Source organism: Streptomyces viridiviolaceus (assembly GCF_014650995.1).
Taxonomy (GTDB): Bacteria; Actinomycetota; Actinomycetes; order Streptomycetales; family Streptomycetaceae; genus Streptomyces; species Streptomyces viridiviolaceus.
In genome coordinates, this window is the sequence record NZ_BMWA01000009.1 from 165281 (window position 1) to 279551 (window position 114271).

Consider the following 114271-nt stretch of genomic DNA (forward strand, 5'->3'; position numbering starts at 1 on the left):
GCATGTGGCCCGCATCGGGGTCCGTGCCCGGGACTACGCCTTCACGGCCCACGGCCTCACCCCGCCCGCCGAGCAGTTCCGCGTCGAGCTCACCGGTCCGAACGGTGACCTGTGGGCGTACGGACCCGAGGACGCCGCCCAGCGGGTCACCGGCCCCGCCCTCGACTTCTGCCTCCTCGCCACCCGGCGCGCCCACCGCGCCGACCTCGCCCTCACCGCCGTCGGTCCCGAGGCCGACCGCTGGCTCGACATCGCCCAGGCGTTCGCGGGACCGCCCGGCACCGGCCGCCCGCCGAAGGGGGACGCCCGGTGACCGTGCTCCGCATCGGCAACGCCTCCGGCTTCTACGGCGACCGCTTCGACGCCATGCGCGAGATGCTCACCGGCGGCCCGCTGGACGTCCTCACCGGCGACTACCTCGCCGAGCTGACCATGCTCATCCTCGGCCGCGACCGGCTCAAGGACCCCGGTGCCGGGTACGCCCGCACGTTCCTGCGGCAGCTGGAGGAGTGCCTGGGCCTCGCCCACGAGCGGGGCGTGAAGATCGTCAGCAACGCCGGCGGGCTCAACCCCGCCGGGCTCGCCGACGCCGTACGCGCGCTCGCCGACCGGCTCGGCATCCCCGTCCGCGTCGCGCACGTCGAGGGCGACGACCTCACCGCCGGCCACCCGGGCAGCCTCGCCGCGCACGCCTACCTCGGCGGTTTCGGCATCGCGGAGTGCCTGCGCGCGGGCGCCGACGTGGTGGTCACCGGGCGGGTCACCGACGCCGCCCTGGTCACCGGGCCCGCCGCCGCGCACTTCGGCTGGGCGCCGACGGAGTACGACCGGCTCGCGGGCGCGGTCGTCGCCGGACACGTGCTGGAGTGCGGGACGCAGGCCACCGGCGGCAACTACGCCTTCTTCCGCGACGGGGACGTGCGGCGGCCCGGCTTCCCCCTCGCCGAACTGCACGCCGACGGCACCTGCGTCATCACCAAGCACGACGGCACCGGCGGCCTCGTCGACACCGGCACGGTGACGGCCCAGCTGCTGTACGAGACGGCCGGCGCCCGGTACGCGGGGCCGGACGTCACCGCCCGGCTGGACACCGTACGGCTCACGCAGGACGGACCCGACCGCGTGCGGATCGACGGCGTGCGCGGCGAGGCCCCGCCGCCCACGCTCAAGGTCGGCCGCAACCGGCTCGGCGGCTTCCGGGGCGAGGTCACCTTCGTGCTCACCGGCCTCGACATCGAGGAGAAGGCCGCCCTCGTGCGGGAGCAGATGACGGACGCGCTCGCCAAGTCGCCGCCCGCCGAGGTGCGCTGGGACCTCGTCCGCACCGACCGCCCGGACGCCCCCACCGAGGAGACGGCGAGCGCCCTGCTGCGGCTCGTCGTCCGGGACGCCGACCAGCGGGCCGTCGGGCGGGCGCTGAGCGGGGCCGCCGTCGAACTCGCCCTCGCGAGCTACCCCGGCTTCCACGTGACGGCGCCCCCCGGAAAGGGCGCCCCCTACGGGGTCTTCGAGGACGTGTACGTCCCCCAGGGCACCGTGGACCACGTGGCCGTCCTCCACGACGGACGCCGGGTCCCTGTGGCGCCGGCCCAGGACACCGCCGTACTCGACGCCGTACCGGAACCACCGCTGCCGGAGCCGCTGCCGCGCGGGCCGCGCACAAGCGCCCCGCTCGGTCTCGTCGCCGGGGCCCGCAGCGGCGACAAGGGCGGGAACGCCAACGTCGGCGTGTGGGCGCGGACGGACGACGCCTGGCGGTGGCTCGCGCACGAGCTGACCGCCGACCGGTTCCGCGAGCTGATCCCCGAGGCCCGCGACCTGCCCGTCACCCGGCACACACTCCCCAACCTGCGCGCCCTCAACTTCGTCGTCGAGGGCATCCTCGGCGAGGGCGTCGCCGCCCAGGCCCGTTTCGACCCGCAGGCCAAGGCGCTCGGCGAATGGCTGCGCGCCCGGCACGTGGACATCCCGGAGGTTCTCCTGTGACCGTCCTCGCCTCCGCCCTCGACCCCACCGCCCCCGACCACCGGGCCAACCGCGAGGCCATGCTCGCCAAACTCGCCGACCTCGACGCCGAGCACGCCAAGGCCCTTGCGGGCGGCGGCGACAAGTACGTCGCCCGGCACCGGGGGCGCGGCAAACTCCTCGCCCGCGAGCGCATCGAACTGCTCCTCGACCCCGACACGCCCTTCCTGGAGCTGTCGCCGCTGGCGGCCTGGGGGAGCGAGTACGCGGTCGGCGGCTCCCTCGTCACCGGCATCGGCGTCGTCGAGGGCGTCGAGTGCCTGATCACCGCCAACGACCCGACCGTGCGCGGCGGCGCCAGCAACCCGTGGAGCCTGAAGAAGGCCCTGCGCGCCAACGACATCGCGCTCGCCAACCGGCTGCCCTGCATCAGCCTCGTGGAGTCCGGGGGCGCCGACCTGCCCTCCCAGAAGGAGATCTTCATCCCGGGCGGCGCGATCTTCCGCGACCTGACCCGGCTGTCGGCGGCCGGCATCCCCACGATCGCCGTCGTCTTCGGCAACTCCACGGCCGGGGGCGCCTACGTCCCCGGCATGTCCGACCACGTGATCATGGTCAAGGAACGCGCCAAGGTGTTCCTCGGCGGGCCGCCGCTGGTGAAGATGGCCACCGGCGAGGAGAGCGACGACGAGTCCCTCGGCGGCGCCGAGATGCACGCGCGCGTGTCGGGCCTCGCCGACCACTTCGCCGTCGACGAACCGGACGCGCTCCGGCAGGCCCGGCGGGTCGTGGCCCGCCTGGGCCATCGCAAGGCGTACCCCGATCCCGGCCCCGCCGAGCCGCCCAAGTACGACCCGGAGGAGCTGCTGGGCATCGTCCCGGGCGACCTCAAAACCCCCTTCGACCCGCGCGAGGTGATCGCCCGGATCGTCGACGCCTCCGACTTCGACGAGTTCAAGCCGCTGTACGGGACGAGCCTGACCACCGGCTGGGCGACCCTGCACGGCTACCCGGTCGGCATCCTGGCCAACGCCCGAGGGGTCCTCTTCAGCGAGGAGTCGCAGAAGGCCGCCCAGTTCATCCAGCTCGCCAACCAGCGCGACATCCCGCTGGTGTTCCTGCACAACACCACCGGCTACATGGTCGGCAAGGAGTACGAGCAGGGCGGCATCATCAAGCACGGCGCGATGATGATCAACGCGGTGAGCAACTCGAAGGTCCCCCACCTGTCGGTCCTCATCGGCGCCTCCTACGGCGCCGGCCACTACGGCATGTGCGGCAGGGCCTACGACCCGCGCTTCCTGTTCGCCTGGCCCAGCGCCAAGTCCGCCGTCATGGGCCCGCAGCAGCTCGCGGGCGTGCTCTCCATCGTCGCCCGCCAGTCGGCCGCCGCGAAGGGGCAGCCGTACGACGCGGAGGGCGACGCGGCGCTGCGCGCCATGGTGGAGCAGCAGATCGAGTCCGAGTCGCTGCCGATGTTCCTGTCCGGGCGGCTGTACGACGACGGCGTCATCGACCCGCGCGACACCCGCACCGTCCTCGGCCTGTGCCTGTCAGCCGTCCACACCGCGCCCTACGAGGGCGTGCGCGGTGGCTTCGGCGTCTTCCGGATGTGAGGGGATCACCTTGATCAGCACTGTCCTCGTCGCCAACCGGGGCGAGATCGCCTGCCGGATCTTCCGCACCTGCCGCGAGCTGGGCGTCCGCACGGTCGCGGTGCACTCGGACGCCGACGAGAACGCCCTCCACACGCGCGTGGCCGACGCGGCGGTACGGCTGCCGGGGGCGGCGTCCGCCGAGACGTACCTGCGCGGCGAGACGATCGTGAAGGCGGCCGTCGCCGCGGGTGCCGACGCCGTGCACCCCGGCTACGGCTTCCTCTCCGAGAACGCCGACTTCGCACGTGCCGTCGTCGACGCGGGCCTGACCTGGATCGGGCCGCCGCCGGAGGCGATCGAGGCCATGGCCTCCAAGACGCGCGCCAAGGAACTGATGGGCGTCGCGCCCCTGAAGCAGGTCACCGAGGCCGACCTGCCCGTGCTGGTGAAGGCCGCCGCGGGCGGCGGCGGACGCGGCATGCGCGTGGTCCGGCGGCTCGCGGACCTCGACGCCGAACTCGCCGCCGCCCGCGCGGAGGCCGCGAGCGCCTTCGGCGACGGCGAGGTGTTCACCGAGCCCTATGTGGAGCGCGGCCGGCACGTCGAGGTGCAGATCCTCGCCGACACCCACGGCACGGTCTGGGCGCTCGGCACCCGCGACTGCTCCCTCCAGCGCCGCCACCAGAAGGTGATCGAGGAGGCCCCGGCACCGGGACTGACCGAGGCGCTCACCCAGGACCTGTACGAGCAGGCGGTGCGCGCCGCCCGCGCCGTCAACTACGTCGGCGCCGGGACCGTCGAGTTCCTCGTCGCCGGCGGCACGGCGCACTTCCTGGAGATGAACACCCGCCTCCAGGTCGAACACCCCGTCACGGAAGCGGTGTTCGGCGTCGACCTGGTCGCCCTCCAGCTCCGGATCGCCGAGGGCCACGCCCTGGAGACCGACCCTCCGCGCGCGCGTGGCCACGCCGTGGAGGCCCGCATCTACGCCGAGGACCCGGCGAACGGCTGGGCCCCGCAGACCGGCCGTCTGCACCGCCTCGCCGTCCCCGACGGCGTCCGCCTCGACACCGGCTACACCGACGGCGACGACATCGGCGTCCACTACGACCCGATGATCGCCAAGGCCGTCGCCCACGCCCCCACACGCGCGGAGGCGGTGCGGCGGCTCGCCGGTGCACTGGAGCGGGCGGCCATCCACGGCCCGGTCACCAACCGGGACCTGCTCGTGCGCTCCCTGCGGCACGAGGAGTTCACCGCCGGCCGCATGGACACCGGTTTCTACGACCGCCACCTGCCCGGACTGACCGAGCCGGCACCCGACCCCCTCGCCCCCCTGGCCGCCGCCCTCGCCGACGCCTGCCGCCCGGCCCGCTCCCGGTTCGGCGGCTGGCGCAACCTGCCCTCGCAGCCGCAGGTCAAGCGGTACGCCATGGCGGGCGAGGAGCACGAGGTCCGCTACCACCACACCCGTACCGGCCTCACCGCCGACGGCGTACGCGTCGTGCACGCCGACGCCGGCCTCGTCGTCCTCGAGGCCGACGGCGTCCGGCGCCGCTACGAGGTCGCCCGCTACGGCGACCGGGTCCACGTGGGTGCCACGGCCCTCACCGCCCTGCCCCGTTTCCCCGACCCCACCGCCCAGCACGCCCCCGGCTCCCTGCTCGCCCCCATGCCGGGCACGGTCGTCCGCGTCGCGGAGGGCCTGACCGAGGGGACCGCCGTCCAGGCGGGCCAGCCCCTCCTCTGGCTGGAGGCGATGAAGATGGAACACAAGATCACCGCCCCGGTCACCGGGAAACTGGCCGCTCTGCAGGTGGCTCCCGGGCGGCAAGTGGAGATGGGCACGCTCTTGGCGGTGGTCGAGAGCAACTGACCCGGGGGCGCGGGGGCTGCATCGAATATGCGGCTCCGCCGCGTGGGCGCGACCAGCCACCGACCACTCGTACCCGAAGGAGCACAGTGACCACCGTCATCGAATCCCAAGAGCACCAAGCCCTCCGCGCAGCGGTGTCCTCCTTCGCCCGGAGCCACACCACGGGCGACAACAGGGCCTTCTGGCAGGAGGCCGCCAAGCTCGGCTACATCGGCGTCAACCTGCCGGAGGCATACGGCGGTGGCGGCGGCGGCATCACCGAACTCTGCCTCGTCCTCGAAGAGATGGGCGCCGCCGGCAACCCCCTGCTGATGATGATCGTCTCCCCGGCGATCTGCGGCACGGTGATCGCCCGCTTCGGCACCGGGGCCCAGAAGCGCGAATGGCTCCCCGCCCTGGCCGACGGCAGCCGCCTGATGGCCTTCGGCATCACCGAGCCCGACGCCGGCTCCAACAGCCACCGCATCACCACCACCGCCCGCCGGGACGGCACCGACTGGCTCCTCACCGGCCGCAAGGTCTTCGTCAGCGGTGTCGACATGGCCGACGCCACCCTCGTCGTCGGCCGCACCGAGGACGCCCGCACCGGCAGGCTCAAGCCCTGCCTGTTCATCGTCCCCCGCGACACCCCCGGCTTCGAGCGCCGGCAGATCGACATGGAACTCGACGCCGCCGAGAAGCAGTTCGAGCTGACCCTCGACGACGTACGGCTCCCCGCCGAAGCCCTCGTCGGCGAGGAGGACGCCGGCCTCCTCCAGCTCTTCGCCGGCCTCAACCCCGAGCGCATCATGACCGCCGCCTTCGCGATCGGCATGGGCCGTCACGCGCTCTCCCGCGCCGTCGAGTACGCCCGCGACCGAACCGTCTGGAAGACCCCCATCGGCGCCCACCAGGCCATCGCCCACCCCCTGGCACAGGCCCACATCGACCTCGAACTCGCCCGCCTGATGATGCAGAAGGCGGCGCACCTGTACGACGCCGGCGACGACATCGGGGCGGGCGAGGCCGCCAACATGGCCAAGTACGCGGCCGGGGAGGCCTGTGTGAAGGCCGTCGACCAGGCGGTGCACACCCTCGGCGGAAACGGCCTCACGCGCGAGTTCGGGCTCGCTCGGCTGATAACGGCCGCGCGCGTGGCTCGTATCGCCCCGGTGAGCCGGGAGATGATTCTCAACTACGTCTCCCACCAGACCCTGGGTCTGCCCAAGTCGTACTGATCCGGCACAGCGTCGTGCGAGGAGGAACCATGTTCCGCAGCGAGTACGCAAGTGTCCCGCCCGTCGACCTGCCCATCCACGAAGCCGTCCTCGGCCGGGCCGCCGAGTTCGGCAGCACCCCGGCGCTGATCGACGGCACCGACGGCACCACCCTCACGTACGAGCAGGTGGACCGGTTCCACCGGCGCGTCGCCGCCGCCCTCGCCGAGGCCGGCGTGACCAAGGGCGACGTGCTCGCCCTGCACAGCCCCAACACCGTCGCCTTCCCCGTGGCCTTCTACGCCGCCACGCGCGCGGGTGCCTCGGTCACGACCGTGCACCCGCTCGCCACGGCCGAGGAGTTCGCCAAACAGCTCGGCGACTGCCGGGCCCGCTGGATCGTCACCGTCTCCCCCCTGCTGGACGTCGCGCGCCGGGCCGCCGAGCTCGCCGGCGGAGTCCAGGAGATCTTCGTGTGCGACAGCGCCCCCGGCCACCGCTCCCTCATCGACATGCTGGCCTCGACCGCGCCCGAACCCCGGGTCGCGGTCGACCCGGCCGAGGACGTCGCCGCGCTGCCGTACTCCTCGGGCACCACCGGCATCCCCAAGGGCGTGATGCTCACCCACCGGCAGATCGCCACCAACCTCGCCCAGCTCCACCCCTCGATGCCCGCCGCGCCCGGCGACCGCGTCCTGGCCGTGCTGCCGTTCTTCCACATCTACGGCCTGACCGCCCTGATGAACGCCCCGCTCAGGCTCGGCGCCACCGTCGTCGTCCTGCCCCGCTTCGACCTGGATCAGTTCCTCGCGGCGATCCAGACCCACCGCATCACCGGCCTGTACGTCGCCCCGCCGATCGTCCTCGCCCTCGCCAAGCACCCGCTGGTCGCCCAGTACGACCTGTCGTCGCTGGAGTACATCGTCAGCGCTGCCGCCCCACTGGACGCGAAGCTCGCCGCCGCCTGCTCCGAGCGGCTCGGCCTGCCGCCCGTCGGCCAGGCCTACGGCATGACCGAGCTCTCCCCGGGCACCCACGTGGTCCCCCTGGACGCCATGGCCGAGGCGCCCCCCGGAACGGTCGGCAAGCTGATCGCCGGCACCGAGATGCGCATCGTCTCCCTCGACGACCCCGGCAAGGACCTCGGGGCCGGGGAGGCCGGCGAGATCCTCATCCGCGGACCGCAGGTGATGAAGGGCTACCTGGGCCGCCCCGACGCCACCGCCGCGATGATCGACGGCGACGGCTGGCTGCACACCGGGGACGTCGGACACGTCGACGAGGACGGCTGGCTGTTCGTCGTCGACCGCGTCAAGGAGCTGATCAAGTACAAGGGCTTCCAGGTGGCCCCCGCCGAACTGGAGGCCCTCCTCCTCACCCACCCCGGCATCGCCGACGCGGCCGTCATCGGCGCCCACGACGACGACGGCAACGAGGTGCCCCACGCGTACGTCGTGCGCCGGCCGGCCGCGGGCGACCTGTCCGAAGGAGAGGTCATGATGTACGTCGCCGAACGCGTCGCCCCCTACAAACGGATACGCCGGGTCACCTTCATCGACGGCGTCCCACGGGCGGCCAGCGGCAAGATCCTCCGCCGTGAACTGAGGGACCGCTCGTGACCCTGATCGCCCATCCGCGCTCGCGGGGCGTCAGGACCCTCACCCTCGACTCCCCGCACAACCGGAACGCCCTGTCCGCCGCCCTCGTCGGCGAACTGGCCGACGCGCTCACGGAGGCGGGGAAGGACGACGGCGTCCGCGCCGTCCTCCTGACCCACTCCGGCAACACCTTCTGCGCCGGCGCCGACCTGCGCGATCCGCCCGACCCGGACGCGCTGGTGGCCCTGCTCCGGCAGATCGTGGAGCTGCCCAAGCCGGTCGTCGCCCGGGTGACCGGACACGTCCGCGCGGGCGGCCTGGGCCTGCTGGCCGCCTGCGACATCGCGGTGGCGTCGACCGGCGCCGGCTTCGCCTTCACGGAGGTACGCATCGGCGTCGCGCCCGCCGTCATCTCCCTCCCCCTCCTGCCCCGCACCGACCCGCGCGCCCTGGCCCGCTACTACCTCACCGGCGAGCGCTTCGACGCCGCCGAGGCCGTCCGGATCGGCCTGGTCACGGCGGCGGGCGACGACGTGGACGCCGTACTGGAACCCGTCCTGGACGGTGTGCGCCGTGCCTCACCCCAGGGTCTGGCCGAGACGAAACGGCTGCTCACGGCTAGGGTGCTGGAGGCCTTCGACCGGGACGCGGCCGACCTGACCGCGCTCTCGGCCCGGCTGTTCTCCTCCCCGCAGGCCCGCGAGGGGATGACGGCCTTCCTCGAACGACGGGATCCGGAATGGGTGGTGTGAGCACGGCCGACCGTGCGGAACGAGTCCCCAAGCAGGACCGCAGCCGGGCCACCCGGCAGCGGCTCCTGGAGGCCGCCGTGGCCTGCCTCGCCGAACACGGCTGGGCGGGCTCCACGGTCTCCGTCGTCGCCGAACGGGCCGGGGTGTCCCGGGGCGCCGCCCAGCACCACTTCCCGACCCGCGAGGACCTGTTCACCGCGGCCGTCGAGTACGTCGCCGAGGAACGCTCCGTCGCCCTGCGCGCCCTCTTCCCCGAGGGCGCCGCGGCCGGCGACCGCCACGCGGTGGTGTCGGCCCTCGTCGACCTCTACACCGGGCCGCTGTTCCGGGCCGCGCTCCATCTGTGGGTGGCCGCCTCCAACGAGGACCAGCTGCGCGGACGCGTGACCGAGCTGGAGGCCCGCGTCGGCCGCGAGACCCACCGCATAGCGGTCGACCTCCTCGGCGCCGACGAGACCCGCCCCGGCGTGCGCGAGACCGTCCAGGGCCTGCTGGACATGGCCCGCGGCCTCGGTCTCGCCAACCTCCTGACCGACGACACCGCCCGCCGGGAGCGGGTGGTCGAGCAGTGGGCCGGAGTGCTGGACGAGGCGCTGGGCTGATCCATGGGCGACCGTTTCCAGGTCATCGTCGACCTCGACGCGAGCGAGGCGGACGCCGGGCGGCTCGGCCGACGGGTGGTGGACCGGCTCGTGGCCGAGGGCATCGTCCTCGCCGAACGCACGAAGTGCGTCCTCGGGCAGCCCCTGGGACATCCGCCGGGCCCGCACTGGGAGCGTGCGGTGACCGACGACTGGGATTTCGAGCCCTGGGACGGACTCGCCGTCCACACCCGCCGCACCGGCTTCACCAGCGGCGCGGACAAGCCCGGTGCGGCCCTCTGCCCGCACTGCGGAGCGTCCACTCCCTTGGAGGACGTCCACTGGCAGCGCTTCGGCACCGCCATACGGACCTGGCACGACACGGGCGCCGCGACCGTCGACTGCCCCACCTGCGCCCACCCGGTCCCCGTCCCCGACTGGACCTGGGACGAGGCCCCGCTCGCCTTCGGCACCCTGGGCTTCGAGTTCTGGAACTGGCCCGAACTCAGTGACGACTTCCGCGCCCGGCTGGCCGCGCTGCTCGACGGCCATCGAACGGCGTACGTCTGGGGAAAGATCTGAGGGGCCCGCTGGCCGCCCTCAGGGGCTGAGCCGCTCCACCCGCCATCCCCCGTCCGCCTGAGCCACGTACCGCAGCCGGTCGTGCAGCCGGTTCTCCCGCCCCTGCCAGAACTCCACCGCCTGCGGCACCACCCGGAACCCGCCCCAGTGCGGCGGCACCGGAACCTGCTCGCCCTCCGGATAACGCGCGGCCAGCTCCGCGTACGCGGCGTCGAGGTCGTCACGCGAGCCGACCACCGACGACTGGGCGCTGGCCCAGGCGCCCAGCTGGGAGCCGTGCGGCCGGGACCGGAAGTACGCGACCGTCTCGTCCCGCCCGGTCCGCCGGGCGACCCCTGTGACGACGACCTGCCGGGCCATCGGGTGCCAGGGGAACAGCAGCGACACGTACGGGTTCCCGGCCAGGTCGCGGGCCTTGCGGGAGTCGTAGTTGGTGTAGAAGACGAACCCCTGCTCGTCGAAGTGCTTCAACAGCACCGTGCGGGAGCTCGGCCGGCCCTCGGCGTCGGCCGTGGAGACGACCATGGCGTTCGGCTCGAACAGCCCGCCCTCCGTCGCGGCCTGCTTGAACCAGCGCGCGAACTGCTCCAGGGGAGTGGCGGCCAGCTCGGTCTCGGAGAGCCCCTCGGCCCGGTACTGCTTGCGCATCGAGGCGAGATCGAAGGGCACGGCTTCTCGGTCTGTCACGTCGGTCATCCTGCCGTATGGCGGTGTTCCTTGGGCAATGGGTGGCACTCAGTGCCGCAAGGACTCCCCAAGTGTGGCACTCGGAGATATCGTGATGCTTCCGTCCCGGTTGGATGACCGCCGGCCGGACGGGGCATCACAGGGGTGACGCGAGGACCGCGAGTCGACGGACGGACCGTGGATCCATCAAGCGCCGACCACACCGCACCGCCGGCAGCCGCATTCCGCCACACATCACGACACGACCACGACCACGATCACGACCACGAGGAGCCGCCTGATGTCCGACTTCGTACCCGGGCTCGAAGGAGTCGTCGCGTTCGAGACGGAGATCGCCGAACCCGACAAGGAAGGCGGCGCCCTCCGCTACCGCGGCGTCGACATCGAGGACCTCGTCGGGCACGTCTCCTTCGGCAACGTCTGGGGCCTGCTCGTCGACGGCGCGTTCAACCCCGGACTGCCGCCCGCGGAGCCGTTCCCCATCCCCGTGCATTCCGGCGACATCCGGGTGGACGTCCAGTCGGCCCTGGCGATGCTCGCCCCCGTGTGGGGTCTGAAACCGCTCCTGGACATCGACGCCGAGCAGGCCCGCGCGGACCTCGCCCGCGCCGCCGTCATGGCCCTGTCCTACGTCGCCCAGTCCGCTCGCGGGCAGGGCCTGCCCATGGTGCCGCAGCGCGAGATCGACAGGGCGCAGTCCGTCGTGGAGCGCTTCATGATCCGCTGGCGGGGCGAGCCGGACCCCAAGCACGTGGCGGCGGTGGACGCCTACTGGACGAGCGCCGCCGAGCACGGCATGAACGCCTCCACCTTCACCGCCCGTGTCATCGCCTCCACCGGCGCGGACGTGGCGGCGGCCCTCTCCGGAGCCGTGGGAGCCATGTCCGGCCCCCTGCACGGCGGCGCCCCCTCGCGCGTGCTCGGCATGATCGAGGAGATCGAACGCACGGGCGACGCCGAGGCGTATGTGAAGCAGGCCCTCGACCAGGGCGAACGCCTCATGGGCTTCGGCCACCGCGTCTACCGCGCCGAGGACCCGCGCGCCCGCGTCCTGCGCCGCACGGCCCGCGAACTGGGTGCCCCCCGCTTCGAGGTCGCCGAGGCGCTGGAGAAGGCGGCCCTCGAAGAGCTGCACGACCGCCGCCCCGACCGCGTCCTGGCGACCAACGTCGAGTTCTGGGCGGCCATCGTCCTGGACTTCGCCGAGGTCCCGGCGCACATGTTCACCTCGATGTTCACCTGCGCCCGCACGGCCGGCTGGTCGGCCCACATCCTGGAACAGAAGCGCACCGGCCGCCTGGTCCGCCCCTCGGCCCGTTACGTGGGCCCGGGCCCCCGCGACCCGCGTCAGATCGAGGGCTACGACACCATCGCGACCTGACCGACCCGGAAAACGCAGACGACCCGCGAGTCTGGTTCCTCCGTGGAGGAGCCGGCCGGACGTACCGGCGACTCGCGGGTCGGGTGACTGCGTGGAATTGGCCGGCTGCGTGTTTCTCGCACACGCTGGTCCGGCACCGCACTGGATGTGGTGGCGGACCGCTAGCCCGCAGCCACCTCTTCCGTCCGGTATGCATACATCTGCCGAACCACCTCCTTTCCGAAGTACCAGCAACCTTAGGAAGCCGATTCGGCCCGTTCAACTCTTTTTCCGGGACCTTGACGTTCCACGCCGGCCGCGGGCGCCCGGACGACGGCCGGATCAGCCTTCGCGGAGGCTCTCCAGGAACGGCTCGATGGCCGCCCGCCACGCCTCGGGCTGGTCGTAGTGGACGAGGTGGCCGGCGTCGGCGACCTCCGCGTACTGGCCGCGCGGCAGCACGCGGACCATCTCCTGGGCCTCGGCGCGGCCCAGCTCGCCGTCGAGGCCGCGGACGACCAGGGTCGGGCACCGCACCTGGGCCAGTTCCTCCCAGTGGGCGTCGTAGACCCAGGTCTCGCGGGACTTGAGCATCTGCTCGGGCTCGAAGACGGGCCGCCAGCCGTCCGGGGACTCGGCCATCACCTCGGCGTAGAACTCGCCCCGTGCCGGGTTCGGGCGCTCCACCCACGGGTCGTCCTCGCCGAACCACTTGCGCACGTCGGCGAGCGTGGCGAAGGGGACGGGCCAGGCACGGAACCATTCGGTCCATTCGCGCTGCGAGGCGGCGCCCAGGGCGGAGGCCCGCATGTCGCAGACGATCAGGCCCCGGACCAGGTCGGGACGCTTGGCGGCCAGCTGCCAGGCGGTCAGCGCTCCCATGGCGTGACCGATGAGGACGGCCGGGCCCAGGCCCAGCTGTTCGACGGCGGCCTCGGCGTCCTCGACGTACGCCTCCCGGGTGAAGGACGCCCGCGGGGGCTTCTCACTGCGGCCGTGGCCGCGCTGGTCGAGCGCGACGGCGCGGTGCCGCCCGGAGAGCCAGCGGGCCGTGGGGGCCCAGTGCGAGGCGCGGCCCATCAGGCCGTGCAATAACAGCACGCCGGAGAAGCCGCGGTCCCCCTGCCCGGCGGCCGCGTCCCGTACCGGGTCGCCGTGGTCGGTCTTGGGAGGGTCGCCGAACTCCCAGGCCGCGAGGCGTACGCCGCCCGCGCCGGTCACGTCGATACGTCGCGCCATAGGTCCTGGCACCCCCAAGCTCCGCTCGGACCGCCCGTCCCGCCCGGTCCTGTGAACCGTGTCCTGCCGTGCCTGCCGTGGTGTCCGCGGCCGTCCGGCGCCCGCAGACTATCGAATGCCCATTCGAAAAAGCCGTCCCGGTGGACAACAACCCTCATTCGAGTGACACCCTCCGGGGATTGACCGGCGCTGCCCAGGGGAGATCTTCAACGGGAGGCGGACCGCTCGGGGAAAACGGTCCGAGGGGAATGACCCTGAGAGCTCGGGGCTCCGGGTCAGCACAGGGGAGGACAGGCCCCGGCGCCGCACGGCGCCGGGGCCCTCTCCGTCTCTCCGCACGTCCTCCCCCTCTCCGGCCGGGCGACATCGCTGTCAGGCCACGGCCAAGAGCCCGTACGTCATATGCCTCACGCGACAGCCTGGCACGCGATTCGTCCGGGCGCTGCGATTCGGCTCACTGAGTCCCGGATTCGACGCGATCGACTCGGCGGCGCGAACCACCGGCGCCGCACGGCAGTCGACGGTGAGACGATCAGCGCTTGGCGACGAACACGTGGGAGGCGACGTCCGCCTCCAGCTCCGCCGCCTCGCCGCCGCTGCCCACCAGCACGCCGCCCGCCGACTCCGTCACGCTCACCACCGAGCCGGGCTGCACGCCCGCCCGGCGCAGCGTGTACATCAGCTGCGCGTCCGTCTGGATCGGCTCGCCGATGCGGCGCACCACGACCGTCTTGCCCTCCAGGCCGGGGTCGAGGTCGGCGAGCGACACCATGCCCTCGTCCAGGAACGGGTCGGCGCCGTCCTTCTCGCCCAGCTCCTCCAGGCCCGGGATGGGGTTGCCGTAGGGCGACTCGGTCGGGTGCCGCAGCAGCTCCAGCACGCGGCGCTCGACCGCCTCGCTCATCACGTGCTCCCAGCGACATGCCTCGGCGTGCACCTGCTCCCACTCCAGGCCGATCACGTCGACGAGCAGGCACTCCGCGAGCCGGTGCTTGCGCATCACGCGCGTGGCCAGCCGACGGCCCTCGTCGGTCAGCTCCAGGTGGCGGTCGGCCGCCACGGACACCAGACCGTCGCGCTCCATCCGCGCCACCGTCTGGCTGACCGTCGGCCCGCTCTGGTCGAGCCGCTCGGCGATCCGGGCGCGCATGGGGACCACACCTTCCTCCTCCAGCTCGAGGATGGTGCGGAGATACATCTCCGTGGTGTCGATCAGTCCGGACATACGTGCCCCTCGATGAGATCTGCCGGAGGCCACGGCCCCGGCGCGTGCGCTGGCCCTGCATTCAATTCTGACGCATACCACTGACAACCGTGCCGTGCCGGCAAGAGGACGGGCCGTGCGAGGACCCGGGCGTCCCGGCCCGCGGATTTCGCGGGTCGGATCCCGTGCGTCGGCGCGGCTCCCGCACGCCGCCCGGCCGTATTGACACCGTACTGGTCCAGACCGCACCGTGATCCGCGACGCAGCCACACCGAAGGGGTCCCGCATGAGCGACCGCAAGCTGGCCGGCCAGTTCCTCGACGCGGCGATCGACCTGCTGCAACGCATCCGCGACGAGGAGGCCGGCACCATCGAGGCGGCCGGCACCCTGCTCGCCGACACGGTGGAGAGCGGCGGCCGTCTCTTCGCCTTCGGCGCCGGTCACTCCTCCCTCGCCGCGCAGGACGTCGTCTACCGCGCCGGCGGGCTCGCCCTGATGAACCTGCTCGCCGTGCCCGGCGTCGTCGGCGTCGACGTGATGCCGGCCACGCTCGGCTCCGCCCTGGAACGCGTCGACGGACTCGCGAGCGCCGTGCTGGACTCCTCCCCCGTCCGCGCGGGCGACGCCCTCGTGATCATCTCGCTCTCCGGGCGCAACGCGCTCCCCGTGGAGATGGCCATGAACGCCCGCGCGCTCGGCGTGAAGGTCATCGGCGTGACATCGGTGGCGTACGCCACCGAGACGAAGTCCCGGCACTCCTCGGGCACGTTCCTGAAGGACCACTGCGACATCGTCCTGGACTCCCGGATCGCGGTCGGTGACGCGGAACTCACCCTCGACACCGTCCCGGCGCCCTTCGGCCCCGCCTCCACCGTCGTCACCACGGCCCTGCTCCAGGCGGTGACCGCCACAGCGGCCGGGGCGCTCGCCGACCGCGGCATCGAGCCGCCGTTCCTGCGCTCGGGCAACGTGGACGGCGGCCACGAGTGGAACGGCCGGGTCATGGAGCAGTACCGGGACCGGATCTTCTACCGGTACTGAGCGGGCGCCGGCCGGGGCGGCACCGTCACCGCCGCTCCCCGATCGCCCCGGCCAGATCCAGCGCCGTCGCGATCCGCACCGCCACGTCCTCCGCGTACATCGCGTCCGGCCGTTCGAAGGCGCTCCGGCCGCTTCCCCGCAGAAACGTCACGACACCCAGCGTCCGCCCCCTGCTGCGCAGCACCGCGCACAGGGCGTGCACGGTGTCGGACGGCCACTGCCGGGCCAGCGCCCACTCGCGCGCCCGCTCGGCCGACACCGCCTTGGCACCCGCGCTCGCCCGCACCGACCCGGCCCGCTCCACGCACTGCAGCGCCGGATGCCCCTCCGCGTACCGCACCGGCATCCCGGCGGCCCCGCTCGGCACGCTCGGCCCCGGCGCGCCGGACGGCGTCGCCGCGACCCGGACCAGCCGCACCGGCCCCGCCGCCTCCCCGTCCACCGGCGCCCCGCCGGCCACGCGGTCGAGCAGCGCGTGGTCGGCGAACCCGGCGAGCGCGAAGTCCAGGTGGACGGTCGCCGCTTCCGCCGGGTCCTCGCAGTCGGCCGCCGCGCGCGCCGCCCGGTGCAGCTGGTTGGCCCGGAACCGCAGCAGCGCCGCCTCCTGCTCGCCCTGCTTCGCCTCGGTGACGTCCTGGAACAGCCAGCCCACGCCCAACGGCACCGGCTCCTCCGCCAGCGGCGACGCCAGCCGCACGAACCCGCTCCGCCAGCACCGCCGCCGCTCGCCCTCCGGGGTGCGCACGCTCACCCACAGCTCGGCGGGCGCGGGCGGGGCGCCCTCCGCCAGCACGTGCGTGAGCGCGTTCTCCAGCTCCTCCACGCCCTGCGCCAGCAGCTCGCCCAGCGGCCGGCCCAGCACGGACGTACGCCCGGCGCCCAGTGCCTGGGCCGCGTGGGCGTTGACGACGGCGGGACGCAGATCGGCGTCGACCAGGACGACACCCCAGCTCGCGTCCTCCAGCAGGGCCTCGCTCAGCGCGATGGACCGCTCCAGGTCGATCTGCGCGTGCACCTCGCTGAAGGCGCAGTACACCCCCGCGGGCCTGCCGTCGGGGCCGCGTACGGCAGCGGACTGCGTACGCACCAGCACCCGCCCGCCGTCCTTGGTCAGCAGCGCGAACTCGTGCACCTGCCGTCCCGGTGCCCGCATCACGGACAGCAGCCGCTCCGCGACCTCCTCGGCGTCCGCGCTGCGCACGGCCCATCCGGCGAACCCCTGCCGTCCCACGGCCTCGGCCGCGGTCCAGCCCAGGATCCGCTCCGCCTCGCGGTTCCAGTGCGTGACGACACCGTCCGCGTCGAAGGCGCACAGGGCCGCGTCCATCCCGTCGAGGAGCGCGGCCAACAGGTCCGCGCCGTCCCGCTCGGGCTGCTCCGGCTCCTCCGGCCCCAGCTCGTCGGTGGTCCCACTACGCCGGGAAGCACTCACCTGGACCCCCTGCAGGCTGCGTCCGCCGTACGGTACGTCGGTTCACTCAATGGCCTTCATTCAACTCGAACGTGACGCAGCACACATCAATTTCCCGCAAGATTGCAGGAATCGTTGCACGCCGGCAATCCGGCATACGCCCCTGTCACCGGCCCTGCGGCACAGCGCCGGGGCCCACCCGGCACCGGTCCCGGCCTCCCCGGCGGCAGTCCCCGCGCGTCCCCCGCCGTCACCCCTTGCTGACCGCGGTGAGGATCTCCGGCAGTCGCCGTGCCGTCTGCGGCGCGGCCAGGCGCAGGCCGGCCACCGTCAGCGCGGCCCCGTAGGCCGTGCCCACCGGAAGCAGCAGCCAGTCCCACGCGTCGCCGCCCGCGCTCAGGTTCAGCCAGATCGTCAGCGCGATGACGGGCGCGCACAGCAGGGCGGCGCCGACCATGCCCCCGAAGATGGAGATCCAGGCGAGGCCGACCTGACCCGGGGCGACGTTCTTGTGGCCCTCCTGCGGGATGGAGTAGGGGAAGCGCGCGGATGTCCACGCGCCGGTCGCCAGCATCGCGCCCAGCAGCGCGAAGGACAGCCCCAGCGCCTCCGGAAGCGTCTGCCAGTCGCCGAGCATCGCCGTGGTCAGCACCGTGACGAGGGTGGCGTACGGCAGGGTCACCAGCAGCAGGGCCAGCGCGCGGGCGCGCAGCTCGACGTAGGCGTCCCTCGTCGAGGAGATCGTCATCGCGACCATCCAGAACGCGGACGTGTCCTGTCCGAACTGGTTGTACATCTGGATGCCGAGCATCCCGGCGGCGAAGCAGGCGAAGTAGACCGAGCCGGTGCCCTGCCAGGCGTTGAACACCGGGACGATCAGGCCGATGGCCAGCGACGTCACCCAGGCCGCCTTGGTCTTGGGATCGCGCCACACGTACCGCAGGGTGCGCTCCATGGTGGTACCGGTGCGGCCCGCCGGCAGCAGCCGGGCGAGCCCCGTCGCGGTGCGCTCGCGGGCGGGGCTGCCGTCGGTCTGGAGGGTCGACCCGTCGGGCGCGGTCATCAGCCGGGTGAGATGGCGCGCCCACACCGACAGCAGCAGGACCAGGGCCGCCGCGGTCAGGGCCAGCTGAGCGACGGCGATCCCGTACGCCCCGTCGCTCGCCGCGTCCACCGCGCCGATCGCCGAGGCGGGCGGCACCCAGCGCAGCACGCCGGCCGCCGGGTCGAGCTGCTCCAGGCCGGACGAGCCCAGCCGCTGCGCGCCGAAGTTGACCAACTGCGCCCCGACCGCGACGACCAGCCCGCTCAGCACCGCCAGGTCCCGGCCCTTGCGGCTGGTCAGCAGCCGCACGTTGGCGGCCGCGACGGCCCGCGCGAGGGTCACGCACACCAGCAGCGCGAGGACGACGGCGACGACACCGACGGCGTACGCCGCCCCGCCGTGCGCGACCGCGATCACGGAACCGGTGAACATGCACAGCGTGAACAGCGGCCCGATGCCGACCAGCGACGCCGCGAGCAGGGCCCGTACCAGCGGGCGGGGCCGCAGCGGCAGCATCACCAGCCGGGTCGGATCGAGGGTCTCGTCACCGCCGGGGAAGAACAGCGGCATCACCGCCCAGCCCAGGCCCAGGACCGCCACCAGCAGCACGACCAGCGAGTCGGCGTGCGCGAACCCGCGCAGGGCGATCAGGCCGATCAGCTGGAGCGCGGCGAACAGCAGGACGACGACGGCGGAGGCGATGTAGGCGGCCCGCCGCCCGCCCGACTGCCGCAGCCCGTTGCGCAGCAGGGACAGCTTCAGCCGTACGAAGACGGACGTGACCGACGTGACGGCCGTGACGGAAGTGACGAGGGTGACCTCCGTGCTCATCGGGCCCCGCCGCCCAGCCAGTCGAGGTCGGTCCCGGCGTCCCGGCCGCCCGCACCGACGAGTTCGAGGAACGCCTGCTGCAGCGACGCCGCCTCACCCCGCACCTCGGCGAGCGGGCCGGTGGCGCGGATCCGGCCGGCGGCCATGACGGCCACCCAGTCGCACAGCGACTCCACCAGCTCCATCACGTGGGAGGAGAAGACGACGGTGGCTCCGGAGGCGGTGTAGCGCTCCAGCACTCCCCGGATGGTCTGGGCCGACACCGGGTCGACGCCCTCGAACGGTTCGTCCAGGAACAGCACTTCGGGGTTGTGCAGCAGAGCGGCCGCGAGCCCGATCTTCTTGCGCATACCGGTCGAGTAGTCGACGACCAGCTTGTGCTGGGCGCCGGCCAGGTCGAGCACGTCGAGGAGCTGGGTGGCCCGCTTGTCGACCTCGGCACCGGGCAGACCGCGCAACCGCCCCGAGTACGCGAGCAGTTCCCGCCCGGACAGCCGCTCGAACAGCCGCAGCCCCTCCGGCAGGACTCCGATCCGGGCCTTCACCTCGACCGGATCGCGCCACACGTCGTGCCCGACGACCTCGACCGACCCCTGATCCGGCCGCAGCAGCCCGGTCACCATCGACAGCGTGGTGGTCTTCCCGGCCCCGTTCGGCCCGACGAGCCCGATGAACTTGCCCGCGGGCAGCTCCAGATCGATCCCGCCCACCGCGACCTGCTGCCCGAACCGCTTCCAAAGCCCCCGCACGAGAACGGCACTTGAGCCCACCACGATCTCCCTCCGTCAGAGAGAACCCTACGGGGGACCAGCCGGCCTCGAAGGGGCGCGGGACCGTACCCGCACGCGCACCGCCGCGGGCGCGTGACCAGCCACGCACCATTCGCGGCGGCGACGGACGACCACCAGGCGGGCGGGAGGGCGCGCCTATCGGTCCCTGCCGCACGCGTACGCCAACGGCGAGATCAACTCCTCCACGTCCGGCAGCCACCGATTCGCCGGCGTGGGCCGGCAGGCCCACTGCACGGCCCCCCGCGTCCCGTACCGGGTCGGCGGTGCGGCGACGTAGGAGCCCTCCCCGAGCGCGGTGAGATCGAGGGACACGGGGGACCAGCCCAGCTTGCGCACGAGCTCCGGCACCTTGACGGCGGCTCCCGGAAGAACGAAGAACCGCATCCGCCGGTCCGGCGCCAGCGTCACCGGCCCCAGCGTCAGCTCCATCCGCTGCATCCGGGCCAGCGCCAGGAACCCCGCGGTCTCCGGCACGTCGATCGCGTCGAAGGTGCGCCCCGTGGGCAGCAGGATCGACGCCGCCGGCTGCTTCTGCCACATCCGGCGGGCGACGGTCGCACTGCCCGTCGCCTGTGTCGCCCAGTCCGCGCGCGCCGGGTGCGCGCCCGGGGCGGCGCACGACGCCTCCCCGCAGGAGCAGCGCTGCACCCCGTCGGCGGCGTCCAGCCAGGTGCCGGGGAACACGTCCCAGTGGCGCTCCTCGGCGTAGCGGACGGCGGTCTCCAGCAGCGACGCCCCGCGCTGCTGCGGAATCTGGGCGACTTGGGTGTCCGGGATGGTCTCTTCCACGTGGAACTCAACTCCCGCGCCCACCTCGGGTTACGGCCCTTCCGCGCGCGGGGGAGGAGCATCGGTTCCGCATTCGGGGCGCATGGGTGCACGTGTGGGGGCGCGCGGGAGGATCCGCGGCGGGAGCTGGGTAGCCACGTCTGGGGCCGGCACCAGCCGTCACCCCGGCAATCCTCGCAAGCCTCGCATTGTCGGCAGAACGGCGGGGCATTGATCTTCACGGCCGGGATCTCTTCGTTCCGCCGAGACAGCAGGGGGTACGCCATGGCCGCAAGGCCTCTCGTCGCGCGGCAGCCGAACGAACGGCTGCAGGCGCTCATCCAGGAAGCGGGCTGCTCGAACGCAGGGCTCGCCCGCAGGGTCAACATGTGCGGCGCCGAACACGGCCTCGACCTGCGGTACGACAAGACGTCCGTGGCCCGCTGGCTGCGCGGACAGCAGCCGCGGGGCAGGGCACCGGCGATCATCGCCGAGGCGCTCGGACGCAAACTCGGCCGTACGGTCACGATCGACGAGATCGGCATGGCCAACGGCAAGAACCTCGCGTCGGGCGTCGGCCTCCAGTTCTCGCCGACGGTACTGGGAGCCATCGAGCAGGTCTGCGAGTTGTGGCGCAGCGACGTGGGGCGGCGGGACTTCCTGTCCGGCTCCTCCGTCGCCGCGTCCGCGCTGGTCGAGCCCAGCCGGGACTGGCTGATCTCCGCGCCCGACTCGCAGGTGTCGCGCTCGGCCGGACCGCGGGTGGGCCAGTCCGACGTGGCCGCCGTCCGCGCGATGACGCAGGCGCTGGTGGAACTGGACCACCAGTACGGCAGCGGGCATGTGCGCCCGGTGGTCGTGCACTACCTCAACAGCGTCGTCTCCGGGCTGCTCGCGGGCTCCTACCGGGAGGCGGTGGGGCGCGAACTGTTCGCCGCCGTCGCCCGCTTGACCGAGCTCGCCGGGTACATGGCCGTCGACACCGGCCAACCGGGCCTCGCCCAGCGCTACTACATCCAGTCGCTGCGGCTCGCGCAGGCGGCCGGCGACCGCGGCTACGGCGGCTACGTGCTCGCCGCGTCCATGAGCCACCTGGCCGCGCAGCTCGGGAACCCGCGGGAGATCGCACAGTTGGCGCGCGCGGCCCAGGAAGGGGCGCGCGGGCGGGTGACACCGCGTGCGGAGGCGATGTTCCACGCGGCCGAGGCGCGCGGCCACGCGCTGCTCGGCGACGCCCGGGCCGCCCAGACGGCCGCCGGGCGCGCGGTCGACGCCCTGGAGGCCGCCGATCCGGCCACCGGGGACGATCCGGCGTGGATCGCGCACTTCGACGGGGCGTACCTCGCCGACGAGTTGGCGCACTGTCACCGCGACCTCGGGCAGGCCGACGCGGCGGCGCGGTACGCGCAGGAGTCCCTGGACGGCCACCCCGAGTCACGGGCGCGCCGGCGGGCCATCGGCTACGTGCTGCTGGCCACCGCGCAGGTGCAGCAGCGCGAGATCGAACAGGCCTGCAGTACCGGGCTGAAGGCCGTGGAACTCCTGGAGACCCTGCGTTCCAACCGCGGCGCCGAGTACCTGGAGGACTTCCAGCAACGCCTGGAGCCGTACCGGGAGGAGGCGGTGGTCAGGGAGTTCGGGGCGCGGATCGACCTGCAGGCGGCCGCGTGAACGGACGGGCCGCCGACGCGTGAACGTGCGGGAAACTCCCGCGCGCGGAGCGGAAAGGGACGTCAACAGCGCTTGGCGGCCAGGTTTTGTTACTGCGGTCACAGGGAAAAAGATCATGCCCGGTGCGGCGTGGCAGCGGGATCAGGGGACCCGGTAGCGTGAGCCGACGATTCCGAAGGTCCCCCATTCGTAGGAGTCCCGGTGACGCAGAGTGGACAGGGCGAGGAGCCCTCGCCGCGCCCCGCGCGCGAAGGCATCGTGCTGCCCTCCGACGGCAGCGCGCCCCTGCTGCCGGGCGCCCCGGCCGCCCCGCAGGCCGGCGGTCCCGCGCCCGCCTCGGCCCCGGCCGGCGGCCAGGCATGGGACCGGCCCTGGGGCCCCGAGCAGCAGCAGAGCCCGCCGCCCGGACAGGGATGGCCCGCCGCGCCCGGCCAGTCCTGGGGGTCTGCCGGGCCCTCCGCGCCGGCCGCCCCGCACGCCTGGCCCGCGACGGGCGAGGCGCCCGGCGGCATGCCGCCCCAGGCCGGTCCGGGTCCGCTGCCCCCGGAGGGCGCGCAGGCCCCGGCGTACGGCGCACCGGACCCCGCCTACGGCGCGCAGCCGGTGTACGGGCCGAACGGCCAGGTGTCCGCCCCCCTTCCGCCGGCCGACGAGGGAGCCACCCAGTACCTGCCGCCCGTGGGGACTTCCGCCCACGAGGGGGCGACGCAGTACATACCCCCCGTCGCGCCCGGTGCGCTGCCGCCCGAGAGACCCGTCGAGACCCCCTCCGAGCAGACGCGTTTCCTGGGCCGGGCACCCCAGCACGCCCCGCATCCCGGTGCCGGGCCGATGCCGTCCGGCCCCGGCCCCGCCCCCGTCCCGAACCCGGACGCCGAGGCCACGCAGTACATCGCGCCCGTGCCCGGGGGGCCCACCGCGGCGCCGTACGGTGCCGCGCCGGGCGGTGACGAGAGCCGGCAGCCGCCGGCCGAGTTCGACAACCTCTTCCGCAGCGCGCCGGGCGGCGACAGCCCGGCCTCCGCCACGCAGCAGCTGCCCCGCTTCGACGAGCCGCAGCCCCCGCAGCCCGCCGGCCGGTCCGGATACGCCCCGCAGGGCCCCGGCTCCGGCCGCCGGCGCGGCGGCCACGACGGTGACGGCGGCCGGGGCGGCCGCGGCGGGCGGACGGGTTCGCGTCTGCCGCTGCTCGCGGCCGTCGGCGTCGGCATCGCGGTCGTCGGCATCGGTGCCGGCGCGCTGCTGGCCGGCGGGGGCGGCGAGGAGGACGAGGGCGGCAACCAGACCGTGTCCGCCACGGCTCCCGCGACGTCGGAGTCGGCGTCCGCGTCGCCGTCCGCCGACCCGGTGCGGCAGCAGGCCGTGGAGCTGGACAAGCTGCTGGCCGACAGCGGCAGCAGCCGGACCGCGGTGATCAACGCCGTGGAGGACGTGAAGTCCTGCGACAACCTCGCCCAGGCGGCCAAGGACCTGCGCGACGCGGCCGAGCAGCGCACCGGACTGGTCACCAGCCTGTCCCAGCTGTCCGTGGACAAGCTGCCCGACCACGCCGAGCTGACGGCGGCGCTGACCAAGGCGTGGCAGGCGTCGGCGTCGGCCGACAACCACTACGCGGCGTGGGCCGACCAGGTCGCCGGCGACAAGGGCTGCAAGAAGGGCAAGGCCCGCGTGACCGGCCAGGCCCAGGCCGGCAACCGGGCGAGCGGCACCGCCAGCACCGAGAAGACCAAGGCCGCCAAGCTCTGGAACGCGATCGCCCAGCGGTACGGCCTGACCGAGCGCCGGCCCACCCAGCTGTGAGGCGCGCGGGCGGGCCCCCGGCCCGCCCGTACCGGCTCAGGCCACGTCGGCGTTCTGCAGAGCCTGCGTGGTGTCGACCGAACCCCTGCTGGCGGACACCAGCCGCCCCTGCCGTACCACCTGCAGCGTGACCTCGGTGTTGACCAGGCGCGGGAAGCCGACCGAGGCCAGCTTGTCCTGGAACTTCCACTGGAGCGTCGGCGTGAGCCCGCCCGTGCCGACCTTCAGGCCGCCGTCCAGGGCGCCGGTGATGCTGTCGGCCGTGACCTCGCCGTCGCCGAGCGACTCGACGACCTCCTTGAAGACGGTGTACGCGATCCAGGTGGTCTGCACCCCGGCGTCCGCCGGATCGATGCTGTTGTCGCCGAACGCCTGCTCCTGGATCACCTTCTTCATCCCGTCCCAGCGCTCGTCGCTCGCCGCCGGGTACCAGCCGGTGACGTACGCCCCCTCGTACGGGCCCGACTCCCCGCCGGTCGCGTTGATCGTCGTCTGGTCGACGCTGCCGAGCACGGAGCCGGTCCGCACCTCGGGATAGTCCTGGCGGGCCCGCCGGAAGGAGTCCATGAAGGTGTTGGTGCGGTCCCCGAGCGCCGGCACCACGCAGCCCTGCTCCACCGGGTCGGTGGTCGTGCGCTGCAGCGCCTGCTCGGACTGGCCGTCGTACTCGGTGGCGTCCTCCTCGGCCCGCTGGTCGAGGGCCGGCGCGTGCCCGCCCGAGGTCAGCCCGGAGTCGAGCAGCGCGGGCAGCTGGTCGCCCGCGATGGTGTCGGGGCGGATGAGCGCGACCGGACCGCAGTTCTCGGCGAGCGCGTTGCCGAGGCCGGCCAGCAGCGCGGGCTGGCCCCCGTTGACCGGGTAGGACAGCGGACTGGTGAACTCGGTGTTGGTGATGCCGTAGCCGCCGATGTACGGGATCCCGGCGCCCTCCAGCGGCGGGAAGAACGCGTCGGCGTACTGGCTGTAGGAGCCGACGACCGCGACCGCCTTCTCCTTGACGGCCTGCCGGGCGCACTTCGCGGCGGCCACGCTGTCGTTGTGGTCGTTGCAGGTCAGGACCCTCAGCTCGCGCCCGTTGATGCCCCCGTGGGCGTTGATCCAGCGGGCGTAGGCGCGGGCGAAGGCGGGCATGCCCGGCTTGTTGGTCGCGGCCGTCTCCTGCGGCGCCCAGGTCATGACGGTGATCGGATCGTCCCCGGAGCCCCCCGTGCCACCGGGGACGATCCCGCAGCCGACGGCGAGCGACGCACACGCCACCAGCGCACCCGCGCCCAGCGCGGTCCGGGTGGTCCGGGAGCGGCCGGGGAGGCCGCTGAGGGAAGTGCTGCGGTTGCGTCGCCTGCCGGTCATGTACCCGCACGATTCCCTCACACGGCTAACCCGGGAGTGATCTTCGGTCAACGCATGGTGACGCGGAGGTGAATAGCGGGGGCCTGTCGGGCGCGGTCGGGGCGGAACGTACGATCGATGACCGTGCAAGGTTCGGAGAAAGCTTCCCGTCGCGGCCGTCGCTCCTCCACCATGGGCGGCATGCCACTCAACGACATGCCGTGGTGGCGCTGGCGCAGCCAGGTGCGCTCCGCGCTGCACATGCTCTCCGCCCCCGCCTTCCAGCGGGACGTCTGGCTGGCCGGCGTGGACGGCTACGGAGACGTCACCGACGCGGTGTACCGGCTGGTGGAGGACACCTGGCTGGACCACTGGTCCGCCGAGAAGTACGTGGGCACCATATTCCGCGACTCACAAGAGGCGGCCCTCGTCGACACGGCCGTCCTGCGCGTGCTGCGGATCATGCACCAGGTGGGGCCGGACGCGCCGGTTCACGCCTACCTCGACCACCCGGACTGGCCGGAGGCGGTGCGCGCGGCCCGTGACGCGCATGTGCGCCTGGCCACCGGCGACGGGGACGAGCCGGACGAGGCTCCTCGCAGCCTGGAGGTCCTGCGGATCATGACCCGGTCCGCCTGACCCGTTCCGTCCGGCGGGACGGCCGGGCGTGACGGTGGCCGGATATGGGACCCTGTCCTGCATGAACGAGCAGTCCAGCGCCGCCGCCGCCCCGGCCGACCAGTACGTCCTCACCCTGTCCTGCCCCGACAAGCAGGGCATCGTGCACGCCGTGTCGAGCTACCTGTTCATGACCGGCTGCAACATCGAGGACAGCCAGCAGTTCGGCGACCACGACACGGGACTGTTCTTCATGCGCGTCCACTTCTCGGCCGAGGCGCCGGTGACCGTGGACAAGCTGCGCGCCAGCTTCGCGGCGATCGGTGACTCCTTCCACATGGACTGGCAGATCCACCGGGCCGAGGACAAGATGCGCATCGTGCTGATGGTCAGCAAGTTCGGGCACTGCCTGAACGACCTGCTCTTCCGCGCCCGGATCGGCGCGCTGCCGGTGGAGATCGCCGCAGTGGTGTCCAATCACACCGACTTCGCCGAACTGGTGGGGTCGTACGACATCCCCTTCCACCACATCCCCGTGACGAGGGAAAGCAAGCCGGAGGCCGAGGCACGGCTGCTGGAGATCGTCCGCGAGGAGAACGTGGAACTGGTCGTGCTGGCCCGTTACATGCAGGTCCTCTCGGACGACCTGTGCAAGGCGCTCAGCGGCCGGATCATCAACATCCACCACTCCTTCCTGCCGAGCTTCAAGGGCGCCAAGCCCTACCACCAGGCGCACGCCCGGGGCGTGAAGCTGATCGGCGCGACCGCGCACTACGTGACCGCCGACCTCGACGAGGGGCCGATCATCGAGCAGGAGGTCGAGCGGGTCGGCCACGACGCCACGCCGGACCAGCTGGTCGCCGTCGGACGGGACGTGGAGTGCCAGGCGCTGGCCCGGGCCGTGAAGTGGCACGCCGAACGCCGGATCCTGCTGAACGGGCGGCGGACGGTGGTGTTCGCCTAGGAGTTGGGGGTTCTGTTTCGAGGGCGGCTGCGGGCGGTCGGTGGCTGGTCGCGCTCCCCGCGCCCCTTCAGGTACGTCCACTGCACGTACTCAGGGGGGAACCGCGCGGGCAACCACGGCTCAGCCGCAGCCGCCGGTGAACCTCTGCACACCCCTACATCCTGCTCAAGCTCGCCGCGGCGAACAGCACGTCCCTGATCGCCTCCCGGTCCCCGACCTGACCCGCTGCCGCTTCCACAGGAGACACGTGGCCCGCGGCCAGCCGGCAGAACTCCACGCCGTCCAGGGCGACGTGCGCCACCTCGTGGTCGGCGGAGCCCACCGCGCCGGGGGAGTCCAGCGGAATGAGCCACTCGCCGCCGCCCGAGCCCTCGATCTCCAGCCGCAGACTGCGCCCCGGCTCACCCGCGGCGACCAGATGCCGGCGGGTGCCGCCCGGGGACAGCCCGGCCAGACGCCGTGCCGCCAGCACGTCCGGCAGCAGCCGGGCCGCGAGGTCGATCATGCGGTTCAGATGGCGCGGGGCGGGCGGCTCGTACGGGTAGTCCACGGCTTCGGCGATGTCCTCGGCGTGCACCCAGCACTCGAACGCCCGGTCCAGCATCGCGTCGTGCAACGGCAGCTCGAAGTCGCCGTACGAGACGGGCATCCGGCCCGAGCGGCTGCCGGTGAACGACGCGGTCCGGACGATGCCGTGGCTCTGCTCACGCCAGGGCCCCCGCACCGCGCGGGTGGGCGGGTAGTGCGAGGCACGCCAGTACGCCTCGGTGCGGCTCGCCGGTGCCGGCGTCGGCGCCGTGATCTCGCCCAGCGGGTCGGCGAGTCCGAGGGCGACGGCGACCAGCCCGTCGACCGTCAGCAGATGTGCGATGACCCCGGCGACGGTCGTACGGCGGCTCGCGGTGCCGTCGGCCTCGAACCAGCGCAGCCGCACCGGCGCATGCCACTCGGAGTCCCCGAAGTCCTGCAGCAGCGCGTCCAGCCGCGCGGTCTCCGCGTCGTACGGGGCGGCCCACTCGGGCACCGGGATGCGCGGCGGACGCCGCTCCAGGCAGCCCTCCAGGACTCGGGTGCGCAGGGCGGGATCCAGGTCCAGGCTCTCGGGGCGCTGGAGCAGCACGACGGCCTCGCGCAGGCGCAGCGCCTCGTCGGCGCAGGCTCCGCACTCGCCGAGGTGCTCATCGACGGCCGCCGACTCCTCCGGGGAGCAGGCGGCCAGCGCCCAGGCACCGAGGAGCGACTTCAGCACGGGGTGCTCCAGCACGAGCGGCACGGTACGCCCCGGGGAGGGCAACGGGTCCTCGCCGTCCTCCACGGAGGCCCGTGGCAGCGGTATGCGGGGTGCCGGCTTGGCGCCATCGAGCGGAACGGGCCCGTCCGGCGCCTCGGGGCCGCCCGGGTCCGCCGATCCGCCGACCACGTCCGGCTCATCCGGCTTCCCGAGCGTTTCCGGCTCCCCCGGGCCGGGGGCCGCGGCGTCGCCGCCGTTCCCGTCGGTGCGGTCGAACCCCTCGTTCTCTTCGTACGCGCCGCTCACGCCGCACCTCCGTATCCGGGCGGGGCCCCGGGAGAGCCGGCGTCGTGGGCGGTGGCGAGCAGCTGCAGGCCCAGGCGCAGGCGGCGGCGGGCCTCGTCCTCGGTGACGCCGAGGTCGGTGGCGGTCTGGCGGTAGTCGCGGCGCTGGAAGTAGGCCAGCTCCAGGGCGGCCCGCAGCGGGGCCGGCATGGACTGGACGATGTAGTCGGCGCGGGCCGCGACCGAGGCGTGGCGCACCTTGCGCTCCAGTTCTTCGGCGGTGCCGGGGCCGCCGCGCGCGAGGGCGGCCGTCTCGGTGACGCGCAGCCGCTGTACGGCCAGGCGGTGGGTGAGCGTGGCGATCCAGCTGCGCAGCGGGCCCTGCTTGGGGTCGTAGGCGTCCGGATGCTCCCAGACGTGCGCGAAGACGTCGCGTGTGATGCCGTCGGCGGCCCGCTCGTCCCCCAGGACGCGGTGCGCGAGGCCGTGCACCAGCGAGGCGAACCGGTCGTAGAGCTCGCCGAGGGCGGCGGCCTCGCCGCGTGCGAGCCGCTGCTGCATCTTGCGGTCCCAGCGGAGCGGTACGTCCTTCTTCGCCATGCGACCCCTCACCCCCTGTTCGTACCCGACGGCCGGGCCGGTCCCGTTCCGCGTCCAGCGTGCTGCCACCGTCTCCTCGAATGTAGTCGGCACGCCCGACGGCGCACGCCCCTTTGTGCCATTGCGCGCCCCGGAGGGACCGCTGGTGGTAGGGGCTCCTTCCGCTTCCTCCCGGCGCGTCTACCCTTCATCTTGCGACCGGATTCGATCGAACAGGATCGAAACCGTCTGAAACAAGCCGTTTCTGGTCGGCTCTCGTTTTCCACAGGGTGTTTGCGGGCACGGCCGGTGGGCAGGCGCGCGCCCAAGAAGCGTAGGCGTGGCTTCCGTTTCAGGTGATTGCAGAACGTACCGGCGAATGAAGGGCATGGTGGTGACGTTCAACGTGACCGGCGGTGAGCAGGGCCAGTGGGCCGTGCTCCAGGTGTCGGGCGAACTGGACCTGGTGACGTCACCGGTGCTGCGCCAGCGCGTGCACGACGTGGTGGCCGAGGGGCAGCACAGTCTCGTCCTCGACCTCTCGGAGGTCCTGTTCTGCGACTCCAGCGGAGTCGGCGTCCTCATCGCCTCCCGGCGGCTGATCCGCTCCTGCCAGGGCCGGCTCCGCCTGATCCTGCCGGCCCGGGGAGCGGTCGACGGCTCGCACGTCAACCGGGTCCTCGGCGCACTGGGCGTGCGCCGGCTCTTCGACGTCCACCCCGACCTCGCCTCGGCGACCGGCGACGAACAGCGCCCGCTGTCCGCCTAGGCCGTACCCCCGCGGGGCCGGACGTGTGCCGTCTTCGCCACACCCTTGTCCCGGAATTCACCCGGTCCTGGCACAGGCGTCGCTTTCCGGCTCCCGGACGGCCTCCGGCGTCGTACGCTCCGTCCGAGACGCACCCACCGACGTACACGTAAGGCGGCCAGAAAAGAGATGGTCAGCAGCGAGAACGAGCGCAGGATCGCCGCCCGGTTCGCCACCTTCGACCAGGACGGCAACGGCTACATCGACCGCGAGGACTTCAGCGGAGCGGCCAAGGCGCTGCTCGCCGAGTTCGGTACACCGGCCCGCTCGGACAAGGGCCAGGCCCTGTACGGCGGTGCCGAGGCCTTCTGGCAGGGCATGGCCGGCATCGCGGACCGGGACGGCGATCAGCGCATCACACGCGAGGAGTTCGTCACCGGCGCGGTCAAGCGCCTGCGTGACAACCCCGACCGGTTCGCGGAGATCGCCCGTCCGTTCCTGCACGCGGCCCTGGACGTCGCCGACGCCGACGGTGACGGGGCCGCCACCGTCGCGGACGCCGCGCGGGTGCTCACCGTGCTCGGCGTGCCCGAGGACGTCGCGCTGACCGCCGCCGCCGCGCTCGACATCGACGGCGACGGCAAGGTGGGGGAGGCGGAGGTCGTTCCCGCCTTCGCCCGCTACTTCACCGTGCCCGAGTGACGTTGACGTCACCGCACCGGAACGACGCCTCGGCGGCTCGCACTTGAGTGCCCGCCGAGGCGTCGTGCAACACGCCCGGGCGCACACCCGACGTACCGTACCCCTCACGAAGAGTGATCAGGTACTCGTTGTCGGCCGGTCTCCCGTAGCGGGCGAACCGCCTCTGTCCTGCGATGTCTTCGATGACGCCCGTGCGGATGTCGCGGATCGTGGCACACCTCGATCACGGAGAGTCGATGCTGTGTCGTGCCGGTCGGGCGACCCGTCACGGCCCGGAGTCGACACCGTACTCGGGTACCTTGTGTGAGATGCGAGTGGTTCCGAGCGCAAGCCGTGCCGGTGTTGCCCCTGGGGTGGCTCCGGGTCCGGCGGTGCGCGCCTTTGCTCGCGGGGCAGAACGGCCTTCGGCCGCTGCCTGTTCGACTCCCCACAACGAGCGTCGCACAGTATGCCGCACGGGTAATCCTTCGCGCTGGAATATGCCCGAAGCGCTTGTTGGGGTGACTGTACGTCAACCATGCTGTCTCACAAGGGACTCACGTTCCGTGATCTCTGACTCGGCCGTTGTTCTGGTCATGCAGAAAATGGCTACGATCGTGGCCCTCGTGAGGCGCGAGCCTTTGTGTCCGCCGGTTCGGATGGTGTGAGCGGTGCAGGTGCTTCAAGTGCAGCTGGAGATCCGGCCCGACCCCGCGGAGGTGGGGCGGGCGCGGCGGTGGGCGCGCTCGCGGCTCGTCGGCGCGGGGATACAGGACGACGAGCCGCTCGCCGAGACGCTGGTCCTGCTCGTCTCCGAACTCGTCACCAACGCCGTGGTGCACACCGGGCGTCCGGCCGTGCTGCGGCTCTCCCTGCCGGGGGCGGTGACCGAGGAGGTCACGGTGCGCCTCGAAGTGGACGACGCCAGCGACCGGGCCCCGGTGCCCCGGTGTGTGGACGGCGACGCGACGGGCGGCCGGGGGCTCGCCCTCGTCGACGGTCTCGCCGACCGCTGGGGCTGGAGCCGTGAGGGCGCCGGCAAGCGTATCTGGTGCGAACTGGACCGCTGTGCCGGGCGGCAGGAGGCCGCACCGGCCTGCGGCGGCGGATCGGTGACGTACGAAGGGCTCGCGTACGAGGCCGTATAGGGGCACGGGGGCACGGGTGCCCGGCTCTCCGCGATCGAGGCGCCTGAGTGCGCCGGTGTGTGCTTCCGTGCGCTTGCGTCCCGAACAGTACGTCAGTGATGAACGCCCTATTGGGTGTTGACGGCCCGTGACCGTGTGATCACGCTGGTAGTCGACGATTCGCCGCGAGGGGACGACGAGGGCAGCCCGGTGACGGTGCCCTCGACGAGTGTGAGTCGTGATTCGGCGTCGGTTCTCCCGGGGGAATGGGGAACCGGGGCGGGAGCGCCGGAGTCGGTCGGCGGCGTGCGGTGCCGTGCTCGGGGCGGACAGCGCCGCGCCGCCGACCGTGGGGGGCGCCGGCAGTGCCGGGCCGCATCCCGAAAAGTTGTCCACAGCCTGTGGATGCTCGGTGGGTGTGCCGGCTACTTGCCGGGCGCGGTCCTCGCCGCGGCGTACGTGCGCGGAGGGAGACCGCCGCGGGAGTCGCCGGCTCCGTCCCCGGCCCGGAAGGTGCGCCGGTACGCGGTCGGCGTGACACCGAGCGCCGCCTGAAGGTGCTGACGCATCGACTGGGCCGTGCCGAAGCCCGCGTCGCGGGCCACCTGGTCGACGGACAGGTCGGTGGACTCCAGCAGATGCCGGGCCCGTTCGACGCGCTGCTGGGTCAGCCACTGCCCCGGGCTGATGCCGACCTCCTCGCGGAAGCGGCGGGTGAAGGTCCGCACGGACATGGATTCCTGCGCGGCCATGTCCCTCAGCTGGATCGGCTCCTGGAGGCGTCCGAGAGCCCAGGCCCGGGCGCTGGTCGTGGACGACTGCTGCGGGTCGGGGACCGGCCGCTCGATGTACTGCGCCTGCCCGCCGTCGCGGTAGGGCGGGACGACCGTCCGGCGGGCCACCTCGTTGGCGACGGCGGTGCCGTGGTCCCGGCGCACGATGTGCACGCACAGGTCGATCCCGGCCGCCACCCCGGCCGAGGTCAGCACGTCGCCGTCGTCGATGAACAGCACGTCCGCGTCCACCCGGACCTTGGGGAAGAGCCGCTGGAAGTGCTCGGCCGAGGCCCAGTGCGTGGTCGCCGGGCGGCCGTCGAGGTGTCCGGCGGCGGCGAGGACGTAGCCACCGGTGCAGATGGCGACGAGCCGGGTGCCGGGGCGGATCAGGGCGAGCGCGGCGGCCAGTTCCTCGGTCAGCACGCCCTCCTCGTGGACCGGGCCGAGCTCGTAGGAGGCCGGGATGACGACGGTGTCGGCGGTGGCCAGGGCCTCCGGGCCGTTCTCGACCAGGATCGCGAAGTCCGCGTCGGTGTCGACCGGCCCCGGCGGGCGGACGGAGCAGGTGACGACCTCGTACAGCCGCCGGTTCCGCTCGTCCTTGGCGCGTCCGAAGATGCGCTGCGGGATGCCCAGTTCGAAGGGGAGCAGCCCGTCGAGGGCGAGGACGACGACGCGGTGCGGCCGGAAGCCCTGTCCCGGGGCCGCGTCCTGATCCGTTGCGTTCTCCATGGCCCGATCCTAGCGAACACTGTCTGTCGGGCCACTCGATCGAGTGCGTCCCGCACCGGAAGCTTCATGACGTGACCGAGACAACCGACACCGCAACCGCAGTGGAACAGCCCCAGGACGCCCGGCCGCCGCGCCGCACCCGGGTGCACCGTGCCTGGTTCGTCGCCGCCGTCACCTTCGTGACGATCATCGGCGCAGCCGCCTTCCGGTCCGTGCCCGGCCTCCTCATCGACCCGCTCCACCAGGAGTTCGGCTGGTCACGCGGCACGATCGGCGCCGCCGTCTCCGTCAACCTCGCGCTGTACGGACTGACGGCTCCCTTCGCGGCGGCGCTGATGGACCGCTTCGGCATCCGGCGCGTGGTCGCGGTCGCCCTGACGGTCATCGCACTCGGCTCCGGTCTGACGGTGTGGATGGACTCCGCCTGGCAGCTGCTGCTGTGCTGGGGCCTGCTGGTCGGCCTCGGCTCCGGCTCGATGGCGCTGGCGTTCGCGGCCACCGTCACCAACCGCTGGTTCACCGAGCGGCGCGGCCTGGTCAGCGGCATCCTCACCGCCGCGTCCGCCTCCGGGCAGCTGATCTTCCTGCCGGTGCTGTCCTGGATGGTCGAGCGCCACGACTGGCGCCCGGCGGCCGTCACGGTCGCGCTCGCCGCCCTCGCCGTCGTCCCCTTCGTCTGGCTGCTGCTGCACGACCACCCGGCCGACGTCGGCCAGAAGCCTTACGGCGCCGAGGAGTTCGTCCCCAAGCCCGCGCCCGTCCCCGGCGCCGCCCGCCGCGCGCTCACGGTCCTCTTCTCGGCCGTGCGCACCGGCCCGTTCTGGCTGCTGGCCGGCACCTTCGCGATCTGCGGCGCCTCGACCAACGGCCTGATCCAGACCCACTTCGTGCCGGCCGCCCACGACCACGGCATGCCCGTCACGGCCGCCGCCTCGCTGCTCGCCGTCATCGGCGTGTTCGACGTGGTCGGCACCATCGCCTCCGGCTGGTTCACCGACCGCTTCGAACCGCGCCGGCTGCTCGCCGTGTACTACGCCCTGCGCGGCGTCTCCCTGCTCTTCCTCCCGATGCTGCTGGCGCCCAGCGTCCACCCGCCGATGATCTTCTTCATCGTCTTCTACGGCCTCGACTGGGTCGCCACCGTCCCGCCCACCCTCGCCCTGTGCCGCGAGCAGTACGGCGACGACAGCGCGATCGTCTTCGGCTGGGTCCTCGCCTCCCACCAGGTCGGCGCCGCCCTCGTCGCCTTCCTCGGCGGCGTCGCCCGCGACACGTTCGGCTCCTACGACGTCGTCTGGTACGCCTCCGGCGCCCTGTGCGCGGCGGCGGCCCTGATGGCCCTGGTGATCCGGCGGCGCCCGGCTCGGGCGATCGCGGTGTCCTGACCGCGCGTCGGCCTCCCCGGGGGCGGGCGAACGCGTGCGCGGACCCTCAGCCGGGCAGTCGCGGGACCGCGCCCGCGCTCTGCTTCACGACGGCCTTGGCGATCAGCTCCGCGTCGATCGCCAGTTCGCGGAGCATGCCGCTGATCGGGTTGGTGAAGCCGGTGAAGTACAGGCCGGGGGCGTTCCGCGGGGTTCGGGCGGCCCGGGCGGTCGGCCTGCCGTGTGCGTCGAGCACGCCGAGGTGGCCCACCAGCCCCTCCAGGCCCCGGCGGTACCCGGTGGCGGCGATCACCGCGTCCGGGGCGATGCGGGTGCCGTCGGCGAGGATCGTCTTGCCGGCCTCGAAGCCGTCGACGGCGGCCACGATCTCGACCCGGCCCCGGCGCACGGCGTCGATCAGGCCGACGTCCTGCACCGGGACGGCGCCCTCGGTGACCCGACTGTAGAGGCCGGTGCCCGGCCGGGCCAGTCCGTGGGCCGACAGGTCGGGCACGCTGATCCGGGCCAGTGGCCGGGCGAGCCGGTCGACGAGGCCGACGGGCAGCCGCCGGACGAGGACGCCCGTGTACTGGGCGGGCCAGCCGGCGGTGGAGCGGCGGACGATGTGCGGCGGGGTGCGCACGGACAGGCGGACCCGCGAGGCGCCGCCCTCCACCAGGTCCACGGCGATCTCCGCCCCGGTGTTGCCGGCGCCCACGACGAGGACGTCGCGGCCCGCGTAGGGAGCCGGGGCGCGGTACGCGGAGGCGTGCAGGAACTCCCCGGTGTACGTGTCGCGGCCGGGCCAGTCCGGCACGTGCGGGGTGTGGTTGTGGCCGGTGGCGACCACGACCGCGGCGCCGGTCAGCCGGCGGCCGCCGGTGGCGCTCAGCAGCCAGCCGGCGTCGTCGGGCGCGCGCTCGACGCGGGAGACCTCGACGCCGGTGACGACCTCCAGACGATGGTGCTCGGCGTACGTCTCCAGGTACCGCACCACGTCGTCGCGGGCCGGCCACCGCCCGAAGCGGCGCGGCATCGGCAGGCCCGGCAGCGAGGACAGACGGCGCGTGGTGTGCAGGCGCAGCCGGTCGTAGTGGCGCCGCCAGGAGGCGCCGACGCGGTCGGACCGCTCCAGGACGACGGCCCGTACGCCCCGCGCGCGCAGGGCGTACGCGACGGCGAGGCCGCCCGGGCCGCCGCCGATGACGTAGACGGGGCGGTCCGCCGGTGACGGGTCGGTGGACGCTGTGGAGTCGGCCATGCCGCGAGCGTAATCGCGCACCGACTTGATGGGTCTCGGTCAAGACCGGAATCGGTTGCGGATCGATCACGGTGTCCGCGCTCGGGCCGGTGAGGTGGCGCGGAACGGTCCGCGGCCGACAGGGGCGTGAGGCGGGCCGGGACCTGTCCCTCGCGGCCCGGCACGTCTAAGCTCGCCGGATGACCTTGGAATGGGAACAGGTGATCGTCCACTCCGAAGACCCGGCGGCCCTGGGGCAGTGGTGGGCCGACGCTCTCGGCTGGGTGGTGGTCCACTCCTCCGACGAGGAGTTCGAGATCCGCCCGGAGCCGGATCGCCTGCCGGGGCTGGACTTCGTCCGGCTCGACGAGAGCAAGAAGGTCAAGAGCCGACTGCACCTCGACTTCAGGCCCGACGACCAGGACGCCGAGGTGGCTCGTCTTCTGGCGCACGGCGCACGGCGCGTCGACATCGGCCAGGGTGATCAACCGTGGGTCGTCCTGGCGGACCCCGAAGGCAACGAGTTCTGTGTCCTCGGCCGGCGGCGTCCGTAAGGCTGTCGACGCCGTGTGGAGCGGGCGCGGACCGGTTGTCACGCCCTGGCCGGCTGGACCGGTGCGGTCCGATTGAATGACCCAATGGCCCACACACGCATGCGTACCCTCGCCCCCGCCCTCACCGGACCGCGCGGGCACGGCCTCAGCCTCGTTCCGTGGGACGCCGGCTCCGCCGCCGACGTGGAGACCTGGCTGCGCGGCTGCCTCGACCCCGAGTTCCAGCGCTGGAACACGCCGCTCAGGCTGATCACCGACGTCGCCGACGCCCGTGAGTCGCTGCGCGCGCGGGCCCGGGACGCCGCCGAGGGCAGGTCCGCGTCGTTCCGGATCACGGACGGCGACAGCGGGGCGGCGCTGGGGCACATCGGCCTCAACGAGATCAACCAGCCCCTGAAGCTGGCCCGTGTCGGCTACTGGGTGCTCCCCGAGGCCCGCGGCCGGGGCGTCGCCACCCGCGCCCTGCTCCTCGTCTCGCGCTGGGCCTTCGAGGAACTCGGCCTGCACCGGCTGGAGCTCGGCCACGCGGTCGGGCACGAGGTCTCCTGCCGGGTCGCCGAGCGGTGCGGGTACGCATATGAAGGGACCATGCGCGGCGCGATGTTCGAGGCCGGCCGGCACGACGCCTTCCGGGACGCGCATCTGCACGCCCGGCTCGCGGTGGACCCCGAGCCCGCCGCGCCCGACGGACGGTGACCGACGCTCACGGCCACAGCAGGAGCTTCCTCCAGCCCTCCTCCGACCGCCGGTAGGCCAGCCGTACGTGGCGGCGGCGCGCCTCGCCCTGGAAGAACTCCACCTCGTCCGGCTCCAGGCGGTACAGCGTCCAGGACGGAACGGGCGTGTCCGGCTCCCGCCCGGCCCGGTCCCACGCCGCCTCGGAGGCGCGGGCCAGCTCGTCCGGCGAGCTCAGGGGCTCGCTCTGCCGGCCGGTGAGGGCGGCGGCCAGGGCACCGGCCGAGCGGGCGTGCAGATCGGACCGCGCCTCCTCGGCCGGGGCGACGGCGACCGGACCGCGGACGCGCACCTGGCGGCCCAGCACCGGCCAGTAGAAGACGAGGGCGGCGTACGGACGGGCGGCGAGGTGACGGCCCTTGCGGCTGCCCGCGTGCGTGGCGAAGGACCAGCCGTCCGCGTCCGCGCCGTGCAGCATCACGATCCGTACGTCGGGCACGCCGTCCGCGTCCGCCGTGGCCAGCGACATGGTGTGCGGCTCGGTCTGCCCGGCCGCCACCGCGTCGGCGAACCACCGCGCGAACAGGGGCAGGGGGTCGGCGGGCGCGACGGCCGGGTCGAAGGCGGGCAGTTCGGTGACCGCCGGGTCCCACACCCGCAGTGACCTCAGCAGCTCGTGAAGATCGGTTCCCATGCCCCGATTGTCACGCGCCGCGCACCGCGCGCCGCGGCCCGCGGTCCGGTGTTCACACCGTGCCGAGGTCGGACGACACCCAGCGCTCCGGCCGCATGCGGATGACGACCTGCTCGCCGTGGTCCTTCCAGGCGAACTCGACGTAGCCGTCGACCTTCTCGGCCGGCAGGTAGCGGGCGGCGAGCTCCCGCAGCCGCTCGACCGTGGCGGGCACCGTCTCGACGACCGGCCCCTCCACCGACACGTACCGGATCGTGGGGTCCAGCCGGTCGACCATCAGGGAGAACCGCCCCGACGCCTTGATCAGCTCGTTCTTGCGGCTGTCCAGCCCGGTCATGATCCATACGTCGCCGCCGGGCTCGTACTGGTACCAGATCGGCACGGTGAGCGGGGCGCGTCCCGCTCCCGCGTCGACGGCGAGCGCGGCGATGTGCGGTTCGGCCAGGAACGTCTCTCGCTCTTCGCGGGTCAGGGCCATGGCGGTCTCCTCCGGCGATCGGGGCGTCCTCGACGAGTCAACGCCGACCCGGCGGGCCCGTGTTCCCCGTCGAAGCCATCAGACCGCGGTACGCCGCCCGCCGTGCGGTGCCACGCCCGTCAGATCGTCGCCAGTCGCTGCACCAGCAGCACCGCGCCGATGCCCAGCATCGCGGCGCCGGAGGTACGGGTGACCGCGCGGGCGGCGGCCGGCCGGGCGCCCAGGACGGCGCGGGCGCCGAGGCCGACCGTGAGGTACACGGCGGCGCAGCAGGCCATGTGCAGCAGGCCCAGGGCGACGGTCTGCGCGGGCACCGGCAGACGGCCGCCCCCGGTGACCAGGAACTGCGGCAGCACGGAGAGGTAGAGCAGCAGCCCCTTGGGGTTCAGCCCGCTGATCGCGGCACCGCGCAGGAAGACCCGCCCCCGGGACTCGGCGCGCACCCCCGCCCCGCCGGGCCCTTCGGCGGCCTCCACGGTGCCCGGACGGCGCAGCACCCCCCACCCGAGCCGCACGAGGTACGCCGCCCCCACCACCGTCAGCGCCGTGAGCAGGGCCGGGGAGCCGGCCACGAGGACCGCGAGGCCGGCCGCCGCGAGCAGCGTGTGCAGCGCGTACCCGGTGACCAGTCCGCCCACCGCCCATGTCACCGACCTCTCGCGCAGCCCGGCGGAGACGGCGTACGCCCAGTCCGCGCCCGGCACGCACACCAGCAGGAAGTCCAGGGCGAGGAAGGAGATGAGGGTTCCCGAGTCCATGCGGGGAAGATTAGGCGGAGTTGTCCGAAAGGTGTTCCCGAAGTTTGTCCACATCGCCGCCTATGGTGGAAGAATCTTCTCCGTGGACGACATGGACCGGAAGATTCTTGCCGAGCTCCAGCAGGACGGGCGGCTGACCGTGACCGAGCTGGCCTCGCGGGTGCGGCTGAGCGTCTCGCCGTGTCACCGGCGGCTGCGGGAGCTGGAGAGGTCGGGGGCGATCGGCGGCTACCGCGCGGTCGTCGATCCGGCGGCCGTCGGGCTGGCCTTCGAGGCGCTGGTCTTCGTGTCGATGCGGCAGGAGGACCGGGACACCGTCGAGGGGTTCGAGCGGGCGGTCGGCGAGGTGGCCGAGGTGGTCGAGGCGCAGCGGCTGTTCGGAGAGCCCGACTACCTGCTGCGGGTCGTCGCCGCCGACCTGGCGGCCTACCAGCGGCTCTACGACGAGCGGCTCGCCACCCTCCCCGGGGTGCAGCGGCTGACGTCGACGCTGGTGATGAAGCACGTGGTGAAGGACCGGCCGCTGCCGGCGTAGCCGGACGCGGGGGTGCCGGGGCCCCAGGGGCCGGACAGCGCAACAGGCGGCGGTCCACTCGGGTGAACCACCGCCTGCCAGACAGGACTTGGTGCGGACGAGGGGCCGTGCGCGCGGCCCGCCGCGTTACTTCGTGGGCTTCTTGCCGGTCACCCCCAAGTAGACCAACAGCGCGAGCGTCGGCTTCACTTCGGCCTGCTTCACGCCCGACGAGACGAAGCCCTTCTGATGGGAGGCCACGGCCGCGAGCATCGCGACCAGCGCGCCGGCGATCGCCGCCGGGTTCACGTCCTTGTCGACCTTTCCCTTGGCCTGGAGCCCCGCGACGGAGTCCGAAAGAGAACTGTTCACCGAGCTGAGGATCTTCGTACGGAGCTTGGCGAAGCGCTTGTCGCCCTCGGCGGCGCCGAGGTCGACGACGCGGAGGATGGCGTCGTTGCGCCGCCAGAACTCCAGGAATCCCTCGACCAGTTCCTGAGCCGTCTGCCAGCCGGCCTTGCCGACCCACGTGCGGCCCTGGACAACTTCGGTCAACTCGGCGCCCTCTGTGACCATTTGGTCGGCGAGCTCGAGGACGGCACCTTCGACATCGGGAAAGTATTGATAGAAGGTGGCGGGCGAAGTGCCCGCCTTCCGGGCGACGTCGATGACCTTGACGTCCCGGTAGGGAGAGGAGCTGAGCATTTCACTGAGGCAGTCGAGCAATTTCTGCCGTGTCTGCTGCCCACGTCGACCGGCCACGCGGCCGTCGACGGTACGCACTTGTCCTGTCATGCCGTCAGCTTACCGACGGGTGATCCGAGCGCGATTCGGCCGACTGCAAATGGGGTGCGCGGGCGAAGAGAGGCTGGTGTGCCTGGTCTGCGCGGTGCACGGGACGCGGTTACTTTGACGGCATGGCCGAAAACAGGGCATCACCGACTGCCGGTGGATCCGCCGGTGGATCCGCCGGTGGTTCCGCCGGGGGCTTCGCCGAGGGCGTCCCCTGCTGGGTGGACGCGCAGCTTCCCGACGTCGAGGCGGGCAAGCGCTTCTACGGCGGACTCTTCGGGTGGACCTTCGAGGAGGCGGGGCACGGCAGGTCCGTGTGGGCGCGGCTGGACGGCGAGCCCGTCGCCGCGCTCGTGCCCAAGACGGACGGCCGCATGCCCACCGTCTGGACGGTGTACTTCGCCACCCCGGACGCCGAGGCGCTGACCGCGCGGATCCGGGCGGAGGGCGGGCAGATCGTCACGCCGCCCCAGCCGGCCGGCGAGCTGGGCACCACCGCCCTCGTCACCGATCCCCAGGGCGCGGTCTTCGCCCTGCTGCAGCCGGGCGCTCCGGCCGGCCCCACGGGCACCACCGGCTCCCCGGGCTTCGCGGGCTTCGGCAAGCGGCACGAACCGGGCACCTTCGGCTGGGCCGAGCTCTACACCCGGGACACCGAGGCCGCCAACGCCTTCTACGGCGAACTGTTCCACGCCGCGCTCTTCGGCCCCGGCGCCGAGCCGGACTTCGGCCGCGCCCCCCTCTCCGACGTCTTCCCCGCCGAGATGCCGCCGCACTTCCTCGTCCACTTCCGGGTGGCGGACGGCGAGGCCGCGCTCGGGGCTGTGGCCCGGCTGGGCGGCCGGGTGCAGGTGCCGCCGTTCGAGACGTCGTACGGGCGGGTGGCCGTGGTCACCGACGACCAGGGGGCGTCGTTCGCGCTGCTGCACCGGTGAACGGGCGCGGCCGGAGCGCGGCCGGAGCACGGCTGGGGCATGACCTTTGCCCGGGATCGAGCTGGGACACCCCGTTTGTCCCCGGGTTCGCCACCGGCGCCTCGGACAGGAAGAATCGGGGTGCGTGCCGCCATGGCGGTGCGGTGGTGAGACGCTGCACTTCGGTCGCGTACATATGTGGGTGGCGCGGCTCGTACGGGGAGGTGGCAGGCAAGTGGTGGATCAGCTGACACAGCACGATCCGCGGCGTATCGGGCCGTTCGAGGTGCTGGGACGGCTGGGGGCCGGCGGCATGGGGCTGGTCTATCTCGCGCGCTCGGCGTCCGGCCGGCGCGTGGCGATCAAGACGGTCCGGACGGAGCTCGCCGAGGACCAGCTGTTCCGCGTCCGCTTCACACGCGAGGTCGAGGCGGCCCGCGCGGTGTCCGGCTTCTACACGGCGGCCGTGGTCGACGCCGATCCCCGCGCCGCCGTGCCGTGGCTGGCCACCGCGTACGTTCCCGCGCCCTCTCTCGAGGAGATAGTGAACGAGTGCGGACCGCTGCCGGCCCAGGCGGTGCGCTGGCTGGCGGCGGGTGTGGCCGAGGCCCTCCAGTCGATCCACGGTGCCGGCCTCGTCCACCGCGACCTGAAGCCCTCCAACGTCCTCGTCGTGGAGGACGGCCCCCGGGTGATCGACTTCGGTATCGCGTCCGGCGTCTCGAACACGCGTCTGACGATGACGAACGTCGCCGTCGGCACGCCCGCCTACATGTCGCCGGAGCAGGCGAAGGACTCGCGCAGCGTGACGGGCGCCAGCGACGTGTTCTCGCTCGGCTCGATGCTGGTCTTCGCCGCCACGGGCCACCCGCCCTTCCACGGGGCCAACCCCGTCGAGACCGTCTTCATGCTGCTGCGCGAGGGCCCGGACCTCGACGGCCTCCCGGACGAGCTGCGCCCGCTCATCGAGTCCTGCATGCAGATGGAGGCGACGGCCCGCCCCAACCCCGCCGACCTCCAGGCCCAGCTCGCGCCGCACCTGTTCGGCTCCGGCTCCGACGACAGCGGTACGGCGTCGGCGTGGCTGCCCGAGCGGGCGGTGAGCCTCATCGAGAGCCGCCGCAACGGCCGTCCCGCGGTCAAGCCCTCCCCGGCCGGCGGACGCAGCGCGGGCTCGGGCGGCCCGGCCCGGCCGCACGTGCCGCCGCCCCCGCCCCCGCCCTCGCACGCCCCGGCCGTCCCGGCGCCGCCCGTACCCGCACCCGTCGGCGCCCCCGACACCGGGCCCGTGCGGCTGGCCGGCGCGGCGGTGCCCATCGGCCCCGGCCCGCGCCGCCGCCGTCGCGGCGCCCCCGCCCGAGGCCGCCCTCGCCGCCTCCTGGGCCAAGCCGCGCCCCGGCGTCAACGGCGCCGACCCCGCCGCGTCCTCCGCGCCGCCCGCTCCCGCCGTGCCCCCGGAGGCGGCGGCGACCGGCTGGCGCCCCTGGCGCTTCCGCATGTCCAACGACGTCTGGGGCACCCCGTCCGTCGCCGGCGACCTCGTCTACGTCACCTCCTTCGAGGTGCACGCCCTGGACGTGGCCACCGGACGCCGGCGGTTCAAGACCCGCGACGTGGCCTGGTCGATGGCGGTCGCGGACGGCCGTATCCACGCCTCCGACGGCCCGACGCTCTTCGCCCTGGACGCCCGCGAGGGCACCGACCTCTGGCGCGTCCAGACGGACGCCTGGGTGTACTCGCTGAAGGCCGACCGGGGCACGGTCGTCACCGGCACGCGCGGCGGCGGCGTCCAGGGCTGGGAAGCTTCCAGCGGCCGGAAACTGTGGGAGATCACCGGCGCCCAGACCGACTTCGAGTCCCCCGAGGCGGGCGCCGCGGTCCACGACGGCACCGTGTACGTCTGGCAGGACGCCCGGCTGCGCGCCCTGGACGCCCGTACCGGCGACGAGCGCTGGTCGTACCCGATCGGCGACGCCGCCTCCTGCGGCGGCGTGCCCGTCCGCCTGACCCGGGCACCCGACGGCTACGTGTACGTCTCCGCCGGCACCCGCGTCCTGGCCCTGGAGGTCACCACGGGCCACGTCCGCTGGCAGTTCGAGGCCCCCGCGGTCTTCCTGTCACCGCCGGCCTTCGTGCCGGGCCCGGCGGTGACCGGCGGCGGGGTGTACCTGGCCGACTACCTCGGCACCGTCTACGCCCTCGACGCCACCGACGGCCGCGACCGCTGGCGCATCGCCACGGAGGCCCGGGCCTCGGTGGAGCCCGTCCTGGTGGCCGCCGGCCACGTGCACGTGGGCAGCGGCAAGGGCCTCTACACGCTGGACGCCGTCACGGGCACGCCCAAGTGGCGCTTCCAGGCGGGCGGCGACATCGTGGGCGCGCCCGCGGTGGCCGAGGGCCGCATCCACTTCGGCTCGACGGACCACCTGCTCTACACGCTGAAGGCCGCCGACGGCCGCCTGCGCTGGAAGCTGGCCACGGGCGGCGAGATCACCGGCTCCCCGGTGGTCCGGGACGGCATCGTGTACGCCTGCAGCAAGGACCGGTGCGTGTACGCGCTGGACGCGGAGAAGGGAACCGGGACGGCCCGCACGGCGTGACGCCGGGCCGCGCGGGGCTCCCGGGCCGCGCACGGCCGTGGCGCGGCGGTGACATGCTCGTGACACGTGATCGCTAGCTTGGCGGCATGACGACACGGGGGCGAGCAATCAGGTACACGGCGGTCTCGGCACTGGTGGTCCTGACCCTGACCGGCTTCTCGACGGGACGCGGTCACGGCAGCGGCGGCGGCGACGGCGGGGGAGGCGGCGGCTGCAGCAGCTCCAGCCAGAACCACGACAGCTCGTCGTCGACGGGCGGCGGTTCGTACGGGGACCACGACTACGACGATGACGAGCACGGCAGCGGAGGCGGCGGCAACGGAGGGAACAGCACCCCGTCCCTCCAGGACGCCACGGTGGAACTGGTGAGCTGCGCGACGCATGAGAAGCCCTACGCCACCGTCGAGGTCACCAACCCCAACACCCGCGAGGGCACCTTCACGGTGAACGTCGACTTCATGGACCGCGACGACCACCCGGCCGACTTCGCCTACCAGGACGTCACGGTGCCCGCCGGCGCCACGAAGACCGCCGAGATCGAGTTCGACGCGGCCCACCTCGCCGAACTCGACCACTGCGAGGCGTCCCCGGAGGCGTCCCCGGCGCTGTGAGGGCCGCGACGAGGGCGCTCCGCGCCGGCGCTCCGTGCCGGACGCACGTCGGCCGCGGCGGCTCCCCCTCCGCGCCGCCGCGGCCGATCCCCGCTGGGATGAGGTCTACTTGCCGTCCAGGTCCAGGACGGGCGGGGCGGGTGCGTGGTTGTCGAGGGTGACGACCGTGTCGTCCGCGGGCGGGGCGGGCGCGTGGTTGTCGAGGGTGACGACCGTGTCGTCGGCGGGCGGGGCGGGCGCGTGGTTGTCCAGCGTGGTGATCTCTTCGCCCTGGTTCTTCTTGGCGTCGCTCATACTGCGAGGTCTCCCCGTGTCCGAGTGGCTGTTCTGGCCGCCCCTGCCCGGCAACTCCCCCGAGGATTGCCGGGCAAGGGCCCTGTGGGCTCCCACCCTAGGTGGTGAGTCCCGGCAACCCGTCTGCCCCCCGACGCGACGGATTGGTGCGCTCAGCCTGGCAGCGAGGCATAAACAATCGATGAACGCCCCAAGAGGGCTTCTCAGGCCGCGGACATCGTGGCGAGCAGCGCTCGGACGCCTTCGGACTCCGGAGCGCCGGTCTGCTCGTAGAGGGACAAAGCCTCTCGCCAGCAAGCACATGCGCGGTCCATCTGGCCCAACGCATCGAGGGACTGACCAAGAGTTGTCAGGACGTTGGCCCTCATTCGGTCGCCTCCGATGCAGCCGACGGCGAGTGCCTGTTCGGCGTGCTGGGCGGCCTTGGCGGGCATGCGCGCGGCGAAGTAGGCCTGTGCGATGCGGAAATGCGTGGTGCCCTCCCACAGCCGCTGCCGATTGACCTGGAACATACCGAGTGCGTCGGTCAGTTCATCCAGCGCCTCGGATGAGCGCCCAGCGGACGTGTATGCCAGGCCGAGGGCGTATCTGGCGTTGGCGAGGCGCAACGTCAGGCCCAGTCGGTCGTAGATCCGGATGCCTTCTTGCGCGAGCCTGACCGCGTCGGATGTGTTCCCCATGGCGAGATGGACGCGCGAAAGGTTGCACAGGGCGCTGGCCTCGAGCGGAGCGTTTCCGTCATCCCTCGATCCCTCGATGGCGGTGAGCAGGTGCTCCTCGGCGTCCTCGTTGCGTCCTTGGATCAGAGCGATGATTCCGCGGTCGTTGCTGGCCCAGTAGAGAGGTATGAGGTCCCCCACAGAACCCGCGAGCCGGATCGCCCGGCTGGCCTCGTCCTCCGCATCGTCGTACCGGCCCGCCACCAAGTGAACGTTGATGAGCGCAGTACGGGCCCGGCCCTCGGCCTGCGGGTCTCCTGCCGCCCGTGCCGCGTCCCTGGCTGCGAGCGCAGCCGATTCGTACTGCTTGGAGTTCGCCCCCGACTCTCCCAGGTCCTTCGCGGCCCACAGCAGGTCGACGCCGCGGCGAAGGCGGCTGGTGCCGAAGGCCTGACGTGCGGATGACAGGAGGCAGTTGGCCTCGGAGTACAGCCAGTCGAGGGCGACCTGCCGGTCACCGAATTCCAGCCCGGCGTACTGGGTCGGCTCCAGGTGGTCGACAAGTCGGTCACCCGGTCGCTCGATGGCAAAGACCCCCGCCGCCGTGGCCAGATAGAAGTCCAGCAACCGCGACAGCGCGGCGTCCCGTTCGCTCGGCGGATGCTCGTCCCGTTCCGCGCACGCACGCGCGTAGAGGCGGACCAGGTCGTGGAACCGGTACCGACCAGGTGCCGCCGATTCCAGCAGGGACGTGTCCACCAGGGACTCCAGGAGGTCCTCGGTCTCCTCCGCGGGCAGGTCCAGGACCGCCGCCGCGGCCGCCAGGGAGATGTCCGGGCCGTCCGCCAGGCCCAGCAGCCGGAACGCCCGCGCCTGGGCCGGCTCCAACTGCCCGTAGCCCAGTTCGAAGGTGGCCTTGACCGCCAGGTCGCCGGCCTGCAGTTCGTCCAGCCTGCGTCGCTCGTCGGCCAGCTTCGCCGCGAGGACCGACACCGTCCACGTGCGGCGGGCCGCCAGGCGGGACGCCGCGATGCGGATCGCCAGCGGCAGGAAGCCGCACGCCGCGACCACGTCCAGGGCGGCTTCGCGTTCCGAGGCCACCCGCTCCTCGCCCACGATCGTCGTGAAGAGCGCCAGCGCTTCGTCCGGGGACATCACGTCCAGGTCGACCAGATGCGCGCCCGCCAGATCCACCATCCGCATGCGGGACGTCACCAGGGCCGCGCAGCCCGCCGTCCCCGGCAGCAGAGGCCTCACCTGCGCCGCGTCACGGGCGTTGTCCAGCAGGACCAGGACGCGGCGGCCGTCCAGGACCGAGCGGTACAGCGCCGCCCGTTCCTCCAGGGAGTCGGGGATCGCCGAGTCCGCCGTGCCCAGGGCGCGCAGGAAGGAGCCGAGGACCGTCTCCGGTTCCGCCGCCCGCGGGCCCGCGCCCTGCAGGTCGACGTACAGCTGCCCGTCCGGGAACGCGGCCCGCGCCGCGTGGGCCACGTGCACCGCCAGGGTCGTCTTGCCGACGCCGCCGATTCCGGCGAGGGCCGACACCGCCATCACGCGGCCCTCGGTGCCGGACGCCGAGGCCAGTACGTCGCTCAGCTCGCGGACGAAGGACGCCCGGCCGGTGAAGTCCGGGACCGTGGCGGGGAGCTGCGCCGGGCGTACCTGCACGGCCCCGGGCTCCGCTGCCGGCGCCGACGGTTCCGCCAGGGTCGGGTCCGCGCGCAGTACCCGCTGCTGGAGCTCCTGGAGGTCCGGGCGCGGGTCCACGCCCAGTTCGTCGGCGAGCAGGCGCCGCGTGTCCGCGTACACCGCGAGGGCCTCGGCCTGGCGTCCGCTGCGGTACAGGGCGAGCATGAGGAGCTCCCTCAACCGCTCCCGCAGGGGGTGCGCCGCCGTCAGGGCCGTCAGCTCCGAGACGGCCTCCGCGTGGCAGCCCTGTTCCAGGTCCAGGTCCAGGCGCGACTCCACCAGCTGCAGCCGCCACTCCTCCAGGCGGACCCGCTGCGCCTGCGCGTACGGCCCCGGCACCCCGGCCAGCACCTCGCCGTCCCACAGCGCGAGCGCCCGGCGCAGCACGGCGCGCGCGTGGCACAGGTCCCCGGATCCGCGTGCCTTCTCCGCCTCGACGGCCAGCTCCTGGGCGACTGCCAGATCCAGCGCCCCGTCCGCCAGGCCCCGCACGGCATACCCGCCGGACTCGCTCACCAGGACGCCGGTCCCCAGCACCTTCCGCAGCCGGGACGCGTACGTCCGTACCGCCGCCAGGGCCTGCGACGGCGGCTCCTCGCCCCACAGGGCGTCGATCAGCTCCGGCGCCGTGGCCGTGCGGCCCTCGCGCAGCAGCAGGGCGGCCAGCAGGGCGCGTTGCTGGGGGGAACCGGTGGTCAGAGGTTCCTCGCCGCGCCAGGCGCGCACCGGTCCGAGTACGCCGAAGCGCAGCGTCTCCGACTCCGCCGAGGTGCCGGGACGCCTCTGCTCCGGCACTCGCGGTACACCGTCCATCGCCGTCCCCCTAGACATCCTGAGCAACCATGTCAGTTTGCCTTGTTCATGCCGACCTCGTCAGCCGTGGGAGACGCCGATCACAGAGCCCTCACCTGGCACTCATCGGTCCAGGTCGATCCGGACCGTCAGCAGTCCCGGCCGGGACCCCAGCGCCCGTACCGCCGCGCTGTTCAGACGGGGCAGGACGCGCAGGCGGGCGAGCGGGTCGTCGTCGGGGAGGAGGCGGGCCGTTCCCGTGTGCCAGCGGCCCCGCAGACGCACCCGGACCCGGGGGTCCGCCGCGATGTTGCGGACGTACTGCGACCGCTCGCCGAACTCCGAGACCAGCCAGAAGGAGTCCCCCACCCGTCGGCCGCCCACCGGGGTGCGGCGGGGCAGGCCGGAGACGCGGCCGGTGGTCTCCAGGAGGGTCTGGAGCGGCAGCCGGCGCGTGACGGGATTGGCGATCCGGCGCTGGAAGGCCGTGACGGCCCGGTACTTGGTCTCGGTGTCACGTGACATCGCTTCTTCGGGCCCCCGTCTCGTAGCCGACCGGTGTCGTTCCATCTTCCCCGGAAAGCCTCACCGGGGAAGCCTCGGGCCAGTGGTGGGGGTGGTGCGGTCGTGCGTGTCGTGACGTGGAACCTGTGGTGGCGGTTCGGACCCTGGGAGGAGCGGCAGAAGGCGATCCTCGCCGTGCTGCGGGAGCTGCGGCCCGATGTCGTGGGGCTGCAGGAGGTGTGGGCCGCCGACAAGGGCGGGAACCTCGCCGAGTGGCTGGCCGGCGAACTCGGCCTGCACTGGACCTGGTCCGCCTCCGAGGCCCCGGGGCGGTGGCAGCGGCGCATCGGCGACGACACGGTCGGCATCGGCAACGCCGTGCTCAGCCGCTGGCCCGTCGTGGAGTGCGCGGCGCTGCGGCTGCCCGTCCCCGAGGAGTTCGACGACGGACGGCTCGCCCTCTACGCCCGGCTGGACGCCCCCGGCCACCGGGTGCCCTTCTTCACGGCCCACCTGACGTCGGTACCGGACGGCTCGGCCGTGCGGTGCGCGCAGGTCGACGCCCTCGCGCGGTTCGTCGCCGGGCACCGGCGGGGGACCGACTTCCCGGCCGTCGTCACCGGGGACTTCAACGCCCGGCCGGACGACCCGGAGATCCGGCTGCTCGGCGGGTACGGCACGGATCCCGTCGCTGCGGGCCCGGCCCTCGTCGACGCCTGGGAGCACGCCGACCCGGCGGCCCCGTCCGCGACCTGGGACGGGGCCAACCCGTACGTCGGGGCCTCCGGTGTCCCGGGCGTACGGATCGACTACGTCCACGTGGGGCCGCCGGGCCCGGGCGGCCTCGGGGGCGTGCGCGCGGTGCGGCGGGCCGGCGACGGCCCCGTGGACGGGGTGTGGCCGTCCGACCACGCGGCCGTCGTCGCCGACCTGGCGGGGGTCTGAGGACGGTCAGCGCCGCCCGAGGAAGACCGGGTTGGTGAACGCCGCCAGCGCGCCCGGCAGCGGTCCCGCCGCCGTCTCGTGCCGCAACTCCGCCCGTACGTAGGCGGCGTACGAGGCGGTGGTCCGCCACTCGACGACCCCCGAGCCCGACACCGGCAGCGGGGCACCGGTGAACAGCACGCCCTGGTCCGTGACGAAGCGGACCGTGCAGCGCGGCGCGCCGGTCACCTCCAGGCGTACGGTGACCGGGGTCTCGGGGTCCACGTGCAGCCGCTCGCCGATGCCGGCGTGCTCGCCCCGGCCGCCGGAGGCGGTGAAGGCCAGCGACACCTTCGAGGACTCGGCGACGTACGACCGTCCGGCCCGGATGCCCTCCTGGATCGCCTCGCGGGTCAGGTCGTCGGCGAGGACGACCGTCTGCGGGGACCCGACGGCGTCCGGGTCGCGGTGGGAGTCGCTGCTGCCCATCGCCGGGATCCAGTCTCGGCCGTCGCGCTCGGCGGCGACCAGCATGCCGTCCCAGTCGGCGAGCGCCACCTCGTCGTCGGGCGTGTAGGGGCCGTTCCACACCTCGACGGCGTCGGCCTCCCCGAAGCCGAACTTCCAGTTGCAGCCGATGCAGGTGGCGTGCGGGTGGGCCGGGACGACGAGGCCGCCGGCGCGGCGGATCTGGCGGGCGAACCGGCCGAAGCGGTTGTCGCGGGCCCGGTAGCGCCAGTCGACGAAGGTGCCCGGATCGGTGCCGATCGCCACCACGTGGCCGTTGCGGGTCGTGACCTCCTCGCCCAGCAGGATCAGCAGGTCGTCACCGGCCACGTCCGCCCAGTGCGCGTGCGCCGAGTGCGTGTTGTGCTCGGAGGAGTTGATGAAGTCCAGGCCGGCCGCCCGTGCGAGCGCCGCGATCTCGGCCGGGGTGCGGCGGCCGTCGGAGTACCAGGAGTGCAGGTGGCAGTCGCCCCGGTACCAGGAGCGGCCCCGGCCCTTGGCGCGGGACGGCGGGTAGACGGGCCGTACGGTCTCGCCCGGTTCCCCGTACGTCAGCGTGATCGTGATCTCGTACGACAGTCCCTGCGGGGCCACGGTGTACGGGCCGAGCGCGATGTGCCAGGTGCCCGGCCGGACGGGCCCTGGGATGTAGCCGGGCGTGGCGTCGTCCGCCCGTACGAAGAACTCGGTGCGCGCGCCGCCCGACCAGCCGCGGAAGCCACGGCCGCCCAGGTCGGTGCCGCGCTCGTCGAAGATGCCGATGTCGAGGGCGTTGCCCGGGGTGCCGGCCGGGACGGCGGGCCGGTCGTAGGTGTAGGCGACCCTGATCTCCCGCACACCGGCCGGGACTTCGACCGGAACGTACACGAAGTCGGGCGAGCCGGTGGGCAGGGTGCCGCGCACGGTTCTCGTCTGCTGGTCCCGGCCTGCCGCTGAAGCGAAGCTCACGGTTCCCAACGTAAGCGCGGCGGCGGCGCCCGTCACGAACACCGCGCGTCTGCCGATTCCGGCGTGGTCGTCCTCGCACATGCTGCTGCTCCCAGGGTGTCGGGTGAGTGCCGTGGGTGGTGCAGGGGTGGTGCGTGCAACCTTGGTATTGAGCCGTGAACTCCCGTGCAAGGAAAGGGGGGCGGCGGATTTCGGGCGAAGGGCCGCGGGGTGGACCGCGGCGGACCGGGGCGGACGGCGTGGCCGGCCACCGGGTGGACCGTGCAGGGGACCGCGCGATGGGGCGGCGCCGGGCGGCGCGTCCCGATCATGCCGCTCGTATGCTCGAAGGATGACGACTTCCGCGACCTCCGGAACCGGCCCGACCGAGAACTCCATGCGTCGCGCCCTCAAACGCGCCCGGGACGGCGTCGCCCTCGACGTCTCCGAGGCGGCGGTACTGCTCCAGGCCCGCGGCGAGCAGCTCGACGACCTCGCCGCCTCCGCCGCGCGGGTACGGGACGCGGGTCTCGACGCGGCGGGCCGCCCCGGCGTCATCACGTACTCGAAGAGCGTCTTCATCCCCCTGACCCGGCTGTGCCGGGACAAGTGCCACTACTGCACCTTCGTCACCGTCCCCGGCAAGCTGCGCCGTGCCGGGCACGGGATGTTCATGTCGCCGGACGAGGTGCTCGACATCGCCCGCAAGGGCGCGGCCCTCGGCTGCAAAGAAGCCCTGATCACCCTCGGCGACAAGCCCGAGGACCGCTGGCCGGAGGCGCGCGAGTGGCTCGACGCGCACGGCTACGACGACACGATCGCCTACGTCCGTGCCGTCTCCATCCGCATCCTGGAGGAGACCGGCCTGCTGCCCCACCTGAACCCGGGGGTCCTGACCTGGACGGACTTCCAGCGCCTGAAGCCGGTCGCCCCCTCCATGGGCATGATGCTGGAGACGACGGCGACCCGCCTGTGGTCCGAGCCCGGCGGCCCGCACCACGGTTCCCCGGACAAGGAACCGGCTGTCCGGCTGCGCGTCCTGGAGGACGCCGGCCGCTCCTCCGTGCCCTTCACCTCCGGGATCCTCATCGGCATCGGCGAGACGTACGAGGAGCGCGCCGAGTCGCTGTTCGCGCTGCGGAAGGTGGCGCGGGCCTACCACGGCATCCAGGAACTGATCATCCAGAACTTCCGCGCCAAGCCGGACACCGCGATGCGCGGCATGCCCGACGCGGAACTGGACGAACTGGTCGCGACGGTCGCCGTCGCCCGGCACATCATGGGCCCGTCCGCCTGCCTCCAGGCCCCGCCGAACCTGGTGGACGCCGAGTACGAGCGGCTGATCGGCGCCGGCATCGACGACTGGGGCGGGGTCTCCCCGCTGACCATCGACCACGTCAACCCCGAGCGTCCCTGGCCGCAGATCGAGGAACTCGCCGAGAAGTCCCGGGCGGCCGGTTTCGAACTGCGCGAACGCCTCTGCGTCTACCCGGAGTTCGTCACGCGCGGCGAACCCTGGCTGGACCCGCGCCTGCGCCCGCACGTGTCCGCTCTGGCCGACCCGGTCACGGGGCTGGCCCGCGAGGACGCGACGGTCGAGGGCCGGCCGTGGCAGGAGCCGGACGAGGCGTTCACCGCGAGCGGCCGCACCGACCTGCACCGCACCATCGACACCGACGGCCGTACCTCCGATCGCCGCGACGACTTCGACGAGGTGTACGGCGACTGGGGCGCCCTGCGCGAGGCCGCCGCCCCCGGCCTGGCGCCCGAGCGCATCGACACCGACGTGCGCCAGGCCCTGGCGACGGCGGCCGACGACCCGACGAAGCTGACGGACGAGGAGGCGCTGGCCCTCCTCCACGCGGACGGCCCGGCACTGGACGCCCTGTGCCGGATCGCGGACGACGTGCGCAGGGCGGCGGTCGGCGACGACGTGACGTACATCGTCACGCGGAACATCAACTTCACCAACGTCTGCTACACCGGCTGCCGTTTCTGCGCCTTCGCCCAGCGCCGCACGGACGCCGACGCCTACACGCTCTCCCTGGACCAGGTGGCCGACCGCGCCCAGCAGGCGTGGGACGTGGGCGCCGTGGAGGTCTGCATGCAGGGCGGCATCCACCCGGACCTGCCGGGCACGGCGTACTTCGACATCGCGAAGGCGGTGAAGGAGCGGGTCCCCGGCATGCATGTGCACGCCTTCTCCCCGATGGAGGTGGTCAACGGGGCCACGCGCACCGGGATGTCCGTCCGCGAATGGCTGACGGCGGCCAAGGAGGCGGGCCTGGACTCGATCCCGGGCACGGCGGCGGAGATCCTGGACGACGAGGTCCGCTGGATCCTCACCAAGGGCAAGCTGCCGGCGGCGACCTGGATCGAGGTCGTCGAGACGGCGCACGAGCTGGGCATCCGCTCGTCCTCGACGATGATGTACGGCCACGTCGACCAGCCCCGCCACTGGCTCGGCCACCTGCGCACGCTGGCCGGCATCCAGCAGCGGACGGGCGGCTTCACGGAGTTCGTGACACTGCCGTTCATCCACACCAACGCGCCGGTGTACCTGGCGGGCATCGCACGGCCCGGTCCGACCACGCGCGACAACCGGGCGGTGACGGCGATGGCCCGCCTCCTCCTGCACCCGCACATCACCAACATCCAGACGAGCTGGGTGAAACTGGGCACGGAGGGTGCGGCGGAGATGCTCCGCTCCGGCGCGAACGACCTCGGCGGCACGCTCATGGAGGAGACGATCTCGCGGATGGCGGGCTCGTCGTACGGCTCCTACAAGTCGGTCAAGGACCTGATCGCGGTCGCGGACGCCGCCGGCCGCCCGGCGAGGCCCCGGACCACGCTGTACGGCGAGGTGCCGGAGGAACGGCAGCGGGCCGCGCAGGCGTCCGACGGGCATCTGCCGGAGCTGCTGCCCGTGCTGGACTGAGGCCGGGACCGCGGCCGGACGGGCGCGGGGACGCTCACAGTAGGATGATCGGACCCCCGGTGTGTCGGGGGGTTCTCGTAGCTGAGGAGATGCGTGCCCGTGCCTGCCCGACTTCCCTCGTGGGCCTGGGTCTCCGGTCTGACCGTGGGGGCGATCGCGGCGGTGGCCGTCCTGACCGTGCAGGCGGACCGGGGGCCCCACCCCACCGCCTCGGTCGCCAGGCCGAGCGCCACGGCGTCGGCGGGCGCGCAGCCGGCGCCGGAGGCGTCGCGGCCGGCCGCCGTGCCGGAGGGTTCCGGCACCGGCCGGCGCGTGGTGTACTCCCTCGGCCAGAAGCGGGTCTGGCTGGTCGACGCCAGCGACGCGGGGCGGCGGACGTTCACCGTGTGGCCGGGGACGGTCGGCCCCGACCCCGGCACCTACACGATCGGGACCCGCACCGAGGGGGCGACGACCGGCTCCGACGGCGTGAGGATCGAGCACATCGTCTACTTCGCCCTCCAGGACGGTGTCTCGGTCGCCTTTTCCAACGCCGTCGACGGCTCCTCGCCGCCACCGCCCGCCTCCGGCGCGAAGACCGGCGGCATCCGCATGCACAAGGCGGACGGTGACGCGCTGTGGGCGTTCGGGACGACCGGGACGAGGGTCGTCGTCGTCAAGTAGCCCGGCCGGTCCGCTCACCGGCCAGCTGCACGACCAGCAGGACCACGCCGCTCATCAGGAACGCCCGCGTCGCCGCGTCCAGCCCGTTCCAGTCCTCGGACTGCCACATCGCGAACCACTCGCCGCCGATGCCGATGAAACCGGCGCCGAAGAGCAGCATCACCATCAGCAGGCCGTAGGTGGAGACCGTCCGGGCCTGTGCGCGCCCCCGGAGCCAGAACCAGGTGCCGGCGATCAGCACGAGGGCCGCGACCGTCTCCCAGACGATGATCGCCACGTACGCCGCGTTCTGTAAGCCCTCGCTGGTGACGGCCCGCCACATCAGGTCGTCGTCCTTGAAGGTGGTGTCCATGGCGAGCACGTGCTGGACGAAGGCCTGGTTGGTCCCGAAGTCGGTGATGTTCCCGAAGGCCACGAGGGTCATGTAGAGGGCGACGGTGCCCGTGAGCAGGGCCGCGGTCAGGGGCAGGGCCCGCGAGGTGGTGGTGGTCATGCCCACCTCATTCCCCGTGGGACCGGCGCTCATCCGACGCGTCGCCCGCGGGGCGTGGGAGGCCGGGGCCGCCGTGGCGACGGGGCCGTGAGGCCGGTGAGCAGCGCGGCGGCCGACAGGACGCCCGCCATGCCGACACGTGTCTTCCGGGTCATGACCGGCATCGTTCTGCGGCCGGACGGGCGGCAGGTCAACCGATCGTCGACCGGAGGGGTCGGCCGGGCGTCCTGACGGTACCGGCGAACTCCGTCCGGGTGGCGTTCGTGAAGGGCGCCCCCGTTGCCGGTACGGCTGATAACCGACCACTTCCGACCAGTCGGGCCACACTTCCCATACCGTTCCGCGCCCTGAACCGACAGCCTCCGTTCGATTACAGTGCTGGGCGTCGTACGGACGCACGGTGCCCGGGGAGGTCAAGGTGGGTGCGACAGCCGGGCCCGTCTGGGGCCGTGCCGAGCAGCAGGACTTCCGGAGCCGGGTGCGCGGGACGCTGCTCGGGGTCGCCGTCGGTGACGCGCTGGGCGCGCCCGTCGACGGGCTGGGCAGCGAGGAGCTCCTGGAGGCGTTCGGTGCCGAGGGCCTCGCCGATCTGGCGTCCGCCTACGGGCGGCGCGGTGCCGTCACCCACCTCACGCAGCTCACCCTGTTCTCCGTCGACGGGCTGATCCGCGCCCAGGTACGGCGGGACACCGGCGCCTGGCATCCGCCGACCGACCTGCACCGGGCGTACCTGCGGTGGGCGGCCACCCAGCGTGACTGGGGACCGGACGAGCGGCGCAAGGACGACGGGTGGCTGGCCCGCGAGGAGTGGCTGTACGCCCGCCGGGACGCGACGCGCGCGCTGCTGCTCGGGCTGGGCGACGAGACCATGGGCACCCCTGAGGCGCCCAAGAACCCCGGTGAGCGCGGGCCCGAGGCCGTCGGCAGGTCCGCTCCCTTCGGGCTGCTGGTGGGATGGGAGCCGCAGCTGGTCGCCCAGCTCGCCGTGGAGTGCGCGGCGCAGACCCACGGCCACCCCACCGCCTGCCTGGCGGCGGGCGCGTACGCCGTGATCGTGCACGGCCTGGCACGCGGCGAGAGCGTGGACGGGGCCGTGCAGCGGGCTCTCGCCCTGCTCGCCGCCCGGCCCGGTCACCAGCCGGTGTCGGACGCGCTCCAGCACGCGCTGGGCGCGGTGCGGCAGGGGCTGCCCACCCCGGCGCGGGTGACCGAGCTGGTCGGGGAGGGCACCGCGGAGGGCGTCACGGCGGCGGCCGTGTACTGCGCCCTCGTCGGCGAGGACGTCCGGCACGGGCTGCGTCTCGCCGTCAACCACGGTGGGCCCTCGGCCGCGACGGGCGCCCTGACGGGCGGGCTGCTCGGCGCCCTGCACGGCGAGACGGCCCTCCCGCCGGCCTGGCTGGCCGAGCTGGAGGGCCGCCCCACGATCCTGGAACTGGCCGACGACTTCGCCATGGAGATGACCCAGGGCCCCGCGCTGCACGGACCGGCGGGATCGTCCCCGGGGTGGCTGGCGCGATACCCCAGGGCGTGAACTCCGGGTCCGCCGGGCGCGGCCCCAGGGCCCGTCCGACGATCCCCGCCCGCCCCGCGACCCGTGCGCGGCCCCGGTTCTGCCCTAGTCCTTCACCCGCGTCCGGCCCACCGCGTCCTCCGTCCCGCCCGCAGGCGCCGGGATCGCCGCCGCGGCGCCGGCGGAGTCGTCGTCCGTGTTGACCCGCTCGATGACCGCGAGCCGTTCCGGGGTGTCCTCCGGCTTGAGGAAGCCGATCAGGACGTACAGGACCAGCGACACGGCCAGCGGGATCGAGACCTGGTACTCCAGCGGCACCCCGCCCTCCACGTTCCAGTGGATCGGGTAGTTGACCAGCCAGAAGGCGAGCAGGCCGGCCGCCCAGCTGGTGAGTGCGGCGGTCGGGCCCGAGCGGCGGAAGGGGCGGAGCAGGCCGAGCATCATCGGGATCGCGATCGGGCCCATCAGACCGGCGACCCACTTGATGACGACCGTGATGATGTCCTTGAAGGTGGGGGAGTTGACCTGCGTCGCCACCGCCATCGACAGGGCGAGGAAGACGACCGTCGTCAGCCGGGCCGCCACCAGCCCGGACCGCTCGCCCCACGCCCGCGCCCGTGCCGACAGCACCGGCGCCACGTCCCGGGTGAACACCGCGGCGATGGCGTTGGCGTCGGAGGAGCACATGGCCATGGTGTGCGAGAAGAAGCCGACGACGACCAGGCCCAGCAGACCGTGCGGGAGGAGCTGTTCGGTCATCAGGGCGTAGGAGTCGGAACCGTCCGGCTTCTGCGACTCGACCAGGAGCGGGGACATCCACATCGGGAAGAACAGCACCAGCGGCCAGACCAGCCACAGCACCGCCGACAGCCGCGCCGACCGCTCGGCCTCGCGCGGGTTGGGCGTGGCCATGTAGCGCTGGGCCTGGTTGAGCATGCCGCCGTTGTACTCGAAGAGCTTGATGAAGAGGAACGCGAGCAGGAACACCGTGCCGTACGGGCCGACCAGCGGCTCCTCGTGGCCCTGGAGGGCCGGTTCGTCCCAGACGCCGAAGAAGCCGCCGTGGTCGCCGAGTTCCATGACGACGGCCACGAACATCGCGATGCCCGCCAGCAGCTGGATGACGAACTGCCCCAGCTCGGTCAGCGCGTCCGCCCACAGGCCGCCGATCGTGCAGTAGATGCCCGTGATCACGCCGGTGATCAGGATGCCCTGGTTGAGGGAGATGCCGGTGAACACGGACAGCAGCGTGGCGATGGCCGCCCACTTCGCGCCGACGTCCACGATCTTCAGCAGCATGCCGGACCAGGCCAGGGCCTGCTGGGTGGGCATGTTGTACCGGTTCTTCAGGTACTCCAGCGGAGAGGCGACGTGCAGGCGCGAGCGCAGCCGGTTGATGCGCGGCGCGAACAGCTTCGACCCGACGGCGATACCGAGGGCGATGGGGAAGGACCACGTCACGAAGGACGTGACGCCATAGGTGTAGGCGATGCCGGCGTAGCCGGTGAACATCACCGCGCTGTAGCCCGACATGTGGTGGGAGATGCCGGACAGCCACCAGGGCATCTTGCCGCCGGCGGTGAAGAAGTCGCTGACGTTGTCCACGCGTTTGTGCGACCAGACGCCGATCGCCACCATCACGGCGAAGTAGCCGATGAGCACGGACCAGTCGAGACCGTTCATGTGCCCCCTTCCAGGGTCCGCCTTGTGAACTCCGCTCAGCAGGTTGGCACTTCGCATGAGCGGGGCGATGGCGAGGCAGGCCGCGAAGTGCCCGCTCATCGTGGGATCGACGACGCGAGCACGACAAGAAAGCGGAAGGTCAAGAGGGAGTAAAAAGGTTCGGCTTACTGACCTTGGTTCATGTACGTGAACCGGAAGAAGGTGTCCCGGTGCCCGGCTCCTGCGGTGGTCGTCCGGCTACTTCAGCTCGTCGGGGCAGGGCGTGCCCCGAGGCAGCGTGTACGGCGCCGCCAGCCGGTACGTGCCCGCCTCGGGGGCGATCAGCAGCGTCCACTTGTCGCCCTCGGCGTTCTCCTCCGTCTCCGTGAGGCAGCCGTTGACGTTGTCGTACGTCTTCGGCAGGTCCTCGTCGGGACGGTTCTTGGACGCCTCCGTCTCCTGCGGTGGCTGGAGCTTCTTGCCCTCCGCGTCGACGAGGCTCAGCCACGGCGAGTACGGGATGCGGACCAGGACGCGGCCGGCCTGCTTCACGTCGATCGTCCACTCGCCCTGCTCGGCCCGCTGGACGACGGCGTTCGGCTCGGCCAGCGGTGCCGGGTCGACGACCCGGAACAGCTGCCAGTTGGCGTCGCCCCAGATCTGCTTCAGGTACGGCAGACCGCGCTGGACCAGCTCGCGCTCCCGCTCGCCGCCGTCGCCGTCCGGCTCGTCCTTCGGCAGCACGACGAAGTGCACGGCCCAGCGCTCCAGCCACTCGTGGTAGTTCGCCGAGTTGAGGGTGTCGTCGTAGAAGAGCGGGTTGCGCTCCATGTCGGCCTGGCGGTTCCAGCCCCGGGCCAGGTTCACGTACGGGGCGAGCGCCGACGCCTCGCGGTGCGAGCGGGCCGGGACCACCTCGACGCGGCCCTTCTCGGCGCCGACCTCCTGGAGTTCGTTGACGAGCGGTGCCAGCTCGCGCGCCCAGGAGGCGCGCGGGGTGGTGTGGACGATGTCGTCGACCGACTTGAAGCCGATCCAGCCGACGAAGCCGACGAAGGCGAGCACGATCGCGTACCACTTGCGGGACCGCGGCACCGCGAACGGCAGCGCGGCCACCAGCGCCGCCCCGGCGAACAGCATCGACAGACGGGTGACGTTCGAGCCGATCTGGGAGCTGATCAGCCAGACCAGCAGCACGGCCAGCCCGTACACCGCGGACGTGATCCGCACGGTCGTCCACGTGCGCGGCACGACCAGGAACACGATGGCCGAGTAGAGCACCGGCAGGGCCGCCGAGCCGAACGACATCGGCTGCGTACCCGAGAAGGGGAACAGCCAGGCCGACAGCGCCACCACCGCGCTCGGCGCCAGCCCCAGCGCCCACGCACCCGGACGGCGCTTCTGCAGGAACAGGGCCACCGCCACCAGGCCCACGAACAGGCCCGCGACGGGGGAGGACATGGTGGCCAGCGCGGCCAGCGGCGCCGCGCACAGCGCCTTCGCCCAGCGCTTGTAGCGCCAGCGGTACGGCCAGCAGAACACCACCGCGACCGCGCCGAGCGCGAACATCGTGCCCAGCCCGAACGTCACCCGGCCCGACACCGCGTTGCACAGCAGCCCGAACAGTCCGGCCAGCGACGCCCACAGCGGGTTCCTGACCGCGCGGCTGCGCAGCAGGATCAGGGTCAGCAGCCCGGCCGAGAGCGTCCCGGCGATCATCAGCGTCGTACGGACGCCGAGGACGGACATCAGATACGGCGAGACCACGCTGTACGACACCGGATGCATGCCGCCGTACCAGGCGAGGTTGTATGCCGAGTCCGGATGGCGGCCGACGAACTCCGCCCACGCGTCCTGTGCGGCGAGGTCGCCGCCACTGTTCGCGAAGGTGAAGAACCAGACGACGTGGAACAGCCCGGCGAGGGCGGTGACGAACAGGACCGGGTGGCGCTGCACCCGCTCGCGCAGGGTCCGGGCGGCGGCCTTCACGGGAGGCTCCGGAGCCTTCGCGTCCACAGGGTCGTGGTCACGGCCACCGTCGCTCTCGCCGCGCGGCGCGGGCACGCGTGTGCGCGGGCCGGTTCCCGGGCCCGGATCGGCGTCGTCGGCGCGTGTCGGCTCCGCAGTGGCCACCTGAAGGCACTCCCCGTGTCCCGTCTTCTGCTTTCGGCCGCGTTCCGTTCCCGTACCGTTCACGGTCGCGTTCCCGCGACCGGCGACCATGCCCCGTTTCGTGACGCTAGCACGCACCCCCTTCGCGCGGCCCGCCCGCGTGCGGGACGCCCCGCGGCTCACCGGCCGCGGGGCGCCGCCGGCTCAGCCCAGACGGGTCAGCTTGCTCGTGAAGCCGGGCTCGACGAGGTCCGCCTGCAGGGCGACGGGCACCTTGACCGCACCGCTGGTGCCGCCGTCGCCCACCGTGAGGGTGCCCACCTTGGTCCCGGCCTTCGCCGTGTGCGGCAGCTCGTCCGCCTCGAAGGTCAGCTTGACCGTCAGGCCGGCCCAGCCGACCGCCTTGACGTCCTGCGCGGCCACGACCGGCGTACGGCCGCCGAGGCCGTCGTCGACGTACCCGACGACGGAACCCTTCTTCAGGATCGTCGACGACTCCAGCGCGCCCTGCGCGGCCCGGATGAGCTTGTCGCTGGAGTCCAGCGCGGCACCGAGGATGGTGTTGTCCGCGCCGCCCGCCGGCTGGCGCACCACGGCACCGACGATGGTGCGCGTCTCGCCGCCGACCTCCTTCTTCGCCGCGAAGACGAGGTTGCCGAGGGCGGAGGTGGTGGTGCCGGTCTTGATGCCGACGACGTTGTTGGAGCCGACCAGGTGGTTCCAGTTGGAGTGGTTGACGCCCTTGTAGTCGGTGTACGACATCATCGCGGCGACCTCACGGAAGGCCGGCTCCTTCATCGCCGCCTTGGCCAGCTTGACCTGGTCCACGGCCGTGCTCACCGTCGTGTTGTTCAGGCCCGAGGGGTCCGTGTACGTCGTGTTAGTCATGCCGAGGTCCTCGGCGGTGGCGTTCATCTTCTCCACGAACGCCTTCTCGGACCCCGCGTCCCAGCGGGCGAGGAGCCGCGCCACGTTGTTCGCGGACGCGATGAGGATGCTCTCCAGGGCCTCGCGCTGGGAGATCTTGTCGCCCTGGTAGACGTTGACGGTCGACTCCTGGCCGGCCTGCGACTGGTCCTCGGCCGCCTGGTCGATCTCGATCTTCGGACCGTCGGCGCCGCTCTTGAGCGGGTGCTCGCGCAGGATGACGTACGCGGTCATCACCTTCGCGACACTGGCGATCGGTACGGGCTTCTGCTCGCCGGACGAGCCGAACGTGCCGATCCCCTGCACGTCCAGCGCGGCCTGCCCCGCGGACGGCCACGGGATCTCGGGCTTGCCGCCCTCGAAGGTGAAGCTGTCCTTCGCCGTGAGGTCCAGCGTCGGCGCGGGCAGCGGGCGCACCGCCTGCACGACAGCGAAGACGATCAGCAGCAGGACGACCAGCGGGGTCCAGATCTTGACCCGGCGGACGGTCGTGCGCAGCGGCGTCTCCGGCGGCGGCGGAGTGTTCGTCAGCTCCGCCAGCAGGTCCAGCGGCGGCTTCGGCGGCAGCGGCTGCTGCGTGGTGCGCTCGGGACCGACCTGCGAGTAGTTCTCGGTGACGCCGGTACGGATCCGGGGCAGCGCGGTCGTGGCCCCGGCCTCGGACGTCCCGGGCTTCTCCGCGTCGGGGCGCGCGGGCCTGCGGCTCGCCGGGTCGTCGAAGTCCTTGAGCGCGACGAACTTGCTGGTGCGCTCGGCGTCCGCCTCGGGCCGGCCGGCCTTGCGGGCCTTGTCGTCCCGGCTGCCCTCTTCGGCGTCGTCGGGCTTGTCGCCCTCCTCGGCCTTGTCTGCCTTGTCGGCCTTGTCAGCTTTATCGGTCTTCTCGGTCTTGTCGGCCGCCGCGGGGCTGCCGCCCAGCTTGAGCATGGTCGTGGGCTGGTCGACGGCGGGGCGAACGGCCTTGAAGACGGCGGTGGGCTGGTCGACGGGAGGGTGGTCGGAAGCGTCGGAGGCGTCCGGCTCGGCCTCCCGCCCGGGACCGGACTCGTCTGCGTCGGTGTCCGCGGGGGCGTCGGCCTCTTCGGCGGCCTTCGCGGTCCCGGGTTCGCCTGCGTCCGCCGCGGCGGCGGGCGCCTGGTCGTCCTCGTCCGCGCGCTCCTGCGCGTCCTCGTCGCCCTCGGGCGTGCCGGACGTCGCCTCCGTGTCCCGCGTGGTCTCCTGGGCGGCGTCCTGCCCGTTCTCGGCGGTGTCCTGGCCGTCCTCGGCGTCACCGTCGGCCCGCTCGGCCTCCTCCGCCTTCCCCGTCCCGCCCGCGGCCCGCGAAGCCGCACGCTCGTCCGCGGACGACACCCACGCCGCCACGGCGTCCCGCAGGCGGCCGTCGGCCGACGCACCGGCACCGGAGGTCCCGGAGGCGTCGGCGGAGCCCTCCTCCGCGGAACCCGCCGCGTCGGCGCCCGCGTCGTCGGCCCGGTCCTCGGTCTCCGCCGCGGACTCGCTGCCGGCGTCGGCGTCGGCGTCGGTGTCGGACTCGGCGTCGGCGTCGGCGTCGGCCTCGGCCTCCGTCTCGCGGACGGACAGCACCCGCGTCGCCGTGTCGACGCCCCCGCGGGATTCGGCGGCCCCGGCGGTCACCGAGGGCTTCGCGGCCTCCCGTGCCACCGCCAGCCGCGGATCACGCGTCTCGCTCGTCTCGGTCCTGGCCTCGGGAACCGGACCCGCGCTCCCCGACGTCGGTTCTTCCGACGACTCGCGCTGCTTCGACCTGTCGGGGGACTCGCCCGCCACCGATGCCTCCTCCATGCGCCGCACGTCCTGTGCGCGCGTACCGAACCGCGTACCGAACCATGTACCAGTGTCCTGTGTAGGGGTAGAACCCATGCGGTAGACGAGAACGACATACCTACCGGTTCCCTTACGAACCGGTCACGCACCCTCGACAGACCAATGTGAGAGGGGTCACCCTGTCATTCATCCACGCGGGGAGGCATGGATGGGCAGGAGCCGCAGAACACTTCCGGAGGAGCTTCTGCTGCTGGCACTGGACCCGACCACGGGTACCACTGCACAGCCGCAGTCGCTCGACCTCGGTCTGGCCGGAGCACAGCTGGTGGAGCTGGCGCTGGCCGGACGGATAGCCCCAGACGGGGATCGTATCGCCGTGGTGGTGCCACGGCCGACTGGAGATCCAACACTGGACTGCGCGTTGGAGCTGCTGCGAAGGCGTGGCGCTCCCGTACGGGCGGTCAACTGGATCGGCGGACCCCGCCTGGGGCTCCGTCAGACGTACCTCTCACATCTGGAACGGTGCGGCATGGTGCACGCCGTGGAAGGCCAGATGTGCGGGGTGCTGCCGACGACTCGCTACCAGGCGACGGACACGGCGATCAGCCGGGAGATCAGGGCCCGGCTGGACTCGGCGATCCGCACCGGCGTACCGCCGGACCCGCGGACCGCGGCGCTCGCCGCACTGGCCCACGCGGTCGGCCTCGGCAAGCACCTCTACCCGGGCAACGAGGGCCGCTCGTCCCGTTCCCGGCTGCGTGACCTGATCAGGCACGACCCGATGGGCGGCCTCGTGGCGCACGCCGTGATGGACGTCCAGAACGGCGCGGCGGCTCAGCCACGCCGCGGCCCGGCTCCGGCCGGCCGTCAGGCCGCAGGAGCCAGGCCCGCTCCGGAACCCGCCCGCGGTGTTCCGGCGCAACCGCGCCGCGGATCCATGGCGCGTGCCGTGGCCCACTGATCCACGGGCGCCCGACGCAACCAGAGCCGCACCGACAGTCCCCGAGACCCGGTTACGGGAGCCGCAGGCCGCGCGGGGCGACAGGACCGCTCGTACGTCCGGACCACTCCGGGCGGCGAAACGGTTCCGCCGCCCCGCGCGGCCGTATGCGCGGCCCCTGGTGCGGCCGTGTGTGCGGGTGCCGCCCCGAACTGGCGTGTACGCGGCGCATATCGACCGTTTGCCAGCGGTAGAAAGCCCCTTGGTGGCAGTCTGCTCAGCAGCAGATACGCAAAGTGGCAAGTACGAGGCACGCAGCCGGAGGTGCACGTCCCGTGGCGTCCAATGTCAATCCCACCGTCAGGCGGCGCCGGCTGGGCCAGGAGCTGCGCCGGCTCCGCGAGCTCAAGGGCATGACGGCCGAGGAGGTGGCGGAGCGGCTGCTGGTCTCGCAGTCGAAGATCAGCCGTCTGGAGAACGGCCGGCGCAGCATCAGCCAGCGTGACGTCCGCGACCTGTGCGGGGTGTACGAGGTCGAGGACCAGCGGATCGTCGACTCGCTGATGCAGATGGCGAAGGACTCGCGCCAGCAGGGCTGGTGGCACGCCTTCGGGGACATCCCGTACAGCGTCTACATCGGCCTGGAGACGGACGCGGAGTCGCTGCGGACCTACGAACCGCAGATCATCACCGGCCTGTTGCAGACCCGGCCGTACGCCGAGGCGCTCATCCAGGGCGCCCTGCCCGAGACGTCGGTGGCCGACATCGAGAAACGGGTCCAGGTGCGCATACGGCGCCAGGAGCGCATCTCCGGCGACAGCAACCCGCTGCGGCTGTGGGTGGTCCTCGACGAGGCCGCCCTGCGCCGGGTGGTGGGCGGCCGTCAGGTGATGCGGGAGCAGTTGGAGCACGTCGCCGAGATGTCGCAGCTGCCGCACATCACCGTGCAGGTGCTGCCCTTCGACGTCGGGGCGCACCCCGGCATCAACGGCCAGTACTCGATCCTGGAGTTCGCCGACGCGGCCGATTCGAGCGTGGTCTACATCGAGGGCGTGACCAGCGACCTGTACCTCGAGAAGGCGCACGACGTGCAGAAGTACACGGTGATGTACGAGCATCTGCGGGCCCAGGCGCTGAACGTGGAGCAGTCGCGCCAGCTCATCGAGGACGTGGCGAAGGAGTACGCGCGCTGAGGCTTCCGGCCAGGTGGCGCCGGATGCTACACCCCTGACCGGTCGGACTGGAAGTCTCACCTGGAATATGCCATCCGGTCGGGTGAATGGCCGCTCCGTACCGGAAGGTCAGCGAGTAGCGTCGATCACGCCAACGATCACACGACATTGGCGTAAACCGCGCTGCGATTCCCGAGCGGGTCCGCGGCGCGGCGACAGCAACTCAGCAACTCGCCATCGGAGCAGACATGGCAATTCTTCAGGGCGCCACGGAATCTTGGACCAAGTCCTCCTACTCCGGAGGAAACGGCGCGTGCGTCGAGGTCAGGTCCCCGGTCGTGACGGCACTGGCCGTCCGCGACTCCAAGGTCCCCGAGGGCCCCGTCCTGGCATTCCCCGCCGACGCGTGGAACGCCTTCGTGGCTTCGGTCAAGGGGTAACGACTCCGCGACTCCGCCCGTCACGAACCCACCACCCCCCACCACCGACAGAGCCCTCCCGACCAGATCGCCGTCCTAGCCGAGAGGGCTCTGTCCACTTCACGACGCCTCGTCTCCCACGGCGTCCCTCACCTCACCGGAAAGGCCACGTCGCACACCGGATCCTCCGGGCCCGTCGCGTCCCAGTCGGCGAAGTACACCTCACGGCACGGTCCGTCCGGCGTCAGGCCCTCGGCGGCGATCCACTCCTCCACCGCCTCGAAGGCGGCCATGATCTGCGGATGGGCGACCTGCGCCTTCGTGATCCGCGTGCAGGCCAGCCGCCGGGCCGGTTCCACCCGTACCTTCGTCTCCCAGGCCCGTCCCCGCTCCTCGGCCCACGCCCGCGCCGCCGCCTCGTCGGCGACGGGCACGCACGCCTCCGCCGGGCCGTCGCTCTCCGTCGACACCTCGGAGTGGTAGACCACGAACGGTGCCGCCGCCACGCCCCCGCACACCCGGGCGGCCTCCTCCAGCCGCCCGAGCGAGGCACCGATCCACGCCGGCAACTCGGTCACCAGCGTGTGCCGGGTCTCGGTGATCAGCACCTGCTCGGGCACGTCCACCGTCTCGACCACGAACTTCCCGTACATCTCGGAGTTCCTCCCCGAAAGCCGTCCACGGAGGTAGTCGACGAGCGTGCGCTGCCCGGCCACCCGCACCTCGACGCCGGCCCAGTACGCGGTGAGGGCACCGACCGCCTCGGTGCCCTCCGCCGCCACGACCTCGGCGACCGTGGCGAGCGGCATGTCCAGTTGCCGCAGCAGGGCCACGAGCCGGGCGCGTTCGATCTGGCCGGTGCGGTAGTAGCGGTAGCCGGTGGCCTGGTCCACGTGCGCGGGCACCAGCAGGCCCAGACGGTCGTACAGGCGCAGTGCCTTGGCCGACAGCCGGGCCCGCGCGGCGAACGCCCCGATGGTGAGCAACTCGTCGTCCACGCCGTCATCCTCCGTCGCCGGGCGGCCTGTTCCGCCCGGCGACGAGGACACTGGACCCTGCCCCAGGGGCAGGGTCAACCGGCCAGCCGCTCCTCGACGGCCGCCACGACCTCGGCGGCCTCCGGCTCGGTCTGCGGCGAGAAGCGGGCGGCGACCTTGCCGTCCCGGCCGATCAGGAACTTCTCGAAGTTCCAGCGAACGTCCCCGCTGTGCCCCTCGGCGTCGGCGAACCCGGTCAGACGGTCGTACAGCGGATGCCGGCCCTCACCGTTGACCTCCACCTTCTCGGTCATCGGGAAGGTCACGCCGTACGTTGCCGAGCAGAACTCGGCGATCTCCTCGGCGCTGCCCGGCTCCTGGCCCATGAACTGGTTGCACGGCACGCCGAGCACGGTGAAGCCCTGCTCCGCGTACCGCTCGTGCAGTCGCTCCAGACCGGAGTACTGCGGGGTCAGCCCGCACTTGGAGGCCACGTTGACCACCAGCACGACCCGGCCCGCGTACTGCGCGAGGTCCGCCGGCCCGCCCTGGAGCGAACCGATCTCGACGTCGAGGGGAGAGAGGCTGTCGTTGGCTGCGTTCTGCGAGGTCGTCATGAGCGGATGCTAGCCCCGCGGCAGATCACGCCGCGTACCCGCCTCGACACCACAAGGGCCACCCGCACCCGCCCCTCTTCAGGGGAGGGTGTGCGGTGTCAGATCGTGCCGAGGTCCCTGTTGCTCGTCTCCGGCAGGGCCGGGACGCAGGCCAGGGAGAGCAGGGCCACGGCGCTCATGAACCAGCCGCCCACCGTGGCGCTGCAGTTCTCCGCGAGGGCCGTCACGAGGCGCCCGCCTCCTGGAGGGCCCCGGCGCGCGTCAGGCGCGGCGGGACCCGGCCGAGGCCATGCCGAGCCAGGTGTGCGGGTTGCCCTCCCAGCACCAGCCCAGTTTGGGTGCCTTCTGGCTGATCCAGATCGCCGGGACCCGGCGGTCGCCGGACCGTGAACCGCCCAGCGAGAAGCACTTGTTCTTCACCAGCACCTGCGGGTGGTGGGTGACCAGCGCGATGCCCTCCTCGATGGTGAGCAGGGTGCGGCCCCGCTCGGCGACGACGGCCATCGCGTCGTCCGGTACGGCTCCGCAGAACTCCTCGCCGCGTTCGACGTCGAACAGCAGATAGGCGTCGGGGGCCGGAGGTTCGGCCTCCTTGGTGGCGACGAACCGCTCCAGGGCGCCGGGCTCGAACGAGCGGTCCACGAACCCGGGCAGCCGGCCGCCGTGGAGGGTGGTCAGCGGCATCGTCCGCTCGACCGGGGCGAGTTCACGGGTGACGACCAGTACGAACGGCACCCGGCCGGCGTCGAGGTCGTACGGCGTGTTCGCGTGCGCCACGGCCTCTGCGCGCAGCGGGGCCACCAGTTCGGCGAACTGCTCCGGGGTGCGGCCCGACATCGCCGGGTAGCCGAGCGCGGTGAGCGTGCCGACCTGCCGGTCGAACTCGGCGCCGGCGCCGAAGGAGGGGGAGGTCTGGTCGCTCAAGCGGGTTCCTTCCGTGGTGTCGGGCGTGGGGGCGGTGGCGCGGTCGGTGGTCAGGGCGGCTCCTCGTATGTTCCCCGAGTGGAAACTTGCGACGGACGTAACTTTATTGGCGGCGGTGAGATGCTGTCAACGTAAAAATACAACCGACGTAAGATTGCCTCATGCAGCCGAACACGCCGACCGCCGCCCCGGGCCTTCGCGAGACCAAGAAGCGCGAGACGCGCCAGCTGATCTCCGACCGGGCCACCAGGCTCTTCATGGAGCAGGGCTTCGAGCGCACGACGATCGCCGAGATCGCCGACGCCGCCCGGGTCGCCAAGAAGACCGTGACGAACTACTTCCCGCGCAAGGAGGACCTGGCCCTCGACCACCAGGACGAGTTCGTCGCCGCCCTGGCGGACACCGTGGCCGCGCGCGAACCGGGCGAGACCGCCCTGGAGGCCCTGCGCCGGTCCTTCCTCGCGGCCGTCGCCGCCCAGGACCCGGTCGCCGGCTTCGCCGGTCCGCGGTTCACCCGCATGATCGCCGAGAGCCCCACCCTCTCCCTCTGCCTGCGCGGCCTCCACGACAGGCGAGAGGAGGCCCTGGCCGCGTCCCTGGCCGAGGCGACCGGCGCGTCCCCCGACGACATCACGCCGCACACGGCGGCTGCCCTGCTGGGCGGAGTGCACCGCGTGCTCTTCGGCCGCATCCAGGGCCTCACCCTGGCGGGCCGCACCAACCCGGAGATCGCGGAGGTCCTGGCGGAGGAGGCGCGGCGGGCGTTCGACCTGCTGACGCCGGCCTTGGCGGACTACGCGAGGCGTGCCGACGCCGGGGACCGACCCGCCGAACGGACCGTCGAGTAACGGTGTCATGACGAAAGGCCGTGCGGGGCCGGTTCGTCGCGTCCTTCCCCTCGGCGGTCCCCGGACGGCGGGTTATGGTGCCGACGCACATCACAGGGAGGGGAAGCACACCACATGGGGAACCGTTTCACCCGGAGCGTGGCGACACTCGCCGGCCTCGTGCTCGCAGGCACCGGCCTGGCCACCGCGACCGCCGCTCCGGCGGCCGCGGACGCGTACGACTGCCCGGCGGGCTACTTCTGCGGCTGGTCCGGCGAGAGCGCGACCGGACAGATGTACAAGACGAACAAGAGCGTCGCGGACCTGGGCAGCTGGGACAACAAGATCCGCTCGCACGTCAACCGTTCGAAGTCCATCGCCTGCGTCTACGAGGACAAGAACTACGTCCCGTGGGGCGGCTACTTCCCCGAGGACCCCGCGGACCCCGGTGAGTACTCCTCGTACCCGACCGCGACGACCAGCTCGATCAAGTTCGTGCGCACCGAGCGCGAGTGCAGCCAGACCGCCTACCCGAGCTGGTTCTCCGAGACCTCTCCCAAGGCGTCGGGCTTCGGCGACATGAACGGCGACCGCAAGGCCGACGTCATCGCCCGCGACAAGGCCGGGCGGCTGTGGTTCACCCCGGGCGACGGCACCGGCCGGCTCATCGGCGCGGGCGGCTGGAACGCCATGAACGCCCTGACGCGGCACGGCGACTTCAGCCGCGACGGCCGCGAGGACGTCATCGCCCGTGAGGCGTCCACCGGCAGGCTCTGGCTCTACCCCGGCACCGGCACCGGCTCCCTCGGCTCCCGCAAGCTGATCGGCACCGGCGGCTGGAACGCCATGAGCAGGATCACCGCCGTCGGCGACCTCACCGGCGACAGCCGCTCCGACCTGGTGGCGGTCGAGAAGTCCACCGGCAGACTCTGGCTCTACCCGGGCACCTCCACCGGCACGCTCGGCTCCCGCAAGCTGATCGGCACCGGCGGCTGGAACGCCATGAACGCGCTCGCCGGCGTCGGCGACATGAACGGCGACGGCCGCCCCGACCTCTACGGCCGTGAGGCGTCCACCGGCAAGCTCTGGCTCTACCCCGGCCGCTCCGCCGCCCTCGGCGGACGCGTCCTGGTCGGCAAGGGCGGCTGGAACGCCATGGCCCACCTCATCGCGGTCGGCGACTCCTCCGGCGACGGGCGGCCCGACCTGGCCGCCGTGACCAACGAGAAGTACGAGATCGACGGCTCCCCGGGCCACCTCGGCTGGCTGGTCACCTACCGCGGCCTGGGCAACGGCCTCCTGGCGTCCAGCGAGCGCACCGACGGCGAGTGGTGGGGCCTCAACGGCATCTGGTGATCCGCCGATCGGCCACGGCGAAGGCCACCTGCCGCGAACGGCAGGTGGCCTTTTCCTTCGTCCCCCGGCAGGCGGCTCGGGCCCTACCGCCGCTGTGCCCCGAACCAGCGCAGCGCGACGACGGCCGACCCGACCACGGCGGCGATCGTGACGAACACGGCAATCCTGGTGCCCAGGTCCATCACTGCGAACATGTGCGTTCCCCCTGTCGCTCGGTCGCCGTCGCCCGCGGGTACGCGCTGGCCGTTCCGGCGTGGGACGACCATGACATCCCTGACGTTCCCGCGGTACTCGAGGCGGGAAGTCTTGAGCAACTTCTGAGCCGAGGACCGGCGGCAGGCCGTGGCCGTCGATGCCGGGCTCGTCCCGACCGGCGCTCGACCGCCGTGTCAGACCAGGGCGTTCTTGTAGAAGATGCTGGAGCGCCGGTCTCCCTCCACGCCCGTGGCGAAGCCCAGGAAGAGACGGGACTCGCCCGCGTCGGTGCGGTAGACGGCGAGCCCCTCGGGCTCCCGGAAGGTCAGGGTGGAACCGGCCTTGGTGAGGGTCGGGCCCTGGGCGATGGCGCCGGTGTTGACGTTGATGCTGGTGATGTACGTGTTGCCCGGGTCCGGGTTGGAGTCCGAGTAGGCGTTGCCCGTCATGAAGTACATGTACGAGCCGTAGAGCGTGTAACCCTGCGGTGTGCCGGAGATCGACGGCGGGGTGAAGTCGACGAGCGGGTTGCTGAAGTCGCCGTTGTCGGTGTCGGAGACGTTGTAGACGGCGATGTGCTTGGCGCCGTCCTTGTGGTAGCGGACGATCATGCGGTTGTGGACCGGGTCGATGGAGCAGGTGTACTCGGTGGCCCCGGAGACCGGCTGGAACCTGCCGAAGCTGGTGGAGGACGAGTCCAGGGTGGCGCCGGCGGTGTACTTCACGCAGGCCAGCTTGGAGCCGTAGCCGTTGGAGTTCGCGTCGGACTCGATCCACAGGTAGCTGGTGCTGCCACTGGGGCGGACGCCGAAGGCGACGCCGTGGCCGAATCCGTTGAGGTGCATGTACGACACGTAGTTACCGTGGAAGTCGAGCTCGCTTATGCACAGGTCGCCCGCCTCCTCGGTGCTGCCGTACCGCTTGGCGGCGACGAACAGTCGCTTGTTGACCGAGTCGAAGGCGAAGCTCTGCTGGACGCGTTTGCTGTGCAGGACGTTGTCGCGGAACAGGTCGTAGGACGGCTGCGACAGGTCGAACCGCGGGGACGTGGGCACCGCCGCGGAGGCGCTCTGGGCGCCGTATCCGAGCCCGAGCGCGGCGAGTCCGGCACCCGCGCCGGTGCGCAGCAGGCCCCGACGGGTGAGCGACGTCGACGAGTTGTGTTCCATGGCAGGTCTCCTGATGAACGGTGAAACGAACACAAGACCCTACGCATGAACATCCGTTGACTTCTCGGCCGGCCCGTCGAGGCGCGGAACGTCCACTGTTCCTTCACCGTGTCGCCCGGCCCGCCGATCCGCGGTTGCGTCAGCCCGTCGTCCAGGACCGGAGCTTGTCGGGGTTGCGCACTCCCCAGATGTGTGTGATCCGGTCGTCGCTGACGTCGATCGCCATGACCGACACGGTGGCACCGTCCAGCCGAAGCACCAGCCCGGGCCGGCCGTTGACCGAACGCTCCAGGATCTCCAGGCCGGGTGCCCTGGCGGCGAGATCGACGAGGTGGCGCGCGACCTGCTCGCAGCCTTCGACCGGGCGGAGCGCGGCGCTGACGAGGCCACCACCGTCGGCGACCGCCGTGACACCGGGGTCGAGGAGGCCGATGAGGGCGTCGATGTCCTTGGCGTCCCATGCCTGCTTGAAGTCCCGGACGACACCGGCGTGCCGGGCGGCCGGAGCCGCGGGAGCCTGCGACGCGCGGAGGCGACGGCGGGCCGAGGAGGCCAGCTGACGGCATGCCGCCGGGGTACGGCCGACGATCTCGGCCACTTCGGCGAAGGAGTAGCGGAAGACGTCGTGCAGGACGAACGCGACGCGTTCGGCGGGGGTCATCGCTTCGAGCACGACGAGGAAGGCCATGCTGACCGACTCGTCGAGCGTGACGCGGTCGGCCGGGTCGGCCGCCCCGCCGCCGGGACGCCGCCCGTCGGCCCACTCCGCGGAGTCGGGCAGCGGCTCCGGGATCCACTCGCCCACATAGCGCTCACGCCGGGCCCGTGCCGAGCCGAGCTGGTCGAGGCAGATGCGGCTCGCGACCTTCGTCAGCCAGCCGCCGGGGGACTCGATGGCCTTCTGCTGCTGCGGGGACATGGCGTACCAGCGGGTGTACGTCTCCTGTACGACGTCCTCGGCGTCGGCCAGGGAGCCGAGGAGCCGGTACGCGAGATTGATCAGTCGTCGCCGCTCGCTCATGATCGCGCTCAGGCTCGGATCGAGCGGGCCGTCTCCTGGCCCGGACCGGGTCTTCATGGTGCCGCCGCTCCCTTGGCTGCGTCTGCTGTCACCAGTACGACGAGACGGCCCCGCGAAATGTGAGGTGGGCGCGTCGCCTCACATTACGGGGAGCTGCCTCGTCGTACTGCCGGGACGAACACGATCCCGCACACGACGGTTCCGTCCTTGTGGTGGAACGGCCAAGCAGGACAAGGAGATCACTGTGGACATGCGTCTCGACTTCTTCGCCAGGCCGGTCTCGGCCAAAGCCCTGAAGCACATCGTCTCGGCGGGCAAGGCGGTCGCGGACTCGACGCTGCCGCGCGCGACGCTGGAACTGGTGGCGCTCCGCGTCAGCCAGATCAACGGCTGCGGTTACTGCGTCGACATGCACACCAAGGACGCCGTGCACGCCGGGGAGACCCCGCAGCGCGTCAACCTGGTCGCCGTCTGGCGTGAGGCCACGGTGTTCACCGACGCCGAGCGGGCGGCCCTGGAGCTGGCGGAGCAGGGCACCCGCATCGCCGACGCGGCCGGCGGCGTCCCCGACGAGGTCTGGGCGAACGCGGCCAAGCACTACGACGAGGACCAGCTCGCCGCCTTGGTGTCGGCCGTCGCCGTCCTCAACGCCCTCAACCGCCTGAACGTCATCACCCAGCGGCCCGCGGGTGACTACCAGCCCGGCCAGTTCGGGTGACCGCAGCACCTCTTCGCGCACACCTCCAGGAGCGATCAAGCATGTCGACCACCACCGGACTAGGCGACCTGACCGGCGACTACGTTCTCGACACCTCCCGGACCCGTATCGGGTTCGTCGCCCGGCACACGATGGGCACCAAGGTGCGCGGGCGGTTCGACGAGTTCGAGGGCGGCGCGTACCTGGACGGCGACCACCCGTCGGCATCCAGCGCCCGGATCGTGATCCAGGGCAGCAGCATCCGAACCCGCAACGGGCAGCGCGACGACCTGCTGCGCGGCAGGTTCCTCGACCTGGACAACCACCCGGTCATCACCTTCACCTCGGCCGGGGTGAAGCAGACCGACGAGACCAACTACCAGGTCACCGGTGACCTGTCCGTCCGTGGCGTGACCCGACCGGTCACCCTGGACGTCGAGTTGACCGGCGGCGGAAGCGACGCGCAGGGCGACTTCCGCGTCGGCTTCAAGGGCAGCGTCACCATCGACCGCAACGACTGGGGCGTGAACTGGAACGCCGCGACCGCGGTCCTGGTCAGCCCGCAGGTGGTGCTCGAGTTCGACGTCATCGCGATCCGGCGGGAGCCCTGAGGAGCGGCAAGGGTGACCCCGGTGGCGTTCACGACGCCGTACGGCCGGGGTGAGCGCCCTCTCCGGCTGGAGCTGACGGCGTCGCGCGAAGCCGGAGGCCGTGGCCGCCCCACCGCATTGCCGCGGTGGGGCGGCCCTTCTGCACCTCCAGGGAGTAGGCGCGCGCTTCATCACGATCAGGTGAAATCGGCGTACCTGAGGCAACCACACATCACGTTCACAAGTCACACACCTGCAAGTCATATCCACCTCAGGGGACACCATGAGCCAGCAGTACCCGCAGCAGCCGAACCCGCCTCAGCAGCCCGGTTGGGGAGGGCCCCAGAACCAGCCGCCCGTGCCCGGCTACAGCTACACCCCGCCCGCGCCCGAGCCGCCGAAGAAGCGGAAGGTCGGCAAGATCGTGCTCGGCGCCCTTGCCGTCTTCGTCGTCATCGGCATCGCTGCCAACGCCGGCGGGGGTGACGACTCCGCGGACACCTCGGGCAAGGACAAGGCCGTCGCCGCCGAGGACAAGCCGAAGGCCGCCGAAGCCGAGGGTGCCGCCGAGGAGGAGCCCGCGGCCCGGAAGAAGAGCCAGGCCGAGGAGTTCCAGGCCTGCGTCGCGAAGTCGGGCACCGGCACCGAGAAGGCTGCGGTCGAGCACGTCACCAAGGTGACCGGTGCGGACAAGCGGAACGACATCCTCGACTCCGCCGAGGTGTACACCGACTTCACGGGCGGTCTCATGGGCCCGCACCAGGGAGAAGGCAAGCTGATCGCGTCGGCGTTCGCCTCGTGCTACGAGTCCGACAACGGGCTCGTGACCGTGTACGACAAGGACGGCGAGATCCTCTCCAACGGCAACTACTGAGGGCTCCGGCCGTGGGGCCGGCCTCCCGTGCTGCCGGGCCCACGACCGGTTCACCACCCCCGTCACCGGTCCTCGGCGCCCTGGTCGTCAGAGCGTCTTGACCGTGCCGCCGTCGATGACGTGGTCGGCGCCGGTGATGTTTTTGGCGACGTCGGACAGGAGGAAGGCGATCAGGGACGCCACCTCCTGGGGTTCGGTGATGCGGCCGGTGGTGATGCCGAAGGCCTGCGGGATCTGTCGCAGGAAGTCGGCGTGCTCCGCCCCGGCCGAGGCCGCCACCTTGCCGCCGAAGCCGTCGGGGTCCTCCCAGACGGAGGTGCGGACCACTCCGGGAGACACGGTGTTCACGCGCACGCCCCGAGGTCCGAACTCCTCGGCCAGGGACTTCCCCAGCGCGGCGAGGGCCGCCTTGGCCGCGCTGTAGGCGACGGGGCCGGCGGCCGGCAGCCGGGAGTTGATGGACGAGACGTTGACGATCGCTCCGCGGCGCTCGATCAGGCTGGGCAGGGCCGCGCGGCTGGCCCGGACCGCGCTGAGCAGATTGAGGTCGAACACGCGGGTCCACTGCTCGTCGTCGGTGTCGAGGAAGCCGACGGGCTCCACGTCGTCCCCGCCGCCGACGTTGTTGACCAGCAGATCCACGCCGCCCGACTCGGCCAGAGCGCGGTCCATGAGGGCGGCGACGCCCTCGGCGGTACTGAGGTCGGCCGACACCGTGAGCGCGCCCGTTTCCTTCAGCTCGGGCGTGATGGTGCGGGCGGCGCCGATGACGCGGACTCCTTCATCGGTCAGGGTCCGCACGGTGGCCAGGCCGATGCCGCGGCCGGCACCGGTGACGACGGCTGTCTTGGAGGCGAGACCGAGATTCACGGCAACTCCAGTTCTTTAACCACAGGTACAAAATGCGGGTGGCGTGCGCTCACGGCGGAGCGAGCGCGAGGCTCTTGATCAGAGGGATTCGATGACTGCGTCGATCACCCGGGTGAGCCGCTCCGGGCCTTCGGCGACGCGCGCCGTGAGCCGCAGACCCACGACGGTGTTCAGCAGCAGGCTCCCCAGGGCCGCCGGGTCGCGTTCGGGTGCGATCTCTCCCGAGCGCTGCCCTTCCTCGATCAAGGCGCGGAAGGCGTCCTCGGTGCGGTCGAGCATGCGCTGGACGAGCTCGGTCGCCGTCTCGTCGGTCCCGGCGAGCTCCGCCGCCGCGTTGACGGCCATGCAGCCTCGGCGATCCGGGTCGGCGAGGTCCATCTCGACCAGGAACTCCAGCGTCCTGCGCAGGCGCACCTTGACGGGGCCGGGTCGCTCGAGCATCTCGACCAGCGCGACGGCCTGACTGTCGCGGTAGCGGCGGAGCGCCTTCTCGAACAGGGCGTGCTTGCTGCCGAAGGTGTTGTAGAGACTCCCCTTGCCGATGCCGAGCGCGTCGACGAGGTCCTGGGGGGTGGTCCCGGCGTACCCCTTCCGCCAGAACACCTCCATGGCCTGCTCGACGGCGACGTCGGGATCGAACTGCTTGGGTCTTCCCATGGCCACGACGCTAGCACGATAGTTGACCTATGGGTCAAGAATTGCGCCGACGGAGTGGGGCGCCGTCTCTACGCCCTGACCGATCGCCCGTCAAGTCACGATTTTGCGTGTCATGAACATGGGTCTCAGGGCCGCGTCTACTGGAATCAGGCCACCCGAACAGGTGGAAAACGCGCACTGAAAGGAAAGATCATGATACGTAACCGCGCAAAGCGAGTGGTGACGGCCGGCGCCGCGTCCGCCATGCTCATCGGTGGACTCGTGGCCGTGTCCAGCGCCCCGGCCTCGGCGGCCACCACGTCCAGTGCTCCTGCTGCTGCCACGTCTGCGACGCAGTCCCATCACCCAACGGCGGAGATGACCGCCTACTGCGAGCTGTACTACGAGGAGTACTGGGACGGAAGCTATTTCTACGGGGAGGTCTGCTACTGACGACCGGCACATCGAAGGCCCCGGACGAAGTCGGTCCGGGGCTTTTGGCCTGGTGCCCCGGCACGTACCCCGGCAACGGCCGCCCTGCTCGAAGAGGTCGCGCGCAGCGGTGTGGTGGACCGCGCTCGAGCCCGTGGGCCCACTGTTCGAACTCCGTGTCCCTGCCGGGTGTCACCTCCCAGGTGTCACCACGGTCATCGACTCGGCAAATTCAGGTAAAAGCTGATGCATAACGCGAATCCACCTTTTGCGACATAAACATGCCTGCATAAGAATCGGTAGGTCTTGCCCTTGGAGGTGCGCCATGTCCGCTCCCGGCCCGGCCCTCACCCACCGCGACACGATTCCGGCAGAACGAGGACCCCGTTCGGTCCGTATCACCACCAGGGCACCTACGGAGCTGCCGTCGCCAACGCGGTGCACCACGCCACGGGGCGGCGGATACGCAAGCTGCCGATCACGGTCGAGGAACTCATCCGAGCGCGTGCGCTCCCCTCGGGGAATCCGAAGGGGAAGCCGTACCGGAGGAAGCACGTCGGAAGGCGGACGCGCATGGAAGCAGCGGACTCCGCCCGCGATACGGACGACCTGGACCTGGGGAACGACGTCGCCCCGGCTCTGCGGGCCCTGCTGACCGACTCGGTCGTCGGTCTCGCGGTCTGGGACACCGGCCTGCGGTGCATCTGGGCCAACGACGCTCTCGAACGCTATGACGGAATTCCCAGGGAGCAGCGCCTGGGCCGCCCACCACGGGACTCCCTGACCGGAGACGCCGGTCAACTGGAAACCCTCGTACGCCGGGTGCTGGCCGACGGCCACTGCGTGACGGGCCGTGAGTACCGCGTTCCGTCGGCCGTGGGGCAGCGACGGGACCGTGCCTTCTCTGCCTCCTTCGTACGCCTGCACACCGCTGACGGCCGCCCCCTCGGTGTGTGCATGCTGACGCTGGTCGTCACCGACCGGCGGTGGGCCGGGGACCGCCTGGCGGTGGTGAGCGAGGCCGGTGCGCGCGTCGGCACCACGCTGGACGTCACGCGCACGGCACAGGAACTGGCCGACTACACCGTGCCGTTGATCGCCGACTACGTGACCGTCGACCTCACGGAGTCGGTGCGACTCGGCGAGGAGCCGCTGGACCGGCTGGGCCCCTCCTGCGGTCGCGTCCCCAAGTTCAGGCGGGCGGGCCGGGCCTCGATCCACACCGGTGCCCCGGAGTCGCTGTGGTCACCCGGCGAGGTGGTGTACGTCCCCGAGACGTCGCCGTTCACGCAGGTGCTGTACACGGGCCGCCCCCTGCTGGAACCCCGGCTCGACACCTCGCACGACAGCTGGCTGGCCAGGGACCCGGCGCGGGCCGCGAAGATCCGCGAGTACGGCATGCACTCGCTGCTGATCCTGCCCGTACACGCCCGAGGCGTCCTTCTGGGCGTGGCGGTCTTCGTACGGACATCGAACCCGACGCCATTCGACGAGAACGACCAGCTTCTTGCCGAGGAGTTGGTGGCCCGGGCCGCACTGAGCCTGGACAACGCCCGCCGGTACACCCGTGAACGGAACACGGCCCTCACCCTCCAGCGAAGCCTGCTGCCGCGGCGGGTGCACGGCGGCACCGCCATGGAAGTGGCCGCCCGCTACCTTCCCGCGGAAGCCGAGGACAGCGTCGGCGGCGACTGGTTCGACGTCATCGGGCTGTCCGGCGGACGCCTGGCCCTCGTCGTGGGCGACGTGGTGGGACACGGCGTCACCGCGGCGGCGACCATGGGGAGACTGCGTACGGCGATCCGCACGCTCGCGGACCTGGACCTACCTCCGGGGGAGCTGCTGACCAGGCTGGACCGCACGTTCATCCGGCTGACCGAGGACGAGGAGGCAGCCGACCACACAGAGATCCCGTCGATGGGCGCCACCTGCGTCTACGCCGTCTATGATCCCGCCGTCCGCAGATGCACGCTGGCGCTGGCCGGCCATCCCCCGCCCGCCGTGGTCCCCCCGGACAGCGGCGTCTCGTTCCCGGACCTGCCGCACGGCACTCCCCTCGGTCTCGGGATGCTGGGGTTCCCGTCCGCGGAACTGGAACTACCTGCGGGCAGCCTGCTCGCCCTGTTCAGCGACGGCCTCGTCGAGGACCGTCACCAGGACATCGACGTCGGTATGCAGCGAGTGGGACGGGCTCTCACCCAGCACGTCCCGTCCCTCGAGGATCTCTGCACGGCCGTGATCGACACGTTGCCCACCGCGACTCCGGCCGACGACGTCACCCTGCTCCTGGCCCGTGGACTGTGACGCGTCCGGCAGGCACGGTGCCGGTCTCATGCCGGCCGGCCGCGCCCGGTCAGGGACGTGACGAGCGCCGTGGCGATGTCCCGCAGTTCGTCGGGTCCGTGGTGCGCCCGTTCCACGACCGCCGGCCCGCGGAGGCGCGGACGCGGCTCAGGCAGGCGCTGCCGACGCCGGCCGGGCCTTCTCGACAGCGCCCGCAGCGCGGATCAGGACCCGGGCCACTCTTGTCAGGCGCCGGCGCCGCCGTCGACCGGCAGGATCGCGCCGGTCACGTACGAGGCGCGGTCGCTGAGCAGCCACGCGGCCGCCTCGGCGATCTGCCGGGGCTCGGCCATGTGACCGAGCGGGATCGCCGCGGTCATCTGCTCGACGATGCCGGGAGTCGCCGCCTCCCAGGTGTCGATCATCTCCGTGGAGGTGCCACCGGGGGTGATGCCGTTGACCCGGATACGGTCACCGGCCCAGTTCACCGCGGCGGTCTCGGTGAGGCTGTTGAGCGCGCGCTTCATGGCGCCGTAGGCGGGCAGAGCGGGGTTCGCGCGGCGGCTGCCGATGCTGGAGGTGTTGACGATCGCCCCGCCGCCGTTCTTCCGCATGAGAGCGGCCTGGGCGTTCATGGCGGTCCAGTGCGCGCGGAAGTTCACGGCGAACTGCTCGTCGATGTCCTCGTCGCTGGTGGTGTGGACCGGGCCGAACTGCTGCTGGGGGACCGCGCCGTTGTTGAAGGCGCCATCCAGCCGTCCGTGCAGCATTTCGACGTGGTCGACCGCGGCGCGGATGCTCGCCGGGTCGGCGAGGTCCATGGTGACGGCGTCGGCGACGCCGCCGTCGGCGCGGATCTCCTTCACGATGGTCTCGAGGGCGTCGGTGCTGCGGGCGGCGAGCACGACAGTGGCGCCCTCGGAGGTGAAGAGCCGGGCTGCGGCGGCCCCGATGCCGCGGCTGGCACCGGTGATGAAGATGATCTTGCCGGTGAGCAGGTCGACCGGTGCGCTGTCGGTGGTGTTCGTGTTGTTCGTCATGGCAGCAGCGTCCGACCGGCTGCCGGCCGGATACAGGCACAGGCTGTACCAGGATCCACGGCCGGGCGGCGCGCACACTGGGAGTATGGACAAGCAGGAGCTCGGGGCGTTCCTCCGCAGCCGCCGCGAGCGGCTCCGGCCACAGGACGTCGGCCTCCCCTCCGGCCCGCGTCGGCGCACACCAGGTCTTCGCCGCGAGGAAGTAGCGGTCCTCGCGCACATCTCCACCGAGTACTACATCCGCCTCGAACAGGGCCGGGCGCCACGCCCCTCGGGCGACGTCCTGGCCGCGATCGCGGGCGCGCTGCGGCTCACCGACGCGGAGTCAGACCACCTCCACGTCCTCGCGGGCACCGCGCCGAACCGTACCGGACTGCACCGGCGCGACGTCCGCCCGAGCATCCTCGCGCTCCTTCAGCGGCTGCCGCAGACGGCCGGCTTCGTGATGTCCGCCGCGTGCGAGGTCCTCGCCTGGAACGACCTCGCGGCCGCGCTCATGGAGGACTTTGCCCCGCTCGCCCCCGAGGACCGCAACCTCGCGCGCCGGGCCTTCCCTGGGCCGCAGCGCGCCGATGAGACGCTCTACGGGATCTCCGACGCCGCCGAGTTCCGGCTGAGCGTCGTGATGCAGCTCCACACCACCCTCGCCCGCTACCCCTCCGATCCCGCGGTGACAGGTCTCGTCGGCGAACTCCGCGATGCCAGCCCTGACTTCGCCCGCCTCTGGGAACGACACGACGTACAGACCGCGCCGATGCTCACGAAGACCTTCCGCCACTCAGCCGTCGGGGAGATCACCGTCGACTGCGACACGCTCACCCTCACCGACCGTGACCAGTACCTCGTCCTCTTCAGCGCGCCGTCGGGGTCCCCCGGGGCCGACGCCCTGGCCCTGCTGAACCTCCTGGGAACACAGGCCAGTCACTACATGCCGTAGCGCCACAGCCAGCCACCGCGAACACCATCGCCGACTGCGCGACATTCGGGAGTGTCCGAGAGGGCCTGGGCGAAGAAGCTGAGCGGCGAGGACCGGTGCGGCCTGACCGCGCTGTCCTGGTCCAACGTCAACCCGTGCGGCACCTTCCGCCTGGACGTCGAGTACGGGGACGCGACGCAGAGCGTCGCTGATCTCACCGACCCCGGTGGAACGAGGCCGTGTGGCGGGCGCTCGACCTGATACGGGCCTACGTCGACCGCGACGGCACCGCGAGCGACCGCATCCGCACCATGGCCTTCTCCAGCGTCGCCCTCCAGCTCGCCGCGGCCGTCCAGCACTTCCTGACGCGGTGGGCAGTTGGTACAAGGGAACGAAATCCGGCGCAGCGGATGCCCGCCCGGACAAACCCCTGGTGTCCTGGCTCAGGCACCAGCCGCGAAAGTAGGTCGCGCAGCCCAGCTGGGCCCAGCCGAGGGCCGCCGGGTGCGATCGGCGGCGGCCCTCGGTTTCAAGGTGTGGTCTTGGCCGAATGACGGCCGGTGGGTGCGGTCAGGCGTCGCTGGTGTCGGTCGGTATCGCCTCACCGAGCATGGCGAGGGTCAGCACGTTGCCGGAGATGCCCCAGCCGCCGTCGGCGACTTCTTCGACCAGCACCATGGTGTTGTTGCGGGCGCGCTCGCCGTAGATCTCGACGTACAGCTCGGTGGTGCGGGTGACGATCTCCTCCTTCTGCTTCGGGGTGAGGGTCTTCTCGGGGACCTTGAAGTTCGCGAAAGGCATGGCTGGTTGTTCCTTCTCTCAGTGGGGCGTTACAAGGAGCTGCCTGCGGTGAGCAGGCTGTCCAGCCCGATGCGGCGGAAGAAGTCGGCGCGACCGCGGTCGGCGACCGCGGAGACGACTTCGCTGCCGTCTCGGCTGGGATCCACGTGGGTGCGCAGCGGCGGAGTGCCGTGCGGCATCGCGACCAAGCGCACGACGGCTTCAGCGGCCTCGGTCACATCGGCGTCCGGAGGGATGAGCGCGGCCAGACGCTTGCCCAGATCGTCCATCACAGGTTGGTGACGCTGGTCGTAGGCTTCGGCACCATCACGGTCCGCGGGGGCGCCGGCGTTGGCGAAGTGGTTGGTGCCGGTGGTGAACGCACCGGGCACCACGATCGCGGTGTCGATGCCGAACGGGAGCACCTCGGCGGCGTAGCTGACGGCCAGCGCGTCCATCGCGGCCTTGGCTGCGAAGTACGGGGCCAGGAACGGGGGGCAGCCGCCGCGGGTGCTGGAGCTGCCGATCCACACCAGCAGCCCCGAGCCCTGCTCACGCGACTTCGGCAGGGCGGCGCGGTTGACGCGTTGGGTACCCAGGACGTTCACGTCGTACAGGTCCGCGAGTTGCTTGGCGGTGAACGCCTCGGCGGCACCCAGGACCATGTGTCCGGCGTTGTGCACGACCACGTCCAGCCGGCCGCGCTCGGCGAAGATCCGGTCGACTGCGGCGTCGGCGGAGTCCTGGCAGGTGACGTCCAGCTCGACGGCGTGCACGTCGACCTGGTGGTCGGTGCCGTAGCGCACCAGGCCGGCCACCGCGGTCGCGTTACGGGTCGCGATCTGGCGGATGCCCGCGTACACGGTGACCGGCGAGGGCCAGAGCACGCACGGACAGCGCTCCGATGCCGCTGGAGGCCCCGGTGACCAGGGTGACCTTTCCGGCGTCGTCGTTCCTCATGACAGGGTCTCTCGTTGATCGATGGGGTGGCTGCGGACGGTTCAGATGATTCCGCCGTTGGCGCGGACGACCTGTCCGTTGATCCAGTGGCCGGCCGGGGAGGCCAGGAACGCGACGACCTCGGCGATGTCGGCCGGGGTACCGAGGCGCTCCAGCGGGGGCTGGGCGGCCAGGCGGGCAATGGTCTCCTCGTCCTTGCCGTCCAGGAACAGATCGGTGGCCGTGGGGCCGGGCGCGACGGCGTTGGCGGTGACGTCCCGGCCCCGCAACTCCCGGGCCAGGATCAGCGTCAGCGCCTCGACCGCACCCTTGCTGGCGGAGTACGCGCCGTAGTTCGGGAAGGCCAGCCCCACCACGGACGTGGAGAACGTCACAATCGCACCGCCGCGGCGCACCCGGCGGGCGGCCTGCTGGACGACGACGAACGTGCCGCGAATGTTGGTGCGGTGCAGGTCGTCCAGGACGGCCAGGTCCAGCTCGGCGATCGGCGCCATGTGTGCCCGCCCGGCCGCGTGCACGACGACGTCGACACCGCCGAACTCCGCCTCGGCCGCGTCGAACAGAGCCGCGACGGCGTGCTCGTCGGCGACGTCGGCGCGCACTGCGATCGCCCGGACACCACCGGTGATGGCCTCCTTCACGGCTGCTTCGGCCTCGTCCTGGTTGCCGGCATAGCCGACCACGACGGCGTACCCGTCGACGGCCAGCCGGCCGACGGTCTGGCGGCCGATGCCGCGCGAGCCGCCTGTGACGATCGCGACCCGGGGTGGGACGGAGGGCTGGGCCGGGGCAGCGATCCCGTCGGGGGAAGTGGGAATAGGCATTGTTGACTCCTGTGGTGAATGCGGGTCGGGCCGCGGTCTCGCCGTCGCCCTGCGGCGTCCTCCACGATCGGCCGGTCCCTCACCCCTAGCCAGGGCTGCGTTTACCCAGGGGATGCCACCCCCTGGCTACGGCCTGGCACGCGAGCGACCATGAAGGGGTGAACCTTCCCGAGCTCGGCGCCTTCCTCAGGACACGCCGCGACCGCATCCGCCCCGCCGAGGTCGGTCTCCCCCAGGGCCCGCGCCGGCGCGTCCCCGGGCTGCGCCGCGAGGAAGTCGCCCAGCTGGCAGGGCTGTCGGCCGACTACTACACCGAGCTGGAACGCGGCAGCGCAAAGAACGGGGTGCAGCCCTCGGCCCAGACCCTGGCCGCCCTCGCCCGAGCCCTGCGCCTGAACGTCGACGAGCGCGACCACCTGTTTCACCTGGCCGAGCGGCCGGTCCCCCCGTCGGCACACGGACCGTCGGCACACGTGCAGCCCGCGCTCCTCGGACTGTTGGACCGGCTGTCCAACACCCCCGCGCGCGTCATCACCGACCTGCACGAAACCCTGGTGGAAAACGACCTGGCCCGGGACCTGCTCGGCAAGTCCCCGGCACACCGCGGACCGGCGGCGAGCTTCGTGTACCGCTGGTTCACCGACCCACAGACCCGCGAGAGGTACCCGGTCGAGGACCACCCGCACCACTCCCGGGTGTTCGTGGCCGACCTCCAGGCAGCGGCCGCCCGCCGCGGCCGGGACGCGGAGGTCACGAGGATGATCGCCGTGCTACGCCGCCGTAGCCCGGAGTTCGCAGCCCTCTGGGACACCCACGACGTCGCGGTGCGCCGCAAGGACCACAAGAAGATCGTCCACCCCACGCTCGGCGTCATCGAACTCGACTGCTACAACCTCCTCAGCGAGGACGGACGCCAACGCCTGCTGTGGTTCACCGCGCCGCCCGGAAGCCGGGGAGCCGAGCAGCTGGAACTGCTGTCCGTCGTAGGAACCCAGGACCTGAGCGTCCCCGAGGGCACGGCACCGGAGGGGTTGTCCGCGGCGGAATCAGGAAGGCAGCGCTGACCCGCGCCTGCGAGGACGCCAGGGGCTGTCCGATCAAGACGTGGCGACCCTCTCCCAGCACAGGTGGTTTCCGGCCCGGGACTCACGATGACGCACGTCCGCTCACGCAAACGGCCCCGGACGAGCAGTCCGAGGCCGAGCAGTTGCCCTCCCTGGGGGAGAAACCCCAGGTCAAAGCCGCAACGCGTTGTGCCCCCGGCAGGATTCGAACCTGCGACACCCGCTTTAGGAGAGCGGTGCTCTATCCCCTGAGCTACGAAGGCCAGCGATGGCACGGTGTGGTTGTGCCACCGGCGACAGTGTAGCGGGTGGCGTCGTGATCGCAGGGGGGGTCCGGCGCGGTGGCCGGTGGGGGAGGGGCGTCACGTCAGGGGGACCTGTCCGAAGCGGCCCGCCACCCGTAGGTCCGCCTCGATGCGGTCGGCCGTCGCCTTCAGCTCCGGGAGGATCTCCTCGACGCAGTCCCGCGCCGACCGCCGGGCCGCGTGCATGGCCACGTTCACCGCCGCCACCACCCGGCCGGTGCGGTCGCGGACCGGGACGGCGATCGTGCGCAGGCCGGCCTCCAGTTCCTCGTCGACGAGGGCGTAGCCCTGGGCGCGGACCTCGGGGAGTGGCGGGTCCGGGAGGTCCGCGAGCAGGACGTGGCCGAGGGACGTCGCGTGGGCCGGGAGGCGGGTGCCGACCGTGATGTGGGCGCTCATCACGCGGCTCGTCGCCGCCCGGGCCGTGTACTGGACCTCCTGGCCCGAGTCCGACAGGACGGCCAGCGACGCCGACTCGTGGACGCGGTCCGCCAGGGCGGCCAGGTGGGGCTGCGCCATCTGCGGCAGGGACAGGCGGGACAGGGGCGGGAAGCCGAGGGAGAGGACGCGGGGGGTGAGCCCGAACGCGCGGTCGGGGGTGGGCGTCACCAGGCCCGCGTGCTCGTAGGTGATCAGGGCCCGGCGTGCGGTGGCGCGGGCGAGGCCCGTCGCCTTCGCGACCTCCGTGAGGGTCAGCGCGCAGCGGCCCTCGCCGAAGGCCGTCAGTACGGTCAGGCCGCGGGCCAGGGACTCGACGAACTCCCTGCCCAACTCCTGTTTCGACGCGCCCGTCCAGGTGGCCAGGCCCGCGGGGGCCGCGCCGGGCTCGGGCGGCGGGGCGGTGCGCAGGTCGTCCTCCATCGCCGCCACCGCCGTGCGGAGCCGGGGGAGCAGGGTCTGCCGCAGGTCCTGTGCCGTGTGCCGGCTGGTGTGGCTGACCACGCTGGCGACGCACGCCACCCGGCCGGTACGGGGATCCCTCACCGGCACCGACACCGCGACCAGACCGGGTTCGATCAGCTGGTCGTCCAGGGCCCAGCCGTCGGCGGCCGCCCGTGCGGCGCGGTGTTCGAAGTCCTCGTCCGGGGTGGGGTGTTCGCGCGGGGGTACGGCCGGGAAGGACCGGTCCTGCGGGTCGGCGGCCCGGCGTTCGCGCCAGTGGTGCCAGTCGGACTCCGTCCACTCCGCCGCGAACAGCGGGCCGGGCGCGGTGCGTTCGGCCGGGAGCAGGTCGCCGATCCGGAAGCTGAGGGACATCGCGCGGCGGCGGGTGGCCTGGTGGATGAAGCGGATGCCGTCGCGGTCGCCGACCGCGAGCGAGACCGACTCGTCCAGCTCGTCGGCCAGGGCGTCCGCGCGCGCGTCCAGCAGGGCGGGCAGGCGCAGGGCCGCCAGGTAGGCGTTGCCCAGCTCCATCAGACGGGGGGCGAGCATCACGTCGCGGCCGTCCAGGCGGACGTAGCCCATGCGGGCGAGGGTGGCCGTGATCCGGTCGACGGTGGAGCGGGCGAGGCCGGTGCTCTTCTCCAGGGCGCTCAGGCTGAGCGTGCCGTCCGCCTCGGTCAGCCGGCGCAGTACGGCGATCCCGCGCAGCAGCGGCGCGACCGCCTCGGCCGGTGCGGCGGCACCCTCGTCGCGGGCGGCGTCGTTCGTGGTGTTGGCGGGCATCGGGTCTCCGGTACGGCGGTCGCGGCAGGCCTACCGTAATCCGCCGGGCGGCCGTCCCCGGCCGTCACCTCCGGGTGATCCGCACCTTGTGGTGGCCCTTCAGGTCCGCCCCCGCCACGGTGATCGTGATGCCCCGGCGCGGGTCCTTGAAGGTCTGGCCCGGTGTGAAGGCGGCGTCGGAGAGCTCGGCGTGGACGTTCGGGCTGCGCGTGCAGCCGCCGCTGTCCCGGCGGGAGTCGTACACCTTGACCGGGCCCATCCCGGTGTCCACGTCGGCGTCGACCTTGTAGATCAGTACGCCCGGGCGGCACACGGTCTCGTCGTTGCCCTCGCGGGTGCGCAGCTCCAGGGCGTACCCGGAGTCCGCGTCCAGCGGGACGAAGACCAGCTTGTCGCCGCCGGCGCGGGCCAGCGGCGTCAGCGTGTACTCCTTCGTGCCCGGCGACGACGCGCAGTGGACCTGGGAGGCGTCGAGCCAGCCCAGCTTCCACTTGTGCCAGCCGAGCAGGTCGTTGTTGGCGCCCCAGTCCTCGCTCATGATGTCCCAGTGGCCGGCCGCGCCCCCGCCCTCCTGGGTGTAGAGGTCGGGCAGGCCGAAGACGTGGCCGTTCTCGTGGGGCAGGACGCGGTAGCCGGTCCGGTCGTAGGAGCCGGAGCCGTCGTCCTGCCGGGAGTAGACGAAGGACGCGTTCGCCACCGGGACGCCGTCGGCGACCGGGGCCTCCTTGTTGCCGGCGAAGGTGACGGACAGGACCGTGTCCAGGGCGGAGGGGCCCGCGTTGGGCGTGACCAGGACGTTCAGCAGGTCGTAGCCGCGGAAGTTCACCTTCGGGTCGGCCGCCGTGACGATGTCCTGGACCAGCTCCCGGTAGCCGGGGTCGAAGGGCGCGCCGCGATCTATGCCGTACTGGGCGAACCGCTTCGGCATCCGCAGCCAGTCGCGGATCGGGGCGTCGGGGCGGTAGTCGAGCCGGCCGTAGGAGCTGGTGCGGAACCACTTCTCGGTCTGCGGGAAGAACTCCGCGTACCGGTCGAGCGCCTTGCCCTCGCCGGGCGCGTCGGAGAAGTCGATCATCAGAGTGAGGGCGCGGACGGTGCCGGTGGAGCGGGCGTAGTCGTCGATGGTCGGGATGCCCTCGGACATCTGGATCTCGGGGCCGCTGCTGATCATGCACGGGCGGTGCGCGGAGGAGTGGGACAGGGAGGCCGGGCCCGCCCCGGCCCTCGTGCCGTCCGGCACGAGGGGCCCGGTGCCCGCCGAGGTGCTGACCGCGAGGGTCACGGCGGTGATGGTCGCGAGGGCGGCCAGACGGCGGGTGGGCGGCAGGCGGCGCAGAGCGGCCGGGCGGCGTATTGCGGCCGGGCCGCTCGGGCGTATGCGACGTCTCGGCGGCTGCGGCTGGGGCTGCGGCTGCATGCAGACCTCCCTGACCACGGCAGCCGCCGGTCTCCGGCTGCACCCTTGCGATCACCCTGTGCCGAGGGGTGCGTCGGCGCGCGCTGGAGGGGCCGATCGTGGGTTTCTCGCCGGTAGCGGTGGGGTGGCGGCACGGCGTGGGCCAAGTGGGGCCTGTGTGACTCAGGTTGCTCGCAGTGCCGACGCGGTGACGCAGCAGGGATGTGATGCGGGTCACTCGAAAAGTTCCCGGGTGTGGGAAATAACCGGGGATCGTTTCCCCGTTTAGCCCTGTGTCCGAGCGAAACGGGGACAGTCTCCCCGGATCGCGCAACCGCAGTCGTCCGAGGAGTACGCCGTGCAGACCGCGCCCCCCGAGCAGCGCAAGGCACCCCGGCCGCGTGCCGACGCCCTGCGCAACCGGGAGCGGATCGTCACCGCCGCCCGGGAGATGTTCGTCGAACACGGCGCCGACGTGCCGCTCGACGAGATCGCCCGCCGGGCCGGGGTCGGCAACGCCACGTTGTACCGCAACTTCCCCGACCGCGACGCCCTCGTCCGCGAGGTCGTGTGCTCGGTCATGGACCGTACGGCACGGGCGGCCGAGACCGCGCTCGCGGAGACCGGCGATGCCTTCGGGGCGCTGGAGCGCTTCGTGCACGTCGCCGCCGACGAGCGGATCAGCGCGCTGTGCCCGATGGTCTCCAGCACGTTCGACCAGCACCACCCCGAACTGGAGGCGGCACGTGAACGGGTCGAGCGACTCGTCGCCGAGGTCATGGACCGCGCCAGGGCGGCCGGACAACTCCGTCCGGACGTGGGCGTGGGCGACCTGATGGTCGCCGCGGCCCAGCTCAGCCGCCCGCCGGCCGGTACGGAGTGCCTGCGCGGCGACCGTTTCGTCCACCGTCATCTGCAGCTGTTCCTGGACGGGCTACGGGCTCCCGCCCGCTCCGCCCTGCCGGGCACGGCCGTGACCCTGGAGGATCTGCGCCGGCCCTGCGAATAGTTCAGCGAGCCTCACCCGTCCGAATCCGCGAGCCTGATCCGTCCTGACGCACGCGACCGTCCTGTCGGTCGACGTACGTGACCGTGCCGGTCGACGTACGCGACCGTTCCGTCGGTCGACGCACTCAACAGTCCCAGCGGCCGTCGCCGTCGACGAGCCGTTCCCTTACGTCACTTTTTTCCGTCACGTCGTCCCGAAGTGGGTACCCCCATGTCCGAAACAGCCGTCAAGGCTCCCGGCGTCCCCGACGCCGGCCGCTGGAAGGCGCTCGTCTTCATCGCGCTCGCCCAGCTGATGGTCGTCCTCGACGCCACCATCGTGAACATCGCCCTGCCCTCCGCCCAGCAGGACCTGGGCATCTCCGACGGCAACCGGCAGTGGGTCGTCACGGCCTACGCCCTCGCCTTCGGCGGCCTGCTGCTGTTCGGCGGCCGGATAGCCGACCTGTGGGGCCGCAAGCGCGCCTTCGTCGTCGGCCTGGCCGGCTTCGCCGTGGCCTCCGCGCTCGGCGGCGCGGCCACCAACGAGGCGATGATGTTCGGCGCCCGCGCCCTCCAGGGCGTCTTCGGCGCGCTGCTCGCGCCCGCCGCGCTCTCCCTGCTCGCCGTGATGTTCACGGACGCCAAGGAGCGCGCCAAGGCGTTCGGCATCTACGGTGCGATCGCCGGTGGTGGTGGCGCCGTCGGCCTGATCCTCGGCGGTTTCCTCACCGAGTACCTGGACTGGCGCTGGACGTTCTTCGTGAACATCCCGTTCGCCGTGGTCGCCGCGGCCGGTGCCTGGCTCGTCATCCGTGAGCCCCAGGGCGGACGCAACCGCTCGCCGCTCGACATCCCCGGCGTGATCCTGTCCACCCTCGGTCTGGTCGCGCTCGTCTACGGCTTCACCCGCGCCGAGTCCGACGGCTGGAGCGACGCCGTGACGGTCGGCATGTTCATCGGCGCCGCCGTGCTGCTCCTCGCCTTCGTGCTCGTCGAGTCGAAGGTCAGGGCCCCGCTGCTGCCGCTGCGCGTGGTCACCGAGCGCAACCGCGGCGGTGTCTACCTCTCGCTCGGCCTCGCCATCATCGCGATGTTCGGCCTGTTCCTCTTCCTGACCTACTACCTGCAGATCGTGAAGGGGTACACGCCGGTGAAGACCGGCTTCGCCTTCCTGCCGATGATCGCGGGCATGATCACGGGCTCCACGCAGATCGGCACGCGCCTGATGACCCGGGTCGCGCCCCGGCTGCTGATGGGCCCGGGCTTCCTGACCGCCGCCCTCGGCATGCTGCTGCTGACCCAGCTGGAGGTCGACACCTCCTACGCCGCCGTGCTGCTGCCCGGCATGCTGCTGCTCGGCCTCGGCATGGGTACGGCGTTCATGCCGGCCATGTCCCTGGCCACCCAGGGCGTGGAGCCGCGGGACGCCGGTGTCGCCTCCGCGATGGTCAACACCTCCCAGCAGGTGGGCGGCGCGATCGGCACGGCCCTGCTGAACACGATCGCCGCCTCGGCCACCGCGTCCTACATCGAGGACCACACCGCCTCGGCCGCCTCCCGGCCGCAGCAGCAGCTCGTCCAGCTGCAGGGCATGGTGCAGGGCTACACCAGCGCGATCTGGTTCGCCGTCGGCATCCTGGTCGTCGCGGCCGCGATCGCCCTGACCTTCGTCAACGCCGGGCGTCCGGGCGGCACCGCCCTCGCCCGCTCCGGTGACGCGGCCGAGGACGAGGTGCCGGTGCCGGTCGTCGCCCACTGACGCCGGCGGCGGTACCCCTCCGGGCGATTCGTTCCGTCTGTTCCACCCGTGCGTGGGGGAGGGGACGCCCCGACGCACGGTTCCCACGGACCTGCCCCGGCCGCGCTCAGCGCAGCCAGGGCAGGTCCGCCCCGGTTTCACCGGGCTCGAGTCCCTCGGCGACGATCCTCATGATCTCGCCGAGGGACTTCTGCTGTTCGGGGGTGAGCCGGTCGAACACCGCCTGCCGGACGGCGTTCACATGGCCCGGCGCGGTCCGGCGCAGCACCTCGTGGCCCTCGTCCGTGAGGACGGCGAACTGGCCCCGCTTGTCGGAGGGGCAGTCCTCGCGGCGGACCCAGCCGTTCTTCTCCAGACGGGCGATCGCGTGCGACAGGCGGGAGCGGGTGATCTTCGCGTACCTGGCCAGCTCCGTCATCCGCAGCCGCCGCCGCGGGGACTCGGCCAGCTTGACCAGCAGGCCGTAGTAGACGTGCGGCATGCCCGCGTCGCGCTGGAGCTGGCGGTCGAGGTGGTCCTCCAGGAGAGTGGCGGCCTCGATGTAGGAGCGCCACACGAGCTGTTCCTCGGCGGTGAGCCAGCGTGGCTCGTCGGCGGGAGCCGGGATGGGTGCCGTGTTCATGTATCCACTCTACGAGACCCTTTCTTGAAGTTTAAACAAAAGCGGCGTACATTTCTGTCCGGGAGGGATCGAGAGTCCAAGCATTTGGAGCCGCCGCCATGTCCGCCGCCACCCACGAGCGCATGCCCGCGCTCTACCTCAGCCACGGTGCCCCGCCGCTCGCGGACGACCCCGTCTGGCCCGGCGAACTCGCCGCCTGGTCCGCAGGGCTGCCGCGCCCCACGGCGATCCTCGTCGTCTCCGCCCACTGGGAGGAGGCCCCGCTCGCCCTCGGCGCCACCCGGACCGTCCCGCTCGTCTACGACTTCTGGGGCTTCCCCGAGCACTACTACCAGGTGCGTTACGAAGCACCGGGCGCCCCCGGGCTCGCCGACTCCGTCCGCAAACTGCTGCGCGCCCCCGGCACGCCCGTCCAGGACGTCCCCGACCGCGGCCTCGACCACGGCGCGTACGTGCCGCTGGTGGAGATGTACCCCGAGGCCGACATCCCCGTCCTCCAGGTCTCCATGCCGACCCTGGACCCGGCGCGGCTCATGGAGATCGGCCGCAGGCTCGCACCGCTGCGCGACGAGGGCGTGCTGATCATCGGCTCCGGCTTCTTCACCCACAACCTGGCCGCGCTGCGCCAGGCAGGCGTCCCCGCCTGGTCCGCCGAGTTCGACGACTGGGGCCGGCGGGCGCTGGATGCGGGTGACGTGGACGGGCTGCTCGACTTCGCCCGCAAGTCCCCGGCGGGCCGGCTGGCCCACCCGCGCACCGAGCACTTCGCCCCGCTGTTCGTGACCATGGGGGCGGCGGACGCGGCCGGTGAGCTGGACACCCGGAAGTCGGTGATCGACGGTTTCTGGATGGGGCTGGCGAAGCGGTCGGTGCAGTTCGGCTGACCGCCGGACGGGCTCTAGAGCGGCTTCTCGTACCAGGCCACGTCCCAGTACCGGCCGAACTTGCGGCCCACCTCGCGGTACGTGCCGACGTACCGGAAGCCGAAGCGCTCGTGCAGCCGGACCGACGCCTCGTTGGGCTGGGCGATGCCGGCGTAGGCGCGGTGCAGGTCCTCGCCGGACAGGGCCTCGAAGAGGGCCTCGTAGAGCAGGGTGCCGACGCCGCGGCGGCCTGCCCGCGGGGCGACGTAGACGGTGGTCTCCACCGAGGTCGCGTAGGCGGGCTTCGCGCGATAAGGGCTGGATGTGGCGTAGCCCAGAATTTCCTGTGAGTACGCGTCCGCGGCAACCCTCAGCCGGTACGGGCCGTCTTCAGGGTGGGAGAGCAGCCACGGGCGGCGCTCCTCGGGGGTGAAGACCCGGGTGTCGAACGTGATGGGCGTCTCCATCACGTAGTGGTTGTAGAGCTCGGTGAGGGCCTGGAGGTCGCTCTCGACTCCTGGTCTGACCTGGACATCTGCGTGTTCGGTCAACACCGTGCCTCCTCGTGTGGCGGCACAGGGTACTGCATGATCAGAAAAATCGGGGGGCGGGTTGGGAATTCTGTCCGGATTCCAGTCGTTGTTTCCATCGGATGCAGGGCACCCGAGGAGAGTCCGGAGATGAGAGCGGAGACAAGCTCAGCCGGTGCCGAGCATCCGTCGGACCACCCGCTGAACCACCATCGCAAGGGAGCACGCATGGCAACCCGTGCCGTCGCCCGTCGTAAGTCCGCCACCGGCGAGACGGCCGACGCGGCAACCAGCGTCCGCGCCAACGGCGGCGAGCTCGCCGACCGCGATCTGGTCGGCATGTACCTCGACGAGATCGCGCGGACCCCGTTGCTCGACGCCGCCAAGGAGGTGGAGCTCTCCCAGATCATCGAGGCGGGTGTGTTCGCGCGGCAGGTCCTCGAAGGCTACGAGGAGACCGGGGCGGATGCCACCCGCGAGGAGCTCCAGGCCCTGATCGACGAGGGCGAGCGGGCGAAGGACGTCTTCATCCGATCCAACCTCCGCCTGGTCGTCGCGGTCGCCCGCCGCTACCCCCGCAGCGGTCTGCCGCTGCTCGACCTGATCCAGGAGGGCAACGCCGGCCTGGTCCGCGCGGTCGAGAAGTTCGACTACCGCAAGGGCTTCAAGTTCTCGACGTACGCCACCTGGTGGATCCGTCAGGCCATCACCCGGTCGATCGCCGACCAGTCCCGCACCATCCGCCTGCCCGTCCACCTGGTGGAGGAGCTGGGCCGGATCCGGCGTGTGCAGCGCGAGTTCAACCGCGAGCACGGCCGCGAGCCGGAGCCCACGGAGATCGCCGAGGAGCTCGGCTCGACGCCGGAGCGCGTCATCGACGTGCTCGACTGGGCCCGCGACCCGGTCTCGCTGAACATGTCGGTGGACGACGAGGGCGAGACCCAGTTCGGGGACCTGCTGGAGGACACCTCCGCGGTGTCGCCCGAGCAGTCGGTGATGACGCTGCTGCGCAGCGAGGAGCTCGACGACCTGATCGGCCGCCTCGACCCGCGCACGGCCTCGATCATCAAGATGCGGTACGGCATCGAGGACGGTCGGGAGCGCACGCTCACCGAGGTCGGCAAGGAGCACGGACTGACGCGCGAGCGCATCCGCCAGATCGAGAAGCACGCGCTGCTGGAGCTGAAGAAGCTGGCCCGTGACACCGGCTTCGAGGCCGCTGCGTGACGCTGCGGTGAGCCGGCCGCAGGGCGGTCGTGAGGCCGGGGGGCGTGGCGGGACGCCTGGGGCGTACGCCGGTGGCCGAAGGCCGCGCGAACATGGCCGCGTAACGCTGCTTCAACCCCTGAGGGCCCGGGAACAAAATTCTCGGGTCCGGTAGTTCGGGTCCGGGGCCGTCGGCCCCGGATCACCTCGAACCAAGTCCCGACGCACTCCCCCCGGCGCCGGGACTCTCCCCGAGCCGGGCTCGGCGCCCTTCCCCCCGGGCGCTGGGTCCGGCTCTTTCGCGCGCGCAGGGCGGCCCGGGCCCGCGCGGGCGGACAGAGGGGGGCGGGGCACCCCGAACCTGAACCCCGGGGTGGCCCGCCGGATGGCAGATTCTGCCACAGGGGCATAGCCTGCCGAAGTGAGCAGCACCACCCGCGCCCATGCCGGCGCGACCCCGCCCGGTGAGGAGCCGTCGTCTCCGTCCGCGCCCGTCTCCCTGACCGAGCGGCGCAAGGCCCAGACCCGGATGGAGATCGCCCGTGCGGCGGCGCGGCTCTTCGTGAGTCAGGGCCTGCGCGCCACCCGGGCCGAGGACATCGCCCGCGCCGCCGGCATCGCCCCGCGCACCTTCTACCGCTACTTCGCCACCAAGGAAGAGGCCGTCGCTCCCCTCTACGCCATGGGGGCACAGCGCTGGGCGCAGGCGGTGCGCCACGCCCCGGCCGAACTGTCACCGCCGCGGGCCCTGGAACACGCCGTACGCCACACGCTGACGCCCGGCGCCGGGGTGTCGGCGCCGGGCTGGGAATGGGCCCGCGCCCTCATCCGCCTGGCGGGGACCAGCCCGGCCCTGCGAAAGGTGTGGGCAGAGGTCTGCCACACCGCGGAGGGGACGCTGGCGGACGCCCTGGCCGACCGGATGTCCGAGGGCGACGACAACGTTGCCGCCCGCCTGGCGGCCTCCCCCGACCTGCGCTTCGCCGCGGCCGTGGCGGGCACCGCCGTCCGCGTGGCCGTGGAGCACTGGGCCTCCGACGATGGCCCGGCCGAGGGCCCCCGGGCCCCGCTGGAGTCGGCGCTGCGCAACCTGGAGGTGCTGCGGGGGTTTCCCTGGGAGGACATCACCAGGTAGCGCCGGGCGCCCTGGCCCCCCACGTCGGCAACCGGGGGTCGTCCCCGGACGGCGCCGACAGCCGACGGCCCCGGCGCCGACGCGCCCGGCAGGCGACGGTCTCGGCCTGGCGGGTCTGGTGGTCGGGGGGGCGCGTCCGAGGGTCGGGGTTCTGTTGTGGTGGGCCAGGCGGCGGGAGTTCCGGTCTTCGGGGGCTGGTGGTCGGGGGCCCTGTCTGTGGTGGGTCCGAGGGTCTGGGCCCTGCTCCGGGGGCCCGGCGGTCGAGGTCTCGGTCTTGTGGGACCGGCAGTCGGGGGGCCGGCCCGCTGGGCCTGGCAGCCGGTGGCCCTCCGCCCGGTGCGCACGGCAGTCCGGCGCCGTCACCCGTCTCCCGCCGCCCGCCCCAACCGCGCCCCCAGGTCCCGTACGCACGCGACGAGTTCGGCCGGCTCCCGCACCCTGAACTCCACCCCCAGCATCGCCAGCCGCACCGCCAGCCACTCCACCGAGTCCGACACGGTCGCCCGCAGCACGCACGACGTCCCGTCCTCCGCCGCATCCGGCGTCCCCAGCCACCCCGGCAGCCGCGCCGCGACGACCTCCGCCGGGGCGGCGAAGGCGACCACGGCCTCGTACGAGTCGCTCCGCCGCTGCATCGACTGCCGCAGGTACTGCGCGGCGCTCCCCGTCGGCAGCTCCCGCGGAGCGAACCGTGCCCCCGTCGCGAACGGCTCGCTCACCCGGTCCACCCGGAAGGTCCGCCAGTCGTCGCGGTCGAGGTCGTAGGCCACGAGGTACCAGCGGCGGCCCGTCGACACCAGCCGGTACGGCTCCGTCAGGCGCCGGGACTCGGTGCCGTCCCCGGCGCGGTAGGCGAACCGCAGCCGTTCCTGTCCGGCCACCGTCGAGGCCATGACGGTCAGCGTCTCGGGCGCGATGCTCGGCCCGTCCCCGCTGGTCAGCGGCGTCGTGGCGGCCTGGAGCGTGGCGACGCGGTGACGCAGCCGGCCCGGCAGCACCTGCTCCAGTTTGGCCAGCGCCCGCACCGACGCCTCGTCCACGCCCTCGACCGCGTGCCCGGCGCCGGCGCGCAGCCCGACGGCGATGGCCACCGCCTCCTCGTCGTCGAGCACGAGCGGCGGCATCGCCTTGCCGGCGACCAGCCGGTAGCCGCCGTCCGCGCCCATGGTCGCCTGCACGGGATAGCCCAGCTCGCGCAGCCGGTCGATGTCCCGCCGGACCGTGCGGCGGGACACGCCGAGCCGCTCGGCGAGCTCGCCACCGGGCCATTCGCGGGGCGTCTGGAGCAGGGAGAGCAGCGTCAGGAGCCGAGCCGGAGTGTCCGTCGTCATGGATCCGAGGATGCCGCAGATGTAGGACATCATCTGACCTACTGGGGTCTTACCTTCGCGTCATGTCCTTCACCGAAACCTCCCCGCCCCCGGCTCGGCCCGCCGCCGGCGACCGCCGGCGCTGGTTCGCCCTCGCGATCGTGATGACCGCGGCGTTCATGGACCTCGTCGACGTCACGATCGTCAACATCGCGATCCCTTCGATCCGGCGGGACGAGGGCGCCTCCTTCAGCCAGATCCAGTGGATCACCGCCGGTTACGCCCTCGCCTTCGCCGCCGGCCTGATCACCGGCGGGCGGCTCGGCGACATCCACGGCCGCAAGAGGGTGTTCCTCGTCGGGATCGGCGGCTTCACCGTCGCCTCCGCGCTCTGCGGCCTCGCCGTGAACCCGGAGATGCTCATCGCCGCCCGCGTTCTCCAGGGAGCGATGGCCGCCCTGATGGTGCCGCAGGTGCTGTCGATCGTGCACGCCACCTTCCCGGCGCACGAACGGGGCAAGGTCTTCGGGCTGTTCGGTGCGATCGTCGGACTCGGGGCCGTCTCCGGTCCCCTGCTCGGCGCCCTGCTCACCGAGTGGAACCTCTTCGGGCTCGAGTGGCGGCCCATCTTCCTCATCAACCTGCCGGTCGGCATCGCCGGCCTGATCCTCGGCAGCCGCTTCATCACCGAGTCCAAGGCCCCCCGCGCCCTCAAGCTGGACCTGGTCGGCGTCGCCCTGGTCACCCTCGGCCTGCTGATGCTGATCTACCCGCTGACCCGGGGCCGCGAGCTGGGCTGGCCGCTGTGGGGGTACGTCTCGATGGCCGGCGCGTTCGCGGTCCTCGCGGTACTGGTGGCGTACGAGAGGCGGAAGAGCGCACGGGACGGCTCCCCGCTGGTCGAACTGTCCCTGTTCAAGGTGAAGAGCTTCGCGGCGGGCATCGCCGTGCAGACCGTGTTCGGCGTCGGGCTCGGGGTCTTCTTCCTGGTGTGGACGCTGTACATGCAGGAAGGGCTCGGCTGGAGCCCGCTGCGGGCCGGTCTGACCGGCGTGCCGTTCTCGATCGCGGTCTCCACGGCGGCCGGGGTGTCGGTGCAGAAGCTGGTTCCGCGCTTCGGGCGCAAGGTGCTCCAGGCCGGAGCGCTGGTGATGGCGGCCGGAGTGCTGCTCTACATCTGGGAGGCCGGGCGGTACGGCCTCGGCATCGAGCCCTGGCAGATGGCGCTGCCCCTCGTCGTCATGGGCATCGGCATGGGACTGATCGTCGCCCCGCTGACGGACGCGGTGCTCTCCGAGGTGCCGCGCGAGCACGCCGGGGCGGCGTCGGGACTCATCAACACGGTGCAGCAGATGGGCAACGCGCTGGGGCTCGGGCTGGTGTCGGTGGTCTTCTTCGGCGCGATGAGCGACCACCTGACCCCCGACCGGGTCGGCCCGGCCTTCGTGGACGCCTTCCAGAACGCGCTGGGCTGGGTGGCCGCGGTGATGGGCGTCATCTTCCTGGTGATGTTCGCGCTGCCCGGGCGGCCGGCCCAGCACGTGGAGGGTGCCGAGGGGGAGGTCCCGGCGGAGCCTCGTGCGGAGGAGCGTACGGAGCCCCGCACGGAGGAGAAGGAGACCTCGCTGGTCTCCTGACGGCCACGGGGATGCGGGAGGGGCCCGGCACTTCGGTGCCGGGCCCCTCCCGCATCCCCGTGCCCGCATTCTGCGACCGACACGGGAAAGCCCGTGAGCCCGAAAGCCCGTTCATGCCCGGCTGGGTCCGAACCTGTTTACTTTCTTGAAAACCGGGCGTAGCCTCCGAGTGAAACCACACGTTCGGGCATTGGTCGGAGGCAAACGGACATGTACGCACCGGAGCGGCAGCAGGAGATCCTCCGGCTCGCCCGGGACGGCGGCCGGGTGGACGTGGTGTCGCTGGCCGAGGAGTTCCAGGTGACGGCGGAGACCATCCGCCGCGACCTGAAGGCCCTGGACCGCGCCGGTCTGCTCCGCCGCGTGCACGGCGGTGCGATCCCGGCCGGGCGTCTCGACTTCGAGCCGGACCTCGCCGAGCGCGAGTCCACGGCGGCCGACGAGAAGGACCGGATCGCCAAGGCCGCCCTGGCGGAACTGCCGAGCGAGGGCACGATGATCCTCGACGCCGGTACGACGGTGGCCCGGCTGGCCGCCGCCCTCCCGCTGGAGGCCTCGCTCACCGTCGTCACCCACAGCCTGCCCATCGCCGCCCGTCTCGCCGACCACCCCGGCATCCAGCTCCACCTGGTCGGAGGGCGGGTGAGGCACCGTACGCGGGCCGCCGTGGACGCCTGGGCGCTGCGCGCGTACGGCGAGATCCGCGCCGACGTGGCTCTGGTGGCGGCCAACGGCTTCTCCGCCGAGCACGGCCTGACCACCCCCGATCTCGCCGAGGCCGCCGTGAAGCGGGCCGCGGTGGCCGCCGCCCGTCGCGTGGTGCTGCTCGCCGACTCCTCCAAGCACGGCCAGGAGCACTTCGCCCGCTTCGGCGACCTGAGCGACGTGGACCTGCTGATCACCGACAGCGGGCTGAGCCCCGAGGACGCCGCCGCCATCGAGCGCGGCGGCACGGAAGTAGTACGCGCATGATTCTCACCGTCACCCCGAACCCGTCCCTGGACCGCACCTACGAGGTCCCCTCCCTCGACCGCGGCGAGGTCGTCCGCGCCACCGGCGAGCGCGTGGACCCGGGCGGCAAGGGCGTGAACGTCTCGCGCGCGGTCACCGCGGCCGGGCGGCGCACGGTCGCGGTGCTGCCCCTGGGCGGTGCGCCGGGCGCGCTCGTGGCCGACCTGCTCGACGCCCAGGGCATCGAGGTCGCGCCGGTGCCGGTCGCCGGGGCCACCCGCTCGAACATCGCGCTCGCGGAGGCCGACGGGGTCCTCACGAAGATCAACGCACCCGGCCCGGAGCTGTCGGCCGCCGAGCGGGAGCTGCTGCTGGAGACGGTACGGCGGCAGTCGCGCGGCGCGGACTGGATCGCCTGCTGCGGCAGCCTGCCGCGCGGACTCGCCCCTTCCTGGTACGCCGACCTGGTCGCGCGGGCGCACGCCGCCGGCGTACGCATCGCCCTGGACACCTCCGGGCCCGCCCTGCTGCAGGCCCTGCGCGAGCGGCCCGACGTGGTCAAGCCGAACGCCGAGGAGCTGGCGGAAGCCGTCGGACGGCCGCTGGCCACCGTCGGCGACGCGGTGAAGGCCGCCGAGGAACTGCGCGAACTGGGCGCGCGGGCGGTGCTCGCGAGCCTGGGGGCCGACGGACAGCTGCTCGTGGACGACGCCGGCACCTGGTTCGGCGGCGCCCCCGTGGCTGCCGTGCGCAGCAACGTCGGCGCCGGGGACTCCTCCCTCGCCGGCTTCCTGATCGCGGGCGGTGCCGGGCCGGAGGCGCTCGCCTCCGCCGTCGCGCACGGCGCCGCCGCCGTCCGGCTGCCCGGCAGCGTGATGCCGACGCCCGCCGACCTGGACCCGGACGCGGTGACCGTCACGGCCGACGTGCCGGTGGACCGCCCGCTGAAGGAGCCGGTGTCATGACCCCGCGCCGCGGCCCCGTTCCCCTCCCTGCCCCCGTCTCCCTCCCCGTCCCCGCCCCCGCCCCCGCCCACCCCACTCCCCGGGCGATACGCGAGCTAAGGAGCCCGCGATGAGCGACATGATCACCGCGGACCTGGTCGACCTCGACCTGTCCGCCGACACCAAGGAAGCGGCGGCCCGCGCCCTCGCCGAGCGGATGGTGGCCCTGGGCCGGGTGACCGACCTGGACGGCTTCCTCGCCGACGTGGCCGCCCGCGAGGCGCAGATGCCGACCGGGCTGGACGGCGGCATCGGCATCCCGCACTGCCGCAGCGAGCACGTCACCGAGCCGACGCTCGCCTTCGGGCGCAGTGCCGGGGGCATCGACTTCGGGGCGGCGGACGGCCCGGCCGACCTGATCTTCCTGATCGCCGCGCCGGCGGGCGCCGACGACGCCCATCTGACGATCCTGTCCTCCCTGGCCCGGCAGCTGATGAACGAGGAGTTCACCACGGCGCTGCGGGCGGCGGGCGACGCCGCGGCCGCGGCGGCCCTCATCCGCGGGGAGGAACCCCAGGCCGCCGAGGCCGAGTCCACCGAGCCCGCCGAGCCCGCCGAGCCTTCCGAACCGGCGGCATCCGAAGACCCCGAGACGTCCGGGACCGCCGAGGCCCCCGAAGACTCCGTGGCGGCGTCGGCGGCGGCCTCCGCCGACGCCGCCACGGGCAGCACCGGCACGCCGGAGGAAAGCGGCGGGCGTCCGTTCCGGATCGTCGCCGTCACCTCGTGCCCCACAGGCATCGCGCACACCTACATGGCGGCCGAGTCGCTGGAGAACGCGGGCCGTGAGGCCGGCGTCGAGGTCGTCGTCGAGACCCAGGGCTCGGCCGGCTTCACCCGGCTCGACCCGGCGGTGATCGCGGCGGCGGACGGCGTCATCTTCGCCCACGACGTGCCCGTGCGCGACAAGGACCGTTTCGCCGGCAAGCCCACCGTCGACACCGGCGTCAAGGCGGCCATCAACCGGCCCGCCGAGCTGATCTCCGACGTCCGCGGGAAGGCGGCGCGCGGTGAGGTCACCTCCGGCGCCCCGGGCGCGACCCCCGTCGAGCGCACCGGCGAGTCCGGCGAGGGCTACGGCACCAAGCTCCGCAAATGGCTCATGTCGGGCGTCAGTTACATGGTCCCGTTCGTCGCGGCGGGCGGTCTGCTCATCGCGCTCGGCTTCGCCCTCGGCGGCTACGACATCAACAAGGCGCCGTCGGTGATGGACCACTTCGTGTGGACGCAGGTGGACAGCTGGGCGGCGCTGCTGTTCCAGATCGGCGGCGTGGCGTTCGCCTTCCTCGTCCCGGTCCTGGCCGGTTACATCGCCTACGGCATGGCCGACCGCCCGGGGCTCGTCCCCGGCTTCGTCGGCGGCTCGATCGCGCTGACGATCAACGCGGGCTTCCTCGGCGGTCTCGCGGCCGGTCTGATCTCCGGTGCCGTGGTGATGGCGATCCAGCGAGTGCGGATCCCGGCGGCGCTGCGCGGCATCATGCCGGTGGTGGTGATCCCGCTGATCTCCTCGGCGATCGTCGGGTTCCTGATGTTCGTGGTGATCGGCAAACCCATCGCCTCCGCGCAGAAGGCGATGACCGACTGGCTGAACGGCCTGTCCGGGGCCAACGCGATCCTGCTCGGCGCCCTGCTCGGCCTGATGATGTGCTTCGACCTCGGTGGTCCCGTCAACAAGGTCGCCTACACCTTCGCCACCGCCGGTATCGCGGTGTCGGACCCGAGCGACTCGGCGATGAAGATCATGGCGGCGGCGATGGCGGCCGGCATGGTCCCGCCGCTGGCGATGGCCCTGGCGACGACCGTGCGCGCCCGGCTCTTCAACGCCGCCGAGCGCGAGAACGGCAAGGCGGCCTGGGTCCTGGGCGCCTCCTTCATCTCCGAGGGCGCGATCCCGTTCGCGGCGGCCGACCCGCTCCGGGTCATCCCGTCCTCGATGGTGGGCGGCGCGGTCACCGGCGCGCTGTCGATGACCTTCGAGGCGACCCTGCGCGCCCCGCACGGCGGCATCTTCGTGGTCCCGCTGATCGGCAACCCGCTGCTCTACCTGGTCGCCATCGCGGCGGGCGTGTGCGTCACCACCGCGCTGGTGGTCGTCCTCAAGGGCCTGCGCAAGCAGGTGCCGGGAGCGGCGGCGCAGGGGCCGGGCCCGGATTCCGCGGCCTCGACGGCGAAGGCGAAGCAGCCGGTGGCGGCGTAGGACGACACGAAAGAGCCGAGGACGCCGGGCCGGATTCCGAACGGAATCCGGCCCGGCGTCCTCGGCACGTCCGGCGGTCGGCCCGGTCAGGGGACCTGCGCGGCCCGCCGCTCCATCGCGCGGTGGGCGGCGTCCTCGCTCACGTACACCTCGCACATGTGCCGTCCGTCGGGCGTCGCCGTGTGCTCGACCTCCCACAGGGAGATCTCCTCGCCGTCGTCGAGCAGGAACGCGTGCTCGTAGAGCGAGAAGCTCAACCCGGCGCGGCCCCTGCGGCCGGGCCGGCCGAAAGCCTGGGTGATCTGGTGCGCGGACGCCGTGGCCAGCAGCGCGGCGATGTCGGCGCCGGGCCGGTCCGCGTTCTCCGCGCGTCGCAGCAGCCGGCGGGCGTGGTCCGCCGAACCGCCCTGCACATAGGCGTGCCGGGGCGCGGGGATCGGCGACAGCTGCACCAGGACCGGCAGCTCGAAGTCCGGGGCGTCCGCCGGAAGCGGCAGCCGGGCGGTGGCGGCGCGCAGCTCCTCCTCGTCGACGTACACCTCGTGCTGCGGTTCACTGCCCGGGGCCGTGTTGTGGACCAGCTCCCAGAGCGTGAGCGCCGATCCGTCGGCGAGCAGCCACGTGTGCCGGTAGGTCTCGCGGTGCAGTCCCGCGCTGTGGTGCGCGGAGTGCAGGGAACCGTCGTGCACCAGCGCGCAGTCCAGTTGCCGTATCGTCTCGTCGGGCAGCTCGAACGAGTTCAGGGCGCGGCCGAGCAGTCGCGCGAGGTGCTCCTCCGGAGACTCGGGCGACTCGGATGGTTCGTACGCTGCCGTCTCGTACGGAACGCTCAAGGTCTCTCCCGGCGTTGCTGCATGTCACCTTGTGGGTGCATACCGTAGCCCCTCGGTCGGACATCATGTCCGGGAACCGAGAAAACGTACGCACGAAAAACGCGCGGGCCGCGCGAAAAGTTCCCGCGCGACCCGACGAGCCGTCAAAATCCGCTGCTCAGGCGGCGCTTCCGGCGACCCACTCGTTCCAGTCCATGTTCCAGCCGTTGAGGCCGTTGTCGGGTGCGACCGTGCCGTCCGGGGAGTTCTTGACGATCACTACGTCCCCGATGAGTGAATTGTCGTAGAACCGCTTGCCCGGGGTGTCGCCCTGGCCGCCCTGGACGTCTCGCAGTCCTACGCAGCCGTGGCTGGTGCCCTGGCGCCCGAAGGGCGGATTGCCCTGGTTGTACCAGTAGTTGCCGTGGAGGAAGGTGCCGGACCGGGTCAGGCGCATCGCGTGCGGCACGTCCGGGATGTTGTACTCGCCGCCGAAGCCGACCGTCGAGCCGTCCATGTGCGTCTGCGGGGACTTCTCGGAGATCACCATCTGCCCGTTGTACGTGGGGTTCTGCGCGCTGCCGGCCGAGATCGGGACCGACTCGATCGTCTTGCCGTCACGCACGACCGTCATCGTCTGGGTGGCGGCGTCGACCGTGGAGACCTGCGAGCGGCCCACGGTGAACGTGACGGTCTTCTTCTGCACGCCGTGGACGCCGTTCGCGCCCTCCACCCCGTCCAGGTCGATCTTCATGGTGACCTTGGAACCGGCCTTCCAGTACTCCTGGGGCCGGAAGTCGAGCCGCTGCGACCCGAACCAGTGCCCGACCACCTGCTGCCCGCTGCTGGAGGTGACCGTGATGCCCGACTGCACGGCCTTCCGGTTGCTGATCGCCTTGTCGAACGTGAACGACACCGGCATCCCGACGCCCACCGTGGTGCCGCCGTCCGGGGTGTAGGTGCCGATGAAGCTGTTGGCCGACGTGACAGTGGTGAAGACCGAGTCGGCGGCGGCCGTGCGGCCGTCGGCGTCCTTCGCGGTGGCCGTGATCCGGTACTTCGTGCCCCGCTCCAGCTGCTCCTTCGGCTTCCAGTTCCGGCCGTCGGCGGTGACCGAGCCCGGCACGGTGGCGCCCGTCTCCGCCACGGTCATCCTCACCTCGGTCAGCCGGCCGTCGCTGACCTTCACGCCGGTGGCGTTGATCGACGCGCCGGTCGACCCGTCCTTCGCCGAGATGGCGATCTTCGCGACGGAGGTCTTGACGGCGTCCTCGCCGCCCCTGCCGTCCTTCTTGTCGTCGGCGTTGGCGCTGCCGCCGCAGGCGGTGAGGGTGAGGGCGCCGACCACCAGGGCGGCACAGGCCCCCAGTACGCGCCGCGCTGCTATGTCCGGCGTTGTCACGGGCTGCTCCAGGTTCGGGTGATGTGCGTCGTCCAGTACAGCCCTGAAGAGGGAACCGGCGGCCGGTGAGGTTCCCACCGGCCGCGCACAACGCCGACGCGTGACAGAACCGGGACAATCACCCGCCGTGCGGACGGGCCCCGACCCGCGCGCCCACAGCGGACTTGCCGCCGGGACCGCGCAACTACCCGCCGTACAACTCCCCGTACGACGGCCACCTCCCGCCCGGCCCGTCCACCGGCTCGGCGGCCCGCACGGCGCGCACGATCGCGCGGGTCACCATGTCGGCGCCCGCCGCCAGGACCTCGTTCAGCGCGAGCGGCTGCCCGGCGTCCAGCGGGCGCTCCCCGGTGGCCAGGGCGAACACCGTGTCCCCGTCGCTGAGCAGGTGCACCGGCCGTACGGCACGTGCGATGCCGTCGTGCGCCGTACCGGCCAGCTTCTGGGCCTGCGCCTTGGACAGTCCGGCGTCGGTGGCCACCACGGCGAGCGTGGTGTTGAGCGGAGGCGGCGCGCTGCTCGCCTCGGCCTCGGCGATACGCCGCCGCGCGGACTCGTGGACGGCCGGCTCCGGGTACGCCACCCGCCGCCCTTGGAACAACTCCCCGTACAGCACCCCCGTCTCCGGATCCACCGCCGACCCCGCCGCGTTGGCCACCACCAGCGCCGCCACCGTGATTCCCGACTCCAGCACCGTGCTCGCGGTGCCGACCCCGCCCTTCAGCACGCCCACCGCGGCTCCCGTGCCGGCGCCGACGCAGCCTTGCGCCACCGGGGCCCCGGGCGCGCTCGCGTGGGCCGCTTCGACGGCCGCCCGCCCGGTGGCAGCGTCCGGCCTGGCCCGGAAGTCGCCGCCGCGCCCCAGGTCGAAGACGCAGGCGGCGGGCACCACCGGCACGACGTGCGCCGGATCCGGCCCGACCCGCACCCCCCGCCCCCGCTCCTCCAGCCAGGCCATCACTCCGGACGCCGCGTCGAGCCCGTACGCGCTGCCGCCGGTCAGCACCACCGCCTCGACCTTCTGCACCAAGTTGCGCGGATCGAGCGCGTCGGTCTCCTTGGTGCCGGGACCGCCACCGCGCACGTCCACGGCGGCGACCGCCCCGCCCTCCGGCGCGAGCACCACCGTCGTGCCCGTGAGCCATCCGTCGCCGGTGCGCGTCGCATGCCCCACCCGCACGCCGGCGACGTCCGTCAATGCGTCAACTGTCATGCCGTCAGTGTCGTCCAGCCGCCGGTGCCCCGAAGCGGCGTCAGGCGGCCGGCTCCGCCGTTCCCCTCGCCGGCAGGACCCGGCGCGCGGTCAGCGTCACGCCGGTCGCCACCGCAAGAGCCAGGACGATCCCCGCCACGAGCACGGCCCAGTCGCCGAGGAACGTGCAGCAGATCACCAGCAGCGCGGCGCTCGGCAGCACCAGCTGCTCGGTGATGCCCACCTTGAAGTGACGCGAGTGCAGCGCCCACACCGTGAGCAGGTACAAGGCCGTCGGCAGGGTCACCGCGGCCGAGGCCGCCAGAGTGGAGATGTGCGCCTTGCCCACCGCCTGTTCCACCGCCACTTCCAGGCCCGCCCCGATCGCGGCCGCCGCGGCGAACACCAGGTAGTGGCCGTAGCCCCACAGGAACGCCTGTCTCCTGGAGCGCAGACGGCCGTGGACGGGGGTCACGAAGTAGATCCACCAGGCGGCGAAGACGATCAGCAGGCCGCCCGCCGCGATCGGCAGCAGCCTGGCCAGGGCGTGGTGCTCGTCGATGCCCGACTTCACCGCGACCGTGGCCGCCGCGACGGTCTCGCCGAGCACGATGATGGTGAACAGTCCGTACCGCTCGGCGATGTGATGCGGATGCCAGGCCGACATGTGCTTGCGCTCCGCGTACGCCGGCACGCACATCTCCAGCAGGGCCATCACCAGGAAGAGCCACGGTCGGCCGCTGACCGGTGCGAACAGCAGCCCCAGCCAGCCGACCTGGCAGATGAGCACACCGCCGGCGTACCGCAGGGCCATGATGCGCTCCGGGGGCCGACTCGACCGCGCGGCCCGCAGCCACTGCACCGACATGGCGATCCGCATAATGGCGTAGCCCAGCCAGACGGCCAGGAAGTCGTGGTCCTCGAAGGCCTGCGAGACCCCGGCCGCCAGAACCAGGGCACCCGCGATCTGCACCAGGGTGACGACCCGGTAGAGCACGTCGTCGTTGTCGTAGGCCGAGGCGAACCAGGTGAAGTTCATCCACGCCCACCAGACGGCGAAGAAGACCATCGCGTAGTTGACGATCCCCTCGCCCGCGTGCCCCTCGGCGACGGCGTGCACCAGCTGGGCGCCCGCCTGGGCGACGGCCACGACGAAGCACAGGTCGAAGAAGAGCTCCAGCGACGAGGCGACGCGGTGCGCCTCGTGACGGCCGCGGGCCGTGAGCCTGCGCAGTGGCCTGTTGCGGTCGGGCGGGCCGGAGGGGGCGGGGGTGGGAGTCGGACTGGACATCATGATCCCCAGCACAGCAGACACGGCACGGATGTGCCCGTGGGGGGCTCCGTCCGCGGGGGAGGGCGCCGGACGGCCGGGACGGCGGTCGTCCCGGGGGCCGTACTCTGGACGCATGAGCAGCGCCCCCGAACCCGAGCCCCGCGCGCCGAAGCCCGCGCTGGTCTTCGACGACCCGCTGGACCAGCAGTCCCCGGACGACACCGACCGCGGCTGGGGCGAGCGGGCGGAGGGCGGCAGCTCGGCCGACCTGAAGCGCTTCCTCGACGAGAAGCCGCCGCACCACCTGTGAGCCGTGCGGGCCGCTGCGCGGCGACGCCGCGACGCTCCCGTTACTGCCGGTCGTGGCCCGAACCGCGCTGGGCGACCAGAGCGTCGCGGATCTCCTTGAGCACCTCCAGCTCGCTCACCTCGACGACCTCCTGAGTGCCCTCCCTGGCCTTGCGGCGGGCCTCCTGCCGGGCCAGGTACTTGGCCATGGGCAGGACCATCAGGAAGTAGACGACGGCCGCGGTGATCAGGAACGTGAGCGTCGCCCCGAGCACCGAGCCCCAGAGGATCCGGACGCCCGTCGCACTGTCGCCGGTGCCGGTGCACGGGCCCTTGAGACAGGAGCTGTAACTGTCCAGGCTCTGGGTGCCGAACGCTCCGACCAGCGGGTTGATGACCCCCTTCACCACCGAGTTGACGATGTTGGTGAAGGCGGCGCCGATCACCACCGCCACCGCCAGGTCGACGACGTTCCCACGCATCAGGAAGGCCTTGAAGCCCTGCCAGACGCTCGGCTCGTTCTTCTCGCTCACCTCGGGCGCACTCCTCGCATGAACAGGTTGTGGAACAAAACGCTCCGCAACCTACGTCAGCGTTGGGCCGTCCTGTCCAATTCAGCCCCTCGATCGAGGGACTCGACGGGCTCAGCACAGCGTCACCGCCAACCGGGCCGTCGCCCCCGCGCCGACCAGCCGGTGGGCGGTGGCGCGCGGCACCGAGAGGACGACCAGCGCGCCGCCCTCCGCGGTCCCCTCCAGCAGCTCCGGCACCTCCGTCACGCGCACGCCGCGGGCGACCACGGAGGCCTCCGTGCCGCCGTCCCCGGCGGCGATGACGTCGACCCGGTCGCCGGGCCCGAGCAGTCGCACCGTCGCCGCGTCGGCGATCCGCACCGGTGCCGCCACCAGCTCCGCCGGGTGCCGCTTGCGTGCCTGATCGGTCGCCGGATGCCCACGTGCCCGCTGGGCGTCCTGCACGCCGGCACCCGGGTGGGGGCCCGCGGCCACCAGCGCCGCGGCCGTGACGGCGAGGCCGGCGGCGACGGCCCGACGCCGGTGCCGGACGAGCCGGCGCAGCCGATGACAACCGCCCCGCACCCGCACGGGGGCGAAGTGCGGCACCTCGCACGTGGGTGGAGCGTCGGTGCCGGGCGGTCGGGGGGAGCGGGCGGAGGGAGACGGTGACGAGGCCCAGGACGGGGCGCGAAACGGCGACGGAGCGGAAGAAGGGGAGGACGACGGAGAAGGGGACGGAACGAAGGACACGGCAACCACCACCTACGACGAGGACCCGGCCCGCGAGGACCGGCCGGCGGTCCCACGATGCGGCCTCGCGCCGCCGCCCGCCGGAGCCCGTGCGCTACCGGCGGGTTGTGGAAAACTCCCTCACCCGAACGAGAGGTTCCCCCGCCACTACGACAGCGCGACCGCAACTGCGTCAGTACTACCGCCCTTACGGCCAGGGCTACCGCCCTTACGGCCAGCGCTACCGCCGCTGCGGCAGCCCGACCCCCCTGCGGCAGCCCGACCCCCCTACGGCAGCGCGATCCCCGGATCCATCCCGCCCAGTGCCTTCCCGCACGGGCAGTCCCGCTCCCCGGCCGCCGGCAGCGCGGCCACCGCGTCGAACAGCACGCCCCGCAGCCGGTCCACGTTCGCCGCGAAGACCCGCAGTACCTCTTCGTGCGACACGCCCTCGCCGCTCTCGGCGCCGGCGTCGAGGTCGGTGACGAGGGTCAGCGACGTGTAGCAGAGCTCCAGCTCACGGGCGAGCGCCGCCTCCGGGTGCCCGGTCATGCCGACCACCGACCAGCCCTGCGCCTGATGCCACAGCGACTCGGCGCGGGTCGAGAAGCGGGGTCCCTCGACCACGACCAGCGTGCCGCCGTCCACCGGCTCCCAGTCCCGCCCCCGCGCGGCCTTCAGCGCGGCGGCCCGTCCGGCGGGGCAGTACGGGTCGGCCAGCGACACGTGGACCACGTTGGGCACGGTGCCGTCGGGCAGCGGCAGACCGTCGAAGTACGTCTGTGCCCGTGACTTCGTACGGTCGACGAACTGGTCGGGCACGAGCAGTGTGCCCGGACCGTACTCCGGCCGCAGGCCGCCGACCGCGCACGGGCCGAGGACCTGGCGCACGCCGGCCGAGCGCAGCGCCCACAGGTTGGCCCGGTAGTTGATCCGGTGCGGCGGCAGATGGTGGCCGCGGCCGTGCCGGGGGAGGAAGGCGACCCGCCGGCCGGCGACCTCGCCGAGAAAGAGGGAGTCGCTGGGCGGCCCGTACGGGGTGTCGACCTGGACCTCGGTCACGTCGTCGAGGAACGAGTAGAAACCGGAGCCGCCGATCACGCCGATCTCGGCATTCACCTTGTTCGCCATGCCCGCACCCTAGCCCTCCGTGGAGAACCCGGGTACGCCGAAGACCCCGTCGTCGGACGACGACAGGGTCCCGGGGGACCGACGGGGTCCCGTGAAGAGGAGAAGCCCTACGCGGCGGTGGTGCTGGTGGAGCTGCCGGCCCCGGAGCTCGACGACGAACCCGAGTCCGAGGAGGACGTCGACGAGGACGACGACTTCGACGACGACGCCGGCGAGCTGCTCGACGAGGCGCCACGGCTGTCGTTGCGGTAGAAGCCGGAGCCCTTGAAGACAATGCCGACCGCCGAGAACACCTTCTTCAGGCGGCCCTTGCAGTTCGGGCACTCGGTCAGGGCGTCGTCGGTGAACTTCTGCACCGCCTCGAGGCCCTCGCCGCACTCGGTGCACTGGTACTGATAGGTCGGCACTGTGTTCCTCCTGGCACTCTCACTCAATGAGTGCTAACGACGCTCCATACTGACTTATTCCGAGGGATCAGTCCACTGCGGCGGGCACGCGGTGACCCACGCCACGCGCGACGGTACGGCCGCCGGGCCGTGTCGTGAGCCGCGACCGCAGCGCCACCAGGGTCGCCAGCGCCAGCACCGTGCCGCCCATCGGCACCAGGAACCCGGCGCCGTCCCAGAACCGGTCCTCCAGCTGTCCGGCGACCGTGACGGCGACCGCCTGGCCGAGCGCGACCGCGCCGGTCAGCCAGGTGAACGCCTCGGTGCGGGCACCCGCCGGGACCAGGCCCTCGACCAGCGTGTAGCCGGTGATCAGGGCGGGCGCGATGCACATGCCGACGAGCAGGCCGAGGCCCGCCAGGAGGAGCACGGAGTGCGCGGCCCACAGACCGGAGGCGGTCAGCGCGAGGGCGGTGTAGCCGACGAGGAGGCGCTGCTGCGGGGCGGCCTTCCAGGCGATGGCGCCGCAGACGAGGCCGGAGAGCATGTTGCCCGCGGCGAAGACGCCGTACAGGACTCCGTTCAGGCCGGGCTCGCCGATCGACTCGGTGAACGCGGCCAGCGCGACCTGCATGCCGCCGAAGACGGAGCCGATGCCCAGGAACGTCACGATCAGCACGCGCACCCCGGGGATGCGCAGGGCCGAGACGTGCTCCCCGCGCGCGTGGTCGCCGTCGGCGCCGCCCACCCGGGGCTGGGTGCTCCTCTGCGCGGCGAACAGCAGACCGCCGACCAGGGCCAGCGCGGCCTCGGTGACCAGGCCGGCGGCCGGGTCCACGGCCGTGCACAGGGCGGTGGCGACCAGCGGGCCGAGGACGAAGGTCAGCTCGTCGGTGACGGACTCGAAGGCGGCGGCCGTGCTCATCAGGGGCGAGCCCTTGAGCTTCACGCCCCAGCGGGCGCGCACCATGGGGCCGATCTGCGGCACCGAGGCACCCGTCGGCACGGCCGCCACGAACAGCGCCCACAGGGGCGCGCCGGCGAGCGCGAGGGCCGTCAGGGTCAGGCCCGACAGCGCGTGCACGAGCACACCGGGCAGCAGGACCGCGCGCTGCCCGTAACGGTCGGCGAGCCGTCCGCTGTAGGGGGCGAACAGGGCCATGGAGACGCCGGTGACGGCCGCGGCGGCGCCTGCGGCGCCGTAGGAGCCGGTGGTGTGCTGCACGAGCAGCACGATGGAGATCGTCAGCATGGCGAACGGCTGGCGTGCCGCGAAGCCGGGCAGCAGGAACGTCCAGGCGCCGCGGGTGCGCAGCAGCTGTCCGTATCCGGGGCGGGCGGAGGCGGGCGGGGTGTGCTGCCCCTCCGGCGCGTTCGCCGGCGTCTCCGGCTGCTTCGACGGGGTGACCGTGGATGCCACGGCCCGTGCCTTTCTGCCGCCTGGTAGCGCCGTCCCCCCTGTGCGGCTGGTCACCGTGCGGGGAGCGCCGAGAGCTGTCCTCTTGCGCGGACTGCGGTAGATACCGGGGCCCGTGCGGAAGAAGGGGGCGTTCCGGCCGCCATACGGTCGCGCCAGCTCTGCGTCAGGCAGAGTTGGTTCGATCAGGTGACACCTTCATCGTACAGGGATCAACGGGGCACGGCCTGTGAAAGTGAGCACCCTCGCCACCTTCACCTGCGATTGCCGTTGGCTTCGTCGGATGTTCCCAGCCAGCCGGCGAGCTTGCCGCCGCGGCCGACCGCGCGCAGCCGTGCCTCGGCGGCGTCCCGGACGGGGTCCGTGGCCACCACGAGGAGTTCGTCCCCGCGTCGCAGCCCCGTCGTCGGCAGGGGGACGAAGGACCTCCCCTCGCGGACGACCAGCGTGACGGCGGATCCGGCCGGCAGCCGCAGTTCGTTGATCTCGACGCCGTGCATCCGCGAGCCCTCGGGGATCGTGACCGACAGCAGGTGTCCGCGCAGCCGCTCCAGGGGCGCCGACTCGATCCCGAGGTCCGCGGCCTCGTCACTCTTGCCCAGGCGCAGCTTGCGGGCCAGCCAGGGCAGCGTCGGTCCCTGGATCAGGGTGTAGATGCAGACGAGGACGAAGACGATGTTGAAGATCCGCTGGCTGCCCTCGACTCCCTCGACCATGGGGATGGTCGCCAGGATGATGGGCACGGCGCCGCGCAGTCCCGCCCAGGACATCAGGGTCTGCTCCTGCCACGGCACCCGGAAGGGCAGCAGGCACAGCACGACGCTCAGCGGACGGGCGACCATGGTCAGCACCAGTCCGATCAGGAGGGCGGGCACGATGTCGTCGCCCAGCTCGTGCGGGGTGACCAGCAGGCCGAGCAGCACGAACATGCCGATCTGGGCGAGCCAGCCCAGTCCGTCGGCGAAACCGCGCGTCGCCGGCCAGTGCGGCAGCCGGGCGTTGCCCATGACCATCGAGGCGAGGTAGACGGCGAGGAAGCCGCTGCCGTGGGCCATGGCACCGGCCGCGTAGGCGGCGACGGCGATCGCCATGACGGCGATCGGGTAGAGGCCGGAGGCGGGCAGCGCCACGTGCCTGAGCCCCCAGGAGCCCAGCCAGCCCACCGCGAGTCCGATGGCCGCGCCGATGGCCAGCTCCAGGGCGATCTCGCCCAGCAGCACGTACCAGTGCTCCATCGGGCCGGCCGTGGAGAAGGCGACCACGAGGATGACCACCGGGGCGTCGTTGAAGCCCGACTCGGCCTCCAGCGTGCCCGCTATGCGCGAGGGCAGGGGGATCTTGCGCAGCACCGAGAAGACCGCCGCCGCGTCCGTGGAGGACACCACCGCCCCGACGATCAGTGCCTGCCGCCACTCCAGCCCGGTCAGGTAGTGCGCGCCCGCCGCCGTCACCCCGACGCTCACCGCGACCCCGGCCAGCGCGAGCGCCGAGGCGGCCGGCAGGGCCGGTTTGATGTCCTTCCACTTCGTGCCCAGGCCGCCCTCGGCCAGGATCACGACCAGGGCGCCGTATCCGATGACCTGGACCAGTTCGGCGTCGTCGAACTGGATGCCGCCGACGCCGTCCTGGCCCATGGCGACGCCGATGGCCAGGTAGACGAGCAGGCTGGGGAGCCCGCTGCGCGAGGAGATCCGGACCGCCGCGACGGCGATGAGCAGGACGAGCGAGCAGACGAGCAGGAGCTGGTTGAGGTGGTGGACAGTCAGCGGCCGTTCCCTTCCCTGGCGCACAGCGCCCACGCGCGTACCGGAACACAAGCACACCGCGCGCGTGCGCACGGTGGTCGTGCGCAGGGACGACGCGCGAGTCGGTGTGCGTGCCGGTAGCGCGAGTGAGCGCACATACATGGCACACGAAGCCGCGGGACCCGCGGCCAACTACTTCGTTACCTTACCTAACTCTTGACGATTTCTTGACGCTCGGCTTGGCAAGATCGAACGCCCGTGCGCGCTGGTTCCCCGACTCCGCGTCAAGGCGCGGCGGGCCCTGCGCCTATGGTTGCTCCAGCGCTCAGTAGAAAGCACAGCCCGCCCTGCCGCTCGTGTTAGGACAGCAAGGACAGCGATGCCGCCCACCAACACCGCCTCTTCGGGTCAGCAGCCCGGCAAGTCCGGCAGGAAAAAGGGGCGCAAAGTGCGCCTTGTCGTCCTCGTGCTGGTGCTGGCCATCATCGGCGGCCTCGCCTACGGGGCGTACTGGTCGATCAGCACGGTCCGTGCCTCCTTCCCGCAGACCAAGGGGTCGGTCACGCTGCAGGGCCTGTCGGGACCCGTCGACGTCAAGCGCGACGACTACGGCATCCCGCAGGTCTATGCCTCCTCCGACGAGGACCTGTTCATGGCGCAGGGCTACGTCCAGGCCCAGGACCGGTTCTACGAGATGGACGTGCGCCGGCACATGACCTCCGGGCGCCTGTCGGAGATGTTCGGCAAGAGTCAGGTCGACAACGACGAGTTCCTGCGCACCCTGGGCTGGGACCGGGTGGCGAAGGAGGAGTACGACGAGAAGCTGTCGGACTCCACCAAGAAGTACCTCCAGGCGTACGCCAAGGGGGTCAACGCCTACCTGGAGGGCAAGGACGGGGAGGACATCTCCCTGGAGTACGCCGCCCTCGGGTTCACCAACGACTACAAGCCGCAGGCGTGGACCCCGGTCGACTCGGTGGCCTGGCTGAAGGCGATGGCCTGGGACCTGCGCGGCAACATGCAGGACGAGGTGGACCGCGCCCTGATGACCAGCCGCCTCGGCCCGAAGCAGATCGCCGACCTGTACCCGGCGTACCCGTACAGCCGGAACAAGGCGATCGTCCAGGAGGGCCAGTACGACGAGCTCACGCAGACCTTCGACGGCGGCGCGAGCGGCTCGTCCGGCAGCGGCGACGACTCCGCGTCGGGCACGGGTACGGGGGCCGGCACCGGTACGGGCACCGGCACCGGTACGGGCACCGGCACCGGTACGGGCACCGGCACCGGTACAGGCACCGGCACGGGTACGGGGACCGGCACCGGCACGTCGGGCGGCTCGGCCCTGCAGAGCCAACTCGCCGGGCTCCAGAACGTCCTGGACGACCTTCCCACCGCCGTCGGCGTGAACGGCAACGGCATCGGCTCCAACTCCTGGGTGGTCGGCGGCGAGCACACCATCACGGGCAAGCCGCTGCTCGCCAACGACCCGCACCTGTCGCCGTCGCTGCCCTCCGTCTGGTACCAGATGGGCCTGCACTGCCGCACCGTCTCCGCCAAGTGCCAGTACGACGTCACC

General features: G+C 72.4%; 102 protein-coding genes, 1 tRNA gene and 2 pseudogenes (2 of these 105 cut by a window edge). 53 read left to right on the forward strand and 52 right to left on the reverse strand.

Annotated features, from left to right (window positions below):
- The 9 genes from IE260_RS14845 to IE260_RS14885 form a co-directional block, all read left to right on the forward strand.
- A protein-coding gene (locus IE260_RS14845) for a TIGR03084 family metal-binding protein (protein ID WP_189871846.1) crosses the window boundary here: on the forward strand, positions 1–313 show its end. The gene continues 482 nt to the left of window position 1, outside the view; only the last 313 of its 795 coding nucleotides appear in the window; the start codon falls outside the window, past its left edge; it ends in the stop codon at positions 311–313.
- Entirely contained in the window at positions 310–1986 is a 1677-nt protein-coding gene (locus IE260_RS14850) for an acyclic terpene utilization AtuA family protein (protein ID WP_189871848.1), read from the forward strand. The genes IE260_RS14845 and IE260_RS14850 overlap by 4 nt, the downstream gene beginning before the upstream one ends.
- The gene (locus IE260_RS14855; RefSeq protein WP_189871850.1) at positions 1983–3581 is read left to right on the forward strand and encodes an acyl-CoA carboxylase subunit beta; all 1599 of its coding nucleotides are present in this window, start codon (positions 1983–1985) and stop codon (positions 3579–3581) included. Before IE260_RS14850 ends, IE260_RS14855 begins: the two co-directional genes overlap by 4 nt.
- Before the next feature lie 10 nt (positions 3582–3591).
- Positions 3592–5439 carry an acetyl/propionyl/methylcrotonyl-CoA carboxylase subunit alpha gene (locus IE260_RS14860; RefSeq protein ID WP_189871852.1) on the forward strand — a complete coding sequence of 616 codons (1848 nt, stop codon included), beginning with the start codon at positions 3592–3594 and terminating at the stop codon, positions 5437–5439.
- 86 nt (positions 5440–5525) lie between these two features.
- The gene (locus tag IE260_RS14865) at positions 5526–6656 is read left to right on the forward strand and encodes an acyl-CoA dehydrogenase family protein (RefSeq protein ID WP_189871854.1); all 1131 of its coding nucleotides are present in this window, start codon (positions 5526–5528) and stop codon (positions 6654–6656) included.
- Positions 6657–6685: 29 nt separating this feature from the next.
- Complete coding sequence (locus IE260_RS14870) at positions 6686–8254, forward strand: 4-coumarate--CoA ligase family protein (protein ID WP_189871856.1); 1569 nt, start codon at positions 6686–6688, stop codon at positions 8252–8254.
- Positions 8251–8985 (forward strand): enoyl-CoA hydratase family protein, encoded by a 735-nt coding sequence (locus IE260_RS14875; protein WP_189871858.1) that lies wholly within the window; start codon positions 8251–8253, stop codon positions 8983–8985. The genes IE260_RS14870 and IE260_RS14875 overlap by 4 nt, the downstream gene beginning before the upstream one ends.
- Positions 8973–9587 (forward strand): TetR/AcrR family transcriptional regulator, encoded by a 615-nt coding sequence (locus IE260_RS14880; protein WP_189871860.1) that lies wholly within the window; start codon positions 8973–8975, stop codon positions 9585–9587. The genes IE260_RS14875 and IE260_RS14880 overlap by 13 nt, the downstream gene beginning before the upstream one ends.
- Positions 9588–9590: 3 nt before the next feature.
- Positions 9591–10148 (forward strand): hypothetical protein, encoded by a 558-nt coding sequence (locus IE260_RS14885; RefSeq protein ID WP_189871862.1) that lies wholly within the window; start codon positions 9591–9593, stop codon positions 10146–10148.
- An 18-nt stretch (positions 10149–10166) separates the two neighbouring features.
- Here the strand turns inward: IE260_RS14885 and pdxH are convergent, their stop codons facing one another.
- Positions 10167–10844, reverse strand: coding sequence for a pyridoxamine 5'-phosphate oxidase (gene pdxH, locus IE260_RS14890; RefSeq protein ID WP_373303343.1), 678 nt, complete (start codon positions 10842–10844; stop codon positions 10167–10169).
- A gap of 271 nt (positions 10845–11115) precedes the next feature.
- On the opposite strand from pdxH, the gene IE260_RS14895 reads away from it, so the two are divergent.
- Positions 11116–12216, forward strand: a complete 1101-nt coding sequence (locus IE260_RS14895; protein ID WP_189871866.1) for a citrate synthase 2 — start codon at positions 11116–11118, stop codon at positions 12214–12216.
- A 321-nt stretch (positions 12217–12537) separates the two neighbouring features.
- Here the strand turns inward: IE260_RS14895 and IE260_RS14900 are convergent, their stop codons facing one another.
- On the reverse strand, positions 12538–13434 hold the full coding sequence (locus IE260_RS14900; protein ID WP_189871868.1) for an alpha/beta fold hydrolase: 897 nt from the start codon (positions 13432–13434) through the stop codon (positions 12538–12540).
- Between the two features lie 532 nt (positions 13435–13966).
- The gene (locus IE260_RS14905) at positions 13967–14659 is read right to left on the reverse strand and encodes an iron-dependent transcriptional repressor DtxR (protein WP_188185744.1); all 693 of its coding nucleotides are present in this window, start codon (positions 14657–14659) and stop codon (positions 13967–13969) included.
- 265 nt (positions 14660–14924) lie between these two features.
- On the opposite strand from IE260_RS14905, the gene IE260_RS14910 reads away from it, so the two are divergent.
- The gene (locus IE260_RS14910) at positions 14925–15680 is read left to right on the forward strand and encodes an SIS domain-containing protein (RefSeq protein ID WP_189871871.1); all 756 of its coding nucleotides are present in this window, start codon (positions 14925–14927) and stop codon (positions 15678–15680) included.
- A 25-nt stretch (positions 15681–15705) separates the two neighbouring features.
- Here IE260_RS14910 and IE260_RS14915 read toward each other — a convergent pair whose 3' ends face one another.
- The 4 genes from IE260_RS14915 to IE260_RS14930 all read right to left on the reverse strand — a co-directional run bounded on the left by IE260_RS14915 (position 15706) and on the right by IE260_RS14930 (position 20547).
- Complete coding sequence (locus IE260_RS14915) at positions 15706–17112, reverse strand: PAS domain-containing protein (protein ID WP_189871872.1); 1407 nt, start codon at positions 17110–17112, stop codon at positions 15706–15708.
- A gap of 229 nt (positions 17113–17341) precedes the next feature.
- A complete protein-coding gene (locus IE260_RS14920) occupies positions 17342–18967 on the reverse strand; it encodes a transporter (protein WP_189871874.1) in 1626 nt (541 codons plus the stop codon).
- A complete protein-coding gene (locus IE260_RS14925; protein WP_189871876.1) occupies positions 18964–19740 on the reverse strand; it encodes an ABC transporter ATP-binding protein in 777 nt (258 codons plus the stop codon). The genes IE260_RS14920 and IE260_RS14925 overlap by 4 nt, the downstream gene beginning before the upstream one ends.
- A gap of 153 nt (positions 19741–19893) precedes the next feature.
- Positions 19894–20547 (reverse strand): bifunctional DNA primase/polymerase, encoded by a 654-nt coding sequence (locus tag IE260_RS14930; protein ID WP_189871878.1) that lies wholly within the window; start codon positions 20545–20547, stop codon positions 19894–19896.
- Positions 20548–20811: 264 nt separating this feature from the next.
- Here IE260_RS14930 and IE260_RS14935 point away from each other — a divergent pair, with 264 nt between their 5' ends.
- Both IE260_RS14935 and IE260_RS14940 read left to right on the forward strand, forming a co-directional pair.
- Entirely contained in the window at positions 20812–22197 is a 1386-nt protein-coding gene (locus tag IE260_RS14935) for an NsdA family TPR-like regulatory protein (protein WP_189871880.1), read from the forward strand.
- Between the two features lie 201 nt (positions 22198–22398).
- Complete coding sequence (locus tag IE260_RS14940; protein WP_189871882.1) at positions 22399–23997, forward strand: hypothetical protein; 1599 nt, start codon at positions 22399–22401, stop codon at positions 23995–23997.
- A gap of 36 nt (positions 23998–24033) precedes the next feature.
- Here the strand turns inward: IE260_RS14940 and IE260_RS14945 are convergent, their stop codons facing one another.
- Positions 24034–25347, reverse strand: coding sequence for an ABC transporter substrate-binding protein (locus IE260_RS14945; RefSeq protein ID WP_189871884.1), 1314 nt, complete (start codon positions 25345–25347; stop codon positions 24034–24036).
- Positions 25348–25464: 117 nt separating this feature from the next.
- On the opposite strand from IE260_RS14945, the gene IE260_RS14950 reads away from it, so the two are divergent.
- Together IE260_RS14950 and purU are read left to right on the forward strand one after the other, a co-directional pair.
- Positions 25465–25965 carry an SCO4402 family protein gene (locus IE260_RS14950; protein WP_189871886.1) on the forward strand — a complete coding sequence of 167 codons (501 nt, stop codon included), beginning with the start codon at positions 25465–25467 and terminating at the stop codon, positions 25963–25965.
- A 61-nt stretch (positions 25966–26026) separates the two neighbouring features.
- A complete protein-coding gene (gene purU / locus IE260_RS14955) occupies positions 26027–26908 on the forward strand; it encodes a formyltetrahydrofolate deformylase (protein WP_189871887.1) in 882 nt (293 codons plus the stop codon).
- 154 nt (positions 26909–27062) lie between these two features.
- Here the strand turns inward: purU and IE260_RS14960 are convergent, their stop codons facing one another.
- Together IE260_RS14960 and IE260_RS14965 are read right to left on the reverse strand one after the other, a co-directional pair.
- The gene (locus IE260_RS14960; RefSeq protein ID WP_229880762.1) at positions 27063–28445 is read right to left on the reverse strand and encodes a zf-HC2 domain-containing protein; all 1383 of its coding nucleotides are present in this window, start codon (positions 28443–28445) and stop codon (positions 27063–27065) included.
- Positions 28442–29023 carry a sigma-70 family RNA polymerase sigma factor gene (locus IE260_RS14965; protein ID WP_189871889.1) on the reverse strand — a complete coding sequence of 194 codons (582 nt, stop codon included), beginning with the start codon at positions 29021–29023 and terminating at the stop codon, positions 28442–28444. Before IE260_RS14965 ends, IE260_RS14960 begins: the two co-directional genes overlap by 4 nt.
- Before the next feature lie 367 nt (positions 29024–29390).
- Here IE260_RS14965 and IE260_RS14970 point away from each other — a divergent pair, with 367 nt between their 5' ends.
- The 3 genes from IE260_RS14970 to IE260_RS14980 all read left to right on the forward strand — a co-directional run bounded on the left by IE260_RS14970 (position 29391) and on the right by IE260_RS14980 (position 31579).
- A complete protein-coding gene (locus tag IE260_RS14970; RefSeq protein WP_189872137.1) occupies positions 29391–29771 on the forward strand; it encodes an STAS domain-containing protein in 381 nt (126 codons plus the stop codon).
- A 168-nt stretch (positions 29772–29939) separates the two neighbouring features.
- Positions 29940–30452, forward strand: a complete 513-nt coding sequence (locus IE260_RS14975; RefSeq protein ID WP_189871891.1) for an EF-hand domain-containing protein — start codon at positions 29940–29942, stop codon at positions 30450–30452.
- Between the two features lie 665 nt (positions 30453–31117).
- A complete protein-coding gene (locus IE260_RS14980; RefSeq protein WP_189872139.1) occupies positions 31118–31579 on the forward strand; it encodes an ATP-binding protein in 462 nt (153 codons plus the stop codon).
- A gap of 404 nt (positions 31580–31983) precedes the next feature.
- Here IE260_RS14980 and IE260_RS14985 read toward each other — a convergent pair whose 3' ends face one another.
- A complete protein-coding gene (locus IE260_RS14985; protein ID WP_189871893.1) occupies positions 31984–33066 on the reverse strand; it encodes a GlxA family transcriptional regulator in 1083 nt (360 codons plus the stop codon).
- A 71-nt stretch (positions 33067–33137) separates the two neighbouring features.
- On the opposite strand from IE260_RS14985, the gene IE260_RS14990 reads away from it, so the two are divergent.
- Entirely contained in the window at positions 33138–34451 is a 1314-nt protein-coding gene (locus IE260_RS14990; RefSeq protein ID WP_189871895.1) for an MFS transporter, read from the forward strand.
- 46 nt (positions 34452–34497) lie between these two features.
- Here IE260_RS14990 and IE260_RS14995 read toward each other — a convergent pair whose 3' ends face one another.
- A complete protein-coding gene (locus IE260_RS14995; protein WP_189871897.1) occupies positions 34498–35691 on the reverse strand; it encodes a flavin-containing monooxygenase in 1194 nt (397 codons plus the stop codon).
- A 179-nt stretch (positions 35692–35870) separates the two neighbouring features.
- Here IE260_RS14995 and IE260_RS15000 point away from each other — a divergent pair, with 179 nt between their 5' ends.
- Together IE260_RS15000 and IE260_RS15005 are read left to right on the forward strand one after the other, a co-directional pair.
- Positions 35871–36224 (forward strand): VOC family protein, encoded by a 354-nt coding sequence (locus tag IE260_RS15000; protein WP_189871898.1) that lies wholly within the window; start codon positions 35871–35873, stop codon positions 36222–36224.
- 84 nt (positions 36225–36308) lie between these two features.
- Complete coding sequence (locus tag IE260_RS15005) at positions 36309–36920, forward strand: GNAT family N-acetyltransferase (protein ID WP_189871900.1); 612 nt, start codon at positions 36309–36311, stop codon at positions 36918–36920.
- A gap of 7 nt (positions 36921–36927) precedes the next feature.
- Here the strand turns inward: IE260_RS15005 and IE260_RS15010 are convergent, their stop codons facing one another.
- From IE260_RS15010 to IE260_RS15020, 3 genes are all read right to left on the reverse strand, one after another.
- Positions 36928–37593, reverse strand: a complete 666-nt coding sequence (locus tag IE260_RS15010; protein WP_189871901.1) for a pyridoxine/pyridoxamine 5'-phosphate oxidase — start codon at positions 37591–37593, stop codon at positions 36928–36930.
- 52 nt (positions 37594–37645) lie between these two features.
- Positions 37646–38071 (reverse strand): pyridoxamine 5'-phosphate oxidase family protein, encoded by a 426-nt coding sequence (locus IE260_RS15015; RefSeq protein ID WP_189871903.1) that lies wholly within the window; start codon positions 38069–38071, stop codon positions 37646–37648.
- A 119-nt stretch (positions 38072–38190) separates the two neighbouring features.
- Positions 38191–38829, reverse strand: a complete 639-nt coding sequence (locus IE260_RS15020) for a LysE family translocator (RefSeq protein WP_189871905.1) — start codon at positions 38827–38829, stop codon at positions 38191–38193.
- 82 nt (positions 38830–38911) lie between these two features.
- Here IE260_RS15020 and IE260_RS15025 point away from each other — a divergent pair, with 82 nt between their 5' ends.
- The gene (locus IE260_RS15025; protein ID WP_189871907.1) at positions 38912–39364 is read left to right on the forward strand and encodes an Lrp/AsnC family transcriptional regulator; all 453 of its coding nucleotides are present in this window, start codon (positions 38912–38914) and stop codon (positions 39362–39364) included.
- 126 nt (positions 39365–39490) lie between these two features.
- Here IE260_RS15025 and IE260_RS15030 read toward each other — a convergent pair whose 3' ends face one another.
- Positions 39491–40126: a TetR family transcriptional regulator gene (locus tag IE260_RS15030; RefSeq protein WP_189872141.1), complete on the reverse strand. Its 636-nt coding sequence runs from the start codon at positions 40124–40126 to the stop codon at positions 39491–39493.
- 134 nt (positions 40127–40260) lie between these two features.
- Between IE260_RS15030 and kbpA the strand changes: the two genes are divergently transcribed.
- The 3 genes and pseudogenes from kbpA (at position 40261) to IE260_RS15045 (ending at position 44260) form a co-directional block, all read left to right on the forward strand.
- Positions 40261–41070, forward strand: coding sequence for an AfsK-binding protein KbpA (gene kbpA, locus IE260_RS15035; protein ID WP_189871909.1), 810 nt, complete (start codon positions 40261–40263; stop codon positions 41068–41070).
- A gap of 214 nt (positions 41071–41284) precedes the next feature.
- Positions 41285–43649: pseudogene (afsK, locus tag IE260_RS15040) on the forward strand (protein serine/threonine kinase AfsK).
- 86 nt (positions 43650–43735) lie between these two features.
- Positions 43736–44260, forward strand: coding sequence for a hypothetical protein (locus IE260_RS15045; protein WP_189871911.1), 525 nt, complete (start codon positions 43736–43738; stop codon positions 44258–44260).
- Between the two features lie 105 nt (positions 44261–44365).
- On the opposite strand, the gene afsS is transcribed toward IE260_RS15045, so the two are convergent.
- From afsS to IE260_RS15060, 3 genes are all read right to left on the reverse strand, one after another.
- A complete protein-coding gene (afsS, locus tag IE260_RS15050) occupies positions 44366–44554 on the reverse strand; it encodes a regulatory protein AfsS (protein ID WP_189871913.1) in 189 nt (62 codons plus the stop codon).
- 203 nt (positions 44555–44757) lie between these two features.
- A complete protein-coding gene (gene afsR, locus IE260_RS15055) occupies positions 44758–47715 on the reverse strand; it encodes an SARP-family global regulator AfsR (protein ID WP_189871915.1) in 2958 nt (985 codons plus the stop codon).
- 102 nt (positions 47716–47817) lie between these two features.
- Positions 47818–48219, reverse strand: a complete 402-nt coding sequence (locus tag IE260_RS15060; protein WP_189871917.1) for a nitroreductase/quinone reductase family protein — start codon at positions 48217–48219, stop codon at positions 47818–47820.
- 102 nt (positions 48220–48321) lie between these two features.
- Here IE260_RS15060 and IE260_RS15065 point away from each other — a divergent pair, with 102 nt between their 5' ends.
- On the forward strand, positions 48322–49143 hold the full coding sequence (locus tag IE260_RS15065) for an endonuclease/exonuclease/phosphatase family protein (protein ID WP_189871919.1): 822 nt from the start codon (positions 48322–48324) through the stop codon (positions 49141–49143).
- A gap of 6 nt (positions 49144–49149) precedes the next feature.
- Here IE260_RS15065 and IE260_RS15070 read toward each other — a convergent pair whose 3' ends face one another.
- Positions 49150–50658, reverse strand: a complete 1509-nt coding sequence (locus IE260_RS15070; RefSeq protein ID WP_189871921.1) for a CehA/McbA family metallohydrolase — start codon at positions 50656–50658, stop codon at positions 49150–49152.
- A gap of 250 nt (positions 50659–50908) precedes the next feature.
- On the opposite strand from IE260_RS15070, the gene IE260_RS15075 reads away from it, so the two are divergent.
- The gene (locus IE260_RS15075; protein WP_189871923.1) at positions 50909–53494 is read left to right on the forward strand and encodes a bifunctional FO biosynthesis protein CofGH; all 2586 of its coding nucleotides are present in this window, start codon (positions 50909–50911) and stop codon (positions 53492–53494) included.
- A 99-nt stretch (positions 53495–53593) separates the two neighbouring features.
- Positions 53594–54157 carry a hypothetical protein gene (locus IE260_RS15080; RefSeq protein WP_189871925.1) on the forward strand — a complete coding sequence of 188 codons (564 nt, stop codon included), beginning with the start codon at positions 53594–53596 and terminating at the stop codon, positions 54155–54157.
- Here the strand turns inward: IE260_RS15080 and IE260_RS15085 are convergent.
- Complete coding sequence (locus IE260_RS15085; protein ID WP_189871927.1) at positions 54150–54650, reverse strand: DUF2165 domain-containing protein; 501 nt, start codon at positions 54648–54650, stop codon at positions 54150–54152. The two genes, IE260_RS15080 and IE260_RS15085, sit on opposite strands and share 8 nt — an antisense overlap.
- Positions 54651–55068: 418 nt before the next feature.
- On the opposite strand from IE260_RS15085, the gene IE260_RS15090 reads away from it, so the two are divergent.
- Positions 55069–56184: an ADP-ribosylglycohydrolase family protein gene (locus tag IE260_RS15090; protein WP_189871929.1), complete on the forward strand. Its 1116-nt coding sequence runs from the start codon at positions 55069–55071 to the stop codon at positions 56182–56184.
- Between the two features lie 84 nt (positions 56185–56268).
- Here IE260_RS15090 and IE260_RS15095 read toward each other — a convergent pair whose 3' ends face one another.
- The 3 genes from IE260_RS15095 to IE260_RS15105 all read right to left on the reverse strand — a co-directional run bounded on the left by IE260_RS15095 (position 56269) and on the right by IE260_RS15105 (position 62664).
- Entirely contained in the window at positions 56269–57846 is a 1578-nt protein-coding gene (locus IE260_RS15095) for a sodium:solute symporter family protein (RefSeq protein ID WP_189871931.1), read from the reverse strand.
- A gap of 237 nt (positions 57847–58083) precedes the next feature.
- A complete protein-coding gene (locus tag IE260_RS15100) occupies positions 58084–59958 on the reverse strand; it encodes a DUF8823 domain-containing protein (RefSeq protein WP_189871933.1) in 1875 nt (624 codons plus the stop codon).
- A 183-nt stretch (positions 59959–60141) separates the two neighbouring features.
- On the reverse strand, positions 60142–62664 hold the full coding sequence (locus IE260_RS15105) for a D-alanyl-D-alanine carboxypeptidase family protein (RefSeq protein ID WP_229880765.1): 2523 nt from the start codon (positions 62662–62664) through the stop codon (positions 60142–60144).
- Between the two features lie 190 nt (positions 62665–62854).
- Between IE260_RS15105 and IE260_RS15110 the strand changes: the two genes are divergently transcribed.
- The 3 genes from IE260_RS15110 to IE260_RS15120 all read left to right on the forward strand — a co-directional run bounded on the left by IE260_RS15110 (position 62855) and on the right by IE260_RS15120 (position 65198).
- A complete protein-coding gene (locus IE260_RS15110; protein ID WP_189871935.1) occupies positions 62855–63607 on the forward strand; it encodes a GOLPH3/VPS74 family protein in 753 nt (250 codons plus the stop codon).
- 314 nt (positions 63608–63921) lie between these two features.
- Positions 63922–64779, forward strand: a complete 858-nt coding sequence (locus tag IE260_RS15115) for a helix-turn-helix domain-containing protein (protein WP_189871937.1) — start codon at positions 63922–63924, stop codon at positions 64777–64779.
- A 227-nt stretch (positions 64780–65006) separates the two neighbouring features.
- Complete coding sequence (locus IE260_RS15120; protein ID WP_189871939.1) at positions 65007–65198, forward strand: DUF397 domain-containing protein; 192 nt, start codon at positions 65007–65009, stop codon at positions 65196–65198.
- Between the two features lie 128 nt (positions 65199–65326).
- Here IE260_RS15120 and IE260_RS15125 read toward each other — a convergent pair whose 3' ends face one another.
- The 4 genes from IE260_RS15125 to IE260_RS15135 all read right to left on the reverse strand — a co-directional run bounded on the left by IE260_RS15125 (position 65327) and on the right by IE260_RS15135 (position 67695).
- The gene (locus IE260_RS15125; RefSeq protein WP_189871941.1) at positions 65327–66175 is read right to left on the reverse strand and encodes a MerR family transcriptional regulator; all 849 of its coding nucleotides are present in this window, start codon (positions 66173–66175) and stop codon (positions 65327–65329) included.
- A gap of 74 nt (positions 66176–66249) precedes the next feature.
- Positions 66250–66771, reverse strand: coding sequence for a glutathione peroxidase (locus IE260_RS15130; RefSeq protein ID WP_229880770.1), 522 nt, complete (start codon positions 66769–66771; stop codon positions 66250–66252).
- Positions 66772–66869: 98 nt separating this feature from the next.
- A complete protein-coding gene (locus tag IE260_RS42585; RefSeq protein ID WP_268254924.1) occupies positions 66870–66998 on the reverse strand; it encodes a hypothetical protein in 129 nt (42 codons plus the stop codon).
- Positions 66999–67032: 34 nt separating this feature from the next.
- Complete coding sequence (locus tag IE260_RS15135) at positions 67033–67695, reverse strand: DUF5701 family protein (protein ID WP_189871943.1); 663 nt, start codon at positions 67693–67695, stop codon at positions 67033–67035.
- Positions 67696–67856: 161 nt separating this feature from the next.
- Between IE260_RS15135 and IE260_RS15140 the strand changes: the two genes are divergently transcribed.
- Positions 67857–68543 (forward strand): TetR/AcrR family transcriptional regulator, encoded by a 687-nt coding sequence (locus tag IE260_RS15140; protein ID WP_189871945.1) that lies wholly within the window; start codon positions 67857–67859, stop codon positions 68541–68543.
- Positions 68544–68657: 114 nt separating this feature from the next.
- Complete coding sequence (locus tag IE260_RS15145) at positions 68658–69878, forward strand: FG-GAP-like repeat-containing protein (protein WP_189871947.1); 1221 nt, start codon at positions 68658–68660, stop codon at positions 69876–69878.
- Between the two features lie 389 nt (positions 69879–70267).
- On the opposite strand, the gene IE260_RS15150 is transcribed toward IE260_RS15145, so the two are convergent.
- Complete coding sequence (locus IE260_RS15150) at positions 70268–71242, reverse strand: phage baseplate protein (protein ID WP_189871949.1); 975 nt, start codon at positions 71240–71242, stop codon at positions 70268–70270.
- Positions 71243–71381: 139 nt separating this feature from the next.
- The gene (sigJ, locus tag IE260_RS15155) at positions 71382–72320 is read right to left on the reverse strand and encodes an RNA polymerase sigma factor SigJ (protein WP_189871951.1); all 939 of its coding nucleotides are present in this window, start codon (positions 72318–72320) and stop codon (positions 71382–71384) included.
- A gap of 187 nt (positions 72321–72507) precedes the next feature.
- Between sigJ and IE260_RS15160 the strand changes: the two genes are divergently transcribed.
- The 3 genes from IE260_RS15160 to IE260_RS15170 all read left to right on the forward strand — a co-directional run bounded on the left by IE260_RS15160 (position 72508) and on the right by IE260_RS15170 (position 74424).
- Positions 72508–72981, forward strand: a complete 474-nt coding sequence (locus IE260_RS15160) for a carboxymuconolactone decarboxylase family protein (RefSeq protein WP_189871953.1) — start codon at positions 72508–72510, stop codon at positions 72979–72981.
- A 41-nt stretch (positions 72982–73022) separates the two neighbouring features.
- The gene (locus IE260_RS15165; RefSeq protein ID WP_189871955.1) at positions 73023–73571 is read left to right on the forward strand and encodes a YceI family protein; all 549 of its coding nucleotides are present in this window, start codon (positions 73023–73025) and stop codon (positions 73569–73571) included.
- Positions 73572–73833: 262 nt separating this feature from the next.
- Entirely contained in the window at positions 73834–74424 is a 591-nt protein-coding gene (locus IE260_RS15170; protein ID WP_189871957.1) for a hypothetical protein, read from the forward strand.
- 87 nt (positions 74425–74511) lie between these two features.
- Here the strand turns inward: IE260_RS15170 and IE260_RS15175 are convergent, their stop codons facing one another.
- Together IE260_RS15175 and IE260_RS15180 are read right to left on the reverse strand one after the other, a co-directional pair.
- Positions 74512–75294 (reverse strand): oxidoreductase, encoded by a 783-nt coding sequence (locus IE260_RS15175; protein ID WP_189871959.1) that lies wholly within the window; start codon positions 75292–75294, stop codon positions 74512–74514.
- Between the two features lie 78 nt (positions 75295–75372).
- Positions 75373–75951 (reverse strand): TetR/AcrR family transcriptional regulator, encoded by a 579-nt coding sequence (locus IE260_RS15180; RefSeq protein ID WP_189871961.1) that lies wholly within the window; start codon positions 75949–75951, stop codon positions 75373–75375.
- A gap of 192 nt (positions 75952–76143) precedes the next feature.
- Here IE260_RS15180 and IE260_RS15185 point away from each other — a divergent pair, with 192 nt between their 5' ends.
- On the forward strand, positions 76144–76383 hold the full coding sequence (locus IE260_RS15185; RefSeq protein ID WP_189871963.1) for a hypothetical protein: 240 nt from the start codon (positions 76144–76146) through the stop codon (positions 76381–76383).
- Between the two features lie 552 nt (positions 76384–76935).
- Positions 76936–78666, forward strand: a complete 1731-nt coding sequence (locus IE260_RS15190) for a SpoIIE family protein phosphatase (RefSeq protein WP_189871964.1) — start codon at positions 76936–76938, stop codon at positions 78664–78666.
- Positions 78667–78890: 224 nt separating this feature from the next.
- On the opposite strand, the gene IE260_RS15195 is transcribed toward IE260_RS15190, so the two are convergent.
- On the reverse strand, positions 78891–79685 hold the full coding sequence (locus IE260_RS15195; RefSeq protein ID WP_189871966.1) for an SDR family NAD(P)-dependent oxidoreductase: 795 nt from the start codon (positions 79683–79685) through the stop codon (positions 78891–78893).
- Between the two features lie 85 nt (positions 79686–79770).
- Between IE260_RS15195 and IE260_RS15200 the strand changes: the two genes are divergently transcribed.
- Positions 79771–80622 carry a helix-turn-helix transcriptional regulator gene (locus IE260_RS15200; RefSeq protein ID WP_189871968.1) on the forward strand — a complete coding sequence of 284 codons (852 nt, stop codon included), beginning with the start codon at positions 79771–79773 and terminating at the stop codon, positions 80620–80622.
- Between the two features lie 51 nt (positions 80623–80673).
- Positions 80674–80862: a hypothetical protein gene (locus tag IE260_RS15205; RefSeq protein ID WP_189871970.1), complete on the forward strand. Its 189-nt coding sequence runs from the start codon at positions 80674–80676 to the stop codon at positions 80860–80862.
- Positions 80863–81171: 309 nt separating this feature from the next.
- Here IE260_RS15205 and IE260_RS15210 read toward each other — a convergent pair whose 3' ends face one another.
- The 3 genes and pseudogenes from IE260_RS15210 to IE260_RS15220 all read right to left on the reverse strand — a co-directional run bounded on the left by IE260_RS15210 (position 81172) and on the right by IE260_RS15220 (position 83165).
- Positions 81172–81402 (reverse strand): tautomerase family protein, encoded by a 231-nt coding sequence (locus tag IE260_RS15210; RefSeq protein WP_189871972.1) that lies wholly within the window; start codon positions 81400–81402, stop codon positions 81172–81174.
- A gap of 29 nt (positions 81403–81431) precedes the next feature.
- Positions 81432–82341 (reverse strand): annotated as a pseudogene (locus tag IE260_RS15215) (SDR family NAD(P)-dependent oxidoreductase).
- Between the two features lie 41 nt (positions 82342–82382).
- Positions 82383–83165, reverse strand: coding sequence for an SDR family oxidoreductase (locus IE260_RS15220; protein ID WP_189871974.1), 783 nt, complete (start codon positions 83163–83165; stop codon positions 82383–82385).
- Positions 83166–83323: 158 nt separating this feature from the next.
- Between IE260_RS15220 and IE260_RS15225 the strand changes: the two genes are divergently transcribed.
- A complete protein-coding gene (locus tag IE260_RS15225) occupies positions 83324–84229 on the forward strand; it encodes a helix-turn-helix transcriptional regulator (protein WP_189871976.1) in 906 nt (301 codons plus the stop codon).
- Positions 84230–84419: 190 nt separating this feature from the next.
- Here IE260_RS15225 and IE260_RS15230 read toward each other — a convergent pair.
- From IE260_RS15230 to IE260_RS15240, 3 genes are all read right to left on the reverse strand, one after another.
- Positions 84420–84492, reverse strand: a tRNA-Arg gene (locus IE260_RS15230).
- Between the two features lie 99 nt (positions 84493–84591).
- On the reverse strand, positions 84592–86202 hold the full coding sequence (locus IE260_RS15235) for an IclR family transcriptional regulator domain-containing protein (RefSeq protein ID WP_189871978.1): 1611 nt from the start codon (positions 86200–86202) through the stop codon (positions 84592–84594).
- Positions 86203–86266: 64 nt separating this feature from the next.
- Complete coding sequence (locus IE260_RS15240; RefSeq protein ID WP_189871980.1) at positions 86267–87619, reverse strand: M6 family metalloprotease domain-containing protein; 1353 nt, start codon at positions 87617–87619, stop codon at positions 86267–86269.
- A 337-nt stretch (positions 87620–87956) separates the two neighbouring features.
- Here IE260_RS15240 and IE260_RS15245 point away from each other — a divergent pair, with 337 nt between their 5' ends.
- Positions 87957–88607, forward strand: a complete 651-nt coding sequence (locus tag IE260_RS15245; protein ID WP_189871982.1) for a TetR/AcrR family transcriptional regulator — start codon at positions 87957–87959, stop codon at positions 88605–88607.
- A gap of 210 nt (positions 88608–88817) precedes the next feature.
- Entirely contained in the window at positions 88818–90347 is a 1530-nt protein-coding gene (locus IE260_RS15250) for an MFS transporter (RefSeq protein WP_189871984.1), read from the forward strand.
- A 106-nt stretch (positions 90348–90453) separates the two neighbouring features.
- On the opposite strand, the gene IE260_RS15255 is transcribed toward IE260_RS15250, so the two are convergent.
- A complete protein-coding gene (locus IE260_RS15255) occupies positions 90454–90969 on the reverse strand; it encodes a MarR family winged helix-turn-helix transcriptional regulator (RefSeq protein ID WP_189871986.1) in 516 nt (171 codons plus the stop codon).
- A 98-nt stretch (positions 90970–91067) separates the two neighbouring features.
- Here IE260_RS15255 and IE260_RS15260 point away from each other — a divergent pair, with 98 nt between their 5' ends.
- Entirely contained in the window at positions 91068–91853 is a 786-nt protein-coding gene (locus tag IE260_RS15260; RefSeq protein WP_189871988.1) for a dioxygenase family protein, read from the forward strand.
- Between the two features lie 14 nt (positions 91854–91867).
- Here the strand turns inward: IE260_RS15260 and IE260_RS15265 are convergent, their stop codons facing one another.
- Positions 91868–92383 (reverse strand): GNAT family N-acetyltransferase, encoded by a 516-nt coding sequence (locus IE260_RS15265; protein WP_189871990.1) that lies wholly within the window; start codon positions 92381–92383, stop codon positions 91868–91870.
- A gap of 207 nt (positions 92384–92590) precedes the next feature.
- Here IE260_RS15265 and IE260_RS15270 point away from each other — a divergent pair, with 207 nt between their 5' ends.
- Both IE260_RS15270 and IE260_RS15275 read left to right on the forward strand, forming a co-directional pair.
- Positions 92591–93589 carry a sigma-70 family RNA polymerase sigma factor gene (locus tag IE260_RS15270; protein WP_189871992.1) on the forward strand — a complete coding sequence of 333 codons (999 nt, stop codon included), beginning with the start codon at positions 92591–92593 and terminating at the stop codon, positions 93587–93589.
- A gap of 400 nt (positions 93590–93989) precedes the next feature.
- Entirely contained in the window at positions 93990–94703 is a 714-nt protein-coding gene (locus IE260_RS15275) for a TetR/AcrR family transcriptional regulator (protein WP_373303344.1), read from the forward strand.
- A 359-nt stretch (positions 94704–95062) separates the two neighbouring features.
- Here IE260_RS15275 and IE260_RS15280 read toward each other — a convergent pair whose 3' ends face one another.
- Positions 95063–96034 carry a helix-turn-helix transcriptional regulator gene (locus tag IE260_RS15280; RefSeq protein WP_189871994.1) on the reverse strand — a complete coding sequence of 324 codons (972 nt, stop codon included), beginning with the start codon at positions 96032–96034 and terminating at the stop codon, positions 95063–95065.
- Positions 96035–96096: 62 nt separating this feature from the next.
- On the opposite strand from IE260_RS15280, the gene IE260_RS15285 reads away from it, so the two are divergent.
- The 4 genes from IE260_RS15285 to IE260_RS15300 all read left to right on the forward strand — a co-directional run bounded on the left by IE260_RS15285 (position 96097) and on the right by IE260_RS15300 (position 101805).
- A complete protein-coding gene (locus tag IE260_RS15285) occupies positions 96097–97650 on the forward strand; it encodes an MFS transporter (RefSeq protein WP_189871996.1) in 1554 nt (517 codons plus the stop codon).
- A 210-nt stretch (positions 97651–97860) separates the two neighbouring features.
- Entirely contained in the window at positions 97861–98622 is a 762-nt protein-coding gene (locus IE260_RS15290) for a DeoR/GlpR family DNA-binding transcription regulator (protein WP_189871998.1), read from the forward strand.
- Positions 98619–99566 carry a 1-phosphofructokinase gene (pfkB, locus tag IE260_RS15295; RefSeq protein ID WP_189872000.1) on the forward strand — a complete coding sequence of 316 codons (948 nt, stop codon included), beginning with the start codon at positions 98619–98621 and terminating at the stop codon, positions 99564–99566. Before IE260_RS15290 ends, pfkB begins: the two co-directional genes overlap by 4 nt.
- A gap of 109 nt (positions 99567–99675) precedes the next feature.
- On the forward strand, positions 99676–101805 hold the full coding sequence (locus tag IE260_RS15300) for a PTS fructose transporter subunit IIABC (RefSeq protein WP_189872002.1): 2130 nt from the start codon (positions 99676–99678) through the stop codon (positions 101803–101805).
- Between the two features lie 86 nt (positions 101806–101891).
- On the opposite strand, the gene IE260_RS15305 is transcribed toward IE260_RS15300, so the two are convergent.
- From IE260_RS15305 to IE260_RS15320, 4 genes are all read right to left on the reverse strand, one after another.
- Positions 101892–102638 (reverse strand): DUF6227 family protein, encoded by a 747-nt coding sequence (locus tag IE260_RS15305; protein WP_189872004.1) that lies wholly within the window; start codon positions 102636–102638, stop codon positions 101892–101894.
- Between the two features lie 157 nt (positions 102639–102795).
- Positions 102796–104019: a L,D-transpeptidase gene (locus IE260_RS15310; RefSeq protein ID WP_189872006.1), complete on the reverse strand. Its 1224-nt coding sequence runs from the start codon at positions 104017–104019 to the stop codon at positions 102796–102798.
- 184 nt (positions 104020–104203) lie between these two features.
- Positions 104204–105232: a P1 family peptidase gene (locus IE260_RS15315; RefSeq protein WP_189872008.1), complete on the reverse strand. Its 1029-nt coding sequence runs from the start codon at positions 105230–105232 to the stop codon at positions 104204–104206.
- Between the two features lie 40 nt (positions 105233–105272).
- Positions 105273–106505, reverse strand: coding sequence for a low temperature requirement protein A (locus IE260_RS15320; RefSeq protein WP_373303345.1), 1233 nt, complete (start codon positions 106503–106505; stop codon positions 105273–105275).
- A 112-nt stretch (positions 106506–106617) separates the two neighbouring features.
- Here IE260_RS15320 and IE260_RS15325 point away from each other — a divergent pair, with 112 nt between their 5' ends.
- Positions 106618–106794 (forward strand): hypothetical protein, encoded by a 177-nt coding sequence (locus tag IE260_RS15325; RefSeq protein ID WP_189872010.1) that lies wholly within the window; start codon positions 106618–106620, stop codon positions 106792–106794.
- Positions 106795–106834: 40 nt separating this feature from the next.
- On the opposite strand, the gene mscL is transcribed toward IE260_RS15325, so the two are convergent.
- The 6 genes from mscL to IE260_RS15355 form a co-directional block, all read right to left on the reverse strand.
- The gene (gene mscL, locus IE260_RS15330) at positions 106835–107305 is read right to left on the reverse strand and encodes a large conductance mechanosensitive channel protein MscL (RefSeq protein WP_189872012.1); all 471 of its coding nucleotides are present in this window, start codon (positions 107303–107305) and stop codon (positions 106835–106837) included.
- A gap of 111 nt (positions 107306–107416) precedes the next feature.
- The gene (locus tag IE260_RS15335; RefSeq protein WP_373303348.1) at positions 107417–108046 is read right to left on the reverse strand and encodes a CpaB family protein; all 630 of its coding nucleotides are present in this window, start codon (positions 108044–108046) and stop codon (positions 107417–107419) included.
- Positions 108047–108304: 258 nt separating this feature from the next.
- Complete coding sequence (locus IE260_RS15340; RefSeq protein ID WP_189872016.1) at positions 108305–109147, reverse strand: S-methyl-5'-thioadenosine phosphorylase; 843 nt, start codon at positions 109145–109147, stop codon at positions 108305–108307.
- Between the two features lie 107 nt (positions 109148–109254).
- A complete protein-coding gene (locus tag IE260_RS15345; protein WP_189872018.1) occupies positions 109255–109554 on the reverse strand; it encodes an FmdB family zinc ribbon protein in 300 nt (99 codons plus the stop codon).
- Between the two features lie 67 nt (positions 109555–109621).
- On the reverse strand, positions 109622–110953 hold the full coding sequence (locus IE260_RS15350; protein ID WP_189872020.1) for an MFS transporter: 1332 nt from the start codon (positions 110951–110953) through the stop codon (positions 109622–109624).
- A gap of 251 nt (positions 110954–111204) precedes the next feature.
- Positions 111205–112749, reverse strand: a complete 1545-nt coding sequence (locus tag IE260_RS15355) for a potassium/proton antiporter (protein ID WP_189872022.1) — start codon at positions 112747–112749, stop codon at positions 111205–111207.
- 325 nt (positions 112750–113074) lie between these two features.
- Here IE260_RS15355 and IE260_RS15360 point away from each other — a divergent pair, with 325 nt between their 5' ends.
- Positions 113075–114271, forward strand: the 5' portion of a protein-coding gene (locus IE260_RS15360; RefSeq protein WP_189872024.1) for a penicillin acylase family protein. Its footprint extends 1665 nt past the window's final position; only the first 1197 of its 2862 coding nucleotides appear in the window; the start codon lies at positions 113075–113077; the stop codon falls past the right edge of the window.

Coding starts and splice junctions, on each gene's coding strand:
- IE260_RS14870 (WP_189871856.1), top strand. CDS start 6,686: ATGTTCCGCAGCGAGTACGCAAGTGTCCCGCCCGTCGACCTGCCCATC.
- IE260_RS14880 (WP_189871860.1), top strand. CDS start 8,973: ATGGGTGGTGTGAGCACGGCCGACCGTGCGGAACGAGTCCCCAAGCAG.
- IE260_RS14885 (WP_189871862.1), top strand. CDS start 9,591: ATGGGCGACCGTTTCCAGGTCATCGTCGACCTCGACGCGAGCGAGGCG.
- pdxH (WP_373303343.1), bottom strand. CDS start 10,844: ATGACCGACGTGACAGACCGAGAAGCCGTGCCCTTCGATCTCGCCTCG.
- IE260_RS14895 (WP_189871866.1), top strand. CDS start 11,116: ATGTCCGACTTCGTACCCGGGCTCGAAGGAGTCGTCGCGTTCGAGACG.
- IE260_RS14900 (WP_189871868.1), bottom strand. CDS start 13,434: ATGGCGCGACGTATCGACGTGACCGGCGCGGGCGGCGTACGCCTCGCG.
- IE260_RS14905 (WP_188185744.1), bottom strand. CDS start 14,659: ATGTCCGGACTGATCGACACCACGGAGATGTATCTCCGCACCATCCTC.
- IE260_RS14910 (WP_189871871.1), top strand. CDS start 14,925: ATGAGCGACCGCAAGCTGGCCGGCCAGTTCCTCGACGCGGCGATCGAC.
- IE260_RS14920 (WP_189871874.1), bottom strand. CDS start 18,967: ATGAGCACGGAGGTCACCCTCGTCACTTCCGTCACGGCCGTCACGTCG.
- IE260_RS14935 (WP_189871880.1), top strand. CDS start 20,812: ATGGCCGCAAGGCCTCTCGTCGCGCGGCAGCCGAACGAACGGCTGCAG.
- IE260_RS14945 (WP_189871884.1), bottom strand. CDS start 25,347: ATGACCGGCAGGCGACGCAACCGCAGCACTTCCCTCAGCGGCCTCCCC.
- IE260_RS14950 (WP_189871886.1), top strand. CDS start 25,465: ATGACCGTGCAAGGTTCGGAGAAAGCTTCCCGTCGCGGCCGTCGCTCC.
- purU (WP_189871887.1), top strand. CDS start 26,027: ATGAACGAGCAGTCCAGCGCCGCCGCCGCCCCGGCCGACCAGTACGTC.
- IE260_RS14965 (WP_189871889.1), bottom strand. CDS start 29,023: ATGGCGAAGAAGGACGTACCGCTCCGCTGGGACCGCAAGATGCAGCAG.
- IE260_RS14970 (WP_189872137.1), top strand. CDS start 29,391: ATGGTGGTGACGTTCAACGTGACCGGCGGTGAGCAGGGCCAGTGGGCC.
- IE260_RS14975 (WP_189871891.1), top strand. CDS start 29,940: ATGGTCAGCAGCGAGAACGAGCGCAGGATCGCCGCCCGGTTCGCCACC.
- IE260_RS14985 (WP_189871893.1), bottom strand. CDS start 33,066: ATGGAGAACGCAACGGATCAGGACGCGGCCCCGGGACAGGGCTTCCGG.
- IE260_RS14995 (WP_189871897.1), bottom strand. CDS start 35,691: ATGGCCGACTCCACAGCGTCCACCGACCCGTCACCGGCGGACCGCCCC.
- IE260_RS15000 (WP_189871898.1), top strand. CDS start 35,871: ATGACCTTGGAATGGGAACAGGTGATCGTCCACTCCGAAGACCCGGCG.
- IE260_RS15005 (WP_189871900.1), top strand. CDS start 36,309: ATGGCCCACACACGCATGCGTACCCTCGCCCCCGCCCTCACCGGACCG.
- IE260_RS15010 (WP_189871901.1), bottom strand. CDS start 37,593: ATGGGAACCGATCTTCACGAGCTGCTGAGGTCACTGCGGGTGTGGGAC.
- IE260_RS15015 (WP_189871903.1), bottom strand. CDS start 38,071: ATGGCCCTGACCCGCGAAGAGCGAGAGACGTTCCTGGCCGAACCGCAC.
- IE260_RS15020 (WP_189871905.1), bottom strand. CDS start 38,829: ATGGACTCGGGAACCCTCATCTCCTTCCTCGCCCTGGACTTCCTGCTG.
- kbpA (WP_189871909.1), top strand. CDS start 40,261: ATGGCCGAAAACAGGGCATCACCGACTGCCGGTGGATCCGCCGGTGGA.
- IE260_RS15045 (WP_189871911.1), top strand. CDS start 43,736: ATGACGACACGGGGGCGAGCAATCAGGTACACGGCGGTCTCGGCACTG.
- afsS (WP_189871913.1), bottom strand. CDS start 44,554: ATGAGCGACGCCAAGAAGAACCAGGGCGAAGAGATCACCACGCTGGAC.
- afsR (WP_189871915.1), bottom strand. CDS start 47,715: ATGGACGGTGTACCGCGAGTGCCGGAGCAGAGGCGTCCCGGCACCTCG.
- IE260_RS15060 (WP_189871917.1), bottom strand. CDS start 48,219: ATGTCACGTGACACCGAGACCAAGTACCGGGCCGTCACGGCCTTCCAG.
- IE260_RS15070 (WP_189871921.1), bottom strand. CDS start 50,658: ATGTGCGAGGACGACCACGCCGGAATCGGCAGACGCGCGGTGTTCGTG.
- IE260_RS15075 (WP_189871923.1), top strand. CDS start 50,909: ATGACGACTTCCGCGACCTCCGGAACCGGCCCGACCGAGAACTCCATG.
- IE260_RS15085 (WP_189871927.1), bottom strand. CDS start 54,650: ATGACCACCACCACCTCGCGGGCCCTGCCCCTGACCGCGGCCCTGCTC.
- IE260_RS15095 (WP_189871931.1), bottom strand. CDS start 57,846: ATGAACGGTCTCGACTGGTCCGTGCTCATCGGCTACTTCGCCGTGATG.
- IE260_RS15105 (WP_229880765.1), bottom strand. CDS start 62,664: ATGGAGGAGGCATCGGTGGCGGGCGAGTCCCCCGACAGGTCGAAGCAG.
- IE260_RS15110 (WP_189871935.1), top strand. CDS start 62,855: ATGGGCAGGAGCCGCAGAACACTTCCGGAGGAGCTTCTGCTGCTGGCA.
- IE260_RS15120 (WP_189871939.1), top strand. CDS start 65,007: ATGGCAATTCTTCAGGGCGCCACGGAATCTTGGACCAAGTCCTCCTAC.
- IE260_RS15130 (WP_229880770.1), bottom strand. CDS start 66,771: ATGACGACCTCGCAGAACGCAGCCAACGACAGCCTCTCTCCCCTCGAC.
- IE260_RS15140 (WP_189871945.1), top strand. CDS start 67,857: ATGCAGCCGAACACGCCGACCGCCGCCCCGGGCCTTCGCGAGACCAAG.
- IE260_RS15145 (WP_189871947.1), top strand. CDS start 68,658: ATGGGGAACCGTTTCACCCGGAGCGTGGCGACACTCGCCGGCCTCGTG.
- IE260_RS15150 (WP_189871949.1), bottom strand. CDS start 71,242: ATGGAACACAACTCGTCGACGTCGCTCACCCGTCGGGGCCTGCTGCGC.
- sigJ (WP_189871951.1), bottom strand. CDS start 72,320: ATGAAGACCCGGTCCGGGCCAGGAGACGGCCCGCTCGATCCGAGCCTG.
- IE260_RS15165 (WP_189871955.1), top strand. CDS start 73,023: ATGTCGACCACCACCGGACTAGGCGACCTGACCGGCGACTACGTTCTC.
- IE260_RS15170 (WP_189871957.1), top strand. CDS start 73,834: ATGAGCCAGCAGTACCCGCAGCAGCCGAACCCGCCTCAGCAGCCCGGT.
- IE260_RS15180 (WP_189871961.1), bottom strand. CDS start 75,951: ATGGGAAGACCCAAGCAGTTCGATCCCGACGTCGCCGTCGAGCAGGCC.
- IE260_RS15185 (WP_189871963.1), top strand. CDS start 76,144: ATGATACGTAACCGCGCAAAGCGAGTGGTGACGGCCGGCGCCGCGTCC.
- IE260_RS15190 (WP_189871964.1), top strand. CDS start 76,936: ATGGAAGCAGCGGACTCCGCCCGCGATACGGACGACCTGGACCTGGGG.
- IE260_RS15195 (WP_189871966.1), bottom strand. CDS start 79,685: ATGACGAACAACACGAACACCACCGACAGCGCACCGGTCGACCTGCTC.
- IE260_RS15200 (WP_189871968.1), top strand. CDS start 79,771: ATGGACAAGCAGGAGCTCGGGGCGTTCCTCCGCAGCCGCCGCGAGCGG.
- IE260_RS15210 (WP_189871972.1), bottom strand. CDS start 81,402: ATGCCTTTCGCGAACTTCAAGGTCCCCGAGAAGACCCTCACCCCGAAG.
- IE260_RS15220 (WP_189871974.1), bottom strand. CDS start 83,165: ATGCCTATTCCCACTTCCCCCGACGGGATCGCTGCCCCGGCCCAGCCC.
- IE260_RS15235 (WP_189871978.1), bottom strand. CDS start 86,202: ATGCCCGCCAACACCACGAACGACGCCGCCCGCGACGAGGGTGCCGCC.
- IE260_RS15240 (WP_189871980.1), bottom strand. CDS start 87,619: ATGCAGCCGCAGCCCCAGCCGCAGCCGCCGAGACGTCGCATACGCCCG.
- IE260_RS15250 (WP_189871984.1), top strand. CDS start 88,818: ATGTCCGAAACAGCCGTCAAGGCTCCCGGCGTCCCCGACGCCGGCCGC.
- IE260_RS15255 (WP_189871986.1), bottom strand. CDS start 90,969: ATGAACACGGCACCCATCCCGGCTCCCGCCGACGAGCCACGCTGGCTC.
- IE260_RS15260 (WP_189871988.1), top strand. CDS start 91,068: ATGTCCGCCGCCACCCACGAGCGCATGCCCGCGCTCTACCTCAGCCAC.
- IE260_RS15270 (WP_189871992.1), top strand. CDS start 92,591: ATGGCAACCCGTGCCGTCGCCCGTCGTAAGTCCGCCACCGGCGAGACG.
- IE260_RS15280 (WP_189871994.1), bottom strand. CDS start 96,034: ATGACGACGGACACTCCGGCTCGGCTCCTGACGCTGCTCTCCCTGCTC.
- IE260_RS15285 (WP_189871996.1), top strand. CDS start 96,097: ATGTCCTTCACCGAAACCTCCCCGCCCCCGGCTCGGCCCGCCGCCGGC.
- IE260_RS15290 (WP_189871998.1), top strand. CDS start 97,861: ATGTACGCACCGGAGCGGCAGCAGGAGATCCTCCGGCTCGCCCGGGAC.
- pfkB (WP_189872000.1), top strand. CDS start 98,619: ATGATTCTCACCGTCACCCCGAACCCGTCCCTGGACCGCACCTACGAG.
- IE260_RS15300 (WP_189872002.1), top strand. CDS start 99,676: ATGAGCGACATGATCACCGCGGACCTGGTCGACCTCGACCTGTCCGCC.
- IE260_RS15315 (WP_189872008.1), bottom strand. CDS start 105,232: ATGACAGTTGACGCATTGACGGACGTCGCCGGCGTGCGGGTGGGGCAT.
- IE260_RS15320 (WP_373303345.1), bottom strand. CDS start 106,505: ATGATGTCCAGTCCGACTCCCACCCCCGCCCCCTCCGGCCCGCCCGAC.
- IE260_RS15325 (WP_189872010.1), top strand. CDS start 106,618: ATGAGCAGCGCCCCCGAACCCGAGCCCCGCGCGCCGAAGCCCGCGCTG.
- IE260_RS15340 (WP_189872016.1), bottom strand. CDS start 109,147: ATGGCGAACAAGGTGAATGCCGAGATCGGCGTGATCGGCGGCTCCGGT.